Origin of the sequence: Canibacter zhoujuaniae (assembly GCF_011752015.1) — a bacterium.
Classification (GTDB): Bacteria; Actinomycetota; Actinomycetes; order Actinomycetales; family Microbacteriaceae; genus Canibacter; species Canibacter zhoujuaniae.
This window is the reverse complement of sequence record NZ_JAAIKA010000001.1, coordinates 115343-230685: the sequence shown is the minus strand read 5'-3', so window position 1 is coordinate 230685 and position 115343 is coordinate 115343. Positions and strand designations below refer to the sequence as shown.

99 protein-coding genes, 8 tRNA genes and 1 other RNA gene (2 of these 108 running past the window's edge) are annotated in these 115343 nt (G+C 54.0%); 32 read left to right on the top strand and 76 right to left on the bottom strand.

Annotation, left to right across the window (positions count from 1 at the left end; all coding sequences use genetic code 11):
• The 7 genes from HCQ99_RS01075 to HCQ99_RS01045 form a co-directional block, all read right to left on the bottom strand.
• Positions 1-59, bottom strand: partial view of a DUF4233 domain-containing protein gene (locus tag HCQ99_RS01075; RefSeq protein ID WP_166984717.1) — the 5' portion only. 385 nt of this gene lie to the left of the window's left edge; the window shows 59 of its 444 coding nt (coding positions 1-59); the start codon lies at positions 57-59; its stop codon lies off the left edge, out of view.
• Positions 59-1606 (bottom strand): bifunctional folylpolyglutamate synthase/dihydrofolate synthase, encoded by a 1548-nt coding sequence (locus HCQ99_RS01070; protein ID WP_243854757.1) that lies wholly within the window; start codon positions 1604-1606, stop codon positions 59-61. The genes HCQ99_RS01075 and HCQ99_RS01070 overlap by 1 nt, the downstream gene beginning before the upstream one ends.
• On the bottom strand, positions 1606-4971 hold the full coding sequence (gene ileS / locus HCQ99_RS01065) for an isoleucine--tRNA ligase (protein WP_166984716.1): 3366 nt from the start codon (positions 4969-4971) through the stop codon (positions 1606-1608). The genes HCQ99_RS01070 and ileS overlap by 1 nt, the downstream gene beginning before the upstream one ends.
• A gap of 198 nt (positions 4972-5169) precedes the next feature.
• Positions 5170-6588 carry an ABC transporter ATP-binding protein gene (locus HCQ99_RS01060; protein ID WP_166984715.1) on the bottom strand — a complete coding sequence of 473 codons (1419 nt, stop codon included), beginning with the start codon at positions 6586-6588 and terminating at the stop codon, positions 5170-5172.
• Positions 6575-7384: an ABC transporter permease gene (locus tag HCQ99_RS01055; RefSeq protein WP_166984714.1), complete on the bottom strand. Its 810-nt coding sequence runs from the start codon at positions 7382-7384 to the stop codon at positions 6575-6577. Before HCQ99_RS01055 ends, HCQ99_RS01060 begins: the two co-directional genes overlap by 14 nt.
• Positions 7377-8345 (bottom strand): ABC transporter permease, encoded by a 969-nt coding sequence (locus tag HCQ99_RS01050; RefSeq protein WP_166984713.1) that lies wholly within the window; start codon positions 8343-8345, stop codon positions 7377-7379. The genes HCQ99_RS01055 and HCQ99_RS01050 overlap by 8 nt, the downstream gene beginning before the upstream one ends.
• A gap of 43 nt (positions 8346-8388) precedes the next feature.
• On the bottom strand, positions 8389-10014 hold the full coding sequence (locus HCQ99_RS01045) for an ABC transporter substrate-binding protein (protein ID WP_166984712.1): 1626 nt from the start codon (positions 10012-10014) through the stop codon (positions 8389-8391).
• 61 nt (positions 10015-10075) lie between these two features.
• Here HCQ99_RS01045 and HCQ99_RS01040 point away from each other — a divergent pair, with 61 nt between their 5' ends.
• The 3 genes from HCQ99_RS01040 to HCQ99_RS01030 all read left to right on the top strand — a co-directional run bounded on the left by HCQ99_RS01040 (position 10076) and on the right by HCQ99_RS01030 (position 13644).
• Entirely contained in the window at positions 10076-10678 is a 603-nt protein-coding gene (locus HCQ99_RS01040) for a TetR/AcrR family transcriptional regulator (RefSeq protein ID WP_166984711.1), read from the top strand.
• A gap of 77 nt (positions 10679-10755) precedes the next feature.
• Complete coding sequence (valS, locus tag HCQ99_RS01035; protein ID WP_166984710.1) at positions 10756-13359, top strand: valine--tRNA ligase; 2604 nt, start codon at positions 10756-10758, stop codon at positions 13357-13359.
• A gap of 6 nt (positions 13360-13365) precedes the next feature.
• A complete protein-coding gene (locus tag HCQ99_RS01030; RefSeq protein ID WP_166984709.1) occupies positions 13366-13644 on the top strand; it encodes a hypothetical protein in 279 nt (92 codons plus the stop codon).
• 40 nt (positions 13645-13684) lie between these two features.
• On the opposite strand, the gene clpX is transcribed toward HCQ99_RS01030, so the two are convergent.
• The 6 genes from clpX to HCQ99_RS01000 form a co-directional block, all read right to left on the bottom strand.
• Positions 13685-14959, bottom strand: a complete 1275-nt coding sequence (gene clpX, locus HCQ99_RS01025) for an ATP-dependent Clp protease ATP-binding subunit ClpX (protein WP_166984708.1) — start codon at positions 14957-14959, stop codon at positions 13685-13687.
• A gap of 105 nt (positions 14960-15064) precedes the next feature.
• Entirely contained in the window at positions 15065-15712 is a 648-nt protein-coding gene (locus tag HCQ99_RS01020; protein WP_166984707.1) for an ATP-dependent Clp protease proteolytic subunit, read from the bottom strand.
• Between the two features lie 11 nt (positions 15713-15723).
• Complete coding sequence (locus HCQ99_RS01015) at positions 15724-16308, bottom strand: ATP-dependent Clp protease proteolytic subunit (protein WP_166984706.1); 585 nt, start codon at positions 16306-16308, stop codon at positions 15724-15726.
• A gap of 136 nt (positions 16309-16444) precedes the next feature.
• Positions 16445-17806 (bottom strand): trigger factor, encoded by a 1362-nt coding sequence (tig, locus tag HCQ99_RS01010; RefSeq protein ID WP_166984705.1) that lies wholly within the window; start codon positions 17804-17806, stop codon positions 16445-16447.
• Positions 17807-17859: 53 nt separating this feature from the next.
• Positions 17860-17934: transfer RNA gene (locus tag HCQ99_RS01005), tRNA-Pro, on the bottom strand.
• A gap of 167 nt (positions 17935-18101) precedes the next feature.
• Positions 18102-18177: transfer RNA gene (locus tag HCQ99_RS01000), tRNA-Asn, on the bottom strand.
• Between the two features lie 177 nt (positions 18178-18354).
• Here HCQ99_RS01000 and HCQ99_RS00995 point away from each other — a divergent pair.
• A tRNA-Gly gene (locus HCQ99_RS00995) sits at positions 18355-18428 on the top strand.
• 971 nt (positions 18429-19399) lie between these two features.
• Here HCQ99_RS00995 and HCQ99_RS00990 read toward each other — a convergent pair.
• The 3 genes from HCQ99_RS00990 to HCQ99_RS00980 all read right to left on the bottom strand — a co-directional run bounded on the left by HCQ99_RS00990 (position 19400) and on the right by HCQ99_RS00980 (position 21511).
• Complete coding sequence (locus HCQ99_RS00990) at positions 19400-19591, bottom strand: hypothetical protein (protein WP_166984704.1); 192 nt, start codon at positions 19589-19591, stop codon at positions 19400-19402.
• 89 nt (positions 19592-19680) lie between these two features.
• Positions 19681-20352 carry a response regulator transcription factor gene (locus tag HCQ99_RS00985; protein ID WP_166984703.1) on the bottom strand — a complete coding sequence of 224 codons (672 nt, stop codon included), beginning with the start codon at positions 20350-20352 and terminating at the stop codon, positions 19681-19683.
• The gene (locus HCQ99_RS00980; RefSeq protein WP_166984702.1) at positions 20345-21511 is read right to left on the bottom strand and encodes a sensor histidine kinase; all 1167 of its coding nucleotides are present in this window, start codon (positions 21509-21511) and stop codon (positions 20345-20347) included. The genes HCQ99_RS00985 and HCQ99_RS00980 overlap by 8 nt, the downstream gene beginning before the upstream one ends.
• A gap of 400 nt (positions 21512-21911) precedes the next feature.
• Here HCQ99_RS00980 and HCQ99_RS00975 point away from each other — a divergent pair, with 400 nt between their 5' ends.
• Entirely contained in the window at positions 21912-23096 is a 1185-nt protein-coding gene (locus HCQ99_RS00975) for a hypothetical protein (RefSeq protein ID WP_166984701.1), read from the top strand.
• A gap of 297 nt (positions 23097-23393) precedes the next feature.
• Here HCQ99_RS00975 and HCQ99_RS00970 read toward each other — a convergent pair whose 3' ends face one another.
• The 8 genes from HCQ99_RS00970 to recO form a co-directional block, all read right to left on the bottom strand.
• Complete coding sequence (locus HCQ99_RS00970; protein ID WP_166984700.1) at positions 23394-25112, bottom strand: alpha/beta hydrolase; 1719 nt, start codon at positions 25110-25112, stop codon at positions 23394-23396.
• A gap of 257 nt (positions 25113-25369) precedes the next feature.
• On the bottom strand, positions 25370-26035 hold the full coding sequence (locus HCQ99_RS00965; RefSeq protein WP_166984699.1) for an ABC transporter ATP-binding protein: 666 nt from the start codon (positions 26033-26035) through the stop codon (positions 25370-25372).
• Entirely contained in the window at positions 26032-27258 is a 1227-nt protein-coding gene (locus HCQ99_RS00960; RefSeq protein WP_166984698.1) for an ABC transporter permease family protein, read from the bottom strand. The genes HCQ99_RS00965 and HCQ99_RS00960 overlap by 4 nt, the downstream gene beginning before the upstream one ends.
• 778 nt (positions 27259-28036) lie before the next feature.
• Complete coding sequence (gene dnaG, locus HCQ99_RS00955) at positions 28037-29944, bottom strand: DNA primase (protein WP_166984697.1); 1908 nt, start codon at positions 29942-29944, stop codon at positions 28037-28039.
• Positions 29945-29966: 22 nt separating this feature from the next.
• Positions 29967-31211 carry a deoxyguanosinetriphosphate triphosphohydrolase gene (locus tag HCQ99_RS00950; RefSeq protein WP_243854756.1) on the bottom strand — a complete coding sequence of 415 codons (1245 nt, stop codon included), beginning with the start codon at positions 31209-31211 and terminating at the stop codon, positions 29967-29969.
• A complete protein-coding gene (gene dusB, locus HCQ99_RS00945; RefSeq protein ID WP_166984695.1) occupies positions 31204-32397 on the bottom strand; it encodes a tRNA dihydrouridine synthase DusB in 1194 nt (397 codons plus the stop codon). The genes HCQ99_RS00950 and dusB overlap by 8 nt, the downstream gene beginning before the upstream one ends.
• A 22-nt stretch (positions 32398-32419) precedes the next feature.
• On the bottom strand, positions 32420-33202 hold the full coding sequence (locus HCQ99_RS00940) for an isoprenyl transferase (RefSeq protein WP_166984694.1): 783 nt from the start codon (positions 33200-33202) through the stop codon (positions 32420-32422).
• The gene (gene recO, locus HCQ99_RS00935; protein ID WP_166984693.1) at positions 33186-33956 is read right to left on the bottom strand and encodes a DNA repair protein RecO; all 771 of its coding nucleotides are present in this window, start codon (positions 33954-33956) and stop codon (positions 33186-33188) included. The genes HCQ99_RS00940 and recO overlap by 17 nt, the downstream gene beginning before the upstream one ends.
• A 65-nt stretch (positions 33957-34021) precedes the next feature.
• Between recO and HCQ99_RS00930 the strand changes: the two genes are divergently transcribed.
• On the top strand, positions 34022-34786 hold the full coding sequence (locus HCQ99_RS00930) for a trimeric intracellular cation channel family protein (RefSeq protein ID WP_166984692.1): 765 nt from the start codon (positions 34022-34024) through the stop codon (positions 34784-34786).
• 29 nt (positions 34787-34815) lie between these two features.
• Here HCQ99_RS00930 and ruvC read toward each other — a convergent pair whose 3' ends face one another.
• The 4 genes from ruvC to thrS form a co-directional block, all read right to left on the bottom strand.
• Positions 34816-35415: a crossover junction endodeoxyribonuclease RuvC gene (ruvC, locus tag HCQ99_RS00925; RefSeq protein WP_166984691.1), complete on the bottom strand. Its 600-nt coding sequence runs from the start codon at positions 35413-35415 to the stop codon at positions 34816-34818.
• Positions 35416-35424: 9 nt separating this feature from the next.
• Positions 35425-36189 (bottom strand): YebC/PmpR family DNA-binding transcriptional regulator, encoded by a 765-nt coding sequence (locus tag HCQ99_RS00920; protein ID WP_166984690.1) that lies wholly within the window; start codon positions 36187-36189, stop codon positions 35425-35427.
• An 89-nt stretch (positions 36190-36278) separates the two neighbouring features.
• Positions 36279-36875 carry an HIT family protein gene (locus HCQ99_RS00915; RefSeq protein WP_166984689.1) on the bottom strand — a complete coding sequence of 199 codons (597 nt, stop codon included), beginning with the start codon at positions 36873-36875 and terminating at the stop codon, positions 36279-36281.
• Positions 36866-38779 carry a threonine--tRNA ligase gene (gene thrS / locus HCQ99_RS00910; RefSeq protein WP_424945196.1) on the bottom strand — a complete coding sequence of 638 codons (1914 nt, stop codon included), beginning with the start codon at positions 38777-38779 and terminating at the stop codon, positions 36866-36868. The genes HCQ99_RS00915 and thrS overlap by 10 nt, the downstream gene beginning before the upstream one ends.
• A gap of 139 nt (positions 38780-38918) precedes the next feature.
• Here thrS and HCQ99_RS00905 point away from each other — a divergent pair, with 139 nt between their 5' ends.
• Positions 38919-40166 carry a multidrug effflux MFS transporter gene (locus tag HCQ99_RS00905; RefSeq protein WP_166984688.1) on the top strand — a complete coding sequence of 416 codons (1248 nt, stop codon included), beginning with the start codon at positions 38919-38921 and terminating at the stop codon, positions 40164-40166.
• On the opposite strand, the gene HCQ99_RS00900 is transcribed toward HCQ99_RS00905, so the two are convergent.
• From HCQ99_RS00900 to HCQ99_RS00885, 4 genes are all read right to left on the bottom strand, one after another.
• Positions 40163-40831 (bottom strand): pyridoxine/pyridoxamine 5'-phosphate oxidase, encoded by a 669-nt coding sequence (locus tag HCQ99_RS00900; protein ID WP_166984687.1) that lies wholly within the window; start codon positions 40829-40831, stop codon positions 40163-40165. The genes HCQ99_RS00905 and HCQ99_RS00900 overlap by 4 nt on opposite strands.
• Before the next feature lie 63 nt (positions 40832-40894).
• Positions 40895-40969, bottom strand: a tRNA-Val gene (locus HCQ99_RS00895).
• Between the two features lie 6 nt (positions 40970-40975).
• A tRNA-Cys gene (locus HCQ99_RS00890) sits at positions 40976-41049 on the bottom strand.
• Positions 41050-41096: 47 nt separating this feature from the next.
• Positions 41097-41169: transfer RNA gene (locus tag HCQ99_RS00885), tRNA-Gly, on the bottom strand.
• A 196-nt stretch (positions 41170-41365) separates the two neighbouring features.
• Between HCQ99_RS00885 and HCQ99_RS00880 the strand changes: the two genes are divergently transcribed.
• On the top strand, positions 41366-42406 hold the full coding sequence (locus HCQ99_RS00880; protein WP_166984686.1) for a hypothetical protein: 1041 nt from the start codon (positions 41366-41368) through the stop codon (positions 42404-42406).
• Here HCQ99_RS00880 and HCQ99_RS00875 read toward each other — a convergent pair.
• Positions 42403-42960 carry a type II toxin-antitoxin system PemK/MazF family toxin gene (locus HCQ99_RS00875; RefSeq protein WP_166984685.1) on the bottom strand — a complete coding sequence of 186 codons (558 nt, stop codon included), beginning with the start codon at positions 42958-42960 and terminating at the stop codon, positions 42403-42405. The two genes, HCQ99_RS00880 and HCQ99_RS00875, sit on opposite strands and share 4 nt — an antisense overlap.
• Before the next feature lie 9 nt (positions 42961-42969).
• Entirely contained in the window at positions 42970-44076 is a 1107-nt protein-coding gene (zapE, locus tag HCQ99_RS00870) for a cell division protein ZapE (RefSeq protein ID WP_424945188.1), read from the bottom strand.
• 85 nt (positions 44077-44161) lie between these two features.
• On the opposite strand from zapE, the gene HCQ99_RS00865 reads away from it, so the two are divergent.
• The 4 genes from HCQ99_RS00865 to HCQ99_RS00850 are packed head-to-tail and all read left to right on the top strand — an operon-like array spanning position 44162 to position 49341.
• Complete coding sequence (locus HCQ99_RS00865) at positions 44162-44770, top strand: DUF3000 family protein (RefSeq protein ID WP_166984684.1); 609 nt, start codon at positions 44162-44164, stop codon at positions 44768-44770.
• Between the two features lie 2 nt (positions 44771-44772).
• Positions 44773-45990, top strand: coding sequence for an HRDC domain-containing protein (locus tag HCQ99_RS00860; RefSeq protein WP_166984683.1), 1218 nt, complete (start codon positions 44773-44775; stop codon positions 45988-45990).
• 31 nt (positions 45991-46021) lie between these two features.
• Positions 46022-47224, top strand: a complete 1203-nt coding sequence (locus HCQ99_RS00855; protein WP_166984682.1) for a thiolase family protein — start codon at positions 46022-46024, stop codon at positions 47222-47224.
• 2 nt (positions 47225-47226) lie between these two features.
• Positions 47227-49341 carry a 3-hydroxyacyl-CoA dehydrogenase NAD-binding domain-containing protein gene (locus HCQ99_RS00850; RefSeq protein WP_166984681.1) on the top strand — a complete coding sequence of 705 codons (2115 nt, stop codon included), beginning with the start codon at positions 47227-47229 and terminating at the stop codon, positions 49339-49341.
• Between the two features lie 87 nt (positions 49342-49428).
• Here the strand turns inward: HCQ99_RS00850 and HCQ99_RS00845 are convergent, their stop codons facing one another.
• The 6 genes from HCQ99_RS00845 to dut form a co-directional block, all read right to left on the bottom strand.
• Positions 49429-52005, bottom strand: a complete 2577-nt coding sequence (locus HCQ99_RS00845) for an ABC transporter permease (protein WP_166984680.1) — start codon at positions 52003-52005, stop codon at positions 49429-49431.
• Positions 52005-52733, bottom strand: a complete 729-nt coding sequence (locus HCQ99_RS00840) for an ABC transporter ATP-binding protein (protein WP_243854755.1) — start codon at positions 52731-52733, stop codon at positions 52005-52007. Before HCQ99_RS00840 ends, HCQ99_RS00845 begins: the two co-directional genes overlap by 1 nt.
• Positions 52734-52834: 101 nt before the next feature.
• The gene (acnA, locus tag HCQ99_RS00835; RefSeq protein ID WP_166984679.1) at positions 52835-55531 is read right to left on the bottom strand and encodes an aconitate hydratase AcnA; all 2697 of its coding nucleotides are present in this window, start codon (positions 55529-55531) and stop codon (positions 52835-52837) included.
• A gap of 211 nt (positions 55532-55742) precedes the next feature.
• Complete coding sequence (locus HCQ99_RS00830; protein WP_166984678.1) at positions 55743-56438, bottom strand: DUF3159 domain-containing protein; 696 nt, start codon at positions 56436-56438, stop codon at positions 55743-55745.
• A 14-nt stretch (positions 56439-56452) separates the two neighbouring features.
• Entirely contained in the window at positions 56453-57187 is a 735-nt protein-coding gene (locus tag HCQ99_RS00825; RefSeq protein WP_166984677.1) for a DUF3710 domain-containing protein, read from the bottom strand.
• A 77-nt stretch (positions 57188-57264) separates the two neighbouring features.
• Entirely contained in the window at positions 57265-57708 is a 444-nt protein-coding gene (dut, locus tag HCQ99_RS00820; protein WP_166984676.1) for a dUTP diphosphatase, read from the bottom strand.
• A 100-nt stretch (positions 57709-57808) separates the two neighbouring features.
• Between dut and HCQ99_RS00815 the strand changes: the two genes are divergently transcribed.
• Positions 57809-58264, top strand: coding sequence for a DUF3093 domain-containing protein (locus tag HCQ99_RS00815; RefSeq protein ID WP_243854754.1), 456 nt, complete (start codon positions 57809-57811; stop codon positions 58262-58264).
• Positions 58265-58323: 59 nt separating this feature from the next.
• On the opposite strand, the gene HCQ99_RS00810 is transcribed toward HCQ99_RS00815, so the two are convergent.
• A complete protein-coding gene (locus HCQ99_RS00810) occupies positions 58324-58617 on the bottom strand; it encodes a DUF4193 family protein (RefSeq protein WP_166984674.1) in 294 nt (97 codons plus the stop codon).
• A gap of 200 nt (positions 58618-58817) precedes the next feature.
• Here HCQ99_RS00810 and sepH point away from each other — a divergent pair, with 200 nt between their 5' ends.
• Positions 58818-59921, top strand: a complete 1104-nt coding sequence (gene sepH / locus HCQ99_RS00805) for a septation protein SepH (protein ID WP_166984673.1) — start codon at positions 58818-58820, stop codon at positions 59919-59921.
• 5 nt (positions 59922-59926) lie between these two features.
• Here sepH and HCQ99_RS00800 read toward each other — a convergent pair whose 3' ends face one another.
• A complete protein-coding gene (locus HCQ99_RS00800) occupies positions 59927-61060 on the bottom strand; it encodes an alkaline phosphatase family protein (RefSeq protein ID WP_166984672.1) in 1134 nt (377 codons plus the stop codon).
• 112 nt (positions 61061-61172) lie between these two features.
• On the opposite strand from HCQ99_RS00800, the gene HCQ99_RS00795 reads away from it, so the two are divergent.
• The gene (locus tag HCQ99_RS00795; RefSeq protein WP_166986387.1) at positions 61173-63572 is read left to right on the top strand and encodes a DNA gyrase/topoisomerase IV subunit A; all 2400 of its coding nucleotides are present in this window, start codon (positions 61173-61175) and stop codon (positions 63570-63572) included.
• Here HCQ99_RS00795 and HCQ99_RS00790 read toward each other — a convergent pair whose 3' ends face one another.
• From HCQ99_RS00790 to HCQ99_RS00780, 3 genes are all read right to left on the bottom strand, one after another.
• On the bottom strand, positions 63573-65648 hold the full coding sequence (locus HCQ99_RS00790; protein ID WP_166984671.1) for a DNA gyrase/topoisomerase IV subunit B: 2076 nt from the start codon (positions 65646-65648) through the stop codon (positions 63573-63575). It lies immediately after the preceding gene.
• 16 nt (positions 65649-65664) lie between these two features.
• The gene (locus HCQ99_RS00785) at positions 65665-67152 is read right to left on the bottom strand and encodes an RNA polymerase sigma factor (RefSeq protein ID WP_166984670.1); all 1488 of its coding nucleotides are present in this window, start codon (positions 67150-67152) and stop codon (positions 65665-65667) included.
• A 161-nt stretch (positions 67153-67313) separates the two neighbouring features.
• Positions 67314-68315: a PAC2 family protein gene (locus HCQ99_RS00780; protein WP_166984669.1), complete on the bottom strand. Its 1002-nt coding sequence runs from the start codon at positions 68313-68315 to the stop codon at positions 67314-67316.
• A 160-nt stretch (positions 68316-68475) separates the two neighbouring features.
• On the opposite strand from HCQ99_RS00780, the gene lpdA reads away from it, so the two are divergent.
• The 4 genes from lpdA (at position 68476) to HCQ99_RS00760 (ending at position 72600) form a co-directional block, all read left to right on the top strand.
• On the top strand, positions 68476-69849 hold the full coding sequence (gene lpdA, locus HCQ99_RS00775) for a dihydrolipoyl dehydrogenase (protein WP_166984668.1): 1374 nt from the start codon (positions 68476-68478) through the stop codon (positions 69847-69849).
• Between the two features lie 36 nt (positions 69850-69885).
• Positions 69886-71253: a 2-oxoglutarate dehydrogenase, E2 component, dihydrolipoamide succinyltransferase gene (gene sucB, locus HCQ99_RS00770; RefSeq protein ID WP_166984667.1), complete on the top strand. Its 1368-nt coding sequence runs from the start codon at positions 69886-69888 to the stop codon at positions 71251-71253.
• 161 nt (positions 71254-71414) lie between these two features.
• Positions 71415-71903 (top strand): hypothetical protein, encoded by a 489-nt coding sequence (locus HCQ99_RS00765; RefSeq protein WP_166984666.1) that lies wholly within the window; start codon positions 71415-71417, stop codon positions 71901-71903.
• Positions 71896-72600, top strand: a complete 705-nt coding sequence (locus HCQ99_RS00760; protein WP_166984665.1) for a DUF4191 domain-containing protein — start codon at positions 71896-71898, stop codon at positions 72598-72600. The genes HCQ99_RS00765 and HCQ99_RS00760 overlap by 8 nt, the downstream gene beginning before the upstream one ends.
• A 54-nt stretch (positions 72601-72654) precedes the next feature.
• Here HCQ99_RS00760 and HCQ99_RS00755 read toward each other — a convergent pair whose 3' ends face one another.
• Positions 72655-73098, bottom strand: coding sequence for an RDD family protein (locus HCQ99_RS00755; protein WP_166984664.1), 444 nt, complete (start codon positions 73096-73098; stop codon positions 72655-72657).
• A 185-nt stretch (positions 73099-73283) separates the two neighbouring features.
• Between HCQ99_RS00755 and glnA the strand changes: the two genes are divergently transcribed.
• Positions 73284-74708: a type I glutamate--ammonia ligase gene (glnA, locus tag HCQ99_RS00750; RefSeq protein WP_166984663.1), complete on the top strand. Its 1425-nt coding sequence runs from the start codon at positions 73284-73286 to the stop codon at positions 74706-74708.
• A 55-nt stretch (positions 74709-74763) separates the two neighbouring features.
• On the opposite strand, the gene HCQ99_RS00745 is transcribed toward glnA, so the two are convergent.
• The 5 genes from HCQ99_RS00745 to HCQ99_RS00725 form a co-directional block, all read right to left on the bottom strand.
• Positions 74764-77823: a bifunctional [glutamine synthetase] adenylyltransferase/[glutamine synthetase]-adenylyl-L-tyrosine phosphorylase gene (locus HCQ99_RS00745; protein WP_166984662.1), complete on the bottom strand. Its 3060-nt coding sequence runs from the start codon at positions 77821-77823 to the stop codon at positions 74764-74766.
• Entirely contained in the window at positions 77810-79147 is a 1338-nt protein-coding gene (locus tag HCQ99_RS00740) for a glutamine synthetase family protein (RefSeq protein ID WP_166984661.1), read from the bottom strand. Before HCQ99_RS00740 ends, HCQ99_RS00745 begins: the two co-directional genes overlap by 14 nt.
• Positions 79144-79389 (bottom strand): hypothetical protein, encoded by a 246-nt coding sequence (locus tag HCQ99_RS00735; RefSeq protein ID WP_243854753.1) that lies wholly within the window; start codon positions 79387-79389, stop codon positions 79144-79146. The genes HCQ99_RS00740 and HCQ99_RS00735 overlap by 4 nt, the downstream gene beginning before the upstream one ends.
• A 15-nt stretch (positions 79390-79404) precedes the next feature.
• Positions 79405-79776: RNase P RNA component class A (rnpB, locus tag HCQ99_RS00730), an RNA gene on the bottom strand.
• A 28-nt stretch (positions 79777-79804) separates the two neighbouring features.
• Positions 79805-80524, bottom strand: coding sequence for a zinc ribbon domain-containing protein (locus tag HCQ99_RS00725; RefSeq protein WP_166984660.1), 720 nt, complete (start codon positions 80522-80524; stop codon positions 79805-79807).
• A gap of 144 nt (positions 80525-80668) precedes the next feature.
• Between HCQ99_RS00725 and HCQ99_RS00720 the strand changes: the two genes are divergently transcribed.
• Positions 80669-82090 (top strand): glyceraldehyde-3-phosphate dehydrogenase, encoded by a 1422-nt coding sequence (locus tag HCQ99_RS00720; protein WP_166984659.1) that lies wholly within the window; start codon positions 80669-80671, stop codon positions 82088-82090.
• Positions 82091-82144: 54 nt separating this feature from the next.
• Positions 82145-82993 (top strand): universal stress protein, encoded by an 849-nt coding sequence (locus HCQ99_RS00715; RefSeq protein WP_166984658.1) that lies wholly within the window; start codon positions 82145-82147, stop codon positions 82991-82993.
• 53 nt (positions 82994-83046) lie between these two features.
• Here HCQ99_RS00715 and HCQ99_RS00710 read toward each other — a convergent pair.
• Both HCQ99_RS00710 and HCQ99_RS00705 read right to left on the bottom strand, forming a co-directional pair.
• A tRNA-Val gene (locus HCQ99_RS00710) sits at positions 83047-83120 on the bottom strand.
• 58 nt (positions 83121-83178) lie between these two features.
• Positions 83179-83700 carry a redoxin domain-containing protein gene (locus HCQ99_RS00705; protein WP_166984657.1) on the bottom strand — a complete coding sequence of 174 codons (522 nt, stop codon included), beginning with the start codon at positions 83698-83700 and terminating at the stop codon, positions 83179-83181.
• Between the two features lie 160 nt (positions 83701-83860).
• Here HCQ99_RS00705 and aceE point away from each other — a divergent pair, with 160 nt between their 5' ends.
• Complete coding sequence (gene aceE / locus HCQ99_RS00700) at positions 83861-86587, top strand: pyruvate dehydrogenase (acetyl-transferring), homodimeric type (protein WP_166984656.1); 2727 nt, start codon at positions 83861-83863, stop codon at positions 86585-86587.
• Between the two features lie 349 nt (positions 86588-86936).
• Here the strand turns inward: aceE and HCQ99_RS07035 are convergent, their stop codons facing one another.
• Both HCQ99_RS07035 and HCQ99_RS00695 read right to left on the bottom strand, forming a co-directional pair.
• Positions 86937-87161, bottom strand: a complete 225-nt coding sequence (locus HCQ99_RS07035; protein WP_424945203.1) for a helix-turn-helix domain-containing protein — start codon at positions 87159-87161, stop codon at positions 86937-86939.
• A 15-nt stretch (positions 87162-87176) separates the two neighbouring features.
• Complete coding sequence (locus HCQ99_RS00695; RefSeq protein ID WP_166984655.1) at positions 87177-87422, bottom strand: helix-turn-helix domain-containing protein; 246 nt, start codon at positions 87420-87422, stop codon at positions 87177-87179.
• A gap of 115 nt (positions 87423-87537) precedes the next feature.
• On the opposite strand from HCQ99_RS00695, the gene HCQ99_RS00690 reads away from it, so the two are divergent.
• On the top strand, positions 87538-87864 hold the full coding sequence (locus HCQ99_RS00690; RefSeq protein ID WP_166984654.1) for a helix-turn-helix domain-containing protein: 327 nt from the start codon (positions 87538-87540) through the stop codon (positions 87862-87864).
• Between the two features lie 313 nt (positions 87865-88177).
• On the opposite strand, the gene HCQ99_RS00685 is transcribed toward HCQ99_RS00690, so the two are convergent.
• The gene (locus HCQ99_RS00685) at positions 88178-88378 is read right to left on the bottom strand and encodes an XRE family transcriptional regulator (protein WP_208317133.1); all 201 of its coding nucleotides are present in this window, start codon (positions 88376-88378) and stop codon (positions 88178-88180) included.
• A gap of 681 nt (positions 88379-89059) precedes the next feature.
• Here HCQ99_RS00685 and HCQ99_RS00680 point away from each other — a divergent pair.
• The 6 genes from HCQ99_RS00680 to HCQ99_RS00655 all read left to right on the top strand — a co-directional run bounded on the left by HCQ99_RS00680 (position 89060) and on the right by HCQ99_RS00655 (position 94544).
• Complete coding sequence (locus tag HCQ99_RS00680) at positions 89060-90268, top strand: PucR family transcriptional regulator (RefSeq protein ID WP_166984653.1); 1209 nt, start codon at positions 89060-89062, stop codon at positions 90266-90268.
• A 76-nt stretch (positions 90269-90344) separates the two neighbouring features.
• Positions 90345-91298 carry an ACP S-malonyltransferase gene (locus HCQ99_RS00675; RefSeq protein ID WP_166984652.1) on the top strand — a complete coding sequence of 318 codons (954 nt, stop codon included), beginning with the start codon at positions 90345-90347 and terminating at the stop codon, positions 91296-91298.
• A 29-nt stretch (positions 91299-91327) separates the two neighbouring features.
• Complete coding sequence (locus HCQ99_RS00670; RefSeq protein ID WP_166984651.1) at positions 91328-92329, top strand: beta-ketoacyl-ACP synthase 3; 1002 nt, start codon at positions 91328-91330, stop codon at positions 92327-92329.
• A 57-nt stretch (positions 92330-92386) separates the two neighbouring features.
• Positions 92387-92632, top strand: a complete 246-nt coding sequence (locus HCQ99_RS00665) for an acyl carrier protein (RefSeq protein ID WP_166984650.1) — start codon at positions 92387-92389, stop codon at positions 92630-92632.
• Between the two features lie 125 nt (positions 92633-92757).
• On the top strand, positions 92758-93990 hold the full coding sequence (locus tag HCQ99_RS00660; protein ID WP_166984649.1) for a beta-ketoacyl-[acyl-carrier-protein] synthase family protein: 1233 nt from the start codon (positions 92758-92760) through the stop codon (positions 93988-93990).
• Entirely contained in the window at positions 93990-94544 is a 555-nt protein-coding gene (locus HCQ99_RS00655) for a PadR family transcriptional regulator (RefSeq protein WP_166984648.1), read from the top strand. Before HCQ99_RS00660 ends, HCQ99_RS00655 begins: the two co-directional genes overlap by 1 nt.
• A gap of 27 nt (positions 94545-94571) precedes the next feature.
• On the opposite strand, the gene HCQ99_RS00650 is transcribed toward HCQ99_RS00655, so the two are convergent.
• The 4 genes from HCQ99_RS00650 to HCQ99_RS00635 all read right to left on the bottom strand — a co-directional run bounded on the left by HCQ99_RS00650 (position 94572) and on the right by HCQ99_RS00635 (position 98510).
• Positions 94572-95897, bottom strand: a complete 1326-nt coding sequence (locus HCQ99_RS00650) for an ABC transporter substrate-binding protein (protein WP_166984647.1) — start codon at positions 95895-95897, stop codon at positions 94572-94574.
• Positions 95898-96014: 117 nt separating this feature from the next.
• The gene (locus tag HCQ99_RS00645; protein WP_166984646.1) at positions 96015-96854 is read right to left on the bottom strand and encodes a carbohydrate ABC transporter permease; all 840 of its coding nucleotides are present in this window, start codon (positions 96852-96854) and stop codon (positions 96015-96017) included.
• Complete coding sequence (locus tag HCQ99_RS00640; RefSeq protein ID WP_166984645.1) at positions 96844-97734, bottom strand: carbohydrate ABC transporter permease; 891 nt, start codon at positions 97732-97734, stop codon at positions 96844-96846. The genes HCQ99_RS00645 and HCQ99_RS00640 overlap by 11 nt, the downstream gene beginning before the upstream one ends.
• A gap of 65 nt (positions 97735-97799) precedes the next feature.
• The gene (locus HCQ99_RS00635; protein ID WP_166984644.1) at positions 97800-98510 is read right to left on the bottom strand and encodes a type 1 glutamine amidotransferase; all 711 of its coding nucleotides are present in this window, start codon (positions 98508-98510) and stop codon (positions 97800-97802) included.
• A 153-nt stretch (positions 98511-98663) separates the two neighbouring features.
• On the opposite strand from HCQ99_RS00635, the gene HCQ99_RS00630 reads away from it, so the two are divergent.
• Positions 98664-98737, top strand: a tRNA-Ile gene (locus HCQ99_RS00630).
• A gap of 79 nt (positions 98738-98816) precedes the next feature.
• Here the strand turns inward: HCQ99_RS00630 and HCQ99_RS00625 are convergent.
• The 11 genes from HCQ99_RS00625 to efp form a co-directional block, all read right to left on the bottom strand.
• Positions 98817-99731, bottom strand: a complete 915-nt coding sequence (locus HCQ99_RS00625) for a DMT family transporter (RefSeq protein WP_243854503.1) — start codon at positions 99729-99731, stop codon at positions 98817-98819.
• 8 nt (positions 99732-99739) lie between these two features.
• Positions 99740-100606 (bottom strand): guanylate kinase, encoded by an 867-nt coding sequence (gene gmk / locus HCQ99_RS00620; RefSeq protein ID WP_243854752.1) that lies wholly within the window; start codon positions 100604-100606, stop codon positions 99740-99742.
• Positions 100607-100613: 7 nt separating this feature from the next.
• A complete protein-coding gene (gene pyrF, locus HCQ99_RS00615; protein ID WP_208317132.1) occupies positions 100614-101471 on the bottom strand; it encodes an orotidine-5'-phosphate decarboxylase in 858 nt (285 codons plus the stop codon).
• Between the two features lies 1 nt (position 101472).
• The gene (gene carB, locus HCQ99_RS00610) at positions 101473-104763 is read right to left on the bottom strand and encodes a carbamoyl-phosphate synthase large subunit (RefSeq protein ID WP_166984642.1); all 3291 of its coding nucleotides are present in this window, start codon (positions 104761-104763) and stop codon (positions 101473-101475) included.
• On the bottom strand, positions 104763-106004 hold the full coding sequence (carA, locus tag HCQ99_RS00605; protein ID WP_243854504.1) for a glutamine-hydrolyzing carbamoyl-phosphate synthase small subunit: 1242 nt from the start codon (positions 106002-106004) through the stop codon (positions 104763-104765). The genes carB and carA overlap by 1 nt, the downstream gene beginning before the upstream one ends.
• Positions 105998-106495, bottom strand: coding sequence for a PH-like domain-containing protein (locus HCQ99_RS00600; protein ID WP_166984641.1), 498 nt, complete (start codon positions 106493-106495; stop codon positions 105998-106000). The genes carA and HCQ99_RS00600 overlap by 7 nt, the downstream gene beginning before the upstream one ends.
• Positions 106495-107838, bottom strand: coding sequence for a dihydroorotase (locus tag HCQ99_RS00595; protein ID WP_166984640.1), 1344 nt, complete (start codon positions 107836-107838; stop codon positions 106495-106497). Before HCQ99_RS00595 ends, HCQ99_RS00600 begins: the two co-directional genes overlap by 1 nt.
• Positions 107838-108782 (bottom strand): aspartate carbamoyltransferase catalytic subunit, encoded by a 945-nt coding sequence (locus HCQ99_RS00590; RefSeq protein WP_166984639.1) that lies wholly within the window; start codon positions 108780-108782, stop codon positions 107838-107840. The genes HCQ99_RS00595 and HCQ99_RS00590 overlap by 1 nt, the downstream gene beginning before the upstream one ends.
• Entirely contained in the window at positions 108782-109321 is a 540-nt protein-coding gene (gene pyrR, locus HCQ99_RS00585) for a bifunctional pyr operon transcriptional regulator/uracil phosphoribosyltransferase PyrR (protein WP_166984638.1), read from the bottom strand. Before pyrR ends, HCQ99_RS00590 begins: the two co-directional genes overlap by 1 nt.
• A gap of 171 nt (positions 109322-109492) precedes the next feature.
• Positions 109493-109909 carry a transcription antitermination factor NusB gene (nusB, locus tag HCQ99_RS00580; RefSeq protein ID WP_166984637.1) on the bottom strand — a complete coding sequence of 139 codons (417 nt, stop codon included), beginning with the start codon at positions 109907-109909 and terminating at the stop codon, positions 109493-109495.
• 8 nt (positions 109910-109917) lie between these two features.
• Positions 109918-110481, bottom strand: a complete 564-nt coding sequence (gene efp, locus HCQ99_RS00575) for an elongation factor P (RefSeq protein ID WP_166984636.1) — start codon at positions 110479-110481, stop codon at positions 109918-109920.
• A 113-nt stretch (positions 110482-110594) separates the two neighbouring features.
• On the opposite strand from efp, the gene HCQ99_RS00570 reads away from it, so the two are divergent.
• The gene (locus HCQ99_RS00570; RefSeq protein WP_243854751.1) at positions 110595-111149 is read left to right on the top strand and encodes a thioesterase family protein; all 555 of its coding nucleotides are present in this window, start codon (positions 110595-110597) and stop codon (positions 111147-111149) included.
• 59 nt (positions 111150-111208) lie between these two features.
• Here the strand turns inward: HCQ99_RS00570 and aroB are convergent, their stop codons facing one another.
• The 5 genes in view from aroB to mltG are tightly spaced (at most 10 nt apart) and all read right to left on the bottom strand, a layout consistent with a single transcriptional unit that may run on beyond the window.
• Positions 111209-112291 carry a 3-dehydroquinate synthase gene (gene aroB / locus HCQ99_RS00565; protein WP_166984635.1) on the bottom strand — a complete coding sequence of 361 codons (1083 nt, stop codon included), beginning with the start codon at positions 112289-112291 and terminating at the stop codon, positions 111209-111211.
• Positions 112291-112953: a shikimate kinase gene (locus HCQ99_RS00560; RefSeq protein WP_243854506.1), complete on the bottom strand. Its 663-nt coding sequence runs from the start codon at positions 112951-112953 to the stop codon at positions 112291-112293. Before HCQ99_RS00560 ends, aroB begins: the two co-directional genes overlap by 1 nt.
• Complete coding sequence (gene aroC, locus HCQ99_RS00555; protein WP_166984634.1) at positions 112953-114158, bottom strand: chorismate synthase; 1206 nt, start codon at positions 114156-114158, stop codon at positions 112953-112955. The genes HCQ99_RS00560 and aroC overlap by 1 nt, the downstream gene beginning before the upstream one ends.
• Positions 114159-114168: 10 nt before the next feature.
• Complete coding sequence (locus tag HCQ99_RS00550) at positions 114169-115005, bottom strand: shikimate dehydrogenase family protein (RefSeq protein ID WP_166984633.1); 837 nt, start codon at positions 115003-115005, stop codon at positions 114169-114171.
• A protein-coding gene (gene mltG, locus HCQ99_RS00545) for an endolytic transglycosylase MltG (protein WP_166984632.1) crosses the window boundary here: on the bottom strand, positions 114998-115343 show its 3' portion. Its footprint extends 806 nt past the window's final position; the window shows 346 of its 1152 coding nt (coding positions 807-1152); its start codon lies beyond the right edge, outside the window; its stop codon occupies positions 114998-115000. Before mltG ends, HCQ99_RS00550 begins: the two co-directional genes overlap by 8 nt.

The window sequence follows — 115343 nt, the reverse complement described above, 5'->3', positions numbered from 1 at the left end:
CGGTTTGCGTAGTTAACTCCCGCGCGCTCAGACGGCGACAGTTCAAGATCGTCAGCCATTACCAGCCCTCTTCTTTCGCAATCGCTATTGCGGATCCCGCGAGCAGCACAGATCCGGCCACGAGTATACCGCGGCCTGCATCCTCTGCCGCCCAGTCGTAAGCAGCGGTTAGACCGTCAAATGTTGACTCAGCAACCCACAGATTATCGTGCGCAGCAAGCTCACTCGCCTCAACGAGGCTGTGCAGCTGCGTGACATCAAGGGTGCGCGGTGAATCAACCGGCACCAAAATCACCTGCTCACCCAATTGGGCGAGCTGCGTCAGCACCCCTGTAGCGTCTTTATCGGCGAGCACACCGGCAACAACCGTGGTTTCTGAAAACGCGAAGTTCTCGGTGAACGCTTGGCTCAGCGCGGCGGTGCCGTGCGGGTTGTGCGCCGCGTCAACAATGATAGTTGGGTTCTGTGTCAGCACCTGTAAGCGACCGGGTGAGACAACCGCAGCAAAAGCAGCCTCTACAGTTTCACTATCGAGCGCGCGTGGGGCAAAGAAAGCAGCAACAGCGGCTAGCGCCGTTGCGGCGTTTTCGCCCTGATGCGCTCCCATGAGCGGCACAAAAAGATCTTCGAGCGTGTAATCTCCCTGACCGTCGGTCAGGCGCACCGAGATCAATCGCCCGCCCACGGCAACCTGGTTTTGCAACAGCTCATACTGTGCTCCTGCCGCAACAACTTCTGCATTTTGTTGGCTGGCAAAATCTTGCAGTTCCGCCTGGGCTTCCGAGCGCTGCGATGCGAAAACAGCTTTTGATTCAGGTTTTATGATCCGCGCTTTAGTTGCCGCAATTTCAGCAATAGTGTCGCCGAGAACCCCTGTGTGATCGAGCGCCACCGGGGTCACTACAGCAACCTCTGCAGTCGCAATATTGGTTGCATCCCACTCACCGCCCATACCCACTTCGATCACCGCAACTTCAACCGGGGCGTCCGCAAAAAGTGCGTAACCGAGCACAGCGAGCGCCTCAAAGAATGTGATCCGTCCCTGCCCCTGCGCTTCTAACTCAGCGTCAACCACTTCTAGCGCCAGCTGCATCGACTCCCAAGCTGTCGCCAACTGCACGCCGTCTACCGGTTCACCATCGATACAAAAGCGTTCGGTGAAGCTCACCAGGTGTGGGCTCGTGAAGAGCCCGGTGCGCATGCCGTGCGCTCTGAGCAGTGCCTCAATCATGCGTGCGGTTGAGGTTTTTCCGTTCGTGCCGGCAACCATAATCACCGGGTAGAGATCCTGCGGGCGCCCCACCAAATCAGCCAGTCGTTTCACCGGCTCAATGCGTGGGCGCGGTGTGGCCTCACCGACGCGGGTCATAAGCTCATCGAGCACCAGCTGCGCAGCCCTCTTTGACTCAGTGCCGTAAATTTCTGCGTGCACCTTTAAGGCTGCGGCGCTCAGCTGTTCGACGGCTGCGCCGTCGTCGGTGGCGTCGTCATCGTCAAGCAGCGGGTTGAGCATTTTCGCCATTGCCACTGCTTCTGCCTTCGCAGCGTCAGCAGTGATACCGGCCTCACGGTTTGCGGCATCCCACGGGTCTAATTCTTGAGCCATTACTGCGCTGCACCCTCTGCATCCACCGTTACCACAATTGGAGCCTTTTCAACGCCCAGCGCTTTAGCTATCGCGATACGCGCGATCCTCTCGCTGATCTGTTTGTTGCCGGCGTCTGCAAGCGCAGCAACATCGTCAGTTGCCTGCACGTTGAAGGCGATAGCGAGTGTTTCGCCGCTGATGAGTGCGGCGTGTTCTTCCAAGGCGGCAGCGTATTCGGGTGCAACATTCACGGCGAGCACAATGCGATCACTCACATCAAGACCCGCCTGTTTGCGCGCCTCCTGAATCGCACGCACTGCGTCACGGGCAATCCCCTCAGCTTCAAGCTCCGGCGTAGTTTCGGTGTTTAGCAGCACAAAACCACCGCCAGCCAAAAGCGCTAGCGCAACACCAGCAGCTTCACCATCGCCCGCCGACAGGGTGAGCTCGTACTCCCCCTCTTGAAGTTCAACACCACCGGCGGTGACAACACCATCAACCTCTGACCAGTCGCCACTCTTCGCGCCCTTAATCGCTTGCTGCACAGCTTTGCCGATGCGCGGTCCGGCAGCGCGGGCGTTAACGGTGAGGTTTGAGGTGATGCCGTATTTTGCGGCCGCATCATCTGTCAGCTGTGAGAATTCAACCTGACGCACGTTTAATTCGTCGCACAGCAGCGCCGCAAACGGCTCCAGTGCTGCTGGTTGGGTGCTCACCACGGTCAGCTTCTGTAGCGGCAGGCGCACGCGCAGCTGCTTAGCCTTGCGCAGGCTCAACGCTTGTGAAGTTATCTGGCGCACCTCGTCCATAGCTGACACAAGTTCCGCGTCGTATGGAAGAGAGGCAGCATCAGGCCAGTCGCTGAGGTGCACAGAACGACCGCCTGTCAGCCCCTGCCAAATCTCTTCAGTAACCAGCGGCGCTAGTGGTGCGGCTGTGCGGGTTAGCACTTCGAGCACCGTAAACAGGGTGTTAAAGGCTTCACGGTTACTGTCTTTGCCGTTTTCACCGTTGACACCCTCCCAGAAGCGGTCGCGCGAGCCGCGCACATACCAGTTGGTGAGCACCTCGGCAAAGTCGCGCAAAACTGCTGCAGCGGTTGTTGTGTCAAGATTTTCAAGAGCGTTTTCGGTTGCAACAACAGCGTCCCTAAGCTTTGCCAGAATATAGCGGTCGAGCTCATTCGTGCTGCCGGCGTCAAACTGCGGATCAAACCCGTCTGCATTTGCGTACAGGGTGAAGAAATACCAGGTGTTCCAGAGCGGCAGCAAAAACTGTCGCACACCCTCACGGATCCCCGCTTCTGTGACGATCAGGTTGCCGCCTCTCACAACCGGTGAGGCCATCAGGAACCACCGCATAGCGTCAGAACCGTCGCGTTCAAAAACCTCGTTGACATCGGGATAGTTGCGCAGCGACTTCGACATTTTGTTGCCGTCACTGCCGAGCACAATGCCGTGACTGATGCAGTTTTTAAATGCCGGGCGGTCAAACAGTGCGGTCGCTAACACGTGCTGCACATAGAACCAACCGCGAGTTTGCCCGATATATTCAACGATGAAATCTGCCGGTTGGTGTGTCTCGAACCAGTCTTGATTTTCGAAGGGATAGTGCACCTGCGCAAACGGCATTGAACCGGAGTCAAACCACACGTCGAGCACGTCTTCGATCCGCCGCAGTTTACTCTTACCCGTCGGATCGTTCGGGTTGGGTTTCACAAGCTCGTCAATATACGGTCGGTGCAGATCAACCTCGCCCTGTTCGTTGCGTGGCAGAGTGCCAAAGCCGGCTTCAAGCTCAGCAACAGATCCGTAGACCTCAACGCACGGATATTCGGGATCGTCACTCACCCAAACCGGGATCGGTGTGCCCCAGAAGCGGTTTCGACTGATCGACCAGTCGCGCGCCCCCTCTAGCCACTTCCCAAACTGCCCGTACTTCACATTTTCTGGCACCCAGTTAATTGCCTCATTGGTTTCGAGCAGGCGATCCTTAAAATCGGTAACGCGCACAAACCAGCTTGAAACAGCCTTATACATAAGCGGCGTGCGGCAGCGCCAGCAGTGCGGGTATGAGTGCTCATAGCTGGCCTCACGCAGCAGTCGGTGATCTGCTTTCAAAACATTAATAATGGTGCGGTTTGCTTCAAAGGCCTGCACACCAGCGATATCGTTCAGCGGCCCGCCCCGGAACAGCGGCAGGAATTCAGCGGCGTCATCAACAGACAGAATGACTGGAATGCCATACCGCTGGTTGACGAGCATATCTTCTTCACCGTAGGCGGTTGCCTGATGCACAATGCCGGTGCCGTCTTCGGTTGTGACATAGTCTGCAACGGTGAAGATCCAAGCGTTTTCAGTGCCCCAGGTTGCAGCGTCGCTAAAGGTGTCCCACAGCGGCTGGTACTCTACATATTCAAGCTGTGATCCCTTAATAACCCAGGTCGCAGCAGCCAGCGCAGCAGCCGGCTCAGCATAACCAAGCTCTTTTGCGTGCGCGGCAACTCGATCCTTCGCCAGCAGGTATTTTGCGGTGCCCGCTGCTCCCCCGTCGGCAGCACCGTTTTCGCCCGCTGGCACTACGACATAGTCAACCTCTGGGCCGACCGCAACCGAGAAGTTGGTTGGCAGCGTCCATGGCGTGGTCGTCCAGGCGAGGGCGCGCACACCCTCGAGGCCAAGCTCGCTAGCTTTCGCCCCAATAAGCGGGAATGTTACCGTCACAGACGGATCCTGCCGCATCTGATAGACGTCATCGTCCATGCGCAGCTCGTGGTTTGACAGCGGTGTCTGGTCGCGCCAGCAGTAGGGCAGAATGCGCTGCCCCTCATAGGCCAGACCCTTTTTATAGAGCTCTGCGAAAGCCCAAATGACGCTCTCCATGTATTCGATATTCAGGGTCTTGTAGTCGTTTTCAAAGTCCACCCAGCGCGCCTGGCGGGTCACATACTCTTCCCACTCGCGTGTGTACTGCAGCACAGACTCGCGTGCTTTCGCGTTGAACTTATCGATCCCCATATCGAGAATCTCTTGCTTCTCGGTCAGCCCCAGCTGCTTCATTGCCTCCAGCTCGGCCGGCAGCCCGTGGGTGTCCCACCCGAAGCGGCGCTCCACCTTCTTGCCGCGCATGGTCTGGAAACGGGGGAAAATGTCTTTCGCATACCCGGTGAGCAGGTGCCCATAGTGTGGCAAACCGTTCGCGAACGGTGGGCCGTCGTTAAAAACCCACTCTGCCGCACCATCACGCTGCGCAATAGACTGCTTAAAGGTGTCGTCCTGCTTCCAAAACGCTAAAATTTCGCGTTCGATAGCGGGAAAATTAGGTGCGGGGGTGACACCAAACGCAGCACCGCTGCCCGTGTTCTGTTTGCGCGGAAAGATCATCTCGGTTTACTCCAGCTCACATTGTTCACTAACACGCTGGGACGAGATTGCTCCCGCGGTACCACCCCGCATTGCCGCAAGAGCGGCCACTTCATGCTGGCTTTACGCGCCACAACGCCCGGGTCTAATAGGCGACCCAGTAATGGGCTGCTGTTCTTCCAGGAACTCCCCGGTGATAGCCGGATCTTCGTCAGACTACTATTCTAACCCATGTTGCCGGGCTTGTTCTGCAAGCACAGCAGGGGTTTCACCGTGTGCCACAACCACACCGTTTTGCAGCACAATCGCGGTGGCGGCAACGCTGTGCACAATCTCCAACTCGTGCGACACCAAAATGATGCCAAGCTGCAGCCGCTGTATTAGATCCTGCAGCAGATTAGCAATTTCCATGCGCGCAGATTTATCCAACGCCGCAACCGGCTCGTCACACAGCAGCACATTCGCGCCGGTCGCTAACGCACGGGCGATTGCAACGCGCTGTGCCTGCCCACCAGAAAGGGTGCGGATCCTGCGGCGCGCCAGACTGCCTGGCAATCCAACCGCCCGCAGCAGCTCGTCGACAGTCTGCGCTGTTTTGCCACGCCGTTTTGCAACAGCACCCGCTTCTTTCAAAACCGTTTCGACTCGCATTTCTGGCAGCAAACTGCTGCGCGGATCCTGCGGCACCCATGCAAAGTGCACACCGGCGGCTTTTGTGACAGCCCCTGTGTAAGGCACTGCGCCCAACACAGCCTGCAGCAGTGAGGTCTTACCTGAGCCGCTCTCCCCCAAAACAGCAACCGCCTCCCCCGCTCGCAAAGAGAAACTCACCCCGCTCAGGGCGGCTCTCTCAGCGTCGGGGTAACGCACACTTAAATCACACAGCTCAAGCAGCGTTGCAGTTTTGTGCGCTGGCTGCGGCGCGCTCACCCCACCAGCAGTCTGCACGGTCAAATTCCCTGGGGCAACACTGCCGCCTTTCACAATATATGCCCGATCCGCAAACTGCGCTGCAGCGGTCATATCGTGCGTAATTAAAATCAGTGCTGCGCCCGCATCAACATACCCGCGCAGGGTGGCTAAAACGGCTGTTGCTGTCTGCTGATCCAGTGCGCTGGTTGGTTCGTCTGCAATTATCAGTGGCGGCGTGTGCACCGTAGCTGCAGCAATCAGTGCCCGCTGCCGCATACCCCCCGAAAGCTCATGCGGGTAGCGCCGTATAACCGCACGAGCATCAGCCAGCTGCGCCCCCGTCAACGCCTTAGCTACCGCCTCACCAGTGTGTCGCACACCGGTGAGGCGAAGTGATTCAGAGACCGCTAAACCCACCCGCTGCAGCGGATCAAGCGCGCTCAAAGCATCCTGATTAACAAACCCGATGCGGGTGTTGAGAAACTGGCTGCGCCCGCATGCTCCAAGAGACAGCACATCGTGATCGCACACTCGCAGCTTATCTGCAGTGGTTTTAATCCCAGCGGGCGCAAGAGCTGTAAGTGCCCGCACGAAGAGGCTTTTGCCCGCGCCAGACTCCCCGACGAGAGCGACACACTCACCAGCGTGCACCTGAAAATCAGCAGCTGCCACAATCAGCCCCTGCGGGCCAGAAACTTTAAGATTTTTAACACTAACCACCGTCATTAGAAAGCACCTCGCGTCTCTGCAATCTTCTGCCGGTAAACGTAAACAGCATAATCGTCAAAAGCAGCGCCAGCCCCGGCCACAGCACCGGCCACCAGCTGCGTGCAACATAGCTGCGCCCCTGACTGAGCATGACACCCCAGTCGGGTGTTGGAGGCTGCACACCCAACCCCAGGAAGGTGAGCCCCGACACAATCAAGATGGCGGTGCCGATGCCAATTGTAAAGAGTGAAAATAGCGGTTGCAGAGCAGGCATAAGCACGTAACGCCAATTGCGCCGCAGCACCCCAACACCGTTAAACTGCGCGGCGGTGTAGGCTTCGCTTGCGCGCTTTGCCTCAGCGCTATAGAGCATGATACGGGCATAACCGGGAGCCATAGCCAGCGCTACCGCCGCTATCACCGCCACCGGGCTGCTCCCGAAAAAAGCCAGCAACAAAAGCGCGAGCAAAAATTCTGGCAGCGCCATCAGCGCATCAATAACCCGCATACCCGCTTCACGCACCACTCTCGGCACCACAGCCAGACCGGCGCCCAGCGCAACACCCAGCACAAACGCCACAGCAACAGCGCCCAAGCCGGTGAGCACGGTCGAGCTCGCCCCATACACCACACGCGCCCAAATATCGCTGCCGGTCTGATCGGTGCCCAAAGGGTGCGCCGCTGAGGGAGGGGCGAGCGCAAGGTGCGGATCGGTCGCGAGCGGATCATACGGGGTAAATATGCCCGGCGCGACAACACACAGCAGCAGCAAAATAAAGCCTAAAGCTGTTAAGACCTGCCTGACCCTACCCATGCACAGCACCCCGCAGCCGCGGATCCAGCAGACGCACCGTCACCTGAGTAAGCAGAGTAAGCGCCGAAAAGAGGGTCGCGGCTAAGGCAACCACCCCGAGCACAACAGGCATATCGCGCATCACAATCGCATCGAGTGTGAGACTGCCCAAACCCGGCCTGGCAAAAACAGTTTCAACCAGCACCGCACCACCCAGCACCCCACCGATCAGGTTCACCAGCAGCCCGAGCACAGCGGAGACGCTGTGCTTTAAACCGTGTGTCAGCGTAAACCGCAGGCGAGACATGCCGCGCGCTCGCGATGAGAGCGCAAACGGTAGCAGTTCGATGCGATCCAGTTCGTGGTCGAGCACCTGCCCAAGATAGCCGGCAGCGGGAATCGCTAGGGTGAGAGCTGGCAGAATACTCGATCCGGGAGAAGCGACACCGCCGGATGGTAACCATTTGAGCGAGAACGCAAACAGGCTGAGCAGCAAGAATCCAAGCCAGTAGCTTGGGGTTGATGCTGCCAGCGTGTGCGCAAAATCAAGCAGGCCGCTCACGCGTGAGGAAGCACCCCACGGTGTGAGCCCGCGTTTAAATATCTGCCCCAATAGCGTGAGCAGCACAGCGAAGAGCAAACCCAGTGCGGCAATTTCAAGCGTGTATTGAAACTGCTGCGCGAGCATCGCTGTCACAGCCTGGTTGCGCTGCAGAGAAAAACCGAGGTCGCCGGTTATGAGGTTGCCGAGGTAGTTTAAGTATTGAATTGGGAGCGGCCGATCCAACCCCATTTCAACAAAAATTTCGGCCTGGCGTTCGGCGCTGATGCGTGACAGCGGCCCAAAGCGGGCGCTCACCGCGTCACCGGGCAGTGCAGCGACCGCCCAAAATGCGATCGTGACCGCTAACCAAACGGTTACCAGGGCGCGTAAAAGTGGGCGAATTACCGCACGCGATATTAAGCCCACTTTTACTCTCATACCCTGCAACTTTGTGTTATTTAACCCTCTAGGTGTTTGTTACTTACGCTTTGCTGGTGTTAAAAAACACCGGGAAACCGTAACCGTCCACAGCAAAGCCCGCAGTGTTTTTACCAACGACGTTAATAAATGCGGTGTTGAACACTGGGATAATGTAAGCCTCATCAGCTGCGGTGCGAATCACTTCGCTATAGATTTCTCCGCGCTTTTCAGCATCGAAATTTGCTGTTGCAGCGGTGAGCTTCGCATCCAGTTCTGGGTCAGCAACAGACACGATATTTTGGAAGCCCGCGCTGTGCAGGTGGTTGCGCAGAATGTCTGGATCGGCAGAAGAATAACCCCAGTCGGTTAGCGCCATCTCTGGGGTGCCGTAAAACTTGTTGTACTGCTCCCCCTCAAGCACGTGAATGTTCACTTCAACGCCGAGCTTGCGCCACCCGTCTGCCAGGAAGGTTGAGATGGTTTCACGCTCAACCGGCTGCTCCGTCCAGCGATACCAATCGAGCGACAGTTTTTCGCCGTTCTTTTCGCGGATCTCTCCCGGATTGTTCTGCACCCAGCCTGCTTCATCGAGGAGCGCAGCTGCCTTTGTTTCATCAAAGTTTGTGTAATCTTTATCTGCTGCTGCGCCGATTGCTGGTGTTGCCTGGCTCAAAACACCGGTGGCCGGCTGCAAATTGCCCTGGAAGGTTGAGGCAACGATTGCATCAATATCTGCGCTGAGAGCCAGTGCCTGCCGCACCTTAACATCAGCGAGAATCGGGTTAGAGGTGTTCAGGAACACTGAATACGGCATTCCCGGGTTCTCATTCAGCACAACTTCTGAGGTAAGACCGTCAAGACCGTTTGGTTGCAGCTCAGAAGCAACATCTGCCTCACCGCTTTCAACACGCTGCACACGCACCTGCTGCTCAGGCACGATTTGCACCTCAAGGTTGCTTGCAGTTTTATCAGCCGCCTTCACTCCCTCTGGGTACCAGTTGTAGTCGGCGTTGCGTTCATAGCTGATGCTTGCGCCGGGGGTGATTTCTGTCATAACCCACGGCCCTGTGCCAACAGATACTCCAGGGCCGCCCACCGGCAGTTTTTCAGCGCTCGCAGCGAGCGCTTTCGGTGAATACATGCCCAGGTTTGCGGTTGAAGTGTTGATTAGAAACGGTGCGAAAGGCTGTGTAAAACGCACCTCAACAGTGTCATCATCGATAACCACTGTTTCGCTATAGACGTCACCGCCCAAAAGATCGCTTGCCGCAGCAGACTCGGTTTCTTCGGCCATGATGTGATCGAAGTTAGCTTTCACCGCTGCTGCGTTAAACGCTTCACCGTCGTGGAAGGTAACGTCGTGTCGCAGATCAAAGCTGACGCTCTTCCCATCTTCAGAAACGGACCAGTCGGTTGCCAACCACGGCTGCAACTCACCTTTTTCGTCGAGGTAGGTGAGCGAGTCCAGCACCAGGCGCCCAACGATTGCGCTGACATCCAACTGGCTGCGGTGCGGATCCATGTGGTTGTTCTCGAGATTGCCACCGGCGATCGCCCACACAAGCTTCTCGTTGCCAGTTGCTCGATCTGCTGTATCGCCGCCCGCTGTTGCGCAACCCGACATCACAACCGCGCCGAGCGCTGCGATCGCCGCTATGCGAGATAGTTTTGCTGAGAAAGATGCCATTTAAAGCCTTTCTTGAATTCTTGAACAGTGTTTATTTAATACCGAGTGTTAGTGTAGCAGTATGGCGTCAGCTCAAGCACATACGGGTCGCGGGCGACCCAAAGCCACCAATGCAGAGACACTGCAAGAGGCGGCCTATGATCTGTTTCTCACACAGGGTTACGACAGCACCACAATCGCACAAATCACGGCAACCGCTGGCGTCGGGCGCACCACATTCTTCAACTACTTCGCCGAAAAGAGCGATGTGTTTTGGCCGGAAATTGATAAAACTCTTGCCCGCCTGAAACTAGCGCTGCAAACACACGATAAAACCGGCATAGATCTGCTTATCGCCGCCGTCAGCGATACTTTAAAGCCGTGGGAGGCTGGCGCGATCCCCTGGATATTGAGTCACTTTGCCGCTATCGGCAGCCCGGTCGCCGCACTAGACAGCTCCGGCAGTCGTGTGCATGAAATCGCTGCGCTAATCCGCACGCACTTAGTTAGCACTCCAGCAAACAAAAATTTCACTGCAGAGATAGCAGCTGCAACACTCACCGGAGCCCTTTTGGCGGCAATTTTTGAGTGGGTGCAAAAAGGGCCGGATCGCGGATCCATTCACCACCATCTGACACAGCGGCTGCAACCTCTTGCGCACCTATTTGACGAGAAAATCCGCTAAAATTCATAAGTATTTATGTTTTCGGCAGGCCTTTTTCTGCCAAGACTACGACCGTGAACTCGTGGAGTATCTAAAATATGCGTAATATCCCAGAAAAACCAGCGCTTGAAGGTCTTGAGACAAAGTGGGGCGAGGTCTGGGAGCAAAACGGCACCTACTCTTTTAAACGCGACGGCGCAGAGCGTGAGTGTGTCTACTCTATTGACACCCCGCCGCCAACCGCGTCTGGTGCTCTGCACATCGGTCACGTGTTTAGCTACACGCACACCGACCTCATTGCGCGCTACCAGCGCATGCAAGGCAAGCGCATCTTCTACCCCGTCGGCTGGGACGATAACGGTCTGCCCACCGAACGGCGCGTGCAAAACTACTACGGTGTGCGGTGTGATCCCTCGCTGCCTTACATCGAAAATTTTGAACCACCGCAGACCGGCGGTGACAACAAGAGCAGCAAAGCTGCCAATCAGCTGCCGATCTCACGGCGTAACTTCATCGAACTGTGTGAAGCGCTAACTGAGGAAGATGAAAAACACTTCGAGGAGCTGTGGCGCACACTCGGTCTCAGCGTTGACTGGTCACACCAGTACCGCACTATTTCACCGGCAACCATTCGTGTCGCACAGCAAGCCTTCTTAAACAACCTCGAGAAGGGCCAAGCGTATATTTCTCAAGCGCCAACACTCTGGGATGTTACCTTCCGCACTGCGGTAGCGCAGGCAGAGCTTGAGGATCGTGACATGCCGGGCGCCTACCACACGCTGGTTTTTACCAATGTGGCAGACGGTGCTGAAATTAAGATCGACACCACACGCCCAGAGCTGCTCCCGGCCTGTGTTGCGCTCGTCGCGCACCCGGAAGACGAACGCTACCAGCCGCTGTTTGGGCAGACTGTGCGCACCCCGCTTTTTGAGGTTGAGGTGCCGGTGGTGGCCCACCCTCTCGCGCAGCCTGACAAAGGCACCGGTATCGCAATGATCTGTACCTTTGGTGACACAACAGACGTTACCTGGTGGCGCGAGCTGCAGCTGCCCAATCGCAATATTCTCGGCTTTGACGGCCGTGTGGTTGCTGATGCTCCTGAGGCGATTACCAGTGAGGCTGGCTTGGCTGCGTTCGCGCAACTTGCCGGAAAAACAGTATTTAGCGCAAAAGAGACCATCGTTAAACTGCTGCAGGAGTGCGGCGGCATGGTTGGGGAGATTCGCAAAATCACCCACCCCGTAAAATTCTTTGAAAAAGGCGATAAGCCGCTTGAGATTGTTTCCACCAGACAGTGGTATATCAAAAACGGTGCAACCGACGAAGCGCTACGCGCACGTTTGCTCGAACACGGTAAAGCGCTCACCTGGCATCCAGACTTTATGCGGGTGCGCTATGAAAACTGGGTTGAGGGTCTCAGCGGCGACTGGCTGATCAGCCGCCAACGCTTCTTCGGTGTGCCAATCCCTGTGTGGTATGCGGTAGATGATAACGGTGAGACTGACTACGATCGCGTTCTCGTGCCGAGTGCTGAGCAGCTCCCTGTTGACCCATCAAGCGATGTGCCAAACGGATACTCTGCCGAGCAGCGCGACGTGCCCGGTGGTTTTACCGCCGAGGTTGATGTCATGGATACGTGGGCTACTTCCTCTCTCACACCGCAGATTGCGGGCGGTTGGCTGCACGACCCAGAGCTGTTTGATCTGGTTTACCCGTACGATATTCGCCCGCAGGGGCAAGATATCATTCGCACCTGGCTGTTTAGCACGCTGCTGCGGTCAGAGCTTGAGTGCGGCAAACTACCTTGGAAAAACGCGGGTATCTCAGGTTGGATCCTTGATCCAGACCGAAAAAAGATGTCGAAGTCAAAGGGCAATGTTGTAACCCCAATTGGCATGCTTGCCGATCACGGCGCGGACGCCGTGCGTTACTGGGCAGCCAGCTCTAAGCTTGGCACTGACGCTGCTTTTGATCCGCAGCGGCCAACACAAATTAAAATCGGTAGGCGCCTAGCGATGAAGGTGCTAAACGCTGCGAAGTTTGTGCTTAGTTTTGACTCATCTGGTGTGAGTGATGCGACAGAAAGCGTTACCGAGCCGCTTGACCGATCACTGCTTAAAGCACTGTCGGAGGTTGTGACTGAGGCCACCGCCGCCTATGAGGCCTATGATCACGCACGCGCACTAGATGTGACAGAAACCTTCTTCTGGACGTTCTGTGACGACTACCTGGAGTTGGTCAAGTCACGCGCCTACGGCGAGGGGGCTGGCCAAACATCAGCCGTTGCAACACTCCGCACCGCCCTGAGTGTGCTTGTGCGGTTACTCGCCCCAACTCTGCCGTATGTCACCGAAGAGGTGTGGTCTTGGTTCAACGACGGCTCTGTGCATCAAGCCGCCTGGCCAACCACTGACGAGGTGCTTGCTGTTGCCGGCTCTGCTGCCGACGCTTCCCTACTGCAGGTTGCCGGTGAGGCGATTATCGGTGTGCGCGGCGCGAAGAGCGAGGCTAAGGTATCGCAGCGCACCGGTGTGCTGCGCGCTGTGATCTCGGCTAACGCTGAAACCGCCCAAAAACTTGAGCAGGTTGCTGCAGATATTAAAGCGCTGGGTCGCATCACAGCACTTGAGATCGACAGCAGCGGATCAGCTATCGAGGTGCGCGAGGTTGAGCTTGATCTCAGCGCTGACGATGCAGGGTAAGCAGTTGTGCAAATAGGCACCTCATGGCGATTTGGCACCCCCATTCCAGATGCGGTGCCCCAGGCGTTTCACAGTGAAATTTTAGCGATCGAAAGCTCACTCACGGGCGAGGAAAACAACTACTGGAAGCTGACCTCGCTGGAAGGTCAGCCCCGGGTTGCGCTCGGCAACACTGTGACACTCCTGCTGTCAGATACCGGCACAGTAGAGCGGCTTGATCCAGACGCGGCAAACACCACAGCGCTGCAGCACAATGCTGCAGACGAAGATGATGATTGGATCTAGAATTTTCATCTAGACCTGTGCGCTAAAGCGTGAGTGTGTTTTAAGCTGTGCGTTTTGCGTTTTTCTTGTTGCGCAGCACGCGCGGCGCGTCAGTGCCGTTAACAGCATCGGCGGTAATCAGCACTTTTACGATGTCCGAATCTGACGGTGCATGGAACATTACCGGGCCGAGCACCTTTTCAAGAATTGAGCGCAAACCGCGGGCGCCTGTGCCGCGCGCCATTGCCTGCTTTGCCACCGCCTCGAGTGCGTCCTTAGTGAATTCTAGGTCGATGCCGTCTATTCTAAACAATTCTCTGTACTGTTTTACGAGCGCATTCTTTGGTTCAGTCAGAATCCGGATCAAAGCTGTTTCATCTAAAGCGTCAACGGTTGCAATGACCGGGAGACGCCCAATAAATTCAGGAATGATGCCAAACTTATGCAGGTCTTCCGGTTCCACCAGCGAGTAGGCGTCGCTTGCTGAAACCCTGTCACCAATATCTGCGCCGAAACCGATCCCGCCGCGCCCGAGACGCTTTTGGATAATTTCTTCGAGCCCGGCAAAAGCGCCGGCAACAATAAAGAGGATATTTGAGGTATCAATTTGTAAGTATTCAGAGTTTGGCTGTTTCCTGCCACCCTCTGGCGGGACGGATGCAACCGTCCCCTCAAGAATCTTCAAAAGCGCCTGCTGCACTCCCTCACCGGAGACATCACGGGTTATCGATGGGTTGTCGCCTTTGCGCGAAATTTTATCAATCTCATCAATATAGATGATGCCTTTTTGTGCTTTTTCAACATTGAAGTCTGCGGCACGCAAAAGCGTCAGAAGGATGTTTTCGACGTCTTCGCCAACGTATCCGGCTTCTGTGAGCGCGGTGGCATCGGCAACAGCAAAAGGCACTCCGAGCTGTTTCGCAAGAGCCTGCGCCAGATAGGTTTTACCAACACCGGTGGGGCCAATCAACATAACATTTGATTTAGCCAGCTCAATTTGCTCTTTATCTGAGTCAACCAGAGATGGTTTTTGCTGCGCCTGGATCCGCTTATAGTGGTTGTAAACAGCGACAGACAGCGCCTGTTTTGCGCGGCTCTGCCCGATCACATACTCATCGAGGAAAGCTGCAATTTCCTTCGGTTTTGGCAGCGTGAAATTCGTCTCATCCTGCGCGCTATCCTGCGCTTCACGCTCCGCGATAATCTCGCTGCACAGCTGCACACACTCATCACAGATGTAGATGTGTGAGCCCGCGATGAGCTGCTTTACTTGACTCTGCGGCTTACCGCAGAAAGAACACTTCAGGCCCTCGCTCGAGTCGCTCTTCAATGCCATTTCAAGCTCCATTCATAAGCACTGCCTAGCCAGTTTAGGGGGTTCATTTAAATACGCCAGTAGCCGCGCCGATAGAAAACTCGGAGCGGCTACTGAGTGCAGCAATTATGCGTTTTCGCGACGCGTAAGCACCTGATCGATAATGCCGTATTCAACAGCTTCCTGCGCGCTCAGAATCTTATCGCGATCGATGTCTTTGTTCACCTGCTCAACAGACTGGCCGGTGTGTTTTGCGAGAGTTTCTTCAAGCCAGCTGCGCATGCGCAAAATTTCCTTGGCCTGAATCTCGATATCGGTTGCTTGACCGTGCCCACCGCCGCCGGTAGCGGGCTGGTGGATCAGCACACGTGCGTTCGGCAGCGCCAGTCGCTTCCCGGGAGCCCCGCCCGCCAGCAGCATTGCCGCAGCTGATGCAGCCTGCCCGAGGCACACTGTTTGCACATCAGGTTTGATGTACTGCATTGTGTCGTAGATCGCGGTCATCGCGGTGAAAGAGCCACCGGGTGAGTTGATGTACATCATGATGTCGCGTTCTGGATCCTGGCTTTCAAGCACCAGGAGCTGCGCCATGATGTCGTCTGCTGACGCATCATCAACCTGAACACCTAGAAAGATAATGCGGTCTTCAAACAGTTTCGCATACGGATCTTGCCGTTTGAAGCCGTATGCGGTGCGCTCTTCAAAGCTCGGCAGCACATACCGACTCTCAGGCATGTTTCGCACTGCGTTTGGCAAAAGAAAGTTTTCACTCATTTTCATAAACCTTACTTCTTAGTACCGCCGCCGCCAACAACATCAGATGCGGTAGCTCGAATGTGATCCACAAAACCATACTCGAGAGCTTCTTCGGCGGTGAACCAACGATCGCGATCACCGTCTGCGTGAATCTGTTCAACAGTTTTGCCGGTTGCCGCAGCTGTGATTTCAGCAAGACGCTGTTTCATGCTGGTGATAAGCTGCGCCTGAGTCTGTATGTCGCTGGCTGTGCCACCGAATCCACCGTGCGGCTGATGTAACAGCACACGTGCGTTCGGGGTGATGTAGCGTTTACCGGGAGTGCCAGCGGTTAGCAGGAACTGCCCCATCGACGCAGCCATACCGATGCCGACCGTCACAATATCATTTGGGACAAACTGCATAGTGTCGTATATCGCCATTCCCGCAGTGATGGAACCACCGGGTGAGTTAATGTATAAGTAGATATCTGCCTCTGGGTCTTCTGCCGCAAGCAGCAGCATTTTTGCCGAGATCTCATTCGCGTTATCGTCGCGCACGTCAGAGCCCAACCATACAATGCGATCTTTGAGCAGGCGATCAAAAACATTCGCCTCGTGTGTCTTAGCTGACATTTTTTGCTCCATTCATACTGTCTGTAATGAGACTAGCCGCAATTTCACGAAAAATCAGGCTTGTTCGCCGTCGGCGGAATTAAATGAAAAGCCCCTGGGAGCGACTGCTCTCAGGGGCGATCCAAACAGTTAAGCACTACTTCTTGTCTGAGTCTTTCTTGCCTGCTTTTTTAGCTGGTTTTTCCTCAGTGTTTTCAGCAGCTTCCTCTTCTTCACCGGTGTCAATGCGGGTGAATTCTGAGAGATCTACCTCATTGCCGCTTGCGTCAACAACGTTAACCTTGGCAAGCGCAATTGCCATTGCCTTATTGCGGGTAACCTCACCGACAATAGCGTTCATCTGGCCACCCTGGCTCAATAGCTGAATGAACTGGCCAGGCTCCATGCCGTAGCGCTGTGCAGACTGGAAGATGTACTGGCTGAGTTCGTTCTGGGTCGGCTGCACTTCTTCAGCCTCAACAATTGCGTCGAGAATTAGCTGCAGTGCAATCTGCTTCTGCACATCGCTGGTGACTTCTTCGCGGTGCTCATCGTCTTCAAGACGCCCCTCCTGCTCAAGGTGGCGGTGCACCTCTTCTGCAACAAGCTCTTCAGAGACGGGCACCTGAGCGCTTTCAAGCAGCTTCTCGATGAAGATATCACGCGCCTGCTCACCCTGCTTGAATACCGCCTGCTGTTTCACGGTCTCAGCAAGATTCTCTTTCAGCTCTGCGAGAGTATCAAACTCTGAAGCGAGCTGCGCGAACTCGTCGTTAGCCTCTGCAAGCTCACGCTCTTGCACCGCGTTAACGGTTACCTCAACTTCTGCGTCTTGGCCTTCGTACTCGCCGCCGAGCAACTGTGAGCTAAAGGTGGTTGATTCACCAGCGGTGAGGGTTTCAATCGCTTCATCCATACCCTCGAGCATGTTTCCCGCACCAACCTGGTATGAAACACCTGTCGCACGGTCAACCTCTTTACCATCGATGCTTGCAACAAGGTCGATAGTTACGTAGTCGTCTTTTGCGGCAGGGCGGTCGACATCTTTCAGCTCACCAAAACGCTCGCGCAGCTTCTCGAGCTCTGCATCTACTGCATCTGCACCGATTTCTGCATCATCAACGGTGATCTTGTACTGACCGTAGCGTGGCAGCTTGAACTCAGGGCGCACCTCTACTTCAAAGACCAGCACCAGATCGCTCTTGTCGCCTTTTGCATCTGGCCACTGCTCTACATCGGCGGTTGGGCGGCCCATTGGAACCTCGCCAGACTCGTCAATTGCGGCGCGGAAGAATGTATCGAGCGACTTATTAACCGCTTCTTGGATAACCGCTTCGCGGCCAACCCGCTGATCGATAATTGGAGCAGGTACGTGCCCTTTACGGAAACCTGGGATCTGCACCTGCTCTGAGATGGTCTTATATGCGTCTTTCAGGAAGGGAGCGAGCTCCTCCTGAGTAACAGTAACGCTAAGCTTTGCGCGGGTTGGAGTGAGCTTCTCAGCTTTAGTAGTCGCCAATTTCGGCCTCTCGTGTCGGATACGTGTTCGGCGCTCTGGTGAGACTGTTTCAGTCGGGATGACAGGATTCGAACCTGCGGCCTCTCGGACCCAAACCGAGCGCTCTAGCCAAGCTGAGCTACATCCCGGAAGTTGCCGGCAAGCCGGCGAAAAACAGTCCCACTGCGCGTCTATATGAGCCGCGCAGAGCAACTTAACCAGTATAACTGATTTGCAGACTTTGCGCCTCACAACACCGCATCCTCAACACTGGGTTGAAGACAGGCACACCAAGAATGCTCTCGATGTGACACAGTGGCTCCCCCGACTGGGCTCGAACCAGTGACCTAGCGGTTAACAGCCGCTCGCTCTGCCAACTGAGCTACAGGGGAATGTTGTTTAACCAACTTGATTTAATATAGTTGATACTTTCGGATCGCGCAAATCACACTATTCGGCGTGTCGATCGTTTCGCTATCTATTAATTTCGTCGCAGACAAGTTTGCACACTGCCGCTGTTGTGCAAACCCAAAGTTCCATGTACACTCTAGGAGTGCGTTTAGCACAGCGCGGGTGTAGCTTAATGGTAAAGCTTTGGTCTTCCAAACCAACGACGCGAGTTCGATTCTCGTCACCCGCTCCACTAGAACCTCGGGCTTGATAAGGCTGAATCTGCACTGGCGAGTTGCCCCGTTACGGATGACTTGGGCGTAAATGTTACCCTACAAAAACAGATGCGCCACCAAGGTCTCTCGGAAAACGAAGCTGGTCATTTCAGGATTAGGTTAGCTATCCTCGGTTATTGCTGCTTATCTCTTTTCTTTTCGCGAAAGTTTCGCCCATAAATGTATGCAGCCATGATGATAAGTACTGCAAAACGTGTCCAAGAGGAGTTTTGAATAGCAAGCAACCCAATTGTCGAAGCCATATACAGTACCGACCAGAAAACCTCAGAGAGACTTTCTCGAAAACGCCGGTAAAGACTCCATATTGCAGCAACTATAAGAATTGCAATCTCTACCAGATTTGCAAAGTCATTCCATGCGGAGTAGGTCAAGTTGTTAGCAAGAACAGATAGGATCCCACCCCAAATAATCTCAGGAAGTATTGCAACGGCATCTATATTATTCCTACCCATCCCAATCTAACCCCCATCAAATTATTTGCCCTCGATTTTCACATCGATTGGTGGAATTGCCCAATCAGAGTAGAAGGTGTTAAAAGCGACCATAAAGCAACAACAGCCGCAGGTCCAGCTTCAGCAGCGAAATTGTGAAGCAATCTCACTTCATCAGAGGTAAAGTAATACTTGTCATGGAGTTTCCGCATCGCTTGCGGTGATGGAGAACTTTCCTGATGTAGTGATACTACTTTTCAGTGCAGCATTTGCTTATGCTATTTTTTGTTGCGAATTCTATTGCTTGTGCTTCTGTGTAGCTTCACACTAGCGCTTCCTTTCGGTAATGCCACAACATTGTGGTACATATGTGAGAGGGAATCTAGATTACGTTACCTCTCACAGGTATCACCAACTCTACACCGCTTCATCTATCCAGTAATCGGCCTCGCCCGCTCCATAGGTCAAGGAATTTGTCGACATATAGATGATGAGCTTTAGCGGCTGAGAATCTTCACTCGCTTCGATAAGACTGGAGGGGGTTGGCGGATCATGTCAGCTTTGATGGTGCCAAACAAGTCAAACACGATGCGTTCTTGCCAGTCTATTAGCCGAAACGCATGCCCGCCCAGCGACCCTTCGTGTTCGATATGTATATACAGCTCTGGCCTGGCACTATATCCAGTCATAAAAGGCCTTATTTTAAGAAAATAGCGATATCGCTCAATCTTTGGTGGGCAGGCTGTGTCCTCTAAGAAATACTTGCGCGTTTGCGAGGTTATTCTGTGATTCCGGCTTTGATGGCGGTGATAGCTAGTTCACCTCTAGTGGCGCAGCCAGTGCGGGCTAGAATGTCGGAGACATAAGAGCGCACGGTTGCTTCGGTGAGCTTGGTTTGCCGGGCAATATTTTTGTTAGCGAAGGCTTTCAGCAGTAGCCGGAACGTCGGGCGCAGATGCTCCGGCAGCGCGGTGACCGCATTAATGAAGTCTGCATATTGTTCCCGGTTTTCATAGGTCTGGGCATAGGAGGATGTGAGGATTTCAATGGGTCGGGGTGCCATCACCTGCTGGCCGGCATAGGCTTTGCGAATCAGCTGAGCGAGCTCGGGCGCTGGGATGTCTTTGGTGAGAAATCCTCGCACGCCCGCCCCGATTGCTTGTCCAAGAGATTCTTCATGCTCGAATACGGTAAGCATAATTATCGTGAGGCCGGCCTGCTCACGGCTCAGGCGGCGTGCGGCTTCGATACCGCTCACCACTGGCATATCCACATCCAATAGCGCCACGTCTATCCGGTGTAGCGCCAGTTGCTCGAACACCTGAGCGCCATTAATAGCAGTGGCTACCACGTGCAACCCCTCTTGCGCGTCCAACAAGTTAGCAAGACCTTCACGAATAATCTGGTCATCGTCCGCGATCAGGATACGAACTTCTCGCTCGTCAGTCATCAGCTTGCTCCTTCACAGAGTCACTCCTGCGTAAGCTGCCGCTTCGGTACTCGTCTTGGCTATTAGAAGGAATCGTGATGTAGGTCAGCCACTGGTTGCCAAGATCGCTGACCTCCATACTTCCACCTTCTGCCCGAATTTTGGCACCTAAGTTTGCCAGCCCATAACCACTACTCATGTCCGGAGCTGCCGGCACCGATGCAATCTCATTACTCAACGATATAGTGAGCACGCCTGACTCGCCGTCAATATCGATCACAAGGTGCGCCTCGGAATCGGCGGGCGCGTATTTCAACATATTCGAGCCACACTCTCGGATAGCGAGTGCCCCTGTGAGTTGTTGTTGGCGTGTCACCACGCAGTCAAGGTCATCGGGTAGCACGATATCGAGTTCAATATGACGTGTTTTCAACATCTGCATCACTTGATCTACCACTTTAGACAGGGGCACATCGCTTGCCGCAGCATCGATTGAGAGGATCATTGGGCGGATTCGCCGTGACGCCTCGGTGGCTGCCGCCACTATGGGCGAGAGCTCACTAGAGAGCTCAGGGTGACGGGCAGCCATGTCTTGGGCAAGCACGGCCACGTGCGCCAAGTCTTTCGCCGTCGTATCATGCAGCTGACGAGCCAACTCCTTACGGTTGTCGGAGGCAGCGCGATGTGTGCGTTCTTTTTCCTGTTCTGCAAGCACCCTGTGCCCATTTTGCCAACGTAGCACCAAACCGATAGCTAACACAAGCACGGTAGTTAAAACAGAGCTAAATGCCTCTAGACCAGGTGTGAGACTCACCGCTGTTGCAATGACCCCGTCGAGGACGAACACGAGCACGGCTGGCACAATCCAGGAACGAATTAGCCAGAAAATCATCAAGATGCTCAGAGCAAAGCTCACCATCTCGAAACCATCAATCAGATTAAACAGGTTAAAAACGAAATAGCACACGAGGAAAACGTATTCGCACACCTGCAGCCAGCCCGCGGCCACAAACAAAACGATAAGGGCGAGCGAGAATATCACGCGCAGTATTGAAGCGCTCTGCTGACCAGATATCAGCTGAGCCGCGTCGAAAACAAGGAAGAAAACAGCCGAAAGTGTGAACACCAGTGGCTGCACCAGTGTAGAACGGCTGTATCTAGGGAATATGAGGTGAAACATCACCAGACACTATATCGAGCTATCTATGAGGTCGATGCTTCTCGCAGCCAGGAAAATTGGGAAACAATTTACAGATTCGTGGTGTCAACCAGTGTGCAGACGAACTCTCAACTATTTGAACGGCCCGAGTTATTGTCAACTGTTCGGTAACTGTATATTGAGATACCATCGGAGTTCCCATTGCAGTCATGCAAGCCACGGCAAACACTCCTGCGGTGATACGCGTAGCAATCATTTCTCTACCTCTCTACAAAATCACTTTGAGTTTCCGATCCTATTGGAACACTCATAAGCTTCGACACCGACGAATGTCGGTATAACTGACCAACATTCGTCGGTATCTACACCAGTAACCAGATCGATAGCTTAAAGTCACTTACGAGAAAATAGAGGAGAAAATATGCGTCACAGAGCTTGGAAGTCGCTTGTAGGCATTACAACAGCATATGCGCTGAGCCTAGGTGGGACTACTTCTGCATTAGCTACTGATACTGAACACAGTCTCTCAGCAGCGAAGCTGACTCAGACATCCGATACTATCTTGGCGAATACTGATGATACGCTGGAGGAATTCGACTATGCGGATGCTACGGCTAAAGCCTTAATAAAAGAGGAGATTGGGCTTTCAGCAAAATCACTAGATTATCTAGTGTCCGATAAAGTTCCACTTAGTTTAAATCTGGATAGTTCTAATCAATCAATTTCTGGTGACATTCTTTCTGGCCTTTCTGAGCAAGAAGCACGAATTATTAATACTTTGCCTACCGTTGATAGCGAGACGGGCGAAGTATCAATTCCTAATCCCGAGACCAGAGAAATGTTTTCCATACGGGTTAATGGGCATATAGTTACCGAAGTAACAAATGGTGTCGTTCGTACCCAAGACGCGGATGTCCAAGATACCGAAATCGCCGTATCTCATGTAACAGAAGATGAATCTGGACAAATTATTGGTGTTATCAAAGATCACAATGCTTCATACATGGATTTTGGGTACACATTGCCCGAGGGGTATCAACTCGAGGCACGCAGTGATGGCGGGTTTTCATTATTATCTGAATCTGGCACCGTAGAAGGAGAAATCGACGCTCCGTGGGCAATAGATGCGGATGGAAAAGAGCTGCCTACCAGTTTCGAACTAGTTGATGGCAGTATCTTGAGGCAACATGTGAATACTGAAGGCGCATCTCTTCCAATTGTTTTAGACCCTTCTTGGTCGTGGTGGTTAGTTACAGCTGGGAAGTGCGCAGTATCTATTGCTCCTCTTCTTGTCACGGGCGGAGCTGCAATAGCGGCACGTGTGCCGAAACTTATATCCTTCATTAATAAGTTGTCAAAGACTCCAAAAATCGCCACTGCTATAACTAAGGTAGGGGGAGTTAAGAATGCTGCTGTTGCCGCGATCAAAAATGCAGTAATTACATTGCGCAGTAAACTACCACAAGGAATAGCTTCTAAACTTCCTTCCCCGACTCTGACGGCAAAGGATAAAATCTTCATCGCGGCCGCTTGGCCTTTCATAGTAGATAACTTCTGGGATTTGATAGGTATCGGAAGTTGTTATTCCCTTATTAGGGGGAGGTAGATTATGTATTTCTGGCTGAGCCTTGGCCTAATCCTGATCGGAGCGTGTTTTTCTGGAGTGCAGTTCGCCAGAATCTGCACCACAGTGAGAAATGACGGCAAGAAAGATCGCGATCTGTCCTTCATGTTTTCATCCGCACTGTTGGCTTTTGCAATACCGTTTTTTAGTCCGATATCGCAGAATCTAGGTGCCTCAGTTTCATTGTTTATTGCGATAAGTGCCGTATCAACACTCGTGGTGAGCCGGTCTATTCGACATAAACAGTGAGATAAGAAAGACATTCATCAAGTAACGAAGTTAAGCAGATACAGGAGTATCAAGGAATGCGCGAATCTCGTTTTTCACGCGTTGCCAGGTCTCGGTTTCGGCAACCGATAGCGCACCATGGATTGTGCCAGGCAGCATGTGCATCTCAACCGCAACACCCGCGTCAACCAAATCCAGCGCAAAACGCACACCCTCATCACGCAAAGGATCAACAGGGTTAACAATCACTAGAGTTGGCGGCATCAAAGCCGCCACTTTCCGTGCCGGAACGTAGGGCGGCACAGCATACGGGTCTCCCAAGTAGTGCGCCCATGCAGCCTTTGACGCGGCCCGCGTCCAAATCGGGCCGTCACAGTAGGTGTCAAAAGACCCCGTAACCATACCAGGTTCAAGACAGGGCTCAAGCAAGACAGCCCTTTCAACCGCAACCGGATCACCACTCTCGGCAAGCAGCATCAGCGCCTGCTGCGCGAGCCCAGCCCCAGCAGAATCACTGTATATGTACAGCGGCAGATCTGGATACATCTCAGCAAGATAGCGCAATGAACGCACGCAATCCGTAGCGCCCGCAGGCCACGGAAACTCCGGCGCTAAACGATAGTCTGGGCTAGCAACGAGTGCCCCACCAAACACCTCAATCAAGTCACTATTGCGTGCGTCATCATAGCGCGCTGCCCCGGCAACATACCCGCCACCGTGAATCGACAGCACAACACACTGCGGCTCATCACCACGTGTCAAACACCTCAATACAAAACTGTCATCAACTGCTGCGCTTTCCCCATCCAAACGCACCTCAAACACCTCAACACCAGCGGCAGGCTTGACATCGCCCAACAGTTTCTCACCGCGGCGGCGCATTTTTAGATAATCATCGGTGTTTTGGTCTGGTGTGCCTGCGATAATAGGCTGCAACTCAGCGGCAATATACGGCGTCGGGAACGCCTCACGCTGACCGCATCGCTCTAAGAAACTATCAAGCGCCCTATAAAATTCTTCAGATTTATCTCGCCGCACCGTGTGTGAAGCGCCCGGAATGAGCACTGCATCAATATGGGAATTTCCTAAACTTGCAACCTCAGCAAGGCCCGCTTGACCAAACAACACATCATCTTTATCGCCGGTCACTAAAAGCGTTGGAACAGCAAGTTCACTGAATATCTCGCGACCGCTAACACCCACAACACCATCGGCAATGAACCTGCGATCCACCTGTGTTTTTCCCTGCGCCCACGCACCATACTCTGATGCAGGCCACGCGGGATACTGCGACATCAGTTCAGTGACCGCCGCACCAACGTGTTCGGTCACGCTCTCCTGTCGGCGCAACCTGTCTGCGGCTGTATCACGGTACAGTTTAGTTTGCTCTTCGGTTAAGAATGCGGGATCTTCAAGGATCAGCGCCTGGATAAGATCCGGCAGCTCACGCGCTATTGCTCCTGCGATAGCACCGCCCATCGAATGCCCCAGCAGCACAACTTTGCGGCTCATGCTGCGTCTTGCAGCTGCGATAACAATTGTGCGTGCCGCGGCAACAGCGGCTCGGAAAGGATCGCCTAACTCTGCATCAGTAAAACGTCGTGACAGACCGTGCCCGAGGGTGTCAACTGCATAAATCTGCCAGTCATCTTGATAGTGCTGCACAAGATCAGACAGCGCTGCCGCGTTATCAGTAACCCCGTGCAGTGCGACAATAGTCCCTTTAATTTCACTGCCGGCTACCGCATATGAGATACCGTGATTAACCATAAAGACTTCCTTAGTCCAAGTAGGTATGCGCTATCACCATAACATGATATTACGCCCCGTTACGCCAAGGTGAAGAGACGCCAGATGTATTACTGCCCCTTATTTGGGCCAACCTAAATAAACTGCGAAAGCGATCCCGGCTACACCGATAACTATGGACAACAGCCAGATGGGGTTTAGTTTCACATTTTTAAACCCTGCAATAAGACATACAACACCAAATATGAAAGAAAAAATCATTACAGCAAAACCCATGATTAACCTCGTTTTAACTCAACTAATCTCTCGTGTCGGCTAGCTATTTCTGAGTCATGCGTGACCGTAATAACCGTTGCGCCGTGGTGCTTGTTTAGTTCCAATAACAGATCGAGTATACGTTCAGCATTTTCTGCATCGAGCGAAGCGGTAGGCTCATCCGCAAGAATCAATTGAGGTTTTAGAATAACTGCGCGTGCAAATATAGCTCGCGCTTTCTCTCCGCCGGAGCATTCCAACGGTTTCTTGTCGAGAATTGACTCTATACCAAGGGAGCGAGTGAGCTCTAGCAAGCGTTTCCGTCCCTCGCTTTTCCTTTGTTTAGCGTACAACATCGGCAGAGCGATATTATCCGCAATAGACAGAGAGTTAATTAAAGCGGATTCTTGCAGCACAAATCCTATTTTTTGGTTTCGCCATTGTGCCAGTTCCGCATCAGTTAATCTAAAAACATCCTTCCCAAATAAGCTGTAACTGCCAATAAATTTTCTATCGAGCAAGCCTAGAATATTCAGTAGGGTGCTTTTCCCAATACCTGATTCACCTACTATGGCAAGCGTTTGAGCTTGCGATACAGCGAGAGTTAGATCATTTAGGGCTGTTACGACAGACGACTTCCCACGATAAAGTTTACTTTTAACATGCAATTCAATAATGTTGTCTTTCATTGCAGTACTCCAACAGTAATAGGAATCCTCTTCACACGGTAAACAGCTATTTTTGACACGACAACTGCAATTAAGACATCAACGATAAGCGCTGCCGTTATCCCTACCCAATCCATAAAAATAAGACCACCAAATGATCCATAGGTCATGAAATATGCGTCTTTTTTTATCCAGAAACTTTGTCTAGAATAAGCGGCTAAAACAAATATTACGATCAAAGCGAGCAGAGATAAACCGGCATAGTAGCTAAAAAATATGCGTCGAAATTTTTTGTAGCTTAGCCCCACAAGAAGATTTATCGTAAATTCACGAATCATTGTACGAACGCTAATCAACGAACTCCACACTGACAATAGAATTATCGCCACGAGCAAAATTACGGACACCACAGCAAGAAAATTAATAGAAGACTTAAAGTATTGGTTATAAAAATCAATATTTTGTTGTTCACTAAAATAATTGAAATCTACTGCGATTATCTGCTTAATGTAAGACTGTAGCTCCTTAATCTCCTGCGCAGTGGCATTAATTAGCACTAGATCCATCAAACCGTTTAATTTGAAAGCGAGATCTGTTTTTTCGATAAAGTCTTCCGTCACCGGGACAACAATTGAGAAATTGTAATATTGCTTAGAATCTAATGCATACAAATTTGAATGCGCAGTATTTTCAGCGAGTATCCCTTTGACAACGTATTCTTTCGGCATGTGCAAAACAGGGTCAACCATTGTGAATGTTGATCCCACTGGGTAATCTTCGGTAAGACCTCGCCCTACTAAAACCGGTATTAAATCAGAACTCTCTACACGGCTCTCGAACGTTATACCTTCCCCACTTGCGATAGCAAAACCATTCAAATTACTATAGGTCTGGTTCATATATACTGCTGGTATTTCAACATCATACCTATTTGGTAAGTCAACGATGTACCCATCGGTGAACAGTCCATATTCATATTTACTGCTCAGGAAGTTATATATTTCCTGCAACCTAGTTTCGGTAATTTTTTCGAAGTCTAAATTTGAATTTGGGTCCAAATTGGATACAACTATTTCTGAGGAAGTTAAACGTGAAGCCTCTTGCGCCCCTTCAATTGTAGAAACTATGGTTCTCACTGTAGTAAAGGCTATATAGTTCCCTGCTAATAGCAGTAAAAACACAGTTAAACTCAGTAAGGGTTTCCGCAAGAAAACCCGCAAAAAGAAAAACTTAAAGATACTCATTGCGGATCCTTTCATTTTCACCTCAATAACAGAGCAGTTAAGGTGATATATGCCGCAAAGCAAGTGAATAAATAGACCGAATTATCAATATTCAAATTCAGTGATAGGTGCGCAGCAATGGATATACAAAAACTAAATAAAAGAATGGTCACACAGGCAAGAGCGTATCTGAAACGTATAGTGCATACTCTGTCGCCAACTAAAACACGGCATTTCACCTCAGTTTTGGCAGCTAGCAAGAACTGATAATGGTGCACAGCAACTACTAGCGAGAGCCCTAATAAAAGTTGTGTTTGATACTCCAGAAGGGGTTTCAGGTATCTTATCAACACATACGAAGACGCAGATCCATGTGCTACATATGAGAAAAACCACGATAAGAAAAAGAATCCAAGATAAAGTCCAAGCAGCTCAAATAGCATAATTTTCCTGATTGGAACTTTTCTCAGGAAACTCCCTATAATCACGGTAATACAGCCAGGTAGTTAAGAGTTTAGGCGCCTAAATTAACCGATACTTGGGTCAGTACCTTTTACCGTGAGTGACCCCACGATTGAGCATAAGCCACGCCAACGCCACCCAGAGAAAGCATTATGGAGAGAACTAATGTTGTGATTTTCTTATTCATCGTTTCACCCTTCACCATTGAATGTGAGCAGATTCTACTTCTAATCGGAACGTACAACATTATTTTGGAAATGTCAAGTATGAGCTGTAGCTGCACATCTACAGCGCTATCTGAGCCCTAACAAACGTTGTTAGTGTCACACCACCTGCGCTATTCAAACAGCTGGTCGAACTCACGGCGCAGCTTGGTAACAGTATAAATGTGCTTGCGAATTTCTGTCGCCTCATCGCTCCCGGGGTCTGCAACCAACCTTAGACGTCTTGTAAGCTCCTGCTGCAAGGTTTCAAAATCACGTTGCTGCAGCCGCACAACAGACTGCACCACGAATTTCTGAAACTGCCGGGTCTCTAAGTTTGGCAGCGGCAGCAGCGCAATCTCCCGCACCAGAGAACGCACCTCTGCAGGGGCTGCGGCGCTGACACGGTCAACCCAACCGGCGCCGTCACCAAGACTCTCAAGCGAAACTGCAATAGCATCGCGCACCTGTTTTAAAGGCCCAAGATCAACTCGCGCAGTTGCCGCATGCGCGAGACGATCCGCGCCGACCAACAGCGGATACTGCAGCATCGCTGCGAGCGCATCCACCTCTATCTCTGTTCCCGTATCTTGCGGGAGCATGCCGAGTGTGATCTGCGGCACCTGCTGGGGTGTGGTAGCAGCAACCGTATTTTGACCATTTGCCTCTGCGGTATCCGCCGCTAACTCCCGCGGAGCGGTGTGCGCCTTTGGTAGGGCAAGATTGCCGCGCTGTTTCAGTGCCCGAAACTCTCGCTGCACATCGGGAAAGTCTAAACCAACCATTTTGCCCAGCTCACGCATGTATTCCGGCTGCAGACTGCTGTCTTTAATCGCGGCGATTACCGGAAGAGCCCGCCGGAGCGCACCGTAGCGCCCCTCGATAGTGTTTAGATCATAGTTCTTAACAGCGTGTTGCAGGGCAAACTCGAACAGCGGTTTCTTCTCGCTAAACATTGCGATAACCGCGTTGTCCCCCTGCTGCTGTCGCAGATCGCTAGGATCTAAACCGTAGCGGTTCGTTGCAATATAGGTGTGGGCGTTGAACTGATGATCCTGCCCGAAAGCCTTCAACGCTGCAGCCTCACCGGCGGAGTCCGGATCAAAGGTGAAAATAACTTCAGCCGCCGCCTCGTCACCCAGAATGCGGCGCAAGAGACGAATGTGATCTGATCCGAACGCGGTACCGCAGGTCGCTACCGCGTTGGTGATACCCGCAAGGTGACACGCCATAACGTCTGTGTACCCCTCAACGACGATTGCGCTGCGTCGCTCAGCGATAGTTTTTTTCGCGCTGTCTAAGCCGTAGAGCACCTGTGATTTTTGATAAATCGGTGTTTCAGGGCTGTTCAGATATTTTGGCCCCTGGTCGCTCTCTAAAAGTTTTCTGGCACCAAAACCGATAGTTTGGCCGGTGATGTTTTTTATTGGCCACATAATACGCCCGCGAAAGCGATCATAGATGCCACGGCTGCCAGCCGACGCCAGCCCGCTCGCAGTGAGCTCTTCTTGGCTAAACCCGCGCTGCCTTAATAGCCCTGTCAGCCCATCCCAAGAGTCTGGTGCATAACCAATCTCAAATTTTTTTAACGCCCCACTGTCAAAGCCGCGCTTTGCCAGAAATTCAACCGCAACCTGACCGTTTTCAGTTGCAAGCTGCCGGGCGTAAAACTCTGTGGCGATCTTGTGCGCCTCATAGAGTCTGGTTTTGCTCGGCCCTTTAGGCGCCCCCTGCCTATCCTCATAAGAGATTTGATAGCCGACTCGCTCAGCGAGCCTCTCAACCGACTCTGTGAAAGAGAGGTGTTCGTGCTTTTGTAAGAACGCGATCGTATCGCCGCTTTCGTTACACCCAAAGCACTTAAAATAGCCCTGATTTACGTTGACGGTAAAGCTCGGTGTTTTCTCATCATGAAACGGGCACAGCCCTTTAAATGACCCGGCACCAGCCCGCTTCAGGGTCACATAGTCAGATACCACATCAAAAATATTGACCCGCTGCTTAATCGCGGCAATGTCACTCTCGGGTATGCGGCCTGCCATGCCGTTAAGTCTAGCGCGCCGCTTAAACCAGCGGAATAGCGCAGTAGCGGTTATAAAGCTCAATCGCTGCTTGATCCGACAGACTCGCAACCTGATCTACAACAGCACGCTGCGCTGCGTGCTCACTCTCAGCACTATTAAAATCGCTCTGGAATGCGGGATCCATCAACCCCGGTTGCTGCCAAAATTTATCGAGCAGCTCAGTAAGCAGTTCACGCTGTTTGCGGTAAGTCGCCTGCCTGCTGTCTGCGCGCATGACATAGGCTGCAACAATCCCCTTCAAAACAGCGATTTCTGCGCGGATCGTGCGCGGCACAATCACACTGCCCCCGTAGCGCGCAAGCTGTTCCGCAGCATAGCTTTCTTTCGTTGCGGTAATCGCGGCGCCCGCAAAGCGACCGATCATATCGCTTGTGAAATTTTTTAGCTGCGCTGCGTCTTGACGGCTGCCCGTCCAATCAGTCAACCACAGCGACGATGCAGCAATATTCTCGTATGCTTCACCCAATTCAGCGATCGTGTATTCGTTGCCAGACCACTCGGCGATAGTGCGCAGTGTCGCCTGATGCCCGCTCTTTGCAGCGAGCATAAACGGGGTTATGTGCTCACTAAATATCGCGTCTTCAAAATCGTGCACAGAATAGGCGATGTCGTCAGCGAGATCCATCACCTGCGCTTCAAAGCTTTTACGGCCCGGCACCGCACCCTGCCGCAGCCAGTCAAAAACAGCGCTATCTGAATCGAAGTAGCCAAACTTGTGACGTTTATTACCGGTCGCATCGATGCGGCTCCAAGGATACTTACACGAGGCATCGAGCGTTGCGCGCGTCAGGTTCAAACCTATCGAGTTGCCGTTAGCATCAAAACGTTTTGATTCAAGACGCGTCAGGATGCGCAGGGTTTGCGCGTTTCCTTCAAAGCCACCGGCTTTATCAGCCCATTCATTCAGCGCGACTTCACCGTTGTGCCCAAACGGTGGGTGTCCGAGGTCGTGGGTCAGGCAGGCGGTGTCAACCAAATCTTCAGAGACATTAAAACTTGCCGCAAGCTCCCGACCGATTTGCGCCACCTCAAGCGAGTGTGTGAGACGGTTGCGCGCAAAGTCGATGCCGGCACGGGGGCTGAGCACTTGAGTTTTTAACGCTAAGCGTCGCCACCCAAAACTGTGCAAAACACGTGCCCGATCTCTTGCAAAATCGCTGCGAGAACTGGTGTGCTGCTCTGGCTGAAAACGCTCAAAGTCAGCTTCTGAATATCCCTTAACCACCGTTACCGTCAATTTCTGCCGCAGCAAGCTCAGTGAAGTCGATATTTTCTACTGTCTGTGTATCGAGCCAGCCCTCCGGCAGGTGCGGCCGTTTTGGTCTGCCGGCGCGGCCCCGCGGCCCTTCGGCTCCCTCACCCGGATACGCCATGTCGCGATCCATGGTTGCAAATATCTCATCCATATGTTCGAGTGAGATCACCGCCGCAAGCGCCCGCCGCACATCTCCGCCAACGCTATAGCCTTTGAAATACCAGGCCATATGTTTGCGAATATCGCGACATGCGTGCGCCTCATCGTCACCAAAAAACTCGATTAACAGCTCGGTGTGGCGGCGCACAGCATCCATAACAGCGCCGAGTTTTGGCGCTGCAGCCAGGGCGCGCGCTTCCTCCCAGCTGATGCGCCCGGCACGAGCCTCAAACATCGCCTGCAGATCACCGAACAGCCACGGCCTGCCGAGACACCCCCGACCAACAACAACACCGTCACAACCGGTCTGTTCAACCATCGTAATAGCGTCCTGCCCAGACCAAATATCACCGTTGCCGAGCACCGGAATATCCGCACGCGCCTTCACAATTTCAACAAGTTCCGCTATTGCATCCCAGTCAGCTTTGCCGGAATAGTGCTGCGCGGCGGTGCGGCCGTGCAATGCGATTGCGCTGACACCCGCATCAACCGCAGCCCGTGCAGAATCCTGGAAAGTGAGGTGATCCTCATCGATCCCCTTGCGCATTTTAATAGTCAGGGGGATGCTGCCCGCCGCTTTCACCGACTGCTCAACGATTGCTGCGAACAGATCTTTTTTCCACGGCAGTGCCGCTCCCCCGCCTTTGCGTGTCACCTTCGGCACAGGGCAGCCAAAATTCAGGTCGATATGATCGGCAAGATCCTCGTCTACCACGATTTTCACGGCTTCCGCGATAGTTTTCGGATCAACCCCATAAAGCTGCATTGAACGCGGGGTTTCGCTCTCATGAAACTGAATTAATCGCATGGTTGCGGGAGTTTTTTCAACCAGCGCACGGCTGGTAATCATCTCGCTAACAAAAACCCCGTCACCATACTCTTTGCACAGTCTCCGGTAGGCGGTGTTGGTGATACCGGCCATCGGAGCTAGCTCGACCGGAATATCGAAACTGAGCTTGCCTATTTTTAGCGGTTGGTGTTCAACTGTTTGATTCATTGCGTCATAATTCTCGCACTATTTACTTCAGTGGCAAATCAACTGCGCCACCGAATCTGCGGTTCCTGCCGTGAAAATCTTGAATTGCCCGCCAGAGATCGGTTCTATCAAAATCTGGCCACAGCTTCTCAACAAACATCATTTCAGCATAGGCAGACTGCCACATCATAAAATTGCTCGTGCGCATCTCTCCCGATGTGCGCAGAAAAAGATCAACATCGGGTAGCTCCGGCACGTAAAGATGGCGTGCTAGTGAGCGCTCGGTAATATGTTTGGGATCCAGTTTGCCGTCTTTGGCATCTGCCGCAAGCGCCCGCACCGCATCAACGATTTCAGTGCGCCCCCCATAGTTAACACACATAGTGAGTGTTAAACCTGTGTTGCGCCGGGTGAGAGCTTCAGCTGCATGCAGCTCTTTAATAACCGAAGACCACAGCCTAGGGCGTCTACCCGACCAGCGCATACGCACGTTCCAGTCGTGCAGCTGTGCCCGCCGTTTTCTTAAAACTTCACGGTTGTATCCCATGAGAAAGCGCACTTCTTCTGGTGAGCGGCGCCAGTTTTCAGTTGAAAATGCGTAGACGGTGAGATATTTAACCCCGGCTTGTGCGGCGCCCGCCACAACGTCTAACAGTGTCTGCTCACCACGCCTATGCCCCTCAATGCGAGTGAGTCCCCGCTGGTTTGCCCATCTGCCGTTACCGTCCATCACGATCGCTATATGTTTTGGCACCGGTCCGCTAAATTCAGGCGGAGTCTGCCCGGTCCAGTCAACGGGCACGAGCGTCTCAGACTCTTTCGCCACGGTTTCCCCTTTGCTGTTCTGCCCTTCTGGCTATTTCATCGATTGTAAGCGACTTTAAGCCACGCTCAAGTTGCCACCGCACAAATGCCGCGATTAGGTCACTGACATGCTGGCGGCTACTGGCATCACTGTTGTTTACGCGCACCCAGGCTCCAATCAAGAGCGCTGCCAAAAGCTCATACTCTGCAAAACTAATGCGTGACATAGCCGGTGTCGCGCAGTTATCGCAAACCACCCCGCCGTGCTGCACACTAAAGTGGGTGAGATTATCTCGCGACCCGCACACCACACAAGAGCGCAACTCAACCGTCCAGCCTGCCAGTGCGAGACTGCGCAAAAGGTATGAATCGCGCAGCAGCTCAGGGGCCTGCTCTCTGCCGGCTAGTGCTTTTAACGCTGCGCTCAAAAGGTTGAACTGATGCACGCTTGCGTCCATTTCAGTCAGCTGAATCGCTGTTTCGGCCATGATGCTTGCAGCCCTGTAGCGGTCAAAATCCAAACTGATTTCAGCACCGAATAGGGCTAGTGAGTCAACTTGATTCAGTGAGTCGAGACCGCTTCGCCCCTCAAACGCAAGCAGGTCTACGATATTAAAAGGTTCAAGCCTGGCGCCTATTTTCGAATTGATCTTGCGCACACCGCGCGCAACTATTCTGCGCTGCCCGTGTGCGCGGGTGAGAGCTGTAATAATGCGATCAGCCTCACCCAACTTTTGGGTGCGCAGCACAATCGCATGATCCCGAAACACTGGCATAAGTAGAGTATTTAGCGCCGCGCCCAAGATTTACTTAGCGCACGCCGATTTGCAAGAATTAATCTGTGGAAAACGAGATATTTACCATTCCGCTCGCATTAGATATTTCAGCTGTCGCTCTCGGAAGTATGCAGGGCGCACTTTTTGCAGCGGGCTTTAAACGCCTTGATTTGCTTGGCGTTGCGGTAATCTCCATCTGCTGCGGCATTGGCGGCGGTCTGATCCGAGATCTTTTTCTAAATGTGACACCGGCAACTATGACCACCAACTGGTACATGGTGACGTGTGTGGTGGCCGGTATGATCGGGATGCTCCTGCAGCGCGTGCTGTTGAAAGTCGATAAGCTAATCAACGTTTTTGACGCGCTCTCACTCGGCGCTTTCGCAGCCCTCGGCACAACTAAAGCTCTCGCCTTTGGGCTGCCATTTGTGCCCGCTATCTTTTGCGGCGCGGTGACCGCTGTCGGCGGTGGTGTTGTGCGAGATGTTTTTTTGAATCTGCCAATAGCAGCTCTGCACGTCGGGTCGTTTTACGCGGTTGCAGCGATTGTTGGATCAACGTTCGTGGTGCTCGCAATCAAGTTTGGGCTGAGCATCACGATAGCGGGTGTTATCTGTGTTGTGTTAACCGCTGCGATCCGTCTGCTCGCGATGCGTTTTGGCTGGAGCCTGCCTGAGCAGCGTGCGCTCGATAGGCGCCGTCGTCGTCGCCAGCGCCAGGTCGAAGAGACCATCGAAGCGATCCGCACTCGCACAATCCAGATACCGCATTTACCGGATGGGCTACCAGACATCGAACCGGAAGGACCAAACCCAATGCCGCGCGCCTAATAGGCGCGAACACTACCGGCGTTTCCCTTCTACCGGCGCATCCCTTTACGGCGTCTGCCCGCTTTTTGTTCGGCCGCTAACCACGCCGTCTGTGCGGGGGTCTGCCCGCCACTGGCGTTAGCTTTGGAACCTAACGCAGCCGCTCCCGCACGTGACAGCGCCCAGGCATGGGTTATCGCAATCGCGAGCGAGTCGGCAGCATCGGCCGGCTTTGGCAGGGCCGCAAGCCCGAGATGCCGGGCCACCATCGTCGCCACCTGCGATTTATCAGCCGCACCGTAACCTGTCACCTGCAGCTTAACTTCATTTGGAGTGTAGAGCGTCACCGGAATACCGCGCTGTGCCGCTAAATAAAGAACCACCCCTGAAATCTGCGCAACCCCCATCACAGACGGCAAATTTTGCTGCGCAAAAACACGCTCTAAGGCAATCTCGTTCGGCTTCTCAGCGCTGTCCAGGATCCGCTCAATAGCCCCGCCGATCTTCGCTAGACGCTGCTGCGGTTCACTATCCGCCGCGCTCTGCAGCACCTCAACATGATCGAACTGCAGTTTACGACCGGGTAAAAGAGTAACGGCACCGACCCCACAGCGTGTTAGCCCGGGGTCGATGCCGAGAATCCTTGTCATAAGGTGATTTTATTCGTCCGCCTCAAGCTCCGCCTGCACCTCAGCGGTGAGACCAAAGTTTGAGTAAACGTTCTGCACGTCATCGCTGTCTTCAAGCGCATCAATCAGTTTAAAGATTTTCCGCGCCGTCTCAGCATCAATATCAACCTTCAGATTCGGCACAAACTCAACCTCAGCTGATTCGTAATCGATCCCAGCATCAGCCAGCGCCTTTCGAGCCGGCTCAACATCGTTTGGCTCGGTGATAATCTCAAACGCCTCACCGTTCGGGGTTTTCTCTACCTCTTCAGCACCAGCTTCGAGCACCGCCTCAAAAATTGAGTCTTCATCTGCGCCCTCAGCCGCTACGGTAATCACACCTTTACGGTTGAAGTTGAAAGACACGCTTCCCGGGTCTGCCATGTTGCCCCCGTTGCGGGTCACCGCCACACGCACTTCGGTTGCTGCACGGTTGCGATTATCGGTCAGACACTCAATCAGGAGCGCCACACCGTTGGGGCCGTAAGCCTCATACATAATAGTTTCGTAGTCAACAGCATCACCGGTGAGACCTGCGCCACGCTTAATAGCGCGCTCAATGTTGTCGTTCGGCACAGACTGTTTTTTAGCTTTGTGCACAGCAACTTCAAGAGCCGGGTTGCCCTCTAAGTCTGCGCCGCCAATTCGTGCGGCAACCTCGATATTCTTGGTCAACTTCGCAAAAGCTTTTGCACGCTTCGCATCAAGCGCTGCTTTCTTGTGTTTGGTTGTTGCCCACTTGGAGTGACCTGCCATCGATATTCCTTACCGTCTTCAGAAAAAGTCAACAGATTCAGTTTAGAGGTAATCGGCAGATTACCCCATATTTCTTGCGGATCGCGCGGCTAACTTGTGACGTCCCACGCCGATGCGAGCTGTGCTCTAACCTCTTCAAGCAGCTGCGGCAGTGCCTTCGTGCGCGCGATGATGGGAAAGAAATTAGAGTCGTATCTCCAACGCGGCACGATGTGCTGATGCAGATGGGCTGCGATCCCAGCACCAGCCACCTCCCCCTGGTTCATTCCGATATTAAAACCGTGACAGCCACTCACCTCTTTGATAACGCGCATCGCGTGCTGCGTTAAGAAACCGATCTCTGCAACCTCTGCGGCAGAAGCTTCGTCATAGGTCGAAATATGCCGGTAGGGGCACACAAGCACATGCCCGCCGTTGTATGGAAACAGATTCATCAGGACGAAAGCGCTCTCGCCACGCGCAACGATAAGACCGTCTGCGTCGCTCTTTGCCGGCGCCGCACAGAATGGACAGTCTGCTGCTCCCGGCTGGGTGTGGTCTGCCACATACGCCATCCGATGCGGCACCCAGAGCCTGCTGAAACCATCAGGCGCGCCGGCGGCAAACTCCGTCTCACGCTCTGCGCCGAAGAGGTCGGCCGGCAGATCCACCCCCTGCGCTACTGTGTCCGCATCTTCTAGGCCCATGCGGTGTTCACCTGTTCGTGCTGCTGAATCGCCTGCACGATGCGCTCCACAGCCTCAGCCACCGGCACACCGTTTAACTGTGAGCCGTCACGGAAGCGGAAACTGACCGCGCCAGCGCTGCGATCCTCTTCACCGGCGATGAGCTGGAAAGGCACCTTCGCTTTGGTGTGGGTGCGGATCTTCTTTGGCATTCGATCATCGTCGTGATCCACCTCAGCACGCACACCGTGCGCGCGCAGTTTTTCAATAATCTCATCGAGGTATGAGCCATATTCAGCGGCCACCGGAATACCGACAACCTGCACAGGAGACAACCAAACCGGGAATGCACCAGCATAGTGTTCAAGCAAAATTGCGAAGAATCGCTCAACCGAGCCGAGCAGCGCCCGGTGAATCATGGTCGGACGTTTACGCGTGCCGTCAGCGGCAGCGTATTCAAGCTCGAACAGCTCCGGTTGATTAAAATCGAGCTGCACGGTGCTCATCTGCCATGTGCGGCCGATCGCATCACGCGCCTGCACCGATATTTTCGGGCCGTAAAAAGCCGCACCACCCGGATCAGCAACCAGCTCGAGACCTGTTTCTTCTGCCACCTCACGGAGTGTTGCTTCAGCGGTTTCCCACTGCTCATCTGTGCCCACCGATTTTTCCGGATCGCGGGTTGAGAGCTCAAGATAGTAGTCGCTGAGGCCGTAACCATTCAGCACATTAAAAACCTGTGTCAGCTGACTCTTAATCTCATCGCGCACCTGCTCATCGGTAACATAAATGTGCGCGTCGTCCTGGGTCAGGCCGCGCACACGGGTCAGGCCTGAGAGTGTGCCGCTCTTCTCGTAGCGGTAAACCGTGCCGAACTCGGCAAGACGCAGCGGCAGCTCACGATAGGAGCGTGCGCGAGCGCGATAAATGAGATTGTGGAAGGGGCAGTTCATCGGTTTCAGGTAGTAATCCTGCCCGGGTTTTATGACGTTGCCCTCGCTGTCACTCACCTCGTCAAGATGCATTGCCGGAAACATGCCGTCTTTATAGAAAGACAGGTGCTGGCTTGTTTCAAAGAGGTGCCCCTTCGTAATGTGCGGGGTGTTTACAAGGTCGTAGCCGGCCGCAAGCAGTTGCCCCCGTAGGTACTGCTCAATTTCATTACGGATGATGCCACCCTTGGGGTGGAAAACGGCAAGACCCGAACCGATTTCATCAGGGAAGCTGAACAGATCTAGCTCGACTCCGAGCTTGCGATGGTCGCGTTTCGCGGCTTCTTCAAGCCGCACCTGATAGGCGCGCAGCTCATCTTTGCTCGGCCACGCGGTGCCGTAGATGCGCTGCAACTGCGGATTCTTCTCACTGCCCCGCCAGTAAGCGGCGGCTGTGCGCATTAAACTCCAGCCGTTGCCGATTAGCTTTGTGTTGGGCAGGTGCGGGCCGCGGCACAGATCCTTCCAAAGCACCTCACCGGTTTTCGGATCAACGTTGTCATAGATTGTAAGTTCTGCACCACCGACCTCAACGTTCTCGTTATCGTCGCCGGTGCTGCCCTTGATCCCGATTAGTTCAAGCTTGTAAGGCTCATTTGCGAGCTCTCTGCGCGCTTCGTCCTCTGACACCACGCGACGCACAAACCGCTGCCCCTGCTTCACAATCTGCTGCATTTTTTTGGTGATCTCTTTGAGATCTTCAGGTGTGAACGGCGCAGCAGGATCAAAATCGTAGTAGAAACCGTCGGTTACCGGTGGCCCGATGCCCAATTTAACTTCTGGGTTGATCGCTTGCACGGCCTGCGCAAGCACGTGCGCGGTGCTGTGGCGCAAAATGTTTAAGCCGTCTTCTGACTCAAGCGTGACCGGCTCAACTGTATCCGTGTCAGAGACTGTAGCTGCTAAATCTTTCAATTCGCCGTTGACGCGCATCGCGACGACGTTGCGGTCGGTAAACAGTGAAAAACCGTCTGCCACAATCTCTCCTAAGTGGTAGATCTGTTGTTAACTTCTCTACGCTGCATCTAGTCTAAAAATTTCTACTTCTATCTTAGAGGCGTAGACTTATCGGGTGTCAGAAACCTCTGCAATTCGTTTATCAACTGGTTTTCCGGATAAGCCGCCCTTCGCATTAATCATTAGCCTGGCAATGTTAGCGATGTTGGGGCCGTTCACAATCGACATGATCTTCCCCGGTTTCCCGCATATCGGCAGGGAGTTTAATGTCAGCACGGCACAACTGCAGCAAATTACTAGTATTTATCTTGTTGCCTTCGCAGGAATGAGCTTATTTCACGGCGCTATTTCTGATGCGATAGGGCGCAAACGGGTTATGCTGCTTGCCTTTAGCGTCTATCTGCTCGCCAGTCTGGGCACGACTCTTGCGCCGTCGTTCGAGCTGCTGCTGATTTTTCGCACTGTTCAAGGGCTGTCAGCAGGTGGTGCAACTGTTATCTCTCGCGTCATAATTCGCGATCTCTACAGCGGCCCGATTGCGCAGCGACTGACCAGTAATGTGATGATGGTTTTTGCGCTCGCTCCCGCTATAGCGCCAATTATCGGCGGCTGGGTGCTGCTCATCGGCACCTGGCGTCATATCTTTTTTGCGATGTTCGTATACGCCGCTGTGACTCTCGTCTTAACGCTCATTCGCATTCCTGAAACACTGCCTAAAACCAAGCGTCTGCCGTTTAAGCCTGGCGCTATTCTGAAGGCGCTAGTGCATGTGGGTCGCAACCCGCGCTTCTTACTGCTTGGCTTGGTCACATTAGCCAGCCAGGGTTTCTTTGTTTACATCAGTGCCGCGCCTGTCATTATTCCGCACTACTTGGGGCTCAGTGAACAGGACTACTGGCTTTTATTTGTGCCTATTATTGGCGGTATGACCATCGGCAACCTGCTGGTCGGGAGGCTCTCATTCAGGGTGCGGCGCAGCACGTTCATCAGTATTGCGCTTCCGGTGTTGCTCATAGCCCACAGCTACAGCACGGTGATGGCATATTTGATCATCGACACAGGCAACACCCACGCCCTCCCCGCGCAGTTGCTCATGGTGGGGCCGGCGTTGGCCGGGCTGGGTGCGGCACTAATGATGGGCCCGACGCAGCTTGAAATGGTTGACATGTTCCCTGATTCAAAAGGTAGCGCGACCAGCGTCGCATCATTTCTGCTGCTGCTCTGCTCAGCAACTATCGCCGGTGTCATAGTGCCGGCGGCTGAAAGCGCTGCCTGGCAGTTGGCTGCCGGCGCCCTGGGGCTGGTTGTAGTTGGCAGCATCGGATGGTTAATTTACCGGGCTGTCGTTAAAAAACCGGTTTAGGGGTTTAGAAGCGTGTGGCTCCACCCGTCTGCAGTGTTGAGATTCGGCTGCTCGCTCCCCTGCCACTGTAAACGTACCCGCCGGTGCATCCGGTGATCGGTGCCACGCCAGAATTCAATTTCTCGCGGAAGCAACACGAAACCACCCCAGCGCTCCGGCAGCGGCACATCACCTTCCTGATAGAGCGCCTTGGCTGCTGCAAAATTAGCGTCGCGCTCAGCCTCACTCGCAACAGCCTGTGACTGCTGTGAAGAATACCCTGCGAGCCTGTTCTCTACCGGGCGAGCCTGCCAGTATGCCAGATCACTGTCGCGTGAGGTCAGCGTCACATCGCCGCGCACACGCACTTGGATCCACGCATTGTGCCACAGCATCGTAATAGCTGCCTGCGGGTGTTTCTGCAGTTGCACCCCCTTAACAGAGCTGCGGTCAGTATAAAACTCAAAGCCAGACTCCCTAGGCGGCCGCACATACACGATTCGCGAGTCTGGGTATCCGCTCTCAGCATCGAAGGTGGCAAGTGCGGCTGCACGGTGATCAACAATGATATCGCTGCTCTCAGCTGTTTGCCACCACTTAGTTAGCAGGTCTAGTGGTGCATAAGACCCGGAAGCTAAGGCTTCAAAAGTTTCAGTAAAGAGCTGATCATACTGTGCAGAACCCATAATAAAAGTCTATTACGCGATTCTCGCAGTCAGAGAAAACTACTGTGATTAGTAAGTAATCTGTGAGCGATACTGGATTCGAACCAGCGACCTCTTCCGTGTCAAGGAAACGCGCTAACCAGGCTGCGCCAATCGCTCATTTAGTGGAGGTGGCGACGGGATTCGAACCCGTGTATACGGCTTTGCAGGCCGCTGCCTCGCCTCTCGGCCACGCCACCGAAAGGAATAAACCTTACCGGGGGTGGTTCGGTTAACCGCCCACCAGAGCGGATGACGAGACTCGAACTCGCGACCCTCACCTTGGCAAGGTGATGCGCTACCAACTGCGCTACATCCGCTTGCTACACGTTCCCGTGCAACTCGATTAACTTTAATAAACTCATTATCATTTTGCAAATAATCACGGCGCTCAGCGTGTCGCACGCACTCTGCACTGTTTCATTTTGTTAACTCTCGCCCGTATTTACGCGATATGCCCCGAGGTGGCAATAAGCTTTTACATAAGACTGACCCGGCAGTCAAGAACTTATTAAAATGCTCCAAGATCCGATTTCGTCCGAACCCACGCCTGTGCCGCAGCGGCGTCGCACTGGGCGGGTGCTGGCGTCCCTGTTAGTTGGTGCCTGTGTGCTCGCCGGCAGCTACTACGCCTACGATCAGCGCTACACAATTTCAAACTGGATTCAGACGCAACAGTTTGAGCCATCTGCTGAGGTTGCAACTCTCGAAGAGCATCTCCAACTAACCACCGCCGGCTCGCTCGTCTTCAGATCAACGCATCCAGAGATTATCGATCGCGACCGGTTTAATAAGGCGTGTGCCGGTGTTGACCACAGGGAGGGCGGTCATGTTGTCGGTTGCTACTCGCACAAGCACGCAATTTATCTGTTTCGCGTCAATGATTCCCGCATTTCTGGAATCGTCGAAACCACCGCTGCGCACGAACTTTTGCACGCCGCCTGGGCGCAACTTAAAAACGGTGAGCGCGAGAGCCTGCAGCAGCAACTGCTCAGCTTTTATGAGGAAAGAAAAGCCGCAGATCCCGCACTTGCTGAGCGGATGAGCGTGTATGAACACCTCTCAGAAACAAGTTTCGCTAACGAACTCCACTCAGTGTTAGGCACCGAAGTTAGCGATTTGCCCAAGACCCTGGAAACGCACTACAGCAGCTACTTCAAAGACCGCGGTGCGATCCTCTCCTATTTCAACGGTTACCATTCTGTGTTCAGCGACCTCCAGGCAGAAGCTGAGCAGCTACAGGCAAACATGGACGGCATTAAGTCTGAATACGAGTCTCGCAGGGCAAGCTTTGAAGATGCAGTGCGCTCATTTAATGCAGACGCAGAGGCTTTCAGAAAACGCAATGACGAACATTTTTATGCGGACGACCCAGCAGCGTTTTACCGAGAAAGCGATCTACTGAAACAGCGCCGCGACAGCTTAGAAAATGAGCGGCTCCAGCTAGAAGGGCTCGCATCTGATTTTGAAACAAAGAGGCAACGCCTCTTGGAGTTATCTGAAACCTCTGTCGACCTCAACCGGAAACTCGACAGCAGCCTAGATCCGCTCCATTAGAGAACACCTCTGTGCTGCAGTTGTTTAACAACCTCGTCATACTGGCTGCGGCTCACTTGCGCAGCCTCGCGACGCATTCCTGAGGTCTTAACGCGCAAAATACGATGTGGGTTAAGATAGCTGTTTCGCTGTTCCGCATCCCACGGCCCAGACCCTATATTAATAAATCCGCGATGCTGTTTAGTTGACAGATAGCAACCAATTACCGTCTCTTGATCGCAGCGGCCAAGGATCAGCACGGGACGATCTTTGCCGCGCCCGTCAGCCTCCTGATACGGCACCCACGTCCAAACAACCTCACCCGGATCTGGATCGCCATCATGATTCGGTTGATAACCAAACACAGCCGACTTAATTTCTGCTGTTTTAGCGTCACAGGTGGCGCCAGCGCCGTAACGTCCGGGAGATTCCGCGCCAGATACTTGATAACCGTGCTTGTGTTGAGAGGCGCTGCGGCCCCGAGCAGATCTGGTGCCGCGCCGGGTGCGTTTTCCACGAAACAGCTCAGCAAACAGCGACTCTAAAGTTTTTCGGATCAACCGTTCCCAGTTCATATGCGCGCCCTAATCAGCAATTTCTCCTGAGCACAGGGCGTTTACGCGCGACATACAGCGCAGATACTTCTTGCGATAACCGCCATCGAGCATGCCACCGCCGAAAATAGTGTTTAGCGGGATACCGGTTGCTTGCATCGGAATCTGCGCATCGTAAACGCGGTCAATGAAAGCCACAAACCGGAGTGCGGCAGACTGGTCTGTCAGCTCGAAGGTGTCACGCAGGCCGATCCGGTCTATGCCGCTGACCAGCGCCGCATAGCTTGAAGGGTGCACATGTCTCAAGTGGTTAAGCAGGTCAACAAAGCTATCGTCGGTCACAAACTTGCCAGCTGCGCTATCGCGTGCAAGTTTTTCGGTGTACTGCTGACTGCTCAGCACAACCGCTTCACCCTCAATATTGCGCTGTCGGTAGTCTTCGCCGTCAATTCGTACGGTCACGAATTTTTCACTCATAGACTGAATCTCGCGCATAAAATCGGAAGCGGCGAAACGCCCCTCACCCAGTGCATTCGGCGGAGTATTACTGGTTGCAATGAACTTTGAACCGGTTGCGGTGAGATCTTTAATCAGGCGCGTCATCAGCATCGTGTCACCCGGATCATCAAGCTCAAACTCATCGATACAGATAAGTTTTGCGCCGCTGAGCACTTTCACCGCACCGTCGTAACCCAATGCTCCAACAAGCGCCGTATATTCAATAAAGGTGCCAAAATATTTGCGCCCGGCCTGCGCGTGCCATGCGGCCGCCAACAGGTGGGTTTTTCCAACACCGAAACCGCCGTCGAGATAGACACCCATTTTGCCGGCGGGCACAGTTACAGCAGGCGCAAGCTGTGCTGCCTCTTCTGCTACCCCCTGCTTTTTCTTACGCCCAAAGCCGAAAAATCCTCCGCGCTTTTCCTGCAGCGGCTGTGATCCGACACCGGCAACAAAATTGCGCAACAGCTGCCTCGCCTCAGACTGTGAGGAGTGCGCAGGATCCGGTTTATAAGAATCAAAAGTAGCCGTGGCAAACTGCGGTGGCGGTGTCAGAGTCGCCACAAGCTCCATGCCGGTAACCCGTGGGGTCCTGTGCGTCAGGTGATTGAATGCAGAATTTTCGTTTGCTAGCACCCGTTAATTTTAGACCGCTCAGCTTACAGCCAGAATTGCGGCGCGCCTCAGGGGTGGATATGAGAGGCACTCATAAATTATCAGTGTGAGCGCAACTTTAACAACTGCCCCGCCCAGTTTCGAGGCGGCGGTATCGCAAATTCGGGCGGCAAATTTTCGCGCTGAATTGCAGTGGGCAGAAATTGCAGCACCGCGCACAACCGCGCAGTTCACACACGCTATCGGTGGCGGAGTATCACACCTACAAGACAGAAACGCCGAGCCGGATCTTGATTCAGCCGAAGGCGCCGGGCGTCTGATACTTTTACACGACAGTAACAGCGTTGATAGCTGGGGCAGTGATTTTCGTTTTGTGTGCTACGCCCAGGCTCCCCTAGAGCTCGAAATGGGAGACGACCCTTTTATTGCAGATGTCACATGGTCGTGGTTGCTTGATGCGCTCAACAAGCACGGCGCGGACTACACAGCAATATCCGGATCCGCAACAAAAACTATCTCCTCCGGCTACGGTGGGTTAGCAGCAGCGGGCACGGGTGCGCAGCTGCAAATTCGTGCCTCATGGACGCCGTGCGATGACAACTTTGCGGCGCACGCCGAGGCTTGGGCCCAGCTTTTGTGCATGATGGCCGGCCTACCAGACAGTGAGGGCGTCGTTTCGTTGAGCGCGCACCGCGCACGCAAGGAACGCGTTTAACAATGACGTCAGAGAAAGCTTTGCTGCCGCAGAGCTCACTGCGTCTGAGTTGGGAGCTCATTGATGACGATCTCGGTCTTAAAAGAGCTGTTACTGAGTTGGCAGCGCACGACGGACCGTTTGCGTTAGACACCGAGCGAGCATCAGGATACAGATACTTCAGCAGAGCCTATTTGATCCAAATAAAAAGAGGCGATTCGGCGATCTTTCTGATTGATCCGATAGAAATTCTTGATCTTGAGCCACTGCGTGAACTGCTAAACCAATCTGAGTGGATTTTGCACTCTGCGCCGCATGATCTTCCCTGCCTGGCTGAACTGGGGTTGCGCCCGAAAAAACTGTTTGACACCGAGCTTGCCGGTCGCCTGCTTGGGAAAAAGCGCACCGCGCTTGGAAAACTTGTTGCAGAAGTTCTGCATGTGCAGCTTGAAAAGAAGTTTTCTGATGTTGACTGGTCGCTGCGCCCGCTGCACCACGAATGGCTTGAGTATGCGGCAATCGATGTAGAGTTTCTCGCCGACATACGCGAAAATTTTATTGCTGCAGCAAAGAAACAAAACAAGACCGAAATTTTTGCTGAAGAGTTTGCGGCGCTCTTAGAGTGGCAGCCGAAACCTAAACGTGCCGATCAGTGGCGCCGCACTTCACACATTACGAAGGTAAACGGTGATAATCGGGCACTTGCGATTGTCAAAGAGTTGTGGCTCGCCCGCGATGCGCTCGCACGTGAGATGGATGTTGAGCCGACGCTGCTATTGCGCGATAGTGCGATTATTGCGGCCGCTGAAAAACGGCCACGCTCTGAAAATGATCTCGTTCGTATGCGTGACTTTCGCGGCACCGCTGCACGCACAGAAGCCGGGCGCTGGTGGCGGGCGATCCGAAAGGGTAAACAGAGCACTGAGATATTGAAGCACCCACCAGAACGGGGAGATTCTGAAGCCAGTCTACGCAGGCTACTAACCGGCCGTGATGCGGATCCGGTGTTGCGAAAACGCCTCACACGCGGGCGTGAAATCATCGCAGAAATAGCAGATGAGATGGCGATACAACCAGAAAATCTGCTCGAACCGGCTGTTTTAAAACGACTTATTGTTAGGCCGCCTGAAACCCCAGATTTGGAGAGTCTCAACAGTGCCCTGCGCGAGCTTGGTGCGCGTAATTGGCAGGTTGAAGCAATATCTCAAAAACTCAGGCTTATTTTTGTAGACTCAAACTAAAAGTAATTCCATTATTTTATTGGGAGGCAATGTGGCCACTGCAAGGCAAATCGCGTTTGTTGACGGCGTGCGCACACCATTTGGGCGCGCCGGCGAAAAGGGAATGTATTGGAACACCCGTGCCGACGATCTCGCTGTCAAAGCAACTCAGGGACTCTTAGAGCGCAACCCTGAGTTACCGCTAGACCGAATAGACGACGTCGGCATCGCAGCAACCACCCAGCAGGGTGATCAGGGGCTCACCCTGGGGCGCACTGTCGGAATTCTTGCCGGTCTGCCGCAGTCCGTGCCTGGTTTTGCGCTTGACCGCATGTGTGCCGGCGCAATGACAACCACAACTCTGCTGACCAGCGCAATCGGGGCGGGGCACATCGATGTCGCCCTCGCTGGTGGTGTGGAGCACATGGGTCGCCACCCAATGGGGTTTGATGCAGATCCAAACCCGCGTTTTCTCGCGGAAAAAATCGTGTCGCCAGACTCGCTGAATATGGGTATTACCGCTGAGCGGCTGCACGACCGTTTCCCACATCTCACAAAACAGCGTGCAGACGAATTCGCAATGCGCAGCCAGCATAAGGTGGAGGCGGCTTACGGCCGCGGAGATATTCAGGCGGATCTTGTGCCTGTGGCGATTCGCTCTGCGCAAGGGTGGGGGCTTGCAACCGAAGATGAGGGTCGACGCCCAGAGACTAATCTCGAAAGCCTTGCCGGGTTGAAGACACCGTTCCGCCCGCACGGCCGTGTTACCGCGGGTAACGCTTCACCGCTCACAGACGGCGCAACTATGTCACTACTCGCTGGCGCCGATACCGCTAAAGAGCTCGGCCTTAATGTAAAAATGACTTTGGTTAACTACGCATTTGCGGGAGTTGCCCCAGAGGTTATGGGCTTGGGGCCGGTGCCCGCAACCGAAAAAGCACTCAAACGTGCCGGGCTGACAATTGACGATATTGGCCTGTTTGAATTAAATGAGGCTTTTGCCGTACAGGTGCTGTCGTTCACCGATCACTTCGACATTGCAGACGATGATCCGCGCATCAACCCATGGGGTGGCGCAATCGCTGTTGGGCATCCGCTTGCATCTTCTGGTGTGCGTCTCATGATCCAGCTGGCACGCCAATTCGAGCAGCGACCAGATGTGCGTTACGGCATCACAGCAATGTGTGTTGGGCTCGGCCAGGGCGGCTCAATTATCTGGGAAAACCCACACTACAACGGCAAGAAAGGAAAGTAATAATGACTGATTACACAAAAATTGATTTCTCGCCGCTTATCGAGGCATCGGCAGACGAGGTAGTTACCGAAGCGTATGTGCGTGATGTGAAACTTAATTCCGGGAAAACTTTAGCGCTCATCACACTCGATAATGGGCACGACCACTCTCGCCCAAACACTCTCGGCCCGCGCACGCTAGCGGGGCTGGGCAGCACACTAGACGAACTGCGTGCCCGTGCTGCCGCCGGCGCTATTGACGGTGTCGCGGTTACTGGCAAGCCGTGGATTTTTGCTGCCGGTGCTGACCTGTCAAAGGTTGGGTCTCTTGCAACCCGTGAAAATGCGCTGCTGATGGCACAGATGGGTCACTATGTGCTGGGCAAATTTAGCGATCTTGGTGTTCCGTCTTTTGCGTTTGTCAACGGTCTCGCGCTCGGCGGGGCAATGGAAATCGCACTCCACTGCGACTACCGCACACTCGATGAAAACGCCGCCGCACTGGCATTCCCAGAAGTATTCCTGGGAATTATTCCGGGCTGGGGTGGCGCAACACTCGTGCCAAACCTGATCGGCATCGAAGCTGCAATTGACATCATCATCAGCAACCCGCTCAAGCAGAACCGCATGATGAAGCCAAAACAAGCCTTCGAGTTGGGTCTTTTTGACGCAATGTTCGGCTCAGCTAGCTTCCTTGAAAACTCTCTGCGTTGGGCAGACAGCGTTCTTAGTGGTGACACTAAAGTGCAGCGCCCGAATGAGCCCGGCAAGCTTGAACGCCTGACCAAATGGCCGGTTGCCATTAAAATTGCCAGAAAGACTCTTGAGTCAAAAATTGGCACCGCGGCAAAAGCACCCTATCGGGCACTTGAGCTGCTCGATGCTGCAAAAGACAACGACCGCGCAAAGGGCTTTGAACGTGAAGATCAGGCGCTCACCGACCTGATTTCTGATGACCAGTTCCAGGCTTCCATCTATGCCTTCAACCTTGTGCAGAAGCGCGCTAAGAAACCTGCTGGCGCTCCAGCAAAAGAGCTTGCGCAACCCGTTAACAAGGTTGGAGTCATTGGTGCTGGCCTTATGGCAAGCCAATTTGCGCTGCTTTTCGCTCGCAAGCTGCGAGTGCCTGTGCTCATCACCGACTTAGATCAAGAGCGCGTTGACAAGGGCCTTAGTTACATCTATGGCGAAGTTGATAAGATGCACGAAAAGGGGCGTCTCTCAAGCGATGATGCCAACCAAATTAAGGCACTCGTCACCGGCACAACAGATAAATCACTCTACGCAGACTGCGACTGGGTGATTGAGGCAGTGTTCGAAGAACTCGGTGTTAAACACGCTGTCTTCAAAGAGATTGAACCAATCATCAGCGACACCGCGATCATCGCAACAAACACTTCATCACTTTCAGTGGCTGAAATCGGCAGTGTGCTAAAGCATCCTGAACGTCTCGTTGGTTTCCACTTCTTTAACCCAGTGGCGGTTATGCCGCTGATTGAAGTTGTGCGCATCGAGCAAACCAACGATGAGGCACTCGCAACCGCGATGGCCACCGCTAAGAAACTCGGCAAGAGCGCGGTTATCACCGCGGATCGTCCCGGTTTCGTGGTTAACCGCCTCCTTGCAAAGATTATGGGTGAGCCAGCTCGCGCGATTGACAACGGCACCGACCTTGCGGTTGTTGAACGTTCGCTCGATCCAATCGGTTTGCCGATGGGGCCGTTTGAGCTGATCGATCTAGTTGGGTACAAGGTTGCTGCGCACGTGCAAGACACTATGGCAACAGCCTTCCCTGAGCGGTTCTACGCAACCGATACTCTGCACAAACTCTCAGATGTTGAAAGCCCGCTAGAGAAAAATAAAGCCGGAAAACCAACCGGTTTTTCAAAGCAGGCTGCCAAACTCCTGGCGGGGGGCAAGAGTCCGAGCACCGCTGCAGAAATTCTGCGCACCGTTGAAGACGAGCTCGCAAAAGAAATTCACATCATGCTCGAAGAGGGTGTTGTGACCGCTGCTGAAGATATCGATCTCTGTCTTATCTTCGGCGCTGGCTTCCCGTTCCAAGCCGGCGGCATCACGAAGTACCTGGATAGAGTGGGTGCGTCAGAGCGCGTGAACGGTAAGAAGTTTCACGCCTAAACCCTAAAATCTTAGGTTTTTCTAGCGGATCAGCGTCAGCCAAGAAGTTGTTTGGCGCTGATCCGCTAGTTTTTTGTGTAAGAAAATTTAGTCTGTGATCGCTTCAAGCGGTGGCGTGCGTGCAGCATTACGTGCTGGTAGCACAGCGGCTATAACACCCACGACAGCCGAGAAGAGTACCAGCAAACCTAGTTGCTGCCAGTTAATCACCGGATCACCGAGCCCCTGCTCGTCGAGGGTGCGAATAAACGCCCACCCAAGCGTTAGCCCGAGCCCAACACCCAGCAGCGCACCGTAAACTGCAATCTGCACCGCTTCCAAAGTAATCATGGTGCGCACCTGACGGCGATGAGTGCCAACGGCGCGCAGCATGCCAATCTCCTGGCGCCTTTCGATCACGTTCAGTGCGAGGGTGTTCACAATACCTAGCACAGCCACTATCAGTGCCAAGGCCAAAAGCCCGTAAAGCACATTAAGCATCTGATCGATGAGCGCCGCCTGCGCTCCAGCAAACTCGGTCTTAGTGTTTGCCGACAGCACAATATAGTCGTCAATAACGCTTTCAACAGCCTGTTTCAGCTGTTTTACATCCACCCCGTCAGCCGCTTGCAACGGCACAAATGCTAGCGAAACCTTAGGCACATTCGGCACGCCCGCAGTCTGCATCATCTCTAGCGCGTCTGCTGCTAGAGAGCTGCTGACAACCACGTCGCCAAGCAGATCATTCTCAGCGTATACACCCACAATCTGCGCTGTTTTTAGCGCAAGGCCGTTAAACCCTATCGTTGCAGTATCGCCCGCGCTGAGGTTGTGATTTGCAGCATACTTGCGGCTAACAAGCACACCCTTTTGCTTAAGGGTCACATCTCCGGCAACAGATTCTATTTCGATCCCGTCTGTGGGGTCTCCCGAAACGACCGTAACAGCAGCAAACCCGGTTTCTGTTGCCGAAGCATCGGAATTTTCCAGAAGAGACAGCGGCGCAAAGCCGATTGCGGTTACTGTCTCTACCTCATCAAGTTCACTAAGCGCTTCCACAACCTGCTCTGGCACAGAAAACTGTCCGTTTGCCCCGCCGGTTGGCCCCGACACCACCAGGTCTGCTTTTAAGGCGTTATCGGTGAAATCAGTTAGTGATGCTTTCATTGTCGTGCCGAGCATACTGAACGCTGTCACAAGTCCGATGCCCAGGGCAAGGGCAAAAGCTGTTGTAGCGGTGCGTCGCGGATTGCGCTGTGAATTGGTGGCGGCAAGTTTACCCACCGCTCTGAAAGGCAGCCCGATAAATGTGCCCAAAGCGGGCACAACAACTCGCACAATAGCTGGTGAAAACAGTGCCACACCGGTAATCAAGCAAACAGCACCAACAGCGACAACACTCGCACGCGACTCGGTGCTCTGCTCTGCGAGCAACCAGCCTCCCGCGACAACGGCTGCAACACCGAGCAGCAGCACAATCAAGCCACTAATTGTGCGCGCCTTCAGGCCTCCCCCGTCTTGCTGGCGCATCGCAGCAACCGGACGCACCTGCCCTGCGCGGCGTGCCGGTGCCCAAGCGCTTAATACGGTTACCACCGTGCCCACGATAAGGGGCACGAGAACTGTTTCAACAGATAGTTGCATGCCGGTATTTGGCAGTTCCATACCGGCTGCCGCCATTCCGGCAAGAATCAGGCGGACCAGCCCAAACCCCGCAGCGACACCGAGGATCGATCCGAACACACCCACCAAAATTGCCTCAAAAACGATACCGCGTGTGAGTTGCCGCTGTGAGGTGCCGATCGAGCGCAATAGCGCAAACTCCCGCTGTCGCTGGGCGACGATCATAGCGAAAGTATTGGCAATAATAAAGGTGCCAACAAACAGTGCGATTAGACCAAATGCGAGCAGGAAGTAGTTTATAAAGCTTAAAGCTGTGGTGACCCGGTCTGTTGTTTCAGCGGCGAGGTCTGCGCCAGAGCGCACAGTGAACTGTGGGTAAGTCTCAGTTAGATGCTCAACAAGAGAGTCAGCGTGTTTGCCGCTCACCCCGAGCTGTCCGGCAACGCCATTTGGCAGATAAGACTCAATATATGCGGGGGCGTCCATATAGACGGTGAATGCCCCACCCGGGCGCACCTCAGTGGTAACGATAGCCGACACCGTAACGTCTCGTCGCGCATCTGAGTCAATCAGAATCAGTTCATCGCCGATTTTAATGTTGAAACGATCGCTATCAGCCTCATGCACCGCAACCTCTTGGGTGCCGTGCGGCGCTGCCCCTGTAACAACCGTGGCAACGTGTGACACAGCATCTGTCGCATCATAATACGGTGCGACGTGCACGGGCGCTCCACTAGTGCGCAGCTGCTCACGGTCTGAATTGGCGATCACTACCGGAGTGGTGCTCAAAATCGCGGCGCGTTTTACTTCAGGATCTGCCGCTATCTTCTCTCGCCATGCAGCGTCAAGCGGCACGCCAGCGTCGCTGCTTGAGACGACCGCGTCGATACCATCAAAATTGGAGCTGACGATCTCGTCAAATGCACCCTTTAGGGTGTTAGTGAATATAAAACTGCCGGCAACAAACGCTGTTCCGAGCACAACAGCGAGCACGGTTAAGAGCAACCGCACTTTGTGCGCGAGCAGATTGCGGATTGATACTTTTCTGAGTGCTGCGGACATTAGCGCCCTTCAAACTCAGTCATAGTGGCCAAAATTTCATCGGTTGTGGGATTCTCAATCTCTGTCACAATCTTGCCGTCTGCAAGAAAAACCACCCTGTCAGCGTAGGACGCCGCTCTGGGATCGTGAGTGACTATAACCACAGTCTGTTTGTCAGTATCAACAGCGGTGCGCAGAATCTGCAGCACCTCTTTTGAGCTGTTGGAGTCTAGGTTTCCTGTTGGTTCATCACCGAAGATAATTTCTGGTTTCGCAACCAGGGCGCGGGCGCAGGCAACACGCTGCTGCTGACCGCCGGAGAGTTCACTGGGCCGGTGACCAAGGCGAGAGCTCAGCCCGAGGCGCTTAGTTACCTCTTGAAACCACTCTTTATCAACAGAGCGCCCAGCTATATCCAACGGCAGAGTTATGTTTTCTGCCGCGGTTAGAGTTGGCACAAGGTTAAAAGACTGAAAAATAAAGCCCAGCCGGTCGCGGCGAAGGTTGGTTATCTCTTTATCTTTCAGTTTGGTGATTTCGGTTTCACCAATATAGCTCTCCCCCGCAGTAGCAGTGTCGAGACCGGCCATGCAGTGCATGAGCGTTGATTTTCCAGAGCCTGAGGGGCCCATGATCGCTGTGAACTGCTGTTTCTTAAATTCGACTGAAACTCCAGCTAGGGCGTGCACAGCTGTGTCGCCGCTGCCATAAGTTTTAACGAGATTCACTGCTTTTGCGGCGTAAGTCACTAAATTATTCCTATTCAATACGTGGGGAAAAACTGCGGGGGCAGAAGCTTTTAGCCCCTACCCCCGCTAGTAAATGAGTAGCTGACAGTACCTAGGTGTGTTTAGACGAGTGACCGCAATACGTACTGCAGAATGCCACCATTGCGGTAGTAGTCAGCCTCACCGGGGGTGTCGATACGCACCACCGCGTCAAACTCAGTGACACGGCCGTCATCGTGCTGCGCTTTAACCTTAACTGTTTCTGGGGTGCGCCCCTCATTAAGCTCGGTGATACCAGAAATGCTAAACACCTCAGTGCCGTCAAGACCCAAAGAGTCCGCGTTCTGACCGGCTGGGAATTGCAGCGGTAACACACCCATACCGATCAAGTTTGAGCGGTGAATACGCTCGTAGGATTCAGTGATCACTGCACGCACACCGAGCAGCGCGGTGCCCTTTGCAGCCCAGTCACGTGAAGACCCGGAGCCGTACTCTTTACCACCAAGGACAACCAGCGGCACGCCAGCTTCCTTGTAGTTCATCGCAGCGTCATAAACTGCTGCTTGCTCTCCGCCGTTAGTGAAGTCGCGGGTGAATCCACCTTCAACACCGTCGAGCAGCTGGTTCTTAATACGAATATTTGCGAAGGTGCCGCGGATCATAACCTCGTGGTTGCCACGACGTGACCCGTAGCTGTTGAAGTCCTTCGGAGCAACACCGTTCTCGGTCAGGTAGCGACCAGCTGGGGTGTCAGCGCGGAATGAACCGGCCGGGGAAATGTGGTCGGTGGTGACCGAGTCGCCCAGCTTCAAAAGCACTCGGGCACCGTCAATGTCGGTTACCGGTGCTGGAGTGAGCTCCATGCCCTCGAAATAAGGCGGTTTGCGCACGTAGGTTGAATCTTCCGCCCACTCGAAGGTGTCGCCAACCGGGGTGTCCAGGTTCTGCCAACGCTCGTCACCATCAAAAATGGTGTCGTACTTGCTGTTGAACATTTCTGTGTCGATCGACTCATCAATGATCTGCTGCACTTCTGCAGGGTCTGGCCAGATATCCCGCAAGAAAACATCCTGCCCGTCTGCATCCTGACCGAGTGGCTGGGTCTCAAAATCAAAATCCATTGACCCGGCAAGTGCGTAAGCAATAACGAGCGGCGGTGATGCAAGGTAGTTCATCTTCACATCTGGATTGATGCGACCCTCAAAGTTGCGGTTTCCTGACAGCACAGCCGTGACTGAAAGATCGTTTTCCTGGATCGCCTGTGAGATTTCACTTGCGAGCGGGCCAGAGTTACCGATGCAGGTTGCGCAGCCGTAACCAACAACGTAGAAGTTAATTGCTTCAAGATCTTGCAGCAGACCCGACTTCTCGTAGTAGTCGGTAACGACCTTAGAGCCTGGTGCGAGTGAGGTCTTCACCCACGGTTTCGATGTCAAGCCCTTGCGCACAGCGTTGCGTGCCAGCACACCGGCTGCCACCATAACTGATGGGTTTGAGGTGTTGGTGCAAGAGGTGATCGAAGCGATTGATACCGCGCCGTGGTCAAGGGTGAACTCACCGGCCTCGGTCTTAACCTGAACCGGTGTGCTCTGCCGGCCGAGCTCAGCATCAACGGCGACATCATCTGCAACATAGTTTGTTAGATCCGAACGGAACTGCTGCTTTGAGGCTGTCAGCGCGATGCGATCCTGCGGGCGTTTCGGGCCGGCGATTGACGGCACAACGGTCGACAGATCGAGTTCAAGATACTCAGAGAATGCTGGTTCAATCTCAGGGTTGTGCCACAGCCCCTGCAGTTTTGTGTACTCGCGCACGAGGTCGATCTGCTCTTCTGAACGACCGGTCAGGCGCAGGTAATCGAGGGTCACGTCGTCAATCGGGAAGATTGCCGCGGTTGAGCCAAACTCCGGGCTCATGTTACCGATCGTCGCACGGTTAGCAAGCGGCACAGCAGACACGCCCTCGCCGTAGAACTCCACGAATTTTCCAACTACCCCGTGTTTACGCAGCATTTCGGTGATGGTGAGCACAACATCGGTTGCGGTTGCGCCGGCAGGGATTTTACCCGAGAGTTTAAACCCAACAACACGTGGGATCAGCATTGAAACAGGCTGACCGAGCATCGCTGCCTCTGCCTCGATGCCACCGACACCCCAGCCGAGCACGCCAAGGCCGTTCACCATGGTGGTGTGTGAGTCGGTGCCAACACAGGTGTCTGGGTAGGCGCGCAGCACACCATCAACCTCGCGGGTCATGGTGATACGGGCGAGATGCTCAATATTCACCTGGTGCACAATGCCCATACCAGGCGGCACAACCTTAAAGTCGTCAAAAGCGGTCTGCCCCCAGCGCAAGAACTGGTAGCGTTCACCGTTGCGCTGGTATTCGATATCCATGTTGCGCTCAACTGCGTTTTCAGAGCCGAAAACATCGATCTGAACTGAGTGGTCGATAACCATCTCAGCGGGTGCGAGCGGGTTAATACGTTTTGGGTCACCGCCGAGCTCTGCAACCGCTTCACGCATAGTTGCGAGGTCTACCACACAAGGAACACCGGTGAAATCCTGCATGATCACACGTGCGGGGGTGAACTGAATTTCAGTGTTTGGCTCCGCCGCGGGATCCCAGTTAGCAAGCGCCTTAATGTGATCGGCGGTAATATTTGCGCCGTCTTCTGTGCGCAGCAAGTTCTCAAGCAAAACCTTCAAGCTAAATGGGAGCTTCTCGTAACCCTCAACTGCGTCAAGCCGGTAGATTTCGTAGCTCTTGTCACCGACAGCGAGCGTGTCTTTTGCATTAAAGCTGTTTACGTTGCTCACGTTTTCTCCAATCCGCGACACTGCCGCAAATAGTTTGATGTCAAGATAATTCTATAGCACTTCTTACCACCCAGAATACACCTCAGATCGCCGTGTTTATGCGGCGCAAAAGCCTATTCATCAGATGTAGGCAAGGCGTAATTTGCTAATAATTTTCTTGCGGATCGCAGCGCAAAACACCGCTAAAGCAATCGCGCGCGCTGATCCCCGGCTATTCGATAATCAGTTTTTTCGAGCGCTGCTTTTCTACCGCAAACGCCGCAGCAAAACCGCGCCAAGTAAGAAACAGCAGCAAACCGTAGAGGGGTAACCCCATCACTATGCGCGAGACGCCCAGAGCCTCAACATGACCTGCAAAATAAAGCGGCAGCTGCACCGCTAGACGCGCAATGAACAACCCCAGCCAGGCAAAGGTAAACACCCATGCGGTGCGACGCAGCGGTTTCGAGTCGCGCCACGCAGTCAGGCTGCCGGTAAGAGCGCCGGTGATAATTCCTAATAACGGCCATCTAACAGCCAGAGACACAATGATTACTATCGCCCACAGCGTGTTTATCCAGAACCCCGGAACGTAGTATGTGGTTCCTTTACCGGTGAACAACACCAACAGTGTGCAGATACCAACAGCTGCTGCACCGTACAGTGCGGGCAGCGGATTTTCACGCCTGAACGCCCGCACTAAAACAAGCGCGAATGACAGTGCAAGGGAAATAAGCGCCGCCCAAACAGCCTTCTGAGTCAGCGTGAAAATAATTAGAAAAATAATTCCTGGCGCGGCGCTCTCAATAAGCCCGCGCACACCACCCATGCTCGTCACAACCGAGTTGGCGGTAGCTTCTTCTCCGCGGGCGGCACGGCGCACAGCGGTCACCATTCCGCCGCCAGCGTTTTTCCCCAAAAAAGCCACTAGTTAAACCCGCGCTAAGCTTCGATGTTGCCGGTGACACTATTTGGGGTTGCTTGCTCCTGAGCTGCCCCAGCAGGCACCCGCAACGGCAGCAACTCACGCGGCGGCATGGGAGCTTGCCCACGCACCACAACAAGCTCACGGAACACGCTTTCAATCTGCTCGACGCCCTCCCCACCGGCAGCGGCATCTCCGACGATGACGCCGCGCAGCATCCAGCGTGGGCCGTCAACCCCAATGAAGCGAATTGGCTTGGCGTTCTCAGGCGCATCCGGGCGTGGACTAATAATCAGCTCGCCACCGAATCTGCCGACCTGTTCGATTACTGTTGCGCCCTGCTGTTCCAAACCCTGTTTAATCTCAGCGCGCACCTCAGACCAGATGCCAGTGCTTTTCGGCGCTGAAAAGGCCTGCACCTGCATAGTAGAACCAGCGTAGTCCATCGAAATTGCAACAATCCGCTTGGAAGCCTGATCAACGTCCAGACGAACCTTCAGCCCCTCGCGCGGAGCAACCTTAATTCCGCCCATGTCGATGTACGGGCGAATGCTCGGCACCTCAGTAACATCAAACGGGCCGTTCACGGCACGATCAACCGGGGCGTCTTTACCTCCCTGCACATCAGTCGGCGCAGCCTCGGCAACAGCTGCATCGGCAACAGCAGCGTCAGCAACCGTAGTGTCACCATCCTTGGCCACCGCAGCCTCTATCTTTTCATTTTTCTGAGTTTTACGTTTCTTACCAAACATTGAATAAGCCTCGATTGTATCCATCAGCGGGACATCCGCTACTGCATTAAGTCTAGTTGCCCTCTAGATTCGCCTAATTAAACTGCGTCGCGCACACCGGTTGATCCAAACCCGCCCTCGCCACGCGCACTCTCTTCAAGCGTCTCAACCGGCACAAACTCTGCGTGTGTGACCGGCATAATCACAGCTTGTGCGATGCGATCGCCCGGCGCAATCTCAAAAGGTGTGCGCGGATCGTGATTGATAAGCGGCACAAAGATCTCACCGCGATACCCAGAGTCAACAACTCCTGGGGCGTTCAAAACCGTCACCCCGTGCTTTGCCGCGAGACCTGAACGCGGCATCACGAAAAGCGCATAGCCGTCTGGCAGCGCGACTCGCACACCGGTCGGTACTAGCGCCCTCTCCCCTGGCGCAATAGTTACTGCGCTGCTTGCGCGTAGGTCAGCACCGGCGTCCCCCGGCAGTGCGTAGCGCGGGGGCTCGGAAGCAACAAATGGAACCTCTAGTTTGTCAGTCACAGTATTTATGTTAGCGACCACAGTTTTGTGTTCGCTTAAACATCCTCTAGGCAGGCGTGACCTGAAACCAGCTCTCAGAATCAGGACCCATAATTAGATGGTGACTGTCTACTACAAAGAACGCTTGCTACCGACCCCGTGGCTCTACATCATTCTGCTGCTCATTCTGCCGGCGGTTGGCCTCTTATTTATGCCGCTCAACATCACCCTCGGCTTGGTGTTGGGGCCGGTTATTTATGTTCTAGTGGTGGCTTTCCTAGTTCTCACCAGCCCACGAGTGGCAGTCGAAGATGAGGAGTTCATCGCTGGCAGGGCAAATATCCCAGCTCGCTTCATCGGCGAGGTTGAAACTCTCAACAGTGACGAACTGACGCTGGCGATAGGCATACACGGTGATGCTCGCGCTTATCTGCTGATCCGCGGGTGGATCCACCAGGCTGTGAAGGTGCACAACACAGATCCGACAGATCCAGCTCCATTTTGGATCGTCACAACCCGCACCCCAGAAGAGCTGCGGAAGGCACTTGAGGCAGCAAAAGCCCGCGCAAAGGGTTAAGCCACCCAGGCTGTCTCTAATGCTGCTGTAACGCTGTTAGAAACAGCAGGAGTGAGCTGCTAGGCTGAGCATTCAGCGCACACCGGCCCAAACTGACCATCGTGGTCAAACTGTGAGCGATGGCGCACAAGGAAGCAGTTGGTGCAGGTAAACTCATCATCTTGCTGCGGCAGCACCACAACATCAAGCTCAACGTCTGAAATATCATCGCCACCGGTCATCTCGAAACCGAGATTGTCAGCATCAACGTCATTCATAGTTGACGCCCCAGCTTCAGGACGCTCTTTTAGAGCCTCAAGTGACTCGTTTTCGTCCTCAGCTGATTTGCGCGGTGCGTCGTAGTCTGTCGCCAAAGTGTCACCTCAATGTTTGAACGGTTGTGGTCGTGAAATTTGACCCATATAGCCGCATATTATGTCTCACATTTTGCCTAAACACAAACACACGGCGCGTCATCCCAGAAAACTGGGCTAAAAATGCGCGTCTATACAAGTAATTTCAGCGTGTCGTGCCATTCTAAGGGGGACTACAATCTCTTTTAGGAGGAAACCTGATGACTGAACTTCGCTATGAGCGTCGTGAAGACGACAAGCTTGTGCTCACTGATGAGCAGGGCGACGAGTTCACGCTGCAGGTAAATGAGGATCTTCTAAATGAGGTGCGCGTTATCGTGCAGCAGCAGCGCGGCATTTCAAAGGTAAACCCAGCACAAATCCAAAAGCTGATCCGGCAGGGTCATACCCCGAGTGAAGTGTCAGAGATTACCGGTTTCCTGCTGACCGATGTTGAACGATTTTCACCGCCAGTCGAAAACGAGTTGCGTCACATACTCACAGTTGCTCGGGAGGTTCCTGTTCGCACCGGTGCAGCCGGCGATACAACCGAGCAGTTTGGCGAGGTTATTGATGAGCGGCTCGCAAGCCTGAACGCCAGCAATATTGTTTGGAAGAGCTGGAAGGATGCTGAAAAAGGTTGGCTGGTTGCGGTTTCTTTTACCGCTAGTGTGGGTGAGCAGCGAGCGGTGTGGACCTTCGATAACCGCAGTAAGCTACTGCACCCGGACACTCCAGAAGCTGTCAATCTGTCGAAGCAGGGGCGTGTCACCGAGGGACTCATCCCGAAACTGCGCGCCGTAGATACAAGCACAACACAAAACACTGCTGCGCCCAAACAAGAAACTCTAGAACCTGCCGACCAGCACACAGATGCAACTATCGCAAGCGATACTGCGCAGCAGGAAGATGTGCCAGACTTTCAGGCTGGTGCAGCACCCGATCTCGGCGAAACACAGGATCTGCTCGAAGCACTGCGTAAACGGCGCGGAGAGCGTGAACAGGCACGCAAGAAACAGCGCGAAACAGTTTCTGAGACAGCTCACGACTGGGAAGCAACTCCAAGCTCTATAGAGCAGCAGCCGCAGACTGCAAACACTAGCGCAACACCAGAGCTGATTAACGAAGCTGATCTCGATGACTCTTGGGAGCCAGCTGGTTTTGGTGACGGCAACGACGCGACAGAAAAAACCTCGCCCGACACACCAAACGCTGCTGCCACAGCGGCTAACGACGGTGATGCAAAAAAGAAGAAGAGCAGACTCGGCATCCCCTCTTGGGATGAAATCCTGTTTGGCACCCGCAGCGAAGAAGATCCCTCTTAAAATCTTTACGCGAATGGAAACCGCGCACGCCATGCCCCTGCGGTTAGCAACGGCACCCCGCGTTCATCGTCGTCGAATCCACCGTGCTGCCCCACCATCAGCCGCACTTCAGGTTTCTCATTTTCTGTGTAGTAGGCCACTCGCTTTCGTGAACTAAAAAGCACATCACCGATCCGATCGGCATTTTTTGGGTCTACCGCACCAAACACACCCGCATGCAACCACTGCGCTTTTGTGCCAACCAGCAAGGATCCACCCTCTACAGCTTTCAGCTCTGCCACAACGTGCTCAGCCTGTTCAGGATCGGGCAGATACAGCGACCGAAAACGCGGTTCGCCGCCAATCAGGGTGCCCTCGGGGATACACCCCAACTCTTCAATCTGCCGCTGCCCAGTTTTTGGAATATTCACCATGCCGTGGTCGGCTGTCAGCGCAAACCCATACTTGTTTGACAGCCCTGCCAGAACATCACCGATCGCCGTATCAAGCTGGCCCAGCCGGTGCAACCAGAGGTCTGTCCCCCAGCCTGCTTCATGCCCCGCCTTATCCAACTCATCGATGTAGACGTATGCTAAGCCGCCTACGTCACGCAACTGCGCCAGCGCGGCTAAGAGACGATCCTCGATTGTTGCAGTCGCAACATACTCGGCACCCGTCAGAACAGCCTGCGTGAAATCGGAGTGTGCGTGCGCTTTTCGACCGTATACTCGAGCGACAATCCCCGCCGCAGACAGCTGATCAAAAACGGTTTGGGAGCGTTGCCAGTCTCTAAAATTGGTGACGTGCTGCCAGTCAGAAAGAGTTGTTTTAATCTGGCGCGTATCCGGATCAAGCATGCGATATCCGAGAAGGCCGTGCTCACCGGGCAGCTTTCCCGTTGTGATAGATGTGAGTGCGGCGGCGGTTGTGCTCGGAGCTACTGTTTCTATGCGTTTAGCGGTCAGATCGTGCAGATTCTGCGCACAGGCGGCGGGCACCAATCCAGATACCGTTGCAGCTCGGCTGCGCAGGTTGGCCCAGCCGAGCCCATCAACAACAACAAACAGTGCGCCCGACACTTTACCGGCCTTTAGCGCGGCAGAGATTGTTGGCAGCAGCGCGGCTAGCCTCGCGCCGTAATCTCCCCCACTCGGTAACATATTTTCAATACTAATCTCCGCACACGGGTGCGGGTGGAAGGTTGGCCGAGCTGTGACTGCAAGCACGAACGAGATTGTCGAGCGCATCGAGCACATTGATGTGTCGCAAGAAATGGAAAGCTCCTTTCTTGAATACGCCTACTCGGTGATCTATTCACGCGCTCTGCCTGATGCTCGAGACGGTCTGAAGCCTGTGCAGCGCCGCATCCTATATATGATGGGCGAAATGGGTTTGCGCCCAGATCGCGGGCATGTAAAAAGCGCGCGTGTTGTCGGTGAAGTGATGGGAAAACTGCACCCCCACGGTGATAGCCCTATTTATGAAGCACTGGTGCGCCTTGCGCAACCTTTTTCTGTGCGCGTGCCGCTTGTTGACGGGCACGGCAACTTCGGCTCCTTAGATGACGGCCCTGCTGCTTCCCGCTACACCGAGGCGCGTCTGGCTGCTGCTGCACTTGAGATGATCCGCGACCTTGATGAAGATGTCGTCGACTTCGGCCCAAACTACGACAACTCACATCAGCAGCCGGTTGTGCTGCCAAGCGCTTTCCCAAACCTGCTTGTTAACGGCGCTAGCGGTATCGCAGTGGGTATGGCTACGAACATGGCTCCGCACAACCTTGGTGAGGTTATCGCGGGTGCTCGTTTCCTGATGGAGAAACCGGACGCCACCCTGGCAGAGGTAATGGCGTATATTCCAGGCCCAGACTTTCCCTCTGGGGGTGTGCTCGCGGGGCTTGAGGGCGTTCGGGAAGCCTACGAGACAGGGCGTGGCTCACTGAAGGTGCGCGCCCGCGCTAGTGTCGAAAACGTTACAGCTCGCCGCAAAGCGCTTGTAATCAACGAGCTCCCCTATCAGGTTGGCCCGGAAAAAGTTATTGAAAAAATCAAGCAGGGCGTGCAGGCGAAAAAGATTCAGGGCGTTGCTGAGCTAAACGACTTTACCGACCGTAAAAACGGCTTAAAACTTGTTATCACAATCAAGACCGGCTTCTCCCCTGAGGCCGTGCTTGAGCAGCTTTACAGACTAACACCGCTTGAAGAGACATTCGCAATCAATAATGTTTGTTTGGTTGACGGGCAGCCACAAACACTGGGGTTGCTGGATCTATTACGCGTTTATATTGCGCATCGCATAACAGTAGTGCGCCGCCGCAGTGAATATCGCTTAGATAAGCGCCAACAACGCCTACACCTGGTTGAGGGCCTGCTTATCGCAATCGCAGATATCGACGATGTGATAGCAATTATTCGCTCAAGCGAAGATGGTGAAGAAGCCCGGCAGCGTCTGATCGAGGTTTTTGATCTGTCGCTAGCCCAGGCCGAATATATCCTCGAGCTACGATTGCGTCGCCTCACTAAATTCTCACGTATTGAGCTCGAAACAGAGCGCCAAGAACTAGAGCAGGCAATTGCTGAGTTGCAGCGGCTCTTATCTGACGAACAGCTGCTGCGCGCCCGCGTTAGCGAGGAACTGCAAGATGTGGCGGATCGCTTTGCGGATGATCGTCGCACCACCCTGCTCAACGCCGCACCCGCAACAGCAGCAAGCGGCAAACGTCAGGGGCAGATGAGTCTGCAAATAGCAGATAACCCGTGCAAAGTTCTGCTCTCGGCAAGCGGTCGTTTGCTGCGGGTGGATGCTGCGGCAGGCAGCGCAAATGTGGAGATCGTGCCACCGGCCCGGCGCACAAAGCATGATGCGATTCTGAGCAGCATAGACACAACTGTGCGCGGTGAGATTGCGGCACTCACCAACACCGGTCGTGTGCTGCGTTTTAGCCCCGTTGATTTGCCCTCTGCCGCACCGAACTCGGTGCAGCTGGCTGCCGGTGCGCGGGCCTCGCAGTATCTGGAGATGCTAGCGAAAAATGAGCGCATCGTCGCACTGCTGCACGAAAAATTAGAAACACCATTCGCCATCGGAACATCTCGCGGTGTTGTGAAACGTCTAGCCCCCGGCGATTGGCCAAAGGGTGACGGCTTTGAAATCATTGCGTTAAAGCCAAAAGATGAAATTATCGGCGCTGGCTATGCCGACGATGATGCCGAACTGGTGTTTATTAGCAGCGACGCCCAGCTGTTGCGCTTCAGCGCCGCCGCAGTGCGCCCCCAAGGTCGTGGCGCGGGCGGCATGGCCGGTATCAAGCTCAGTCAGGGTGCGACGGTGACATCTTTTAACGTTATTAATCCTGCATCCGAAAACCTCGTCTGCACTTATGCGGTGGGTGAAGCAGATGCGGATGCGCTCTTCTCCGACGGTTCAGTTGGCAGTGTGAAAGTTTCAAAACTTAATGACTTCCCCGGCAAGGGGCGCGCAACCGGCGGTGTCAGAGCACACAAATTTATACGCGGTGAAAACAGTTTGGCTGCCGCGTGGGTTGGCCTCTCTCCGCGAGCTATCGGTCGTGATGGCAGCCTGCGCAATCTGCCGCAGGAGCACAGCAAGCGAGATGCAACCGGAGTTCAGACCCAGCAGCCGTTTGAGCTGTTTGGCAACGCTATCGGCTAGTTAAGCGTCAATACTATCGGCGTCAATCGCGGCGCTGCCGGCAACGATAAACTCTTTGCGGGGAGCAACATCTGTGCCCATGAGCAGGGAAAAAACGCGCTCTGCTGCTTCGGCATCTGTCACGGTAATGCGCCTGAGCAGTCTTGCACCACGGTCCATTGTGGTTTCTTCGAGCTGTTTTGCGTCCATCTCACCGAGACCTTTATAACGCTGAATCGGTTCCTTATAGCGTTTATTAGCGCGTTTAAGTTTTTTCAGTAAGGCTGTAAGCTCTGCTTCTGAATATGTGTATATCGTCTCGTTCTTCTTGGCGCCGTTATTGATTACAACAACACGATGCAGTGGTGACACAGCCGCATAAACACGCCCTTCTTCGATCATTGGGCGCATATAGCGGAAAAAGAGTGTCAAAAGCAGCGTGCGAATGTGTGCACCATCGACGTCAGCGTCTGTCATCAGCACAACTTTGCCGTATCGCACCTGTTCGAGATCGAAGGATCTGCCGGATCCGCCGCCAACAACCTGAATAATATTTGCGCACTCAGCATTTGCGAGCATATCGGCCAGGCTTGCGCGCTGGACGTTTAGGATTTTGCCGCGGATCGGAAGCAAAGCTTGATATTCACTATCGCGTGCAAGCTTTGCAGTGCCTAACGCAGAGTCACCCTCGACAATAAACAGTTCTGAGTTTGCGACGTCATTTGAGCGACAATCAACGAGTTTTGCGGGCAGTGAGGAATTCTCAAGCGCATTTTTACGGCGTTGGGTATCGCGCTGGGTGCGAGCGGCGATGCGCGATTTCATCTCGCCAACAACTTTTTCTAGCAGCATAGTGTTTTGCTGCTTATCAATTTTCGCGGTTGAGTCTAACTGTGCGTTGAGTGCATTTGTGACAGTGCGGGACACGATGCTGCGCACAGCTGATGTGCCCAGCACCTCTTTAGTCTGCCCCTCAAACTGTGGCTCAGGCAGCCGCACCGTCACCACCGCCGTGAGACCGGCAAGCACATCGTCTTTTTCGGGGCGGTCGCTGCCAGCCTTAAGTTTGCGGGCGTTTACTTCGATTTGTTTACGTAAAACCTTCAGAAGAGCTGCTTCAAAACCAGCGACGTGGGTGCCGCCCTTGGGGGTTGCAATAATATTTACGAAGCTTTGCACCTTAGTGTCGTATCCGGTGCCCCAGCGCAGCGCTATATCCACCTCACAGGTGCGCTGCACCTCAGCCTGTTCGAGGCGTCCGCTCTGTTCGTCGAGCACCGGCACGGTTTCGGTAAAGTCGTGGCTGCCCTGGAAGCGCCAGGTGTTTGTAACCGGCGCATCGTTTGCAAGGTAGTCAACAAACTCAGAAAGCCCGCCTTCAAATTTAAAGCTGTGCACCGCTGGCTCAGCACCGCGCAGATCGTGAATATTAAGCGCAAGCCCGGGCACCAAGAAGGCGGTCTGCCTTGCTCTGGCAAGCAAGGCCGCGGTCTCAAACTCAGCATCTGGCAAAAATGATTGTGGATCAGACCAGTAGCGCACACGGGTTCCGGTCTTAGCTTTCGCCACACGCTTTAATTTCGTGAGCCCCTCCCCTGGTGCTGTGGGGGTAAAAGGTGCGTCCACCCCGTCTCCAGCAAAAATACCAGGCACACCGCGGCGAAATGAAATTCCCCAGGTGGCGCCAGCACGATCCACTTCCACGTCGAGACGAGCAGAAAGTGCGTTTACAACCGAAGCTCCAACGCCGTGCAGACCACCCGATGAACCGTAGGAGGATCCACCAAATTTACCGCCGGCGTGTAGCTTTGTAAACACCAGCTCAACACCGGAAAGCCCGCTTTTTGGCTCAATGTCTACAGGCACTCCACGCCCGTGGTCGACCACCTGCACACTGCCGTCTGCGTTCAGCGTAATATCAATCGTGTCGCCGTAACCACCAAGCGCTTCATCGACAGAGTTATCAATGATTTCCCACAGGCAGTGCATCAGCCCGCGTGAATCGTTCGAGCCTATATACATCCCGGGGCGCTTCCGGACAGCCTCAAGCCCCTCAAGAACTGTAAGGTTTTTAGCTGAGTAGTCGGGGTTTGCCAAAGGCGCCTCTTATCTACTAATCGAGGTAGTCACGCAGCTGCTGCGAGCGGGATGGGTGGCGCAGTTTAGCCATAGTCTTTGACTCAATCTGGCGAATACGTTCACGAGTAACGCCAAACTCTTCACCAATCTGATCGAGTGTCTTAGGCAGACCGTCACCCAGGCCAAAACGCATGCGGATAACACCGGCTTCACGCTCTGACAGTGAGTCAAGCAGCTGGGTCAGCTGCTGCTGCAGCATGGTGTAACCAACAGCATCTGCCGGCACAACTGCTTCAGTGTCTTCGATGAGGTCACCAAACTCAGAGTCACCGTCTTCACCGAGCGGGGTGTGCAGTGAAATCGGCTCACGGCCATATTTTTGCACTTCGACAACCTTTTCAGGTGTCATATCAAGCTCAAGTGCCAGCTCTTCTGGGGTTGGCTCACGGCCGAGATCCTGCAGCATCTGCCGCTGCACTCTGGCGAGTTTGTTAATGACCTCAACCATGTGCACCGGAATGCGGATCGTGCGCGCCTGGTCGGCCATCGCACGGGTAATCGCCTGTCGGATCCACCAGGTTGCATAGGTTGAGAACTTGAATCCCTTGGTGTAGTCAAATTTTTCGACAGCGCGAATCAGGCCCAGGTTGCCCTCCTGAATGAGGTCGAGGAACTGCATACCGCGACCTGTGTAACGCTTCGCTAGCGACACAACGAGACGGAGGTTAGCGCCGAGCAAATGCGCTTTGGCTCGCCGCCCGTCGCGTGCCACCCAGCGTAATTCACGTGCAAGCTTTTTTGGCAGATCTGGTGTGGTCGCAAGCTTATCTTCGGCGAAGAGACCGGCTTCAATACGCATTGCAAGCTCCACCTCTTCAACGGCTGTGAGCAGCGCAACCTTACCGATCTGTTTCAGGTAGTCCTTTACCGGGTCAGCGGTTGCACCAGCGATCTGAGTGCTGCGCTGCGGCACGTCGTCATCTTCTTTTCCGCTCAGCACGATCGCCCCCTGTGGGAGCGCCTCCAGCGGTTCTGAATCCGTCTTCTCGTCTGCGTCTACGTCGTCTTCGGTTTCATCAAAATCGCCACCGGCAGCTTCGAGTAGCTCTTCAAGATCCGTTTCTGCTTTTGTCTTGCGCCGCCCTGGTTTAGCCTCTGCAATCTCTTCTACTGCACTTTCCGGCTCTGCTGGTGCCGCAACCGCTTTCTTCCGGGTTGTGGTCTTCTTTGCAGCAGTGCTTTCCTTGGCAGCGGTAGTTTTCTTTGCCGTAGTAGTTTTCTTTGCTGCAGTAGTCTTTTTCGCGGCAGTGGTTTTCTTTGCAGCGGCTGTCTTCGTTACAGCGGTGCTTTCCTGCTCCGCAGCTGTCTTTTTCGCAGTGCTCTTTGCCGCCGCAGTTTTTGTTGTGCCGGCCTTTTTAACTGCGGTCTTTTTAGCTGTTGCCTTTTTAGCACCAGGCTCAGTTTGTGTATCGTCGCCCGAAACTGCTTTCTTTGCAACGGTCTTCTTGGTTGAGGTTGCCACGCAACACCCTTCATTACTCGACTTTGTTACACCTGTGAATCTTCGCGTAACCTGGTAAAACCCGTGTCAAGTTCTTCTTTAAAAAACAGAACTTCCACGGGGTACTGACCTTATTTTAACGAGTCATAAGGGTTTAGGTCAAACTGGGTTCGTAATGAAGATTAATCCCGCTCTTCGCGCTCGTCGCCATCTGTCCGGTCGTCTTTTGCGCCGGGGTTTATTCCGTCTAGCCCAGACGCACGATCCGCACGATAGTGATTTTTTAATGTGCCACCCTGGGCTAGAAACTGCTCAAACTCATGGCCTAGTTCTTCTGCAGACGGCATATCGTCAAGCGATCCGAGCAAATCTGCGGTGCGTGACTCACGGGCTTTAAATTTGTCGTAGCGCGCCTCGAGAGCTGCCACCAACTCAATAAATTCCTCGTTTTCTTGCAGCTGATTTGCCAGTTGATGGGCGAAGCGAGCTTCTTCTTCTATCACCCTCTCAGTTGAAAAAACGAGACCGGTAACGCGTGAAATAACAGAAATTGCCGCAAGCATTCCGGTTGGGTAATAGTTCGTAGCGAGGTAGTTGGGTAAGAAGAGAGTGCAGCCAACAACATCTTCACCCAGCAAAGTGAGCCGATACTCGAGCATCTGCGTAATTGAAGCAGCAATGCGACTGCTCGGCTGCCAATCTGTGAGCTCAGCGATGACGTCTTCACGGGTGCCACTGATAGTTTTTGCAATCGGCCTGGTGTGCGGCACCGGCATCGGAAACGCTTGACCCCAAAAGGTCACGCTCACCTGCAGCTCAGCGATCAACAGCAAAACGCTGTCTGCAAAACGCTCCCACCGATAGTCTGGCTCAAATCCTGCGAGCAGCAGAAACTGATTGCCGAGTGAATCAGACCCCAGAGACAGGGTTAACTCTTCTGGCTGATATGAAGTGAAGTGATCGCGTTCAAAACCCATCTCAGGGCGGTGCGCGCGATAATCGAGCAATAGATCGGCTTTAAACGAAACTAGGGTTTCCTCGATTGCCTCATTAAACATGAAAGTTTGCAAGCCTTCGACGATCTGCCCCACATCAGCCACAGGGCGAGTGAGAATAATCAGCGGTAAGTTGCGCGGAACATCGGCAAGGTTCTCGCGATGAAGCTGAAAAAGTGACTCACTCATTCAAACAATCATACGCCCCCGCCTGAGTTGGCGCCTGCACCCGAGCTGGGAGAATTATGAGTATCACTACGGATTCAGTAGCTGAAAGGGAGTAGGATACTAAGGGAGTGTCGTAACCATACGACCACAAGAGAAAACTCGCAACAACGAGGAGATTCTGTTGGCAGATCAGCAGTTTGACTTAGTAGTACTTGGTGGCGGCAGCGCAGGCTATGCGGCTGCAATTCGCGCGACACAGCTGGGCAAAACCGCAGCCGTGATCGAGAAAGATAAGCTTGGCGGCACCTGTTTGCATCGCGGTTGCGTTCCAACAAAAGCACTGTTGCACGCCGCTGAAATTGTAGATGTTGTGCGCGGCGCAGACACCTATGGCATTCAGGCTTTGCTCACCGGTATCGATATCGAGGCTGTTTCAGCCCACCGCGAAGCAATTGTGAATTCTAAGTTCAAGGGCTTACAGGGTCTGCTGAAGGCTGTTGGCGTTACTGTGATTGCTGGCGAGGGTAAGCTCACCGCACCAAACACCGTTACAGTCAACGGCGAATCGATTGTTGGTGAAAATGTTGTGCTCGCAACAGGCTCATACTCACGCACCCTGCCGGGTCTTGAAATTGCAGGTCGCGTAATTACCAGTGAGCAGGCGCTACAGCTTGACGAAGTACCGGAGCGCGCGATCATTCTCGGCGGTGGCGTTATCGGTGTAGAGTTTGCGAGTGTTTGGCGCTCGTTCGGGGCGGAGGTCACCATTGTTGAGGGCCTGCCGCACCTGGTGCCAAACGAGGAAGAGTCAATCTCTAAGCAGCTGGAACGCGCTTTCAAGAAGCGCGGTATCGGTTACCAGCTTGGTGTGCGATTCAAGTCAGTATCACAGACCGAAGATGAGGTAACAGTAACCCTCGAAAACGGCACCACGCTCACCGGCGATTACCTCCTTGTTGCGGTTGGTCGCGGACCGGCAACAGACAACATTGGTCTCGATGAGGTTGGCGTAAACCGTGATCGCGGCTTTGTAACCACGAATGAACGCCTGCAGACTAACGTGCCTGGCGTGTGGGCGGTTGGCGATATCGTGCCAGGTCTGCAGCTTGCGCACCGCGGTTATCAGCAGGGCATTTTCGTTGCCGAAGAAATCGCGGGCTTGAATCCACAGATCGTCGAAGACGTAAATATTCCGAAGGTGACCTACTGCGACCCAGAAATTGCCTCTGTCGGTCTCACCGAAGCAAAAGCGGTTGAAAAGCTTGGCAAAGAAAAGGTGACAGCCTACGAATACAATCTCGCGGGTAACGCGAAAAGTTCAATTCTCGGCACCGCCGGCTCAGTTAAGGTTGTTCGCGAAGTTGACGGCCCGGTGCTTGGCGTGCACATGATTGGTGCCCGTGTAGGTGAGCTCGTCGGCGAGGCACAGCTGATTGTGAACTGGGATGCCTACCCAGAAGATGTCGCACCGTTTATTCACGGTCACCCAACCCAAAATGAAACCATTGGCGAGGCGATGCTTAAGCTCGCCGGCAAGCCACTGCACGCAATCTAAGCTGCGAAGAAAGTTTTAAAGAACGGAGAATTTGAGATGAGTCAGGAAGTTGTTCTTCCCGCACTCGGTGAGAGCGTAACCGAGGGCACAGTCACCCAGTGGCTGAAACAGGTTGGTGACAGCGTTGAGGTTGACGAGCCGCTGCTCGAGGTCTCGACAGACAAGGTAGACACCGAGGTGCCTTCGCCTATCGCCGGTGTCATCGAAGAAATCCTCGTCGCCGAAGATGAGACCGTTGAGGTTGGCGCAGTGCTTGCACGTGTCGGTGACGGCTCAGGAGCTGCCGCTGCAGAGGAATCAGCGCCTGCAGAAGAGCCTACCGCCGCAGAGACAGCGGCTGCAGAATCTGCCCCTGCTGAAGAAGCACCTGAAAAAGCAGCAGAGCCTGCAGCTGCAGAAACTTCAAAACCGGCTGCTGAACCTGCTGAAAAGCAAGCAGCAACTGCTGCTTCCGCAGCACCAGCTCAAGGGTTCGATACCCCACCAGCTGATACTCCCGTTGGCGGCTACGTCACTCCTATTGTGCGCAAGCTCGCACAGCAGCTCGGTGTAGACCTCTCACAGGTTAAAGGCACCGGTATCGGTGGTCGGATCCGCAAGGAAGACGTGAAAAACGCTGCGGCAAACACCGCTAACGCTAACGACGCAGCAACAAGCACACCGGCACCAGCGAAGTTTGAGGTTTCAGAGCTGCGCGGCACCACACAGGCAATGAGCCGCCTGCGCAAGGTTGTAGCCTCACGTGCGGTTGAGTCGCTGCAGCAGACAGCACAGCTGACAACAGTTGTTAAGGTTGACGTCACCAAGGTGGCAAACCTACGCAACGCAAAGAAAGATGAGTTCCTGCAGAAGACCGGCAACAAACTGTCATTCTTGCCTTTCTTTGCGTTAGCCGCGGTTGAGGCGCTGCAGACCTACCCAATTATCAACTCTTACGTTGACGGTGAGAACATCGTTTACCCAGCTCAGGAAAACTTGAGCATCGCAGTTGATACAGAACGTGGGCTGCTCACCCCTGTTATTAAAGACGCAGCCGGCAAGAATATTGCTGAGCTTGCCAACAGTGTTGCAGATCTCGCTGCTCGCACCCGCGACAACAAGATCAAACCAGACGAGCTGTCGGGCGGCACATTCACCCTCACCAACACTGGCTCACGCGGTGCGCTGTTCGATACACCGCTAGTGTTCCTGCCGCAGTCTGCAATTCTCGGCACCGGTGCAGTTGTCAAGGAGCCTGGCGTATTCAGCACCCCTGAGGGTGATGCAATCGGAGTGCGCTCATACGTCTACCTCGCGCTGTCTTACGATCACCGCACAATCGACGGCGCTGACGCTGCCAGGTTCTTAACACAGATTAAGAAGCGTCTGGAAGAGGGTAACTTCGAGGGCAATCTCGGCATCTAGTAGGAGCGTTTCAACGTAACTAAACAAAAAGGTTGCGAACCAAACTTTAACCGTTTGGGATCGCAACCTTTTTGTTTGTAACAACCTCTGTTGGTGAGAGTTTTCCACCATAAATTGCTCGCGCACAGTCCGTGCAGCTGCAGTTTTTTAATCTGAGTGTTATGAAAAGAAAACGGCGCTCCCCCACAAGTTTCTTAAATGCGGCTGATCTCGCCGGAATACTAATCTCTGTCACCAAACATATCGAGGCGGGGCAGGTTCAAACATGTCATGGCGGCTTAACTGCAGCGCAGCTGCGTATCGGTGACGGGTGCCTGTCATATCGCAAACTACCAAAACAGCCGCTCAAAATCGCCCAATGGTCTGACGAAAAGCGCCACAAACATGACGAGCTGTGCACTCACGCTGGATACTCAGTTAGTGACGTTATTCGGCTCGTAAAATCTCTCAAAGTGTCTGGGGCGCGCCTTATAGAGCATATTGCGAAGATAAGCCGAATTGCGATATCGGAAGAGTTTTCTGAGGGCAAGTATCCCAGATGGTCGGTGTCAGAAATTTTAACCGCAGAATTTGAGAACTATCTCACGCCACGTCTGCCAACTAAAGCACTTGATGTGGGCTGGCTCAGCTATCCTAGAAGTTATGGCTAAAGAAAAGACGCAGCGCGAACCGGGTCGCATCAAACAGATGATTCAGGTCTACAAGACCACCAAACAGCACGACAAAAATCTGCCTTTTGTTTTGCTGTTCTGGTTCCTCGCGCCGATTCTGATCGCAATCGCGCTGCCGATCCTCCTGCCAGGGGCGGGCATTGTCTCTTGGATTCTGTGGCCTCTAACCGGCATTATGGCCGGTATTCTCGCCGCGATGATTGTGCTGGGGCGCCGAGCTGAGCGCGTCATCTACACACAGATTGAGGGGCAGCCTGGCGCTGTTGGAGCGGTGCTCGCGAACGGTCTGCGTCGCAGCTACCGTGGTTCAGAGGTGCCGGCAGCTGTTTCAGCGCGCACAAAAGACGCTGTCTACCGTGCGGTTGGTAAGGCCGGTGTTGTTCTCGTCGGTGAGGGGCGGCCCGACCGGCTTGGGCGACTCATGGGTGACGAAGAACGGAAAGTAAAACGTGCGCTGCCAAGTGTGCCGGTGCACCGCGTGTACGTTGGAAACGAGACCCCCGAGCAAGTGCCACTGCACCAGCTGCCGAAGACCATCTATCGCTTTAAGGGCGCACTGCGTCGCAACGAAGTAACCGTTGTGCACAACCGGCTGCAGGCGCTGCAGGGCGCACCAGTTGGTATTCCGAAGGGTGTCGACCCCAACCGGGTGCGCCGTCCAAGCAAACCACGCTAAGCCTTTTAACTGCTGGGCTAAAATTTGCGCGAGCTTGCAGCGCGGCACTAAAAATTAGGGGCGGATCAGCACGGTTCCGGCAATCTTGTCGTGAAAACCGCGCTGGTCACTATCCCAGACCAGAGCTGGCACCACAAGGCACAGCAGCAGTGTGCGCACAATCGGGCGCCACAGCCACTGTAAATAGCCGTCTTTTTCTGCATAGATTGAAGCCAGCCGGAGACCAAAAATATAGTGTCCTACTGAGCCGCGCACAGTCAGCAGCATAACCATCTGCATTAGGGCAAAAACGATTAACTGGTTCAGCGGTTCAATTCGGCCACCACTCTGCCAGTAGACAATTGCAGTCGCAAGACCCCAATCAACAAAAATTGCCCCCAAACGGCGCCCGATCCGCCCGATAGAGCGCGCACCAGACTCGTTCAACCCTAAACGCTCACCGGGATATTTACTCGGTGACACATCACCAAACTTGACCCCTTGTTGCTTGCTTGCCATGCCCTCAAGTATACGAGGCTCCAGTGATTTCAAGCTTCCCCGCTCGTCGTCAGCAGACGCGGTCAAAACGGAGTAATCTAAAACACGTGCCGGATGCATTCGCTCGCTGGGCAAAAACCACGCTGAGTCTGGTTTATTCCGCTACTCGAGTTAGCCGGCCCCTTCAATTCATAGGAGAGTAATCAATGTTTAAAACCTCGACCGAAATGCTCAGCTACATCAAAGAAAACGATGTTGTCTTCGTTGATATTCGTTTCGTCAATCTCCCCGGCGTGCAGCAGCATTTCAACGTTCCGGCGCAGGATCTTGACGAAGATTTTTTTACAACAGGCCAGCTTTTTGACGGTTCTTCGATCGCGGGTTTCGAGGGCATTGCAAACTCAGATCTGCAGTTAATTCCAGACCCCACGTCTGCCTATGTAGACCAGTTCCGTGACGAAAAAACACTGATTGTTGTGTGCGATATTTACAATCCACGCACCGGCGAAATTTATCACAAAGATCCGCGTCAGGTCGCTAAAAAGGCAGAACAGTATCTCCTCTCTACCGGCATCGGAGATACCGCATACTTCGCACCAGAGGCGGAGTTTTATATTTTTGACTCGGTACGGGTTAGAAACCTCCCAAACGCATCCGGGTATGAGATTGATTCAGATGAGGCAATCTGGAACAGCTACGAGCATCAAAACGGCAATAATCAGGGGCACTACACACCGCTTAAGGGTGGCTACTTCCCAGTAGCACCGGTAGACAAGCAGGCGGATCTGCGTGACGACATTTCGGTGCGTCTCATGGAGGCCGGTCTTACTGTTGAGCGCTCACATCACGAGGTTGGGGCACCGGGCCAGGCTGAGATTAACTACCGTTTTAACACGCTAGTGCGCTCAGCAGATGACGTTCTAAAGTTTAAATATGTGGTAAAAAATACTGCAGAACTCTGGGGCAAGAGCGCTACATTCATGCCAAAACCAGTTGCCGGCGACAACGGCTCCGGCATGCACGTGCACATGTCACTCTGGAAGGGCGGCGAACCACTTTTCTACGATGAGAACGGTTACGCAGGCCTGAGCGACACCGCACGGTGGTACATTGGCGGCATTCTAAAGCACGCGAAAGCCTTGGCTGCCTTTACTAACCCAACCGCAAACAGCTATCGCCGTCTTGTTAAAGGCTTTGAGGCGCCGGTAAACCTTGCATACTCTGCCGGCAACCGCTCAGCTTGTGTGCGCATCCCGATCACCGGATCCAACCCGAAAGCAAAGCGGATAGAGTTTAGAGCTCCCGACGGTGCTTCTAACCCCTACCTCAGCTTCGCCGCCCAGCTGATGGCCGGTATCGATGGAATCCGTAATCGTATTGAGCCGCTGGCACCAATTGATAAGGATCTGTACGAACTGCCACCAGAGGAAGCAAAAGCTATTCCACAGCTACCGGGCTCTCTGGAGGAGGCACTCGTGGAGCTTGAGAACGACCACGACTTCCTGCTTGAGGGTGGGGTCTTCACCGAAGAGCTAATTCAGACTTGGATCGATTACAAACGAGAGGAAGAGCTAAAGCGCTTAGCTGCTCTGCCAACACCGGGAGAGTTCGAGCTCTACTACTCCATCTAATGCACTAGATTAAAGTCCCGCCAGCTGGAAACTAAGACGCTGGCGGGACTTTAATCTATAAGCGAGCACCAAAGAATTGTTCTTCAAACACCTGCCTGGCGCGACGTGAAGCGCTAAACCAGGCTTCCTCTAACTCAGTGGTGTGAGCGGGATCAAACCCGAGGATGCAACTGATACCGGCTAATGCGTGTCGATCAGTCGGTAGCGTGTCAGATGCGCGCCCCTCCCACAGCATAATTGCGGATCGCAATTGACTCGCCAGCTCCCAAGCGGTGCGCAAAACTCTAGCGTCAGCAGCCGAACAAATCCCCGCTTGCACAGCCGCTTCCAAAGCCGCAAGTGTTTCCACAGTGCGCAGAGCCGGCACTTTTAGCCCGTGCTGCATCTGCCACAGCTGCACCAACCATTCGGTGTCCGAGACTCCACCTGGCCCAAGTTTTAAATGCCTGCGGGGTTGTGCCCCGCGTGGCAGGCGTTCGGTCTCCATGCGGGCCTTTAGCTTTCGCACTTCCCGCAACTGTTCACTGCCGAAGGAGTCACGGTAGCGCACAGCATCTGCGATTTCGAAGAATTCTGCCGCCAAAGTTTTATCACCGGCAACGAAGCGGGCCCGTAATAGCGCTTGCGCTTCCCAGGTGAGCGACCATTTTTCATAGTAGTTGCGGTAACCCGTAAGATTGCGCACAAGCGATCCGTTTTTCCCTTCCGGGCGTAAATCTAGATCGAGTTCTGTGCCGGTGAGCGGATCAGATACCAGCTGCCGCAAAGTTGCTACAACTGTCTGTGCGATACTCGCCGCACCCTCGACCCCTTCTGGTGCCCCATACACCGCTATAACATCTAGGTCGCTTGCAAAACCGAGTTCACCACCGCCGTAGCGCCCCATAGCAATTAGTGCGATCCTTAAACTGTCGGCGCCGGGGGTAAATCTTTGAATCTGGGTGAGCAGCACACTCAACAGCGCGGTGTGTGCGGCGTCAAGCCCTGCGGCGCTCTGTTTTTCGTCTGTCACTCCCACCAAACGAGACAGCACAAGACGTAATATCTCGCGTCTGTGCACACGCTTCACCGCCTCAACAACGGCTTCAATAGTTTCTCTGCGGGTGGCGAGCGCGTTCATTTCCTCTGTGATCGCGCTGCTTGCAAGAGGCTGTAACCGACTGTCGTCTTCCAGCCAGGCGACACACTCTGGCATTTTTTCGAGCAGATCAGCCCCGAAGCGTGAGCCGGAGAGCACACGCGTTAACCGTTCAGCCGCTTCTGTGCCATCACGCAATAGGCGTAAATACCAGGGCTGTTCAGCGTTTGCTTCACTAATTCTTCTAAACGCTAGCAGCCCCGCATCAGGGTTTACGCCCTCCCCCAGCCACTGCAGCAATACCGGGAGCAGATTGCGTTGGATCTGCGCCCTTCTGCTGGTTCCTGCGGTGAGTGTTTGGAGATGGCGTAACGCGCCTTGCGGATCCTTAAATCCAATACTCTGTAGGCGATCGCGGGCGGCATCGGCGGTTAAGAGGAGATCCTCACCCTGCAACTGGGCTACTGCGCTGAGCAACGGTGCATAGAAAATTTTGATGTGCAGACTGCGCACCCGCTGTTTGATTTTTTCCCAGGCGGTAACCAGCGCCTCAGCATTTCCGTAGCCGCTGGTGCGCGCAAGCACACGCTGCGGTTCATGCTCTCTAGGCATGAGTGCTGTGCGCCGCAGGTGGCGAAGCTGCAGCCGATGCTCCCACACACGCAGTTGCCGGTATGAGTTGCTCAACTCTTCGCCGTCTGCGCGTGCGATATAGCCGCCCTGCACGAGTGCTGTTAGCGCGTCTAATGTCGATCTCAGACGCAGCGACTCATCGTGTGCGCCGTGCACCAACTGCAACAGTTGCACACTAAACTCAACGTCACGCAGGCCCCCAGGCCCCAACTTGATCTGGTAATCAATATCTGCGATATCTATGTTTTCGGTGACGCGCTCACGCATTCGTCGCACACTGCCCACGAAATCGGGGCGATCCTTTGTTGCCCAGATGAGCGGAGTAACCGCTGCAATAAACTGTGTTCCGATCCGCTCATCGCCAACAGAATAGCGCGCCTTTAAGAGCGCTTGAAACTCCCACGACTGCGCCCACCGATCGTAATAATTGAGATAGGAATCAACTGTGCGCACAAGTGCACCGTCTTTACCCTCCGGGCGTAAATTGGGATCAACCTCCCACAGCGGCGGCTCAAAGCTCGGAGCGCCGATCGCGCGCATGGTTTCACCCGCTATTCGCGTTGTGGCGCGCAATAAATCATCGGTTCCGATATCACTTGCTGCGCTATCGGTCACAAACAGCACATCAACATCAGAAACTATGTTTAGTTCTCGGGCACCGCACTTACCCATCGCTATCACTGCGAGGGGTGCTTTGCGCGCGTGCTCAGCAGGTATCGGGATGCCGGAACCACCACCGGCGGCTAGTGTTGCGCGAGCGACCAACATTGCAGCTTCTAAAGCAGCATCGGCAAGGTCGGACAGTGCGCGTGACACCTCAGAAAACAGCAGAGTGGGATCCGCAGCTTCAAGATCTGCGAGGGTAATTTCGGCGAGCAACTGGCGATACCTGATACGCAGAGCCGACCAGCCCGCCTCACCGGCCCTAACTTTACGATCGATAGGCTCTTCCCAAGCTTCCGGATTGTCGCGCAAACGCTGCTGCAGTTCCGGGGTGAGCACCGGGATTGCAGCTGTTTCACCGCTCTCAACGGCGCTGAGCAACTCATCTCGGTAGGTTTGGGCTGACCTAATTGCGCCGCCGCGTGACAGCAGCGGCAGCAGACTTGCCGGGTTCCGCTGCCAAAACTGCGCCAGACCTTCTGATGCCCCGTACAGCAGCGCAAGTCGCTCCCATTCGAGACCGGATAGCTCACTAAACCTGCCGGGGTGGCGTTCGAGATGCTCCCGCACAAGCCGGAGCGCGGAGTCTGGATCGCCAGCTCGTGCGAAAGCCGTTAGTAGGTTTCTAATATCAGTGCTCGTCAGGTTGCTTAACTCTGCAAGCGCCTCACGCGCACTGCTCAACTCGGCGAAACCAGCTCGCGCGAGTTCAGACAGCGTTACCTGTTCAGAGACGGTCAAGGTTCTGTTCTAGCTCCCATTTCGTAACCTGACTGCGGTACTCTTCATTTTCGCGACGTTTTTCACGCAGGAAATAAGCAAAAGCCTGCTCACCCAGTGTTTCAGCGACAAGCTCAGACCGCTCCATCACCTGCAGCGCTTCACCTAACGACCCGGGCAGCGGTGTCAGGCCGAGTGCGCGGCGTTCAGCTCGTGAGAGATCCCAGACATTCTCTTCAGCTTCCGGCGGCAGTTCGTATTCTTCTTCGATGCCCTTCAAACCTGCCGCAAGCAGCACAGCATACGCAAGATACGGGTTCGCGGCGGGATCCAGCGCACGATACTCAATACGCGCGGATCCGCCTTTGCCTGGTTTATACATCGGCACACGAATGAGCGCGGAATGGTTGAGGTGCCCCCAGGAGATATATGGCGGAGCTTCGCCACCACCCCACAGTCGCTTGTAAGAGTTCACAAACTGATTGGTGACCGCGGTAATTTCAGCAGCGTGCTCCAGAATCCCAGCCATGAAACGCCGACCGATAATCGATAGCTGATACTTTGCACCCGGATCAAAAAATGCATTCTGATCGCCCTCAAATAGCGAGAGATGGGTGTGCATACCGCTGCCGGGTTGGTCGCGGAAAGGCTTGGGCATAAAGGTTGCGCGCACCCCCTGCGCAATAGCCACCTCTTTGATGACGGTTCTAAACGTCATAATGTTGTCTGCCATTGTCAGCGCATCGGTGTAGCGAAGATCAATTTCGTTCTGCCCCGGGCCGCCCTCATGGTGACTAAACTCGACAGCTATCCCGAGATCTTCGAGCATTGCAACGCTTGCGCGTCGAAAGTCATGCGCCAAGCCACCGGGAACATTGTCGAAGAAGCCTGCGCCGTCTACCGGAATCGGCACACCGTTTGCGTCAAGCTCTTTCTCTAACAGGTAGAACTCGATCTCAGGGTGTGCGTATAGCGTGAACCCTTTTTCGCTCGCCCGTTCTAACTGTCGCTTTAAAACCTGCCGCGGATCTGACACCGCCGCTTCGCCGTTCGGTGTGAGCAGATCGCAAAACATGCGGCCGGTTGGTTCAATTTCACCGCGCCACGGCAGTAGTTGGAAGGTGGAAGGATCGGGAACGGCGAGGAAGTCAGATTCAAAAGCGCGTGTGCGCCCCTCAATCGCTGAGCCATCAAAACCGATTCCCTCAGTAAACGCGCTCTCCACTTCGGTGGGTGCGAGCGCAACGGATTTTAGACCGCCGCCGATATCAGTAAACCAGAGCCTGACAAAGCGAACTCCGCGTTCTTCTATCGTGCGTAAAACAAAGTCACGCTGTTTTGTCATGCCCGGCCCCAGTCGTCTTCTTCAGCTTCTTCGGCTTTCCAAGCATCTGCTCGCTGCTGCAGCTTGTCAGGCGCGGCCTGCGCTTCAGCAGCGGTTGGAAAAGGCCCAACGCGATACACAGACGGGGAGAGTTTCCCTTTTTCAACCTCACCGGTCTGTGTGTTGTACCAGTACTCTTCGCCGGTCTCTACACCCCAGTCTTCTGCTGTCATTAGCGTGCCCTCCAGATGAAATTTAGACACTACTAAGACTAGTACGGAACGGGTCGGATCATACGCCGGGTTCTGTGCGACGCGCTAGACGTCGTGACAATCATCTATCTCGGCCTACTGTTGCCAGCAGGCTCTAGCAACCTACCCGAAAACTCGACGGGGAGTCTGTTAGCGTTTTCTGCATGGTCTTGCTCCGAGCGAGGTTTACCTAGCCGACTGCGTCACCGCAATCGCTGGTGGTCTCTTACACCACCCTTTCACCCTTACCAGCAAAACACTGGCGGTCTACTCTCTGTTGCACTTTCTCGCGGGTCACCCCGGGTGGGCGTTACCCACCGCTCTCCCCTGTGGAGCCCGGACGTTCCTCGGCGCAGTCTCACTTGCGTTTAACTGCGACGCGATTGTCTCACCAACCCGTTCCACGCTCTAGCTTAGCGTTAAGAATTTAGATGCGCACCAGGATGACACCGGTTTGTGGATCATAAATGATCTCGTCTTCAGGTATCGCATTGATTTCAGCAAGCTCACCCGGTGACAGTTTCATATTGCTCGCCTCAGAAACACCGTTGCGAAGTGCCGCCGCTCCAATGCCTGTGCGGCCACGCATTTCTTCATACTCTGTCAGCAGCTCTTTTGGAATACGCGTTTCTTTATTCAGCCGCTCTTCCTGTGTTGCCTCTAGCTGCGCGCGAATTTCAGCCGCAGCCGCCTTAGCCTCCTGCTGCGTCTCTTTCCCCTGCGTTGCAATGGCATCGAGCACCGCTTTAGTTTCTGCAAGGTTTTTTTGAGCGTCTGCAGTAATCTCGCCAAGCTCGAGCTCTTGCAGCTCTAAGTTTTCTTTCCGCGTTAATAGAGTGGCGATCTCGTGCTGCAGATTCTGTGCAAGCTTCGCGTCGCTAGCTGCTGTGAGCCGCTTCTCGTCTTGTGTAAGGCGTTTCAGCACAGTTTCAATGTCATCGCTGGTGCGTTTTTCTTGCACCTCAGCAGCTTCCAAAGCGCGCTGGGCCTCAAGATAGTGCGCGCGTGCCGTAGCTGCCTGCGTCTCTAACTCCCGCAATTTGGCAATTTGAGGTAGCTGCTTCAGGCTGCGATTGTGTCTAGCAACTTCGGTGTCGAGTTTGGCTAGCTCAAGCAGCGCCAACTGCTGTTCTCTGCTGGCTTTCATATGACCCTCTTTCAATTTTGAAGCAGTACCTAAACTTTAGCCTGTCTGAGCGCGAAACACAGAGAAATTTGGGATACTTAATACAGCCAAAGCTGGCTGCGGCGGGCAGGCCGGTTTCACCTTCGATGCTAGGAAAGTAACTTCATGACTACCACTGCAAAAGATCATCTCGAAAGCTGGAACACAAAAATTGCGCTTGCTGAAGAGCTGGTGCCTCAGATTGGCAAACTGTACCGCGAGAATGATGTTGTGCTCTCGGTTTACGGCGCTTCTTTAGTGGGTCAGAGCCCGATTGAAATAGTGCGCAGTCACCGCGCTGTGCGACACATTGAAGACGCTGAGCTACCGCTTGCGCAGACCGCTGCCGTCGTTAAAGCTCTGACAGAATTAAACCCCGCACCTGTCTCCTTAGATATTGCAAAGGTGCTGCGCGAGGTTGGCACGGGGGATGTTACCGAGTATCTGCGCAAAGAGATTTCTAATGCCAACGCAGCAACTGGCAACGGCACAGATGTTGTGCTCTACGGTTTTGGGCGGATCGGCCGGCTACTCGCCCGCATTCTGATTGATCACACCGGCAGCGGGCGCGGTCTCAATCTCCGCGCTGTTGTGGTGCGCAAAGCTAGTGAGAACGATCTCGAAAAACGCGCCAATCTGTTGCGGCGCGACTCAGTGCACGGCCCCTTCAACGGTGTTATCTCTATCGATGCTGAAAATGACGTAATTATTGCCAACGGTGTGCGCATTCAGGTCATCTACTCTAACGATCCAGCAACCGTAGACTACGAACAGTACGGCATTAAAGACGCAATTGTGGTTGATAACACAGGCCGCTGGCGTGATGCGGAAGGCCTAAGCCAGCACCTGCAGTCAAAAGGTGTTGCGCGCGTGCTTCTAACCGCACCCGGCAAGGGCGACCTCAAGAATGTTGTGTACGGCATCAACCACGATGTCATTACCGATGACGACAAGATTATCTCTGCAGCAAGCTGCACAACCAATGCGATCACTCCAGTATTAAAGATTGTTAATGACGCCTACGGAGTCACTCAGGGTCATGTTGAAACAGTGCACAGCTACACCAATGATCAGAACCTCATCGACAACTTCCACAAGGGCGATAGGCGTGGTCGCGGTGCGGCGCTAAACATGGTCATCACTGAGACGGGCGCAGCAAAAGCGGTCGCGAAGGCACTGCCCGAGTTTGCTGGCAAGCTCAGCGGTAGCGCGATTCGTGTGCCAACCCCTGACGTCTCCCTCGCAATTCTCAATCTGCAGCTTGAAAAAGATATCACTCGCGAAGAAATTAACAGTCTGCTGCAGGAAGTTTCACTGACCGGTGAGCTCCGTTCACAAATTAACTATGTGGAATCACCAGAGATTGTCTCTACCGACTTTGTTGGTGAGCGCCGCGCAGGAATCGTTGACGGTCTGGCAACTCAGGTGAGCGGTAAAACCGCGATCCTCTACGTGTGGTACGACAATGAGTTCGGATACAGCTCACAGGTTGTGCGCGTCATTGAAAAAATGGCCGGTAATCACCCGGCGCATATCCCAGCGAAGTAGCCAGATTCTGGCACCTGCTGACCAACAACAGATTAATCAAGAAATTAGATGACAATGGCAGAGAAATATATTATCGGCGTAGACGGATCAGAAGAGAGCCATCGCGCTCTTGCGTGGGGGCTTGAACGGGCAGCAGCGCATAAGGCGGATGTCGAGCTGCTCTACGTCGCCGACGACTCCTTCCTTTCTGAGACACCTGTTTTCGTCTCCGACGCGCAGGCAGCTGGTGAGAAACTGCTTAAAGCAGAGGCCGAGCACGCACGCACACTTGGATTCGAAGGCACAATTACCGGCAATGCGATCGTTGGCAACCCTGTTGGTGAGCTAGAGAAGGCTTCAAAGCGTGCAGACTTAATCATTCTCGGCGCACACCACGGCAGCAGACTCGCAGGCACGTTCTTTGGCACACGGGCGGTGAAGATCGCAGCGGCTGCACACTGCCCCGTCGCTGTAATTCCGCTTGAGAAGCCGGTACGCCCAACTAAGGGTGTTGTTGTTGGTGTTGATGGCTCTGACGCATCTGTTAAGGCTGTTGAGAAGGCCGCAGCAGAGGCCGCCACACTCGGTGTGCCGCTGCACGCTATCTATGCTTGGATGACGCCGCTTACTCCCGGTATTGAATTTCTGTGGAGTCCAGAGCTGATTCAGGAGCAGGAAGAAAAAGCGCAAGAGGCCCTCGCTATCGGCACCGCGGGTGTTAAAGAACGCTTCCCCGATCTTGAGATTGTGCGTGAGGTGGTGCAGGCACCGCCTGTCAGCGCGCTTGTTGAGGCCGGTCAGGACGCCGCCGCGGTCGTTGTTGGAAGCCGCGGCCGCAACGCACTATCTCGTTTGCTGCTCGGTAGCGTCAGCCACGGAGTGCTACAGCAGCTCCCGACCACTGTTATTGTCACCCGCGCTTAAAACGGGATAAAAAGAAAAGTCCGGCTCAGCCGGACTTTTCTTTTTAGTTTCAGTGCGCCCGGAGAGACTCGAACTCCCGACCCCCTGGGTGTAAACCAAGTGCTCTAACCAACTGAGCTACAGGCGCTTGTTGTTTTTGACAACTCGAAAACTATAACACGGTTTTAAAAACCAATGCAAGCAAGCTATTTTCGGCGTGTCGATAAAAGCTCTAACGCTTTGAAGTAGCGCGTAATCTCTCGCGCGCGGCTCGGCGCTGAGCTAAAACGATCGATGATCTCTCCGTCACCCACAACAAGCACAGTGGTGCGGGTCGCATGTTTAGCAACCGGATTGTATGCAGCAAACTTCCGCGCCACCCTCCCCCGCGGCTTCGCGTCTGAGAGCAGCTCAAAGTCGACACTGTCACGCACACCATGCTGCGCTGCCCATGAGGCCAGCACCTCGATCTCATCGCAGGTGACAACCTGCAGCCGGACGCCACGCTCTAAAAATTCTGGCTGGTGCGCTGTCAGCTCCTGCAGTTCTTGCGCACAAACCGGTGTGAAAGCGCGCGGAATAAACACTAGAAAAACGGCTTTAGGATCATCGCCCACCTCTGCACCGTTACGCGAGGTTCCTAGAGGGCTTGGCGCACCTGTGGCGCTTGGCAGTGTGAAACGCGGCAGATGCTCGCCGATCCGTCCCGCAAATTTTTGTCGAAACAAACACAACCTACTTTTGTATAAAACCAACTGGCTAAAGGTCAAACTATTGTTGAACAACCCCAGGCTATCCACTGAAACAGGTAGTAGGCTTAAAGAGTTGGTTTGTTACCCAAATGGGCAGTCACAAACTTAACTTTCCAACGTTGAACTTAGGAGCACAATGCCTATTAACACTGAAGATCCTTATGCACCGGCTACCCCCGATCAGGATCCAGAAGAAACAGCGGAATGGCGTGAATCCCTTGATGATCTGGTAGCGCAGCGCGGCCCGGGTCGAGCTCGTGAAATTATGAGCAGCATGTTGGCTCGGTCACGTGAGCTGCATCTAAATGTGCCACAGATTCCTACCACTGACTACATCAACACCATCGCCACTGAAAATGAGCCAGAGTTCCCGGGCGATGAGCAGCTGGAACGCGAATACCGCTCATATATCCGTTGGAACGCAGCAATGCTTGTGCACCGTGCGCAGCGTCCTGGTATCGAAGTTGGCGGGCACATCTCAACTTACGGCTCAGCAGCGTCTCTTTACGAGGTTGGGTTTAACCACTTCTTCCGCGGCGCTGAGCACCCAGGCGGCGGCGATCAGATCTTTATGCAGGGTCACGCATCTCCGGGCATGTACTCTCGCGCATTCCTTGAGGGGCGTCTCTCGGCGGATCAGCTTGACGGTTTCCGTCAAGAGGTGTCGCATCACAGTGGCGGCATGCCAAGCTACCCGCACCCACGCTTGATGCCCGACTTCTGGCAGTTCCCGACAGTGTCTATGGGTCTCGGCCCAATCAATGCGATCTATCAGGCGCAGTTTAATAAGTATTTAACGAACCGCGGCATTAAAGACACCAGCGATCAGCATGTGTGGGCTTTCTTGGGCGACGGTGAGCTCGACGAGGTTGAGAGCCGTGGTCAGCTGCAGGTTGCTGCGAACGAAGGTCTTGACAATCTCACTTTTGTGATCAACTGTAACCTGCAGCGGCTTGACGGCCCTGTGCGCGGTAACGGCAAAATCATTCAGGAACTTGAGATGTTCTTCCGGGGTGCGGGTTGGAACGTTATCAAGGTTATCTGGGGTCGCGAATGGGACGATCTGCTGAAGCGCGACACCGAGGGAGCGCTGCTGAACCTCATGAACACCACCCCTGACGGCGACTTCCAAACTTACAAGGCTGAGTCTGGTCTCTTCGTCCGGCAGAACTTCTTCGGTCGTGATGAGCGCGCACTGAAACTGGTTGAAGATTACACTGACGACCAGATTTGGGGTTTGCGTCGTGGTGGTCACGACTATCGCAAGGTTTATGCGGCATACAAGGCTGCTGTCGAGCACAAGGGCCGCCCAACTGTGATCCTTGCGCACACTATTAAGGGTTACGGTCTCGGCCCGCACTTTGAGGGTCGCAACGCAACCCACCAGATGAAGAAGATGACGCTGGACGATCTAAAACTCTTCCGCGACACCATGCATATTCCGGTCAGCGATGCACAGCTAGAGGAAAACCCATACCTGCCGCCGTACTACCGTCCAGATGCTGACAGTGAAGTCATTAAGTACATTCACGAGCGGCGTCGGGCGCTCGGCGGCTACCTGCCCAGCCGCAGCGCAAGCCACATCGATTTGGCGATGCCCGATAAGAAGGGTTATGCGATTGCGAAGAAGGGTTCTGGCACACAGAAGGCTGCGACCACGATGGCCTTTGTGCGCATGCTGAAAGATTTGATGCGTGATCCTGTTTGGGGTGAGCGGATCGTGCCTGTGATTCCTGATGAGGCTCGTACTTTCGGCATGGACTCATATTTCCCGAGTGCGAAGATCTACAACCCGCAGGGTCAGAACTACGTTTCTGTAGACCGCGATCTGCTGCTCGCATATAAAGAGAGCCCGCAGGGGAAGATCCTGCACGTTGGCATTAACGAGGCCGGCGGTCTCGCCGCCTTTACAGCGGTTGGCACCTCCTATGCCACACACGGTCAGCCGATGATCCCTGTGTATATCTTCTACTCGATGTTTGGCTTCCAGCGCACCGGAGATGCGTTCTGGGCTGCCGGTGATCAGATGGCGCGTGGTTTTGTTATTGGTGCAACCGCCGGGCGCACCACACTGACCGGCGAAGGTCTGCAGCACGCTGACGGGCACTCACCTCTCTTAGCGTCAACCAACCCGGCTGTGGTCACATACGACCCCGCCTACGGCTATGAGATCGCACATATTGTGCAATCCGGTATTGAGCGTATGTATGGCGGTAAGCACCCGGATCCGAACGTTATGTACTATCTCACTGTTTACAATGAACCTGTTTCGCAACCGGCTGAGCCTGCAGATGTTGATGTTGAGGGCATTGTGAAGGGTATTCACCGAGTGCACACTTCTGACGCAAGCGGTGAAAAGGCGCAGATATTTGCTTCTGGTGTTGCGGTGCATTGGGCGATTGAGGCGTCTAAACTACTCGCGAAAGACTGGGGTGTGAGCGCAGATGTCTGGAGCGTTACCAGCTGGTCTGAGCTTTACCGCGACGGTTTGCGCGCCGAGAAGCAAGAGTTTATGAACCCAGATCAACCAGCGCCTAAGGCGTATCTGACGCAGAAGCTTGCTGACGCTGAGGGGCCTGTAGTTGCGGTTAGTGACTTTGAGACCGCGGTGCCTGAGCAGATCCGCAAGTTTGTTCCAAACGATTACTCTGTGTTGGGTGCTGACGGTTTCGGCTTCTCTGATACTCGCGCGGCAGCGCGACGCTATTTCGGCATTGACCGTGAGTCTGTTGTTGTGAAGGTGCTGCAGCGTTTGGCCGCGCAGGGCAAGATCGATCGAGCTGTGCCACGCGAAGCATTCGATAAGTACAGGCTGAAAGATGTCAAGGCCGGCACAACCGGTAGCGCTGGTGGTGACGCTTAAGCTTTGGTCAGCAACGCTTAGCTTGCATTATTTGTCGCTAACGAACAGGGGCGGCGTCCTAAACCCTTTAGGGTTTAGGCACTAAGCCTTTGGAAGTGTGTGAAAATCCCCGGAAAATCAATAGCTTTTCCGGGGATTTTCACATTTTTGTTGCATTGCTTTAGCCGTTTTATGGTTTTACTCGCAAGCATGCGACCACATCAGAACGCGCCTATAACGGGGCTTAGCCCCTACGCGTATAACGGGTAAATCTAAATATTTACGTAATGTCGCTACCGACATGTCTAGTTCGCTTACTAACCGTGCTGCGGAGACTACTGCCGGGATGTTAAACACTTCCCCAAGTTTTCTAACTTCTCCCACCGTAGCCAGTCTGAATAAAAGGAATACCTTTAAGCCGGCCATTGCGTGATGTTTCCCGCCATCTGTAGAGCACTGAGACTGATATGCCTGTCTCTTGCGCTACTTGTTTAGGGGTTAGCATTGTCGGTAATTCTTTTGGTAGTTTGATAACTAGTCCGGCACCTTTGTTTGTTGTTTCGTTTGGTGTGGACGGTATGATGTTGTTTGGCATCTTTTTTCTTTCTTTCTAGTTGCCGTCGCCCGTGGCTAACGCTGCGGGCGTTTTCTTTTCTTCTAGTCTGTGCCGGTAAAGTTCCAGCGGCTCAGTCTCAAAAAATGCCCCGAGCTCCTGCAAGTCGTCTACCGTGAGCGGCGACAGCCCACGAAGCTTTTTATAAAGCGTTACTCGCGCTATACCCATATGTTCTGCAGCTTCTTTAAGCGTTTTCCCTGAGCGGAGCGCCAATACTTTAACCTCTGCAGCTAAACTCATTTATTCTCCCTAGTGTTCCTATAGCGGATCATTTAATATAACCCTACCGTTCTTTAAACGAAACGCAAATTCTCTAAACTTGCTCGGCGTGTTGCATTATAGGTACGCTTTGATTATGGGCAAACAACAGCTAGGGGTGGGACACCTCAACTCAGCACTAATAGACATAATCAACGACACAAAACACGATAAAGACATGTCACTAAGGGCACTAGCCGCCGCTTCCGGCATCTCCCTAACCAGACTTTCTCACGTGATGCGCAAAAACCGGCCCCTAATGATTGACGAACTGCCCGCACTTTGCGCACCCCTCGGCCTAAAAGACTGGCAAGTATTGCGGGACGCCCAAAACACCACGCCCAAAGGCGCGGAAACAACTACAGCACACGAAGCTAACGAAACCAAACCGGCGAAGAATACGCCCTCGCCGCACAAACAATGACAGACCACGACCACGCCCTCACCCAACAATGGGACCAACACGCAGAATAACCCCCGCCATTTTGCGCACGGAATTAAGTTTTAACTAAAAACAAGCAACCCCACCCAAAACTTAACCCCGTTATAAACCCATACACCCCCCAAATAAACTAAACCCCGAAAAAACCACACCACCAACCGGGGATACACAATGCACCTAGAACAACTAGAAACCCTCGCCGCAAAACAACAAATCAAAGTAGACAGCCCCGCCTAGAGAAGGCCCTACAGCCAACCCTAGACGGGCACACTACCTAACATAGGCAGTGAGAAAATTATTCTTGTGTCTCGGCTTGTTGGTTGCGCCAGTTGCCGCGCCCCGGCCGATTCTCGTTCCAGTCGTCCACTGTTTCGGGTAGCCACCCGCGCACGCGCCCTATCATTGCGTCAGGTTCAGGTAGCTTGTAATGTCGTATAGCGCCAGCTGTAATGCCTAGGCGGTCTGCTATATCGGTTGTTGATAGATAGCGGATCATTATTATTTTTCCTTGTCTTTTACTGAGATACCTAAACAAGCGGCGATAAAACACCAAGCAGCCACGATTCCCGGCTCAGAGCCAGTTAACGCAAGAATGCCTGCAAAAGCTGCGAGAATTGGTGATAGTGTTTTCATTTTTGTTTTAATGGCTAGAGTATAGTTTTAGGTGTGTGGGAGGGTTTCCCCCTCCCACACGTATCGGTTATCTAATTAGATCCCCGATGGCCGAGACCAGGGCGGCTAGTCCGATGAGCAATGTTCCGACTGCTGAGATTAGCGCGCTCTGGTCTTTCTTTTTGTCTTTTTTAGCCATTTTTCCTCCTTTCAACTCATAAACCGCCACAACACGCTCCAAATCATCAACCGGCACCGGCTGAACAGGGCGACCCGACACCGACGCCGACCCCCGATTACCCTGCGGGGCAGACGCAACCCAAGCTGAATACAATACTCACCAGCCTGCGCCAGTGTTGCAGTCATAGACGGTGTAGAATTATGAGGCAACGCTACCGGCAGATCAAAGGAGAGGCGAGGTGCGTCTCCCCCGTATCGCCCTTATCGCTACGCGGTAAAACCAACCGAATATACGGTTCGTCACGCATCTCAGATTGCGAGACAGTAGCCACCCTTTGCTCTACCGGTTCGACCTTTAAACACAACGCTGTCGCAGGAGGTAGCTATGTCCACTCAGCTCGAGCAAACAAAGCTCTCCGAACTGAAGTGGTTGCGTCAAGTGGCTGGCGAGATGGCACAGCTTTCTGTGCGGCGTATGCAGACAGAGCTGCCCTGGTTTGCCGGCACGCCATCCCGGCGCCGCCAACTACTAACAGTCGTAGTGCAATCAGGTATCGACTCTTTTATTCACTGGTACGAGAATCCAAACGACTTTAAGCAGGTAACGGGCCTAATTTTTGGTAACGCACCGCGAGAGTTGCTGCAATCAGTGAGCCTCCAGCAAACCCTCCAAATGACCCAGATCGTTGTCACTGTGATTGAAGAACGTGTTGCCAAAAAGAGCCCCGCTCTGCGCGAGACGACACTGCTATTCAGCCGCGAAGTTGCTTTTGCTGCTGCGCAAGTTTATGCGCGTGCCGCAGAAGTGCGCGGCTTGTGGGATGCACGTCTTGAGGCACTTATAGTAGATTCCATTATCACCGGCACCTCAGATGATGAGCTGCCGAGTCGCATTGCAGCACTCGGCTGGAACGGTCAGGGTGAGGCTGCAGTTGTGGTTGGCTCAGCCGATCGCAGTCTTGATATTGATGAGTTACGGCGCGAAGTGCGCAAACACCACTGTGACGTTTTGATAGGGCTGCAGGGCACGCGATTGGTGCTTGTGCTCGGAGTGCTTGAAAAACAGGATGAACCCACAGCATCGCAGCGATTTAAGTCACTCACAAACGATCTCAAACAGTTCTTTACCGATGATCCGATTGTGCTCGGCCCCACCGTAGAATCACTTGTAAAGGCGCACATCAGCGCTCGCGCAGCACTCAACGGCATAACCGTAGCCGCCGCAAGATCCGAAGTGCACTACCCCATACACGCCGATGATCTACTCCCAGAACGGGTAATCGCCGGCGATCCGCTCGCAAAACAAACTCTGCTCTTGCGCGCATACAAGCCACTTTCAGAAGCCTCAGGCGAGCTGCTGCCAACACTGCGCACATATCTCGCGCAGGGTCGCTCACTAGAAGCAACCGCGCGGGTGCTATACGTGCACACTAATACGGTGCGCTACCGTTTGAAACGAATCTACGAACTTATCGGGTGGCAGCCCACCGAAGCTCGCGACGCATTCACGCTGCACACTGCGCTGGTGCTTGGGGAGATCAGCCAGATGCCGCGCAAAAAGATGAGCAGCGCAAACAACCGTCATACATTGTAGATAACCTCTAACAATTTCTAAAATCTTTAGCCTTAAATTGCTAAGTTTTTCAGGGAGTATCTGTAAAACTAGTTATGTGATTGTCATTGCATGCCCCGGTCAGGGGTCTCAAACACCAGGTTTCCTCAGCGAGTGGCTAAAAGATGCGTCTTCGGCTGCTTGGCTGCGTGAGGTTTCAGAACAGATCGGCATAGACCTAGTGCAGCACGGCACCGAAAGCGACGCAGAAACCATTCGCGCCACGAACATTGCGCAACCACTGATTGTCGCTGCCGGCGTGCTCACAATCAATAAGCTCAACTCAGAGCTTGACAGGCTTGATCCGACTCTCGCACAGAAAATCAAAGAGCAGCTTGTTTTTGCAGGCCATTCTGTGGGCGAAATTACCGCGGCCTACGGTGCCGGAATATTCGACGCGGAAACCGCCGTCCGTTTTGTTTCGCTACGCGCAAACGAAATGCAGAAGTGCGCTGCTGTCGCCGAAACAGGGATGGCTGCTGTTTTAGGCGGAGAAGAAAATACAGTGCTCGAAAAGCTCACCGAACACGGTCTGGCTCCGGCTAACTACAACGGCGGCGGTCAGATTGTTGCTGCGGGGCTGGTTACCGGTGTTAAGGCTCTTACAGCTGATCCTCCTGAAAAAGCACGTGTGATCCCACTTCAGGTGGCCGGCGCTTTTCACACAGAGGTGATGAGCGGCGCGCGTGAAACACTTTCTGCAAACCGCAATCAGTTTGCCGCTAACGATCCGGTGTATCCAATTCTCACAAACAAGGACGGATCAGCAGTTACCAGCGGAAAAGAATATCTTGATCTGCTAGTACACCAGGTTGCTGCGCCGGTGCGCTGGGATCTGTGCATGAAGACACTCGCCGAGCAGGGCGCAAAACTGTTTGTCGAGTGCGCACCAAGCGGTGCACTCGCGGGTCTTGCACGCCGCGGCTTAAACGGAGTGCAAACCGAAAAAATTAACAGTCCTGACGATGTAACCGCGTTTGTAGCAGAACTAGCAAGCACAGCCGCAGCTTAAACACGGTGATCGAGTTAGAGAGAAGTAGCATGACACTAACACTGAAGCAAACAAACGGACCTAAGGGTTCCGAGATCCTTGCTATGGGCGCCGCCCGCGGGGAAAACACGGTCGCCAATGATGATCTGGTTGCTGCAATCGACTCTTCAGATGAGTGGATTCGGCAGCGCACCGGAATCGTCACCCGCAAACGCGCAGGTAAAGATGTTCTTGCAGTCGATCTTGCGACCGCTGCGGCACAGGAGGCGATTGCAAAATCAGGTATCGACCCGAGCAAAATCGACCTGGTAATTGTCGCAACCATTAGTAACGTGCAGCAAACCCCTTCAATAGCAACTGTGCTCGCCGATCGAGTTGGCGCAACTCCGGCCGCGGCAATTGACGCCAACGCTGCATGCGCCGGCTACTGCTACGCGATCGGGCAGGCTGACTCTTTAATTCGTGCGGGGCAGGCAACATACGCCCTTGTTGTTGGCGCAGAAAAACTGTCTGACCTTGTTGATCCCACCGACCGCACTATTTCATTCCTATTGGGTGATGGCGCTGGCGCAGCAGTGCTTGGCCCGACAGACAATCCAGGTATTAGCGCGAGTGTTTGGGGTTCCGACGGGGGGCGTGCGGGTGCAGTGGGCATGAACGCAACGCTCACGGAGTTCCGTGATGGTGTTGCTGAATGGCCAACCCTCCGCCAAGACGGCCCGAGCGTCTTCCGCTGGGCAGTGTGGGAGATGGCAAAAGTGGCCAGGGAGGCTCTCGAAACCGCCGGTGTTACCGCAGAAGATCTAACGGCGTTCGTTCCCCACCAAGCGAATATGCGTATTATCGACGAATTTGCAAAGCAGCTTGGTCTGCCAGACCATGTTCTTATTGCGCGCGATATTGCAGAAACCGGCAACACTTCCGCTGCATCAGTTCCGCTGGCAATGCACCGCCTCCTTGAGGAGCATCCAGAAGCTTCCGGCGGGCTCGCACTGCAGATCGGTTTTGGTGCAGGACTTGCATACGCGGCACAGGTAGTACGTCTACCGTAAAATTAAAAAGCTTGGGTTTGAGAAAGCTCAGACTCAATAAATTAAAGGAGAAATCAAATGGCACTTAGCAACGAAGAGGTACTTGCTGGCCTCGCAGAGCTGATCAACGACGAAACTGGCATCGCGCCAGAGGTTGTGGCTCTCGAAAAATCATTCCAGGATGACCTTGACATCGACTCAATCTCAATGATGACCATCGTCGTTAACGCTGAGGGCAAGTTTGGCGTTAGCATCCCAGACGATGAGGTTAAGAACCTCAAGACTGTTGGCGATGCGGTTAACTACATCGTTAACGCATCTTAAATACAGTTCAATCTAATTGATGTGCCGAAGTGGCAGTCACTTGATTAGTGACTGCCACGGCGCACATATTTAAGACTTTTATTGCACACCTTCCCATAACTTTTACTGCACAGCTGGAGAAAAAATTGACCAAGATAGTAGTTACAGGTATCGGTGCGACCACCCCACTCGGAGGCAATGTTAGGGATACCTGGGCAGCCTTGAATGCTGGAAAGTCTGGTGTGCAAACACTCACCCATCCGTGGGTTGAGCAATACAATCTCCCTGTGCGATTTGCGGCTGAGGCACTTGTGCGCCCGGAAGAGGTGCTCGAGCGGCCCGTCGCAAAACGTCTCGACCCTGCAAGCCAGTTTGCCCTCATAGCAGCTATGGAGGCATTCGCAGATGCGGGAAGCCCAGAGGTCGCCCCTGAACGTTTCGGAGTTGACTTCGCAACCGGTATCGGCGGTGTCTGGAGTCTGCTCAATGCGTGGGATACGCTGCGCGAGAGCGGCCCCCGTCGTGTTATGCCAATGACTGTGCCCATGCTGATGCCCAATGCAGCATCCGCAGCAATCTCTATGCACTTCGAAGCTCGTGCATACGCGCACACAGTCGCTTCCGCCTGCGCTTCGAGCACTGAATCTATCGCTAACGCACTGCAAAATCTGCGCGCGGGTAAAGCCGATATTGTGATTGCCGGCGGCACCGAGAGCGCAATTCACCCAATCACAGTCGCCTCATTTGCCTCGATGCGCGCGCTTTCAACCCGCAATGATGACCCGGCAACAGCGTCACGCCCGTACGCGATTGACCGTGACGGCTTCGTGATGGGTGAGGGCGCTGCCGCTCTCGTACTCGAAACAGAAGAACACGCAAAAGCGCGCGGCGCAAAAATTTACGCTGAACTTGCTGGCGGCGGTGTAACAGCTGACTCTTACCACATCACCGCAAACGACCCTGAAGGCCGTGGCGCTGCACGCGCTGTCGCACTCGCACTGCAGCAGGCTGACGCAACGGCAGATGATGTCACTCACATCAACGCTCACGCAACCAGCACACCAGTGGGCGATATTGCTGAATACACTGCGTTAAAGCGGGTATTTGGTGAGCGTGTGAACGATATTCCGGTCTCTGCCACTAAAGGCGCAACCGGGCACCTGTTGGGCGGCACCGGCGCACTTGAAGCAGTGTTTACAGTGCTCGCCCTCGGCGACCGTCAGGCCCCGCCAACTATCAATACAGGCACGCAGGATCCAGAAATCCCGCTCACCATCAGCGATCAGCGGCTGCCGCTGGGAGATGGCCCACAGCTTGCGATTAGCAACAGTTTCGGGTTCGGTGGGCACAATGCGGTGGTTGCGTTCCGCAGCGTCTAATGTCCTTTGTAAAGCACGCTCTGATCTCGCTTCTAACTCTCGGTGACGCCTATGGGTCACAGCTTGGAAGCGAGATTTTGTGTCGCAGCGGGCACAAGCTAAACACCGGTCAGATTTATTCAACACTCGACCGTCTCCAGAGCGAAGGCCTTGTAACAACAACTGGCGCAACAGCCGACGGTTTGCAGCTGCTTAGCGTGACTGAGGCTGGAGCTCAAGCAGTACACAACTGGGCAAAAACTCCCGCAGAGTCGTATACAGACATGGTTGCAAAAGTTAGCCTGCTGGCTACTGTCGACGCCCAGCTGTTTGCTACCGCTGTGCGGGTGCAGCGAGATTACTGGGTAGCTAAAGACAACAGTTTTGAATTGCAGCACGGCAATAATTATCCGCATCAGGTGTTTACGGAAGAAGCAACAACTCTTCTGGCAGGCGCAGCTTTTGCATGGCTGTCACACGCTGAAAAAATCGGGGCTGCGCCGCTACCATTAAACGCCGAACGCCCTAAACGCGGCCGTCCAAGCACAAAAAAGCGGCCGCCAAGTTTTACATAAACTTAAGCGGCCGCTTCCTGCTAACTATTAGCCGTTCACAACCTCATTAGCCACCCGATCCGCTTCAGCCACCGCTTCGCTAACCGGCCGCTGACCTAAGAACATTTCACGCATAATCGGCATAAACACCTCAGCAGCTTCATTAAATTTGGTGCCGGTCACCGGCTCAATTACTGTTTGATCAGCCCCCACCACTAGAGCAGAGATGTCAACACCAGCCGCACTCCAGAATGACTGGAACGCATCGCCTGCTTCACTCACCGCTGGGAATGCGACGCCAGCCTCACCGAACGGACGGTTACCAGCTGCAGTGCTTAGATACTTTGCAAAAGCCTTTACTGCTTCATCATTTGCGCTTGCCGCATTAATCAGAGCTGACACTCCTGGGGCTACAGTAACCGCCCCAGCATCACCTGCTGGAAGTGGTGCGATCCCCCATTCGAAGCTCACACTGTCGTTCACGTTTGTCAGGTTGTAGGTGCCAGACTGGAACAGCGCCATGCGCCCCTGCAGGAAGGCGTCGCGTGAAAAATCACCGTTGTTGTTGGTGTCAGCAGCAGGCGGCGCAACATGATAGGTGTCTACCAAATCTACGATATATTTAAACGCTGCTTCGGTCTCAGGTGTTGAGAAGGTGAACTGTTCACCGTTTTGGAAGGTGCCACCGTTTGAACCGATAAATGGCAGCAGGATCGCCTGTATATCCCAGGCAGAGTTAAAACCGTACTGCACAACATTATTCGCATCGAATTCAGGATCTAGCGCGTTACGGCCGGCGCTATCTTTGGTTAGTTTCTGCAGCAGCGGCAGCAGAGTGTCTTCACCACCGGTCGCACTCCACTTCAGATTTTGTAGCTCAGCCGGATCAACTCCAGCCTCCTTCAGCAGATCCGCATTGTAGAACAGCCCAATGCCACCGTCAAAAATTTGTGGGATGCCGTAGAGCTCTCCCTTGGAAGAGTACTGATCCACCACTGCAGGCACGAAGCGTGCCGCAGCATCCTCTCCGATCACATCTTTTACAGGAGCAACCTGACCGGCATCAACATAGGCGGCAAAGTTAGCACCATTAAGCCAGAAAATATCCGGCCCCTGACCGGCGGCAACCTCCTGACGCAAACCTGAGAAGTAGTCAGCCCACGGAACTGTTTCAACCTCAACATCGATGCCGCTGTTTTGTGCCTCAAACTCTTCAGCAATCGTCTTATAGACAGCTGCCGCATTTTCATCCCACAGTCGTAAAGTCACAGTTTGAGAGTCGCTCGCACTGTTACCGCCATTTGCGCAACCGGCAAGCACTAGGGCTGCAGAGGCGGCGACAGCGCCCACAGCCAATCGACGTTTGTTAGTCATTGAAATTCCTTTCGCGAAAGATCACATACGGTGAAACAACGCAGCATCATCTCTTATTCCCCGCTTTAAAACTTTTTTCGCAGTATCAGCAGCGGGTCAGCAAATCAGTCGTTTCAACTAGGGCGCAACACGCCCGACGGTAACCGAGCGCACAAGCTGTCGGTGAAAAAGCAGCAGCAGCACAATAAGCGGCAGCACTGCAACAACAGAGGCTGCCATCACCAGCCACCACTGGGAATTATGTTCAGACTGCAAAGCAATCGTGGCTACCGTAACTGTGCGAGATCCGCTCAATGGCGAAATCATGAGCGGCCACAAAAAGTTATTCCAGTGGCTCACAAAGGTGATAACGGCCAGAGTTGCAATTATAGGTTTCGCGTTCGGCACAATTATCTGCCACAAAATCCGCCAGTGCCCAGCACCGTCTAGCATAGCTGCGTCAGTAATCTCTTTCGGAATTTCTTGGAAAAACTGTCGCAGCAAAAAAACCGCGTAGGGGCTAACGAACGCAAACGGCAGCACGATACCCCAGAAAGAATTGCGCAAACCAAGTTGCGCCATCATCAAAAAGAGGGGGATAAAAACCACCGCAGCGGGGATCATCATTGTCGCAAGGTAGAGCCAGAATAAAACATCGCGACCTTTAAATCGCAAACGCGCAAAAGCATAGGCTGCAAGAATACTCGTAAATATTTGGCCCGTTGCTGTCACTAAAACCACACCGCTGGTAACCAAAAGCGCGTTCGTAAAATCTGTTGTGGTAAAAAGCCGCACGTAGTTTTCAAACGTGACAGGGCTTGGCAGGTCAAGCGGCTGGCCGGTAACAAACTGTGATTGGGTTTTCAGCGATCCGCTAAGTGCAATTAGAAAGGGCGATACCGCCAACACAGCGGATACCAATAGCAGCGCGTATGCCAGTGTATTTGCACCAAACCGTTTTGCGCTCTTAGTTTGCATAGCTCGTCCTCCGCGCAAAATACTGCTGCTGCCCTACCGTTATCAGCACCAGAATCAACATCAGAATCAGAGCCATCACGGATGCGTGACCCACTGAGAATTTTTCGAACGCTTCGTAATAAATACGGCCTGCGATAACATCAGTCGTTCCGCGGGGGCCACCGTTCGGGGTGAGCGCATAAGCTATGTCGAAAACTTGAAAGCTAGAGATTACTCCTGTGGCGAGCACAAAGAACATAGTCGGGCGCAAAAGCGGCAGCGTCACCGACCACAGGGTGCGTATCGGGCCTGCCCCATCAAGCATCGCTGCATCATAAACCTGCGGATCTATAGCCTCCAGCCCGGCGTAGAAAAATAGCGCAACGTATCCTACTGACTGCCACACAGCGACAGTGGCCACCGCAGGAAGCGCAAGTGAGGGGTCGTTGAGCCAGTCAATCCGCTGCCCCAGCAGCTGATTTAGAATGCCGTCAGAGTAACCGAGAATCCAGCGCCAAATAACACCGACAGCAAGCGGAGCACTCACCCAGGGCATTAAGATCAACACCCGCAGCCACACTGTGCCCGGCAGGTTGCGTCGCATTGCGAACGCGACAAGCAGGCCAAGACAGGTTTGGATCGGGATCACCAATGCCACAAACAGGATCGTGATCCCGAGTGAGCGCCACAGGGTGCTGTTGCTAAACAGCCACTCATAGTTGTCGAAGCCGACAAAAGTGATAGGCCCTAACAGGTTCCATTCGTGAAAGCTGAGCCAGATAATCAGAAAGATTGGGGCAATCAGAAACAGAAACAGCGCAATTAGGCTCGGTGCTAGAAATGTGTAGCCAACAGTAGACTCAATGCGGCGCTGCGCGTTGAGTGTGCGGGCTGATTTCATAACTGCTATCTTATTGGCGGCTGACCTTAATATTTTGTGGGTTCGCTGTCGGCGTTATTGAGATTTTAGTTTTCTTTAGCGATCTCTAGCCATTTTAAGGCAAGGGTGTTCCAGCGTTCTTCGAGCTCAGTGTCTTTCTCAGTCACTTCCTGCACCAGCTGCTCTGGGGTTTGCTGGGTGTGCTGTTTGAGATCTTCGTCAGCACCCGGTTCAGCAGCCCAAGCTGCAGCTGATTCGCTGTTAGCTTCTGGGTGAAATTGGAGGCCCCATGCGCTCTCACCCACTCGGAATGCTTCAACCTCACAGTTATCGCTCTCCATTAGAGTGACAGCGTTTGGGGGTAGTTCTGTCACCTCAAGAAAATGCCACTGCATAGCTTCTAGAGGTTCTTTGCGGGTGTTAAGCACTGAAATGAGCGGATCGTTTGCGCCGGCACTATTCACACGAACTTCATGAATACCGATCTCGGGTGTCTTAGCCTCGTTAACTTTGCCGCCTGCGGCTTCGGCCAGGATCTGCCCACCAAGACAAACTCCCAGGTATGGAATATTCTTCTCGAGTGCTTCCTTAACCAGTTTGTGTGTTTGTTTTAACCACGGCGCTTTATCAAATTCGCTCGGCCCTGGGGTGCCACCCATCACAATCAGCGCGTCACACTCGGCAAGAGTTTCCGGTAGCTCTCTACCAGCACCAGGACCAACTGTCTTAAGCTCGGCACCGGCGCTTCTCAAAGCCTTGCCCAGCATGTGAACACGACAGTTTTCTTGGTGTTCCACTACCAATATTTTCAATCCTGCTCTCCTTTGAAACTCCAGTGACACGATCAACAATTAATTTACTTTATTTATTGAAACCCCACTAGCCTGACGCTGCGTAATATTAATTTTGCGCTACTATTATCGAGGTGCGTTTTTCAAAACGTTCCGGTTGGGGCGTTAGCTCAGTTGGTCAGAGCAAAGGACTCATAATCCTTGGGTCGCGGGTTCAAGCCCCGCACGCCCTACAAACAGCAGCTTTATGTGGTGCACCTAAATTCCATGTCGGGTGTTTTTGGTTGCAGCAGCCGAGCATATTCGAGCTCTCTAATCGTCCTGCAGTGCATCCTTACCAACCTGGGGATGGAACTTTGCTATGCCAAAAACTCCGAGCATTGCGATAAGCCCCGATATGGAAAAAATTAGTGCCGCCCAGATTGGCGCATGCTGCGCCTCGCCGAGCACAATAATCCCGATTAGCACAGCGACAATCGGGTCTATCACGGTAAGACCTGCAATAACCAGATCGGGCGGCCCGGATGAGTGCGCATTCTGCACATAGATCATGCCTAAAACAGCCCCCAAGATAAGCGCTCCCAAGGCAAGCCACGTGAGAAAACCAAACTCTCCCTGTTGAATTCGAGAAATCACGGTCTTCGCAAAAGTTGCAACAAAACCGTAGAGAATACCGGCCCCGACAATATAGAGCAGTGCGTTCGGCCGGTGTCTCAGCGCAATGAATGCTGACACAAGGGAGGCTACAACAACCGCAAAAATCACCAAAATGATAATGAGCTGCATCTCAGAGACCTGCACGTCGTGAGCGGTCATCGCCGCCGTCGCAACGAACACAAAAATCCCCAGCACACAAAAGGAAATAGCAACTCTGACGCGTTTGGGAATAACCACACCCGTAAATTTTGCGTTCAAGACCGCCGTCACAACCAGCGCAACAACGCCAAGCGGTTGCACCACGATCAGCGGAGACAGCGCAAGAGCAACCATTTGCAGACCCACAGCAAGCCCAAGCGCTCCTGTTCCGAAAAGCCAGCTCGGTCTGCGCAGCAGCTGCCCTAAGTGTGCGCCTGACAGGCCAGAGGAAGCGCTTTTGCGGGTAATCCGCTCTACTTTATTAAGACCTATCGACTGATACTGGGTGCCAATAGACATCAGCACTGCACCGGCAAGCGCAATGGGAATACCCAGTAACTGTAGACCGCTGAATGCAAGCGTTGATTCCAAAATCGAGCCTAACCACGCATCACACGCACAAGCTCTTCAGCCGCGCGTGCAACCTCATCGTTTACTATCTCTACGTCAAATTCTTGTGCTGCTGCAAGCTCTACACGAGCTGTAGCTAGCCGCCGCTCCTGCTCCTCTTTACCCTCTGTGCCGCGACCTGTAAGACGCCGCACGAGCTCTTCCCAGCTGGGCGGTTTTAGAAACACCAATCGTGCCGCTGGTTCTGCTTTGCGCACCTGCCGCGCTCCCTGCAGATCGATCTCAAGCAGCACGAGAAATCCTGCTGCAGCTGCCTCTTCAATCGGTTTGCGCGGCGTGCCATAACGATGTGTGCCGTGCACTGTCGCCCATTCCAACAGCTCATTATTGGCCAGCATCCGGTCAAAATCTTCGTTACTAACAAAGAAATAGTGTTCACCGTGTATTTCACCCGGGCGCGCAGGTCTGGTTGTTGCGGAGACCGACAGCTTTACCTCAGGGTAGTTTTCTTTGATGTAGGAAACAACTGTGCCCTTACCCACGGCGGTTGGCCCGGCAAGCACGGTTAGGGGTGGTGCTTTGCGGATCCCAGCGCGCTCAGACAGCCACGCAGTCAGCCGCTGCTGCTGCAGTCTGCCAAGCCCACCAAGGCGTTTGCGCGGTGAAATTTGCAGCTGGTTGAGCACACGCTCAGCTTTGACTCTGCCGATTGCGGGCAGGGCCATCAAAAATTCGGTAACGCGCAGACTTGCAGCCGCAGCATTTCCCTGCCCAGCCAGCTGCAGCACGCGCAACTCGCTTATCTCACCGGTCACCATCTGCTGTTTCAATTCAGCACGCGCTTGACGCGCTGCAACCGCCGCTCTGCTCGCAGCTTTCCGATCAACTTCTGGCATCTGCATTTTAACTCAGCGCCTCCCCTACCTCAGCTGCACGCACCCGCACCCGCTCGGCCAGTCTGTCGGGATCTCCCGCGAGCACACCACGTGACTCGTTTGAAATAAGCCCCTCCGCAAGAGAGCCAAAAATATCTTTTGCTCGCTCGAGTTTTGCACCTTGGGCCCCAAATCCCGGCGCCAAAATAGGTAGGATGGGATGCTCTCCACGTGACAGCGCGGTATCAATCTCAAAATCCGCCAGCTGCAGTGTGGCACCCAACACAACACCAACCGCACCCACACCGGCTGTTAGAGCAAGCTCATCAGCGGCATTAAACTGCTGCGCCTCACGCACAATACTCGACGCAACGGTTAAATTGTCAGCACGGCGCGCCTGTTGCAGGGTTCGTGCTTCAGGGTTGCTGGTTGCGGCCAGCACAAAAAGCCCCTTGCCGTGCTCTCGCACAAGTTCCAGCCCGCCGTTAAGCGATCCGAACCCCTGATAAGCAACAGCGGTCATTGCATCTGCTTCGAGCGGGCTGCCCGGCAGCAGCCATGCTTCCGCATATGCTGCGAATGTTGATCCGATATCCCCGCGCTTAACATCGGCGATAATCGGTAAACCCGCTTCTCGCGCGGCAGCAAATACCTGTTCGAGTGCGCGATAGCCAGCGCTGCCAAACCGCTCAAAGAAAGCAATTTGTGGTTTCACTGCGACAGCAGCTCCAGCGGCTGCCTCAACCACCCGAAGCCCGAAGTCGCAGGCACCCTGTGCGGTATCGTTAAGCCCCCACTCTTGTAAGAGAAAACGGTGCGGATCGATGCCGACACAAAGATGCTTGCCCTGCTTAAGCCCGGCAGCTAGCGCTTGCACAAACGTCACTTTAGGCGCCTCGTTTCGCTTGGCGTTCTGCTTCGTATTCCTGCAGGGACATCACGTCGAACGGTTTCTGCTGCGCTCCAAGGGCTGACACCGCAGCAGACAGCTCAGACGCTGTTGTGAAGATCGGCTTATCGGCGGTTACTGTCGCAGCACGAATCTCGTAGCCGTCTGCGCGTTCTGCCTGGCCGCTTGGGGTGTTGATCACCATATCAACCTCGTTACGCTCTATTAACTGCACGATATCAGGCGCATCAGATTTACTCTGAGAAACCTTCCGCACTGTCTGGGCGGGCACCCCGTTTCGCGCAAGCACAACCTGGGTGCCTTGGGTAGCCAAAATCTTGAATCCCATTTCGTGCAGGCAGCGGGCACTCAGCACGATCTCCCGTTTATCGCGATCCGCAACAGAGATAAACACTGTGCCGCTCATTGGGAGCGCGCTTCCTGCTGCAGTCTGCGCTTTTGCAAACGCGGTCGGGAAATCGCGATCCATCCCCATAACCTCACCAGTTGAGCGCATTTCTGGGCCGAGCAGGGAGTCAACGCTCTTCCCATCGGCGCGCCGGAAGCGCTTAAACGGTAGCACCGCTTCTTTCACCGCGACAGGCGCATCAATCGGAGCGTTAGCGCCGTCCTTCTCCGGCAGCAATCCGCAGGCTATGAGATCAGCGATGCTCTCCCCCGCCATAATGCGTGCAGCCGCCTTCGCCAGTGGAATACCCAGCGCCTTAGAAACAAACGGCACTGTGCGGCTGGCACGCGGGTTTGCCTCAATCACAAACAGCTGACCCTGTGCGATCGCAAACTGCACATTCAAAAGACCGCGCACACCAATACCGCGTGCGATTGCTTCCGTTGCCCGACGCACCTCCTGAATCTGACCGTGTCCGAGGGTGACCGGCGGCAGGGTGCAGCTTGAGTCGCCTGAGTGCACACCCGCCTCTTCGATGTGCTCCATCACACCACCCATGTAAAGGGTTTCACCGTCAAAGAGCGCATCAACGTCAATTTCGGTAGCGTCATCAAGGAAGTGATCAACCAGCAGTGGATGCCCAGGGCCCACCAGAGCGTGTTCTTTAATGCGCGCAAAGTAGTCTTGCAGCCCCGCGGTTGAGTAAATAATTTCCATGCCGCGCCCGCCGAGCACGAATGACGGCCGCACCAGCACAGGGTATCCGATTTCTTCAGCAACCTTAATTGCCCCCGCCTCAGTTGTGGCGGTGCCGTGGCGTGGCGCGAGAAGCCCCGCCTGCTCAAGGATCTCACCAAACGCCCCGCGCTCCTCAGCAAGATCAATTGCCTCCGGAGTGGTGCCAAGAATCGGAACACCAGCGTCTTTCAGCGGCTGCGCAAGGCCCAGAGCGGTCTGGCCGCCGAGCTGCACAACAACCCCGAGCACCTCGCCAGACTGCTGCTCGGCATGGATCACTTCGAGCACGTCTTCAAGGGTTAGCGGCTCAAAGTAGAGCCTGTCTGAAGTGTCGTAGTCGGTTGAGACGGTCTCCGGGTTGCAGTTGACCATCACAGTCTCATAGCCCGCCTCACTCAGCGCGAACGAGGAGTGCACACACGAATAGTCAAACTCGACGCCCTGCCCGATACGGTTGGGGCCGGAGCCTAGAATAATGACTTTCTTGCGATCGCTCGGCGCAACCTCAGTCTCAAAATCATATGAGCTGTAGTGGTATGGGGTCAGCGCCGGAAACTCACCGGCACAGGTATCAACGGTTTTAAACACCGGACGCAAGCCGAGACCGTGCCTAAGGCCGCGGATCTCAGCCTCAGTTGAGCCGCGCAGCTGCGCTATCTGTGCGTCACTAAAACCGTGATTCTTCGCCTCACGCAGCACCTCTTCATCAAGTTTCGGTGCGCTCTTAACCAGCTCTGCTACTTCGTTAATAAGTTGTATCTGGTCAAGGAACCACGGATCAATGTCGCAGGCAGCATAAACATCAGCGATGCTTGCGCCAAGACGCAGCGCCTGCTGCACTGCGATGATTCGACCATCGGTTGGGCGTTTGATCTCCTCTAAAAGCTCTGCAACTGAGCGAGTCTCTGCGCCCCAGTGGAATGATGAACCACGCTTTTCGAGTGAGCGTAGCGATTTCTGCAGCGCGGTTGTGAAGTTGCGCCCGATAGCCATCGCCTCACCGACAGACTTCATAGTGGTTGTGAGGGTGTCGTCAGCGGCCGGGAATTTCTCAAAGGCAAAGCGCGGCGTCTTCACAACGATGTAGTCGATTGTTGGCTCGAAGCTTGCCGGAGTTTTTTGGGTAATATCGTTTGGAATCTCATCCAGACGGTAACCGATTGCGAGCTTTGCAGCGATCTTAGCGATCGGGAACCCGGTTGCTTTCGATGCCAATGCTGAAGAGCGCGAGACGCGCGGATTCATTTCAATGACGATAACGCGCCCGGTCTGCGGATCGATTGCGAACTGAATGTTGCACCCGCCGGTGTCAACACCAACCCGACGAATAATGTCGATACCGATATCGCGCAGGTTTTGGAACTCACGGTCGGTGAGAGTCAGTGCTGGTGCAACGGTAATTGAATCACCTGTGTGCACACCAACCGCATCTACGTTCTCAATTGAACACACAACAACGGTGTTATCAGCCTGGTCTCGCATCAGTTCGAGCTCGTACTCTTTCCAACCGAGAATTGATTCCTCGAGCAGCACTTCGCTGGTTGGGCTGTAGTGCAGTCCGTCACCTGCGATACGCACGAGATCTTCCTCAGTGTATGCGAAACCAGAGCCCAGGCCACCCATTGTGAATGAGGGCCGCACAACAAGCGGGTAGCCAAGATCTTTAGCCACCTCTTTTGCTTCTTCAAGTGTGTGCACAATAGCTGAGCGCGCAACATCAGCACCGGCCGCGAGCACAAGATCCTTAAACAGCTGGCGATCTTCGCCACGCTGAATTGCCTCAACATTAGCTCCGATGAGCTCTACACCGTGTTTATCAAGAATGCCGCGTTCGTGCAGCTCGATTGCAGCGTTCAGCGCGGTCTGCCCACCGAGTGTCGGCAGAATCGCATCCGGCTTTTCCTTAATAATGATTGACTCGATAACCTCTGGGGTGATCGGTTCAACGTAGGTCGCATCGGCAAAATCCGGGTCGGTCATAATCGTTGCGGGGTTTGAGTTAATGAGGATAACTCGCACGCCCTCGCTGCGCAGCACACGACATGCCTGGGTGCCTGAATAGTCAAACTCACACGCTTGGCCAATTACGATCGGGCCAGAACCGATAACAAGAACTGAATTAATGTCGGGACGCTTTGGCATTATTTGCTCTCGCTTTCGGTTGCGGCTGGAACACTCACGTTTGGCTTGAATTCTGTGTCAGGATCTGCTGCACGACCCTGCCGGGCGAGCACCAGCTGACGGAAACGGTCAAAGAGGTAGAAGGCATCGCGTGGGCCGCTCGCCGCCTCTGGGTGGTACTGCACGCTGAAGGCAGGAATATCGAGGCACTCAATGCCCTCTACAACATCATCGTTAAGGCTGACGTGGCTGACGCGCACCCGACCAAAACCCGCTGGCGAGTTGTGCTCACCGTCGGCTGTCAGAGCTACCGCAAAACCGTGGTTCTGCGCTGTAATTTCCACCTTACCTGTCTTCGTATCAAGCACCGGCTGATTAATACCCCGGTGCCCGAACGGCAGCTTGTAGGTGTCAAAGCCGAGCGCGCGGCCGAGCAGCTGATTACCAAAGCAGATACCAAAATATGGGATTCCGGTCTTTAGCATCTCTTTCAGCAACTCAACCTGTGCGTCGCTCGCGGCAGGATCTCCCGGCCCGTTTGAATAAAAGAGCGCGTCAGGAGCAAGCTCTTTTATTTCTTCCACCGTAGTGCTCGCCGGGAGCACCACAACATCGAATCCGTGTGCGGCAAGATAGTTGATAGTAGCGCTCTTCACACCAAGATCGAGCACGGCGATAGTGCCAATTTTTTCGACCTCAGCTGCGGCAGCTACCTCGTAGCGCTCCGGCGTTGTCACAACCGCAGATAGATTCTTGCCCGCCATTGGCTCCTGATCCACCACAATATCGAGCTGCTCGGCCGCATCTAGATCATAATCAGCACCGGAAAACACACCGGCTTTCATCGATCCGACAGAGCGAATGTGTCTGGTTATTGCGCGCGTATCAACACCAGAAATACCAACGATACCGTTTTCTACTAGCTCCTCATCGAGTGACTTTTCAGCGCGATAGTTTGACACCCGGCGCGCGGGGTCACGCACAACAAAACCCGCAACCCAAATTTTGCGCGACTCCATATCTGTTTTGTTAGCACCGGTGTTACCGATGTGCGGCGCAGTCATGAGCACAATTTGGCCAGCGTATGACGGATCGGTGAGGGTTTCCTGGTATCCGGTCATCCCGGTTGTGAACACTAACTCGCCGAGAGTGCGCCCCGTAGCACCGTATGCACGACCCTCATAGCGGGTTCCGTCCGCTAGCACTAGCACGGCTTTTCCGTTTGGAACTGTTTCAGCCGGAGGAGCAAATGTTTCTAACACGCTACGGTTTCCTTCTTCTTTATGATGTTTTCGAGCAGGGCAACAGCTGTTTCCTGCTCTTCAGTTGTTGTAAACCTAATATGAGTTTCGACTCTCTTGTCTGGCTCACCCCAGGAAATAACCACCAGACCTGCGGCCTCCACCGCTTTTGCGATAGATGTTCCTGTGAGCGATACACCAGTAATCGGTGCGAGAGTGGTCGGATCTTCGCCAGCGACCTGGAGCACCGCACCCGATTCGGCGATTACGAACCTCGCCCAGCCTCGATATTTAAGACCGGGTGGCAGCACTCGTTCACGACGGTCTGCTGCATCTGTGGTCACGACGTAGAAAACTCGCTCAAAAATTTTTACCGGCTCACCGATTGTTCCGGTAAACCGCGGTAGCGCCTCGCCGCTGATGCTGCGTTTGCGCCACCCAAACCACATGCCTGTAAGCGCCAGCACCACAATGCCAGCGCACACAATCACATTAATGCTGTAGCCGTTCATTAGAGGTCTACGACCTCACCGTTATCGCAGGTGATAACACCGTGCCGGATTGTTGTGTGAATCCTGGCTGGAAGCTCCATGCCAAGGTATGGACTGTTCACACTGCGGCCGCGCAGATCCTGTTCCCCAAATGAGCGTGTGCCGGCCGGATCCACAAGCACAAGATCAGCTATTTCGCCAGCCGCAAGCTGCTTTGGATGCTCGTCGTAAGAACCGATTTCTGCTGGTTTCTGACTCAATAGCTGCTCCAGCTTTGCCCAGCTGATGTGCCCCGGTTTGATCAGCGAAAGCACCGAGATAGGCAGTGCCGACTCCAAACCAACCATGCCGAAAGCGGCTGTGTCCCACTCGCACTCTTTTGCTTCTGCCGGGTGTGGGGCATGATCGGTTGCGATAATGTCGATCACCCCAGCGGCTACAGCACGCCGTAGCGCCTGCACATCCTCTTCACGACGCAGTGGCGGATTCACCTTATAACGCGGATCATATGAGCGCACAAGATCCTCAGTCAAAATTAGATGGTGCGGAGTCACCTCGGCGCTAATCTTCACACCACGCTCTTTTGCCTGGCGCACCACCTCAACCGAGCCCGCTGTCGAGAGGTGGCAGACGTGCAGACGCGCATCAAGGTGCTCAGCAAGTAAAGCATCGCGCGCAATGATTGATTCTTCGGCGACCGCTGGCCAGCCTGCAAGCCCCAGCTCGCTCGACAGCTCGCCTTCGTTCATCTGTGCGCCCTCTGTCAGGCGCGGATCCTGCGCATGTTGCGCAATCACACCGTCAAAGGTGCGCACATACTCCATTGCACGCCGCATCAGGAGAGAGTCGTGCACACACTTGCCGTCGTCACTAAACACACGCACTTTGGCGCGAGACTCAGCCATCGCACCGATTTCAGAGAGTTTCTCACCGGCAAGATCTTCGGTTACCGCGCCAATTGGTCGCACAGTTGCGTATCCTGCGCGCTCACCGAGCGCCTGCACCTGCTCAACAACTCCGGCAGTGTCTTGCACAGGTGAGGTGTTGGCCATTGCGAAGACTGTTGTGAAACCTCCGGCAGCTGCGGCGCGGGTGCCCGTGTAGACGGTTTCTGACTGTTCAAAACCGGGTTCACGTAAATGAGTGTGCAGATCGACAAAACCGGTAAAAGCGATCAAACCGCTTGCATCAATGACACGCTCGTTTTCTGCTGCCTCAAGCCCAGCAGCTACCTCAGTAATTCTGCCGTCAGCGATCCGCAGATCAACGCCGTTCCCTGTTAGCGGTTGCTCGCCCTTCTCGGTCAGCTCGCTGGCCAGGTGCGCGTTTTTAATTAAAATCTTTGTGGCGTTTGTCTCCGACATTATGCTTCCTTTCCTGCGAGCAGCATGTAGAGCGCGGCCATCCGCACACTCACACCGTTTGCTACCTGTTCGAGCACGGTTGATTTGGCTGAATCTGCTGGGGCAGACGAGATCTCCAGGCCCCGGTTCATCGGCCCCGGATGCATCACCAGCGCGCTGTCTTTAAGTTTGGCGAAGCGGCTGTCATCCAGCCCCCACTGCCTGGAATATTCGCGGACGCTCGGGAAAAACGCATCGTGCATGCGCTCCCCCTGGATACGCAGCATCATCACAACATCCGGCTTGGCTGCAAGCGCACGATCAAGTGAGGTCTCTAGCGCAACAGGCCACTTCTCAGCACCATAGGGAAGCAGTGTTTTGGGCGCCACAAAAGTTACCGCAGCGCCGAGGGTGTTTAACAGCCACAGATTTGAGCGAGCGACGCGCGAGTGCAGAATGTCTCCAACGATTGTGACGGTAACGCCGTCCAAACCTTTGCCGCGGGCACCAGCGCCGTGCAGCCGTCTGCGCATTGTGAACGCATCAAGCAGCGCCTGGGTGGGGTGCTCGTGTGTGCCATCTCCGGCGTTCATAACACCGGCGTCTATCCAACCGCTAGTTGCAAGTCTGGCCGGCGCCCCCGATGCCCAGTGGCGAATGACCACACCGTCTGCGCCGATAGCTTGCAGTGTCTGCGCGGTATCCTTCAGAGACTCTCCTTTAGACACTGAAGAGCCTTTGGCACTGAAGTTAATAACGTCAGCACTCAACCGTTTTGCCGCTGCTTCAAACGAGATCCTGGTGCGGGTTGAATCTTCAAAAAACAGATTCACAACAGTTTTGCCACGCAAAGTTGGGAGCTTCTTCACTTCACGCTGCTGTGTGTCCGCCATATCTTCTGCGATATCGAGCAGCGTAATAGCTTCTTCACGGCTGAGCTCAGCGGTGTGCAAAAGGTGTCGCATTAGTCTGCCACCTCCTGCTCACCGATAAGCACTTCGTCAACGCCGTCAGTTTCCATAAGGCGCACCCGAATGCGCTCAGTCTTCGCGCTCGGCAGATTTTTTCCAATAAATTCGGCGCGGATCGGCAGCTCACGATGCCCCCGATCAACCAGCGCTGCAAGCCTTACCACGGCGGGACGACCGTGATCGTTCAAGGCGTCGAGCGCTGCGCGCACTGTGCGCCCTGAGTAGAGCACATCATCAACCAGCACAACAGTCTTACCGTCAAGTGCCACATTGGGCATCTCTGTTGGTTTCGGGGTGAGCGTGCGATGCTTGGCCAGGTCATCGCGATACATCGTGACGTCCAGCACTCCGACCGGCACATCTACACCTTCGATGCGCGAGATAACCCCTGCAATGCGGTGCGCTAAATAGGCACCTCGGGTCGGGATACCCACCAAGATAAGATCAGCGGCACCCTTGTTTGATTCAATAATTTCGTGCGAGATGCGCGTCAGAGCACGCTGCATCTCGGCACTTTCAAGCACCCTACGCAAAATAGGCCCCTTCTCTGCCTCACAGGACAGTAGTTAAAGAAGATCTAATATTCAGTTTAGCTGATGTTTTTCCCCGGTCAAACACGAAAATAGCGTGCTGTAAAATGTTTTAGCCCACGCTGGATGGCTGGCATGAAGCAGCTACTAGAGGCCCTCCGAAAGCAGGCTCTGTTACAGCTCAGCGAGCAGCGCTATGCGCCCCAAGACACCGTTGACAAACTTGCCCGAGTCTTCTGTCGAGAGCTCTTTTGCAAGATCCACCGCTTCGTCGATCGCGACCGGCGTTGGCACCTCTTCATTAAACAGAATCTCCCAGGCTGCAACGCGCAGAATCGCACGATCCACATGCGGCATGCGGTCTAGCGTCCAACCGTTTGCGCTGCTAGTGATCTTTTCGTCGATCTCTTCCTGGTGTGCAAGCACACCCTGGACAATCTGTTCCGCATACAGCCATGATGCACGCCGCTCTGGTTCGTGCACCGCGCGCATTCCTTCAGTCGCAAGCACTTCTGACAGCGGCTGCCGCAGCACATCGGCTTGAAAAATCATGTTTAAAGCACGATTGCGTGCTTTAGTTCTCGCTCCCACGTTAAAGCTTAGTCGGTTGCGCGGCCGAGGTACTCGCCGGTGCGGGTATCAACTTTAACTTTGGTGCCGGTCTCCAAAAATAACGGCACTTGAATTTCAGCCCCCGTCTCAACTGTCGCTGGCTTGCTGCCACCTGTTGAGCGGTCACCCTGCAGCCCAGGCTCGGTGTATGTAATCTCAAGCACAACAGATGCCGGCAGGTCGATGTAGAGCGGTGCTCCCTCATGCATTGCGATGGTTACCTGCTGATTTTCCAGCATGTAGTTTTCTGCATCGCCCACAATGTTGGAGCTAACGTTAATCTGGTCGTAGTCAGCCAGATCCATGAACACGAAATCTGCGCCATCACGGTAAAGATACTGGTAGTCGCGACGATCAACCAGTGCAGTCTCGATTTTTGCGCCAGCGTTATAGGTCTTGTCAACCACTTTGCCGCTAACAACGTTCTTCTGTTTGGTGCGCACAAACGCACCACCCTTACCGGGCTTCACATGCTGAAATTCAACTACACTCCACAGCTGACCGTTTTCTTTAATAACGGTGCCGTTCTTAATGTCATTAGTGGTTGCCATTGCGCGGCTCCTTGCTGCCTAGATTTGAGACTTAACCTGTCCATTCTAACGGATTCATGACAGATAAAACCGAGTGTCACCCGAAGATTCGACAGCCGCAGCTCGCTAGGATTATGCCTATGCATATGCTTCCCAGAATTCTATTTCATATCTTCCGTGGACGCACAAAATCTAAGCTCGGCTTGTTCGACGTTGCCAAAGCACGATTTCGTGTGTGGCCAACCGACCTTGACATTCTTGTCCACATGAACAACGGTAAATACCTCTCCGTGCTGGATAGCGCCCGCATCGAATACACTATTCGATCGGGTTTCTGGGATATTTTTAAGCAGCAGGGCTGGTACACAGTTGTTGGAGCCCAGACGATTTCGTATCGCAAATCATTAGATCCCTTTCAAAAATTCTCGATCGAAACGCGAGTAATTGGTTTTGATGAACGCGCTTGCTACATTGAGCAGCGATTTCTTAGGAAGGGCGAGATCTATGCGCGCGCATACATCCAGGCACGCATCTTAAGAAAGAGCGGCGGCACAGTTTCAATGCAGGAACTAGGCGAGGTGGGCAACTTTGATGTTACCGCGCATCCAATTCCAAAAGAGCTTGCCGCATGGGCAAACGCTGTGCGCTTACCCTCCACTCGCACACCCGCGCCAAGCATCTGGGATTAGCCCAGCGCCTCCTGCGCACAGAGCTAACAGCTCTTAGAGCCTAACGGAGAATTATTGCGTTAAGCTGCAATCTCATCGTAGGCAAAGCGCAGCAGCGACTGATCCACCCCGGCAAGCACCCGGGGCTTAGCAATATCGTCAAGCACAATAAAACGCAGCATGCCCGCACGTGCTTTTTTGTCCCGCTGCATTGTTGCGAGCAGCCCCTCCCAACGCCCAGCAGGGTATGTCAGAGGCAGCTCAAGCGCGCCGAGAATACTGCGATGGCGATCCACAACCGCATCGCTGAGGTGCCCGGCTAAGCGACCCAGTTCAGCGGCATAAACCATGCCGATTGAGATTGCGGCACCGTGCCGCCACTGGTAACGTTCAGCGTGCTCCACCGCGTGCCCGAGCGTGTGGCCGTAATTGAGAATCTCGCGCAAGCCGCCCTCTTTAAAGTCTTCGCTAACGACCCGGGCTTTTACTCCGATAGCCAGCTCCAGGAGTCTTCTAAACTCTGCGCTTTCAGTGTTGGTTGCGGTTTCGACACCCGCCTCAATTGTGTCGAGGATCTCAGGCTCAGCGATAAACCCGCACTTCACAACCTCAGCAAAACCGGTGCGAATCTCGTTAAGCGGCAGCGTATCTAAGTGCGCAAGATCAGCGATCACAGCTTCCGGGGCATAGAATGCGCCAACGAGGTTTTTACCCTCGGCGGTGTTAATTCCTGTTTTCCCTCCCACAGCAGCGTCCACCATGCCGAGCACAGTTGTCGGGATCTGCACAAGCTTGACACCGCGCAACCAGGTTGCCGCAACGAAGCCAGCGAGGTCGGTGACAGCGCCGCCACCAAGACCGATGACCGCATCAGTGCGGGTAAAGTCTGCCTGCCCCATAATCTGCCAGCAAAATGCCGCAACCTCAACGCGCTTTGCACTCTCCGCATCAGGCACCTCCGCTAAGAGTGCCTGGTATCCGCTATCAAGCAGGATCTCGCGCAGCTCATTTGCGATCCGCCCAACCGTGGGGGTGTGAATGATGAGAATCTTGGCAACGCGATCCCCCAGCGCCGCAGGCACTTCGTTTGCTATCGAACGGCCAAGAATTATTTTTGAGGCGGCTTCACCGGTCACTTCAATAACGGTGTTTTCATTACCCATTAGTCGTAGTCTCCCCAACGCTCATCTCGATAATCTGCTGCGCTCGCTAACATGCCGTCACGCTGCAGCCAACACACAATCAGGTTCGTAATGCCTTCTTTAGAGTGTTGGTCTGTTCTGAAAGTGATCTTCGCAGCACCCTCATAAAGTGGGCGCCTCTCTTCAAGAATTCGTGTCCAAGCCCCGGGATCGTCTCGCAAGAGCGGCCGCTTTGACAGGTTCACAGTGCGCATAACTGCTTTTTCAGTTGTCATTAGCAGAATCACCGGGTGGTGTTTCAGAATTTCTCGTGTCTGCGCGTTTAAAAGCGCACCGCCGCCTAACGACACAACTCTCGCCCCCGGCTCTGCAACCTCTCTGGCAACCACTTCTGCTTCGATCCGCCGAAACTCTGCTTCGCCGCGCGTCTCAAAAATCTTCGTGATCTCACCATAGCGCTGCACAATCCGCGAATCAGTGTCAATAAACGGAATCCCCAAGGCTTTGGCCACTCGCTTCCCGATGCTTGTTTTACCAGCTGCCATAGGGCCCACAAAAACAATCGCTCTGCGCGGTAGTTTTGTGCCTGCCGCATTGGTCTTTGGAGGCATCGGAATCGGGCGCGTTGGCGGCGGACCGCTCGGCCGATGCACCCGCCGAGGCATCAGCGAACGCTTATTCATCAGCGCTCTATCTCAGTTCGAAGATTCTCCGGGATCGAGGCAAGATATGCTTCCATATTGCGGCGCACTTCTGCCACACTATCGCCGCCGAACTTCTCGCTTACCGCATCTGCGAGCACCAATGCCACCATCGCTTCTGCAACAACACCGGCAGCCGGAACCGCACACACGTCGCTGCGCTGATGGTGGGCGGTTGCAGCCTCGCCGGTCGCAACGTCAACAGTCGGCAGTGCTTTCGGCACAGTAGCAATAGGTTTCATAGCTGCACGCACTCGCAGCACCTGGCCGGTGCTCATGCCGCCCTCAATACCGCCGGCACGACCGGTTTCGCGCTGCAGCGGCGTGCTGGCGTCTGGATTCACCGTCAGCGGATCGTGAGCAACTGAGCCACGCCGTCGCGCGGTTTCAAAACCGTCTCCCACTTCAACGCCTTTGATCGCTTGAATACCCATAAGAGCGCCAGCCAGCCGCGAGTCGAGGCGACGATCCCAGTGCACATAACTGCCGAGCCCTGCGGGCACACCATAGGCGAGCACCTCTACAACACCGCCGACGGTGTCACCCGCTTTTTTAGTGTCGTCTACCTCTGCAACCATTTTTTCGCTGGTTTCAGCATCAAAGCAGCGCAGCGGATCAGCATCGAGGTAGTCCAGATCGCTAAGCCGTGGCAGTGCGCTGTTTTCCGGCACTGCTACCGGGCCGATACTCACAGTGTGACTGACCAGCTCGATACCCAGCTCTAACAGAAAGGCTTTTGCGATTGCCCCCAGCGCCACACGAGCGGCTGTCTCGCGCGCACTCGCCCGCTCTAGCACCGGGCGAGCCTGATCAAAACCATATTTTTGCATCCCCGCAAGATCGGCGTGCCCGGGGCGCGGACGTGTCAGAGGAGCCCCCCGCCCGCGGGATTTATCAGTCAGTTCTGTCGCCTCAGCAGCCATCACCTCTTGCCACTTTGGCCATTCGGTGTTGCCAACGCGCACCGCTATCGGGCTTCCGATGGTGTAACCCTGCACAACACCACCGGCAAAATTAAGTTCGTCCTGCTCAAACTTCATGCGCGAACCGCGACCGTAGCCAAGCTTGCGACGAGCGAGATCGTCTCGCAGTGTCTGCAGTGTCACAGGCACCCCAGCGGGTAAGCCTTCAAGCACAGCAACTAGTTCGGGGCCGTGAGATTCTCCAGATGTAAGCCAACGCAGCATAAGAACTATCTTATGCTAGCGCCGCACGTGCTGCAGAAAGAAGTTCCGCCTCATTCGGTAATGGTTGAGAAATATCGCCTGCAACGAAGATACGCACCTGCAACAGCGCCTGCTCTAACAGCATCGCAAGGCCAGTTTCAACCTGCCGCCCCGCCTCGCTAAAAATCTTTTCAAGCCGGGTTGGACGTGGATCATAAGCAACATCAAAGAGGTCTGCTGCAAGCAGCGCACTTGGAAAATCCGGCGCAGCTGTGCCTGGCAGCGCACTTATAACGAGAGTTGGATCATCTGCAATTACGGTCTCGGAGGCGAGTTTTCCGTGACTGACGTTGATATCAAGATGCAGTTTTTTGAAGTGTTGACTGATAACCGCAGCGCTCTCGGCAGCCGCAGCCTCGCGGCGCGCAAGCACAGTCAAATTGTTGATCCCTAAATCAGTAGCCGCTAGCGCAGCAGAGACTGCGGTTGCACCGGCTCCTAAGATAACCGTCTCACGCGCGTTAAAAGCGGCTTTCTGCAAGGCCCGTGAGAGGCCGGGAATGTCAGTGTTCCAAGCAGCAAACTCGCCCGATTCTAACCGTAACAGCGTGTTAGCAATGCCTGTTGTCGCAACCAGTAAAGACTTTTTTGTAGCGATCGCAGCGGCCTCATATTTCAGCGGCATGGTGACAGAAAAACCGTTAAAATCAGATCCCGCTTCAGTTAGGTAAGAAGCGAGCTGACCCGCGGCAACCTCGGCTCGCTGATATCCCCAATCAAGCCCAAGCTCCCGGTAAATTGCAGTATGAATCACGGGTGACTGTGAGTGCGCGATCGGCGAGCCAAGCACCGCAAATCGCTTAGTCACAGCGTTTCCCGCCCTCAGCCCGGTGCGCTTCACACCACTCAGCTAAGAGACGCGCATTCGCGTCATGTTCTTCCTGTGTCGCAGCGAACCGGGTCTCACCGGTTTCCAGGTTGATCGGCACGAAGAAGAGCCAATCACCCTCAGCAGGGTTAACAGCAGCGTCTATTGCAACATCGCCGGGCATCCCGATTGGGCCGATAGGCAGCCCAGGGTTTGCATAGGTGTTGTACTTATTCGAAGCGTCCGCACGCTCTTCTGGAGTTGTCCAGACGGTATCCAAACGGCCTGTGCCATAGGCCACCGTCGCATCAGACTGCAGAAGCATACCGCTCTCCAGC

What these genes read in the sequence shown, in the direction of transcription:
- HCQ99_RS00560 (WP_243854506.1), bottom strand. Translation starts at nt 112,953, where the DNA reads ATGAATAAGCGTTCGCTGATGCCTCGGCGGGTGCATCGGCCGAGCGGT.
- HCQ99_RS00960 (WP_166984698.1), bottom strand. Translation starts at nt 27,258, where the DNA reads ATGAGTATCTTTAAGTTTTTCTTTTTGCGGGTTTTCTTGCGGAAACCC.
- HCQ99_RS00595 (WP_166984640.1), bottom strand. Translation starts at nt 107,838, where the DNA reads ATGTCGGAGACAAACGCCACAAAGATTTTAATTAAAAACGCGCACCTG.
- HCQ99_RS00725 (WP_166984660.1), bottom strand. Translation starts at nt 80,524, where the DNA reads ATGAAAGCCAGCAGAGAACAGCAGTTGGCGCTGCTTGAGCTAGCCAAA.
- efp (WP_166984636.1), bottom strand. Translation starts at nt 110,481, where the DNA reads ATGGCAACCACTAATGACATTAAGAACGGCACCGTTATTAAAGAAAAC.
- carB (WP_166984642.1), bottom strand. Translation starts at nt 104,763, where the DNA reads ATGCCAAAGCGTCCCGACATTAATTCAGTTCTTGTTATCGGTTCTGGC.
- HCQ99_RS00980 (WP_166984702.1), bottom strand. Translation starts at nt 21,511, where the DNA reads ATGTTTCACCTCATATTCCCTAGATACAGCCGTTCTACACTGGTGCAG.
- dusB (WP_166984695.1), bottom strand. Translation starts at nt 32,397, where the DNA reads ATGAATCAAACAGTTGAACACCAACCGCTAAAAATAGGCAAGCTCAGT.
- dnaG (WP_166984697.1), bottom strand. Translation starts at nt 29,944, where the DNA reads ATGGCAGGCCGCATACCCGAGAGTGACATTGCCGCGATTAAGCAGCGG.
- HCQ99_RS07035 (WP_424945203.1), bottom strand. Translation starts at nt 87,161, where the DNA reads ATGCCAAACAACATCATACCGTCCACACCAAACGAAACAACAAACAAA.
- HCQ99_RS00740 (WP_166984661.1), bottom strand. Translation starts at nt 79,147, where the DNA reads ATGACAAAACAGCGTGACTTTGTTTTACGCACGATAGAAGAACGCGGA.
- HCQ99_RS00640 (WP_166984645.1), bottom strand. Translation starts at nt 97,734, where the DNA reads ATGAAATCAGCCCGCACACTCAACGCGCAGCGCCGCATTGAGTCTACT.
- glnA (WP_166984663.1), top strand. Translation starts at nt 73,284, where the DNA reads ATGTTTAAAACCTCGACCGAAATGCTCAGCTACATCAAAGAAAACGAT.
- HCQ99_RS01055 (WP_166984714.1), bottom strand. Translation starts at nt 7,384, where the DNA reads ATGGGTAGGGTCAGGCAGGTCTTAACAGCTTTAGGCTTTATTTTGCTG.
- HCQ99_RS00875 (WP_166984685.1), bottom strand. Translation starts at nt 42,960, where the DNA reads ATGAACTGGGAACGGTTGATCCGAAAAACTTTAGAGTCGCTGTTTGCT.
- aroC (WP_166984634.1), bottom strand. Translation starts at nt 114,158, where the DNA reads ATGCTGCGTTGGCTTACATCTGGAGAATCTCACGGCCCCGAACTAGTT.
- HCQ99_RS00880 (WP_166984686.1), top strand. Translation starts at nt 41,366, where the DNA reads ATGCTCCAAGATCCGATTTCGTCCGAACCCACGCCTGTGCCGCAGCGG.
- sepH (WP_166984673.1), top strand. Translation starts at nt 58,818, where the DNA reads ATGACTGAACTTCGCTATGAGCGTCGTGAAGACGACAAGCTTGTGCTC.
- HCQ99_RS00760 (WP_166984665.1), top strand. Translation starts at nt 71,896, where the DNA reads ATGGCTAAAGAAAAGACGCAGCGCGAACCGGGTCGCATCAAACAGATG.
- sucB (WP_166984667.1), top strand. Translation starts at nt 69,886, where the DNA reads ATGAGTCAGGAAGTTGTTCTTCCCGCACTCGGTGAGAGCGTAACCGAG.
- HCQ99_RS01070 (WP_243854757.1), bottom strand. Translation starts at nt 1,606, where the DNA reads ATGGCTCAAGAATTAGACCCGTGGGATGCCGCAAACCGTGAGGCCGGT.
- clpX (WP_166984708.1), bottom strand. Translation starts at nt 14,959, where the DNA reads ATGGCATTGAAGAGCGACTCGAGCGAGGGCCTGAAGTGTTCTTTCTGC.
- HCQ99_RS00795 (WP_166986387.1), top strand. Translation starts at nt 61,173, where the DNA reads ATGGAAAGCTCCTTTCTTGAATACGCCTACTCGGTGATCTATTCACGC.
- HCQ99_RS00645 (WP_166984646.1), bottom strand. Translation starts at nt 96,854, where the DNA reads ATGCAAACTAAGAGCGCAAAACGGTTTGGTGCAAATACACTGGCATAC.
- HCQ99_RS00985 (WP_166984703.1), bottom strand. Translation starts at nt 20,352, where the DNA reads ATGACTGACGAGCGAGAAGTTCGTATCCTGATCGCGGACGATGACCAG.
- HCQ99_RS00920 (WP_166984690.1), bottom strand. Translation starts at nt 36,189, where the DNA reads ATGGCAGGTCACTCCAAGTGGGCAACAACCAAACACAAGAAAGCAGCG.
- HCQ99_RS00990 (WP_166984704.1), bottom strand. Translation starts at nt 19,591, where the DNA reads ATGACTGGATATAGTGCCAGGCCAGAGCTGTATATACATATCGAACAC.
- HCQ99_RS00845 (WP_166984680.1), bottom strand. Translation starts at nt 52,005, where the DNA reads ATGTCCGCAGCACTCAGAAAAGTATCAATCCGCAATCTGCTCGCGCAC.
- HCQ99_RS00850 (WP_166984681.1), top strand. Translation starts at nt 47,227, where the DNA reads ATGACTGATTACACAAAAATTGATTTCTCGCCGCTTATCGAGGCATCG.
- HCQ99_RS00780 (WP_166984669.1), bottom strand. Translation starts at nt 68,315, where the DNA reads ATGAGTGAGTCACTTTTTCAGCTTCATCGCGAGAACCTTGCCGATGTT.
- HCQ99_RS00800 (WP_166984672.1), bottom strand. Translation starts at nt 61,060, where the DNA reads ATGTTACCGAGTGGGGGAGATTACGGCGCGAGGCTAGCCGCGCTGCTG.
- HCQ99_RS01040 (WP_166984711.1), top strand. Translation starts at nt 10,076, where the DNA reads ATGGCGTCAGCTCAAGCACATACGGGTCGCGGGCGACCCAAAGCCACC.
- HCQ99_RS00590 (WP_166984639.1), bottom strand. Translation starts at nt 108,782, where the DNA reads ATGCGACACCTTTTGCACACCGCTGAGCTCAGCCGTGAAGAAGCTATT.
- HCQ99_RS00680 (WP_166984653.1), top strand. Translation starts at nt 89,060, where the DNA reads ATGTCCACTCAGCTCGAGCAAACAAAGCTCTCCGAACTGAAGTGGTTG.
- HCQ99_RS00765 (WP_166984666.1), top strand. Translation starts at nt 71,415, where the DNA reads ATGAAAAGAAAACGGCGCTCCCCCACAAGTTTCTTAAATGCGGCTGAT.
- HCQ99_RS00900 (WP_166984687.1), bottom strand. Translation starts at nt 40,831, where the DNA reads ATGGGTTCTGCACAGTATGATCAGCTCTTTACTGAAACTTTTGAAGCC.
- HCQ99_RS00695 (WP_166984655.1), bottom strand. Translation starts at nt 87,422, where the DNA reads ATGAGTTTAGCTGCAGAGGTTAAAGTATTGGCGCTCCGCTCAGGGAAA.
- HCQ99_RS01060 (WP_166984715.1), bottom strand. Translation starts at nt 6,588, where the DNA reads ATGACGGTGGTTAGTGTTAAAAATCTTAAAGTTTCTGGCCCGCAGGGG.
- aroB (WP_166984635.1), bottom strand. Translation starts at nt 112,291, where the DNA reads ATGGGTAATGAAAACACCGTTATTGAAGTGACCGGTGAAGCCGCCTCA.
- ileS (WP_166984716.1), bottom strand. Translation starts at nt 4,971, where the DNA reads ATGATCTTTCCGCGCAAACAGAACACGGGCAGCGGTGCTGCGTTTGGT.
- HCQ99_RS00690 (WP_166984654.1), top strand. Translation starts at nt 87,538, where the DNA reads ATGGGCAAACAACAGCTAGGGGTGGGACACCTCAACTCAGCACTAATA.
- ruvC (WP_166984691.1), bottom strand. Translation starts at nt 35,415, where the DNA reads ATGACAAGGATTCTCGGCATCGACCCCGGGCTAACACGCTGTGGGGTC.
- HCQ99_RS00600 (WP_166984641.1), bottom strand. Translation starts at nt 106,495, where the DNA reads ATGAACGGCTACAGCATTAATGTGATTGTGTGCGCTGGCATTGTGGTG.
- gmk (WP_243854752.1), bottom strand. Translation starts at nt 100,606, where the DNA reads ATGCCAGAAGTTGATCGGAAAGCTGCGAGCAGAGCGGCGGTTGCAGCG.
- HCQ99_RS00670 (WP_166984651.1), top strand. Translation starts at nt 91,328, where the DNA reads ATGACACTAACACTGAAGCAAACAAACGGACCTAAGGGTTCCGAGATC.
- HCQ99_RS01015 (WP_166984706.1), bottom strand. Translation starts at nt 16,308, where the DNA reads ATGTCAGCTAAGACACACGAGGCGAATGTTTTTGATCGCCTGCTCAAA.
- HCQ99_RS00685 (WP_208317133.1), bottom strand. Translation starts at nt 88,378, where the DNA reads ATGATCCGCTATCTATCAACAACCGATATAGCAGACCGCCTAGGCATT.
- HCQ99_RS00720 (WP_166984659.1), top strand. Translation starts at nt 80,669, where the DNA reads ATGACTACCACTGCAAAAGATCATCTCGAAAGCTGGAACACAAAAATT.
- HCQ99_RS00860 (WP_166984683.1), top strand. Translation starts at nt 44,773, where the DNA reads ATGACGTCAGAGAAAGCTTTGCTGCCGCAGAGCTCACTGCGTCTGAGT.
- HCQ99_RS00650 (WP_166984647.1), bottom strand. Translation starts at nt 95,897, where the DNA reads ATGACTAACAAACGTCGATTGGCTGTGGGCGCTGTCGCCGCCTCTGCA.
- HCQ99_RS00915 (WP_166984689.1), bottom strand. Translation starts at nt 36,875, where the DNA reads ATGGGCCTAGAAGATGCGGACACAGTAGCGCAGGGGGTGGATCTGCCG.
- HCQ99_RS00655 (WP_166984648.1), top strand. Translation starts at nt 93,990, where the DNA reads ATGTCCTTTGTAAAGCACGCTCTGATCTCGCTTCTAACTCTCGGTGAC.
- HCQ99_RS01050 (WP_166984713.1), bottom strand. Translation starts at nt 8,345, where the DNA reads ATGAGAGTAAAAGTGGGCTTAATATCGCGTGCGGTAATTCGCCCACTT.
- HCQ99_RS01020 (WP_166984707.1), bottom strand. Translation starts at nt 15,712, where the DNA reads ATGAGTGAAAACTTTCTTTTGCCAAACGCAGTGCGAAACATGCCTGAG.
- recO (WP_166984693.1), bottom strand. Translation starts at nt 33,956, where the DNA reads ATGCCAGTGTTTCGGGATCATGCGATTGTGCTGCGCACCCAAAAGTTG.
- HCQ99_RS00570 (WP_243854751.1), top strand. Translation starts at nt 110,595, where the DNA reads ATGCCTATGCATATGCTTCCCAGAATTCTATTTCATATCTTCCGTGGA.
- HCQ99_RS00755 (WP_166984664.1), bottom strand. Translation starts at nt 73,098, where the DNA reads ATGGCAAGCAAGCAACAAGGGGTCAAGTTTGGTGATGTGTCACCGAGT.
- HCQ99_RS00825 (WP_166984677.1), bottom strand. Translation starts at nt 57,187, where the DNA reads ATGTTTGGTAAGAAACGTAAAACTCAGAAAAATGAAAAGATAGAGGCT.
- HCQ99_RS00665 (WP_166984650.1), top strand. Translation starts at nt 92,387, where the DNA reads ATGGCACTTAGCAACGAAGAGGTACTTGCTGGCCTCGCAGAGCTGATC.
- HCQ99_RS00970 (WP_166984700.1), bottom strand. Translation starts at nt 25,112, where the DNA reads ATGGTTAATCACGGTATCTCATATGCGGTAGCCGGCAGTGAAATTAAA.
- valS (WP_166984710.1), top strand. Translation starts at nt 10,756, where the DNA reads ATGCGTAATATCCCAGAAAAACCAGCGCTTGAAGGTCTTGAGACAAAG.
- HCQ99_RS00715 (WP_166984658.1), top strand. Translation starts at nt 82,145, where the DNA reads ATGGCAGAGAAATATATTATCGGCGTAGACGGATCAGAAGAGAGCCAT.
- HCQ99_RS01045 (WP_166984712.1), bottom strand. Translation starts at nt 10,014, where the DNA reads ATGGCATCTTTCTCAGCAAAACTATCTCGCATAGCGGCGATCGCAGCG.
- thrS (WP_424945196.1), bottom strand. Translation starts at nt 38,779, where the DNA reads ATGCGCGTCAACGGCGAATTGAAAGATTTAGCAGCTACAGTCTCTGAC.
- HCQ99_RS00975 (WP_166984701.1), top strand. Translation starts at nt 21,912, where the DNA reads ATGCGTCACAGAGCTTGGAAGTCGCTTGTAGGCATTACAACAGCATAT.
- aceE (WP_166984656.1), top strand. Translation starts at nt 83,861, where the DNA reads ATGCCTATTAACACTGAAGATCCTTATGCACCGGCTACCCCCGATCAG.
- HCQ99_RS00965 (WP_166984699.1), bottom strand. Translation starts at nt 26,035, where the DNA reads ATGAAAGACAACATTATTGAATTGCATGTTAAAAGTAAACTTTATCGT.